Source organism: Streptomyces pilosus (assembly GCF_014649835.1).
In the GTDB taxonomy this organism is placed as follows: Bacteria; Actinomycetota; Actinomycetes; order Streptomycetales; family Streptomycetaceae; genus Streptomyces; species Streptomyces pilosus.
In genome coordinates, this window is sequence record NZ_BMTU01000001.1 from 1 (window position 1) to 113,191 (window position 113,191).

At 72.9% G+C, this 113,191-nt stretch carries 108 protein-coding genes, 1 pseudogene and 1 riboswitch; of the genes and pseudogenes, 55 read left to right on the plus strand and 54 right to left on the minus strand.

The features are described 5' to 3' along the window. Nucleotides 1-404: 404 nt before the first annotated feature. Complete coding sequence (locus tag IE118_RS00005; protein ID WP_189555090.1) at nt 405-1,046, minus strand: DNA-3-methyladenine glycosylase; 642 nt, start codon at nt 1,044-1,046, stop codon at nt 405-407. 159 nt (nt 1,047-1,205) lie between these two features. Between IE118_RS00005 and IE118_RS00010 the strand changes: the two genes are divergently transcribed. The 3 genes from IE118_RS00010 (at nt 1,206) to IE118_RS00020 (ending at nt 3,285) form a co-directional block, all read left to right on the plus strand. Beyond that, nucleotides 1,206-1,988, plus strand: coding sequence for a sporulation protein (locus IE118_RS00010; RefSeq protein ID WP_189555091.1), 783 nt, complete (start codon nt 1,206-1,208; stop codon nt 1,986-1,988). Nucleotides 1,989-2,029: 41 nt separating this feature from the next. After that, entirely contained in the window at nt 2,030-2,569 is a 540-nt protein-coding gene (locus tag IE118_RS00015) for a YbhB/YbcL family Raf kinase inhibitor-like protein (protein ID WP_189555092.1), read from the plus strand. A gap of 209 nt (nt 2,570-2,778) precedes the next feature. Continuing rightward, complete coding sequence (locus IE118_RS00020; protein ID WP_189555093.1) at nt 2,779-3,285, plus strand: HNH endonuclease; 507 nt, start codon at nt 2,779-2,781, stop codon at nt 3,283-3,285. Between the two features lie 91 nt (nt 3,286-3,376). Here the strand turns inward: IE118_RS00020 and IE118_RS00025 are convergent, their stop codons facing one another. The 3 genes from IE118_RS00025 to IE118_RS00035 all read right to left on the minus strand — a co-directional run bounded on the left by IE118_RS00025 (nt 3,377) and on the right by IE118_RS00035 (nt 5,793). Next, a complete protein-coding gene (locus tag IE118_RS00025) occupies nt 3,377-4,321 on the minus strand; it encodes an SPFH domain-containing protein (protein WP_189555094.1) in 945 nt (314 codons plus the stop codon). Between the two features lie 146 nt (nt 4,322-4,467). Then, nucleotides 4,468-4,899, minus strand: a complete 432-nt coding sequence (locus tag IE118_RS00030; protein ID WP_189555095.1) for an NfeD family protein — start codon at nt 4,897-4,899, stop codon at nt 4,468-4,470. Nucleotides 4,900-4,995: 96 nt separating this feature from the next. After that, nucleotides 4,996-5,793, minus strand: a complete 798-nt coding sequence (locus IE118_RS00035; protein ID WP_189555096.1) for an ABC transporter ATP-binding protein — start codon at nt 5,791-5,793, stop codon at nt 4,996-4,998. 163 nt (nt 5,794-5,956) lie between these two features. On the opposite strand from IE118_RS00035, the gene IE118_RS00040 reads away from it, so the two are divergent. Further along, a complete protein-coding gene (locus IE118_RS00040) occupies nt 5,957-6,748 on the plus strand; it encodes an Rv1486c family protein (protein ID WP_189555097.1) in 792 nt (263 codons plus the stop codon). 232 nt (nt 6,749-6,980) lie between these two features. On the opposite strand, the gene IE118_RS00045 is transcribed toward IE118_RS00040, so the two are convergent. The 3 genes from IE118_RS00045 to IE118_RS00055 all read right to left on the minus strand — a co-directional run bounded on the left by IE118_RS00045 (nt 6,981) and on the right by IE118_RS00055 (nt 9,164). Beyond that, a complete protein-coding gene (locus IE118_RS00045) occupies nt 6,981-7,226 on the minus strand; it encodes a chaplin (RefSeq protein ID WP_189555098.1) in 246 nt (81 codons plus the stop codon). A 158-nt stretch (nt 7,227-7,384) separates the two neighbouring features. Further along, nucleotides 7,385-8,026: a response regulator gene (locus tag IE118_RS00050; protein ID WP_189555099.1), complete on the minus strand. Its 642-nt coding sequence runs from the start codon at nt 8,024-8,026 to the stop codon at nt 7,385-7,387. Next, entirely contained in the window at nt 8,019-9,164 is a 1,146-nt protein-coding gene (locus IE118_RS00055) for a GAF domain-containing sensor histidine kinase (protein ID WP_189555100.1), read from the minus strand. Before IE118_RS00055 ends, IE118_RS00050 begins: the two co-directional genes overlap by 8 nt. Before the next feature lie 249 nt (nt 9,165-9,413). Here IE118_RS00055 and IE118_RS00060 point away from each other — a divergent pair, with 249 nt between their 5' ends. From IE118_RS00060 to IE118_RS00070, 3 genes are all read left to right on the plus strand, one after another. Continuing rightward, nucleotides 9,414-10,112, plus strand: a complete 699-nt coding sequence (locus tag IE118_RS00060) for an SDR family NAD(P)-dependent oxidoreductase (RefSeq protein ID WP_189555101.1) — start codon at nt 9,414-9,416, stop codon at nt 10,110-10,112. After that, a complete protein-coding gene (locus tag IE118_RS00065) occupies nt 10,109-11,158 on the plus strand; it encodes an S-adenosylmethionine:tRNA ribosyltransferase-isomerase (RefSeq protein WP_189555102.1) in 1,050 nt (349 codons plus the stop codon). Before IE118_RS00060 ends, IE118_RS00065 begins: the two co-directional genes overlap by 4 nt. A gap of 342 nt (nt 11,159-11,500) precedes the next feature. After that, nucleotides 11,501-12,256, plus strand: coding sequence for a transglycosylase SLT domain-containing protein (locus IE118_RS00070; protein ID WP_189555103.1), 756 nt, complete (start codon nt 11,501-11,503; stop codon nt 12,254-12,256). 87 nt (nt 12,257-12,343) lie between these two features. Here the strand turns inward: IE118_RS00070 and IE118_RS00075 are convergent, their stop codons facing one another. Continuing rightward, nucleotides 12,344-14,905 carry an ABC transporter ATP-binding protein/permease gene (locus IE118_RS00075; protein WP_189555104.1) on the minus strand — a complete coding sequence of 854 codons (2,562 nt, stop codon included), beginning with the start codon at nt 14,903-14,905 and terminating at the stop codon, nt 12,344-12,346. A 240-nt stretch (nt 14,906-15,145) separates the two neighbouring features. Between IE118_RS00075 and IE118_RS00080 the strand changes: the two genes are divergently transcribed. Together IE118_RS00080 and serB are read left to right on the plus strand one after the other, a co-directional pair. After that, on the plus strand, nt 15,146-16,894 hold the full coding sequence (locus IE118_RS00080; protein ID WP_189555105.1) for a streptophobe family protein: 1,749 nt from the start codon (nt 15,146-15,148) through the stop codon (nt 16,892-16,894). Nucleotides 16,895-16,970: 76 nt separating this feature from the next. Further along, nucleotides 16,971-18,179 carry a phosphoserine phosphatase SerB gene (serB, locus tag IE118_RS00085; protein ID WP_189555106.1) on the plus strand — a complete coding sequence of 403 codons (1,209 nt, stop codon included), beginning with the start codon at nt 16,971-16,973 and terminating at the stop codon, nt 18,177-18,179. A 54-nt stretch (nt 18,180-18,233) separates the two neighbouring features. Here the strand turns inward: serB and IE118_RS00090 are convergent, their stop codons facing one another. The 4 genes from IE118_RS00090 to IE118_RS00100 all read right to left on the minus strand — a co-directional run bounded on the left by IE118_RS00090 (nt 18,234) and on the right by IE118_RS00100 (nt 20,929). After that, nucleotides 18,234-18,752, minus strand: a complete 519-nt coding sequence (locus IE118_RS00090; RefSeq protein WP_189555107.1) for a SixA phosphatase family protein — start codon at nt 18,750-18,752, stop codon at nt 18,234-18,236. A gap of 65 nt (nt 18,753-18,817) precedes the next feature. Further along, nucleotides 18,818-19,024, minus strand: a complete 207-nt coding sequence (locus tag IE118_RS00095) for a DUF1643 domain-containing protein (protein ID WP_189555108.1) — start codon at nt 19,022-19,024, stop codon at nt 18,818-18,820. Between the two features lie 213 nt (nt 19,025-19,237). Next, on the minus strand, nt 19,238-19,354 hold the full coding sequence (locus IE118_RS34400; RefSeq protein WP_267483346.1) for an SGM_5486 family transporter-associated protein: 117 nt from the start codon (nt 19,352-19,354) through the stop codon (nt 19,238-19,240). 243 nt (nt 19,355-19,597) lie between these two features. Then, on the minus strand, nt 19,598-20,929 hold the full coding sequence (locus IE118_RS00100) for a CynX/NimT family MFS transporter (RefSeq protein ID WP_229846625.1): 1,332 nt from the start codon (nt 20,927-20,929) through the stop codon (nt 19,598-19,600). Nucleotides 20,930-21,005: 76 nt separating this feature from the next. Between IE118_RS00100 and IE118_RS00105 the strand changes: the two genes are divergently transcribed. After that, nucleotides 21,006-21,698 carry a FadR/GntR family transcriptional regulator gene (locus IE118_RS00105; protein ID WP_189555110.1) on the plus strand — a complete coding sequence of 231 codons (693 nt, stop codon included), beginning with the start codon at nt 21,006-21,008 and terminating at the stop codon, nt 21,696-21,698. A 93-nt stretch (nt 21,699-21,791) separates the two neighbouring features. On the opposite strand, the gene fabI is transcribed toward IE118_RS00105, so the two are convergent. Continuing rightward, entirely contained in the window at nt 21,792-22,559 is a 768-nt protein-coding gene (gene fabI, locus IE118_RS00110) for an enoyl-ACP reductase FabI (RefSeq protein WP_189555111.1), read from the minus strand. A gap of 6 nt (nt 22,560-22,565) precedes the next feature. Beyond that, nucleotides 22,566-23,285: a 3-oxoacyl-[acyl-carrier-protein] reductase gene (gene fabG / locus IE118_RS00115; RefSeq protein WP_189555112.1), complete on the minus strand. Its 720-nt coding sequence runs from the start codon at nt 23,283-23,285 to the stop codon at nt 22,566-22,568. 371 nt (nt 23,286-23,656) lie between these two features. Between fabG and IE118_RS00120 the strand changes: the two genes are divergently transcribed. From IE118_RS00120 to tyrS, 3 genes are all read left to right on the plus strand, one after another. Then, nucleotides 23,657-25,180, plus strand: a complete 1,524-nt coding sequence (locus IE118_RS00120) for a TldD/PmbA family protein (RefSeq protein WP_189555113.1) — start codon at nt 23,657-23,659, stop codon at nt 25,178-25,180. Continuing rightward, the gene (locus IE118_RS00125; RefSeq protein ID WP_189555114.1) at nt 25,177-26,571 is read left to right on the plus strand and encodes a metallopeptidase TldD-related protein; all 1,395 of its coding nucleotides are present in this window, start codon (nt 25,177-25,179) and stop codon (nt 26,569-26,571) included. The genes IE118_RS00120 and IE118_RS00125 overlap by 4 nt, the downstream gene beginning before the upstream one ends. A 66-nt stretch (nt 26,572-26,637) precedes the next feature. Continuing rightward, the gene (tyrS, locus tag IE118_RS00130) at nt 26,638-27,906 is read left to right on the plus strand and encodes a tyrosine--tRNA ligase (protein WP_189555115.1); all 1,269 of its coding nucleotides are present in this window, start codon (nt 26,638-26,640) and stop codon (nt 27,904-27,906) included. Nucleotides 27,907-27,975: 69 nt separating this feature from the next. On the opposite strand, the gene IE118_RS00135 is transcribed toward tyrS, so the two are convergent. Next, nucleotides 27,976-28,260: a GlsB/YeaQ/YmgE family stress response membrane protein gene (locus IE118_RS00135; protein ID WP_189555116.1), complete on the minus strand. Its 285-nt coding sequence runs from the start codon at nt 28,258-28,260 to the stop codon at nt 27,976-27,978. Nucleotides 28,261-28,507: 247 nt separating this feature from the next. Here IE118_RS00135 and IE118_RS00140 point away from each other — a divergent pair, with 247 nt between their 5' ends. After that, a complete protein-coding gene (locus IE118_RS00140; protein WP_189555117.1) occupies nt 28,508-28,903 on the plus strand; it encodes a DUF3099 domain-containing protein in 396 nt (131 codons plus the stop codon). A 224-nt stretch (nt 28,904-29,127) separates the two neighbouring features. Next, nucleotides 29,128-29,349 (plus strand): hypothetical protein, encoded by a 222-nt coding sequence (locus tag IE118_RS00145; RefSeq protein ID WP_189556032.1) that lies wholly within the window; start codon nt 29,128-29,130, stop codon nt 29,347-29,349. A 20-nt stretch (nt 29,350-29,369) separates the two neighbouring features. Here IE118_RS00145 and moaA read toward each other — a convergent pair whose 3' ends face one another. From moaA to IE118_RS00160, 3 genes are all read right to left on the minus strand, one after another. Further along, nucleotides 29,370-30,359 carry a GTP 3',8-cyclase MoaA gene (moaA, locus tag IE118_RS00150; protein WP_189555118.1) on the minus strand — a complete coding sequence of 330 codons (990 nt, stop codon included), beginning with the start codon at nt 30,357-30,359 and terminating at the stop codon, nt 29,370-29,372. 162 nt (nt 30,360-30,521) lie between these two features. Beyond that, nucleotides 30,522-32,150, minus strand: a complete 1,629-nt coding sequence (locus IE118_RS00155; protein WP_189555119.1) for a monocarboxylic acid transporter — start codon at nt 32,148-32,150, stop codon at nt 30,522-30,524. Continuing rightward, a complete protein-coding gene (locus IE118_RS00160; RefSeq protein ID WP_189555120.1) occupies nt 32,147-32,503 on the minus strand; it encodes a DUF485 domain-containing protein in 357 nt (118 codons plus the stop codon). The genes IE118_RS00155 and IE118_RS00160 overlap by 4 nt, the downstream gene beginning before the upstream one ends. A 265-nt stretch (nt 32,504-32,768) precedes the next feature. Here IE118_RS00160 and IE118_RS00165 point away from each other — a divergent pair, with 265 nt between their 5' ends. The 12 genes from IE118_RS00165 to IE118_RS00220 all read left to right on the plus strand — a co-directional run bounded on the left by IE118_RS00165 (nt 32,769) and on the right by IE118_RS00220 (nt 45,971). After that, on the plus strand, nt 32,769-34,298 hold the full coding sequence (locus tag IE118_RS00165) for a S8 family peptidase (protein ID WP_189555121.1): 1,530 nt from the start codon (nt 32,769-32,771) through the stop codon (nt 34,296-34,298). A gap of 55 nt (nt 34,299-34,353) precedes the next feature. Then, nucleotides 34,354-35,889: a S8 family peptidase gene (locus IE118_RS00170; protein ID WP_189555122.1), complete on the plus strand. Its 1,536-nt coding sequence runs from the start codon at nt 34,354-34,356 to the stop codon at nt 35,887-35,889. Between the two features lie 108 nt (nt 35,890-35,997). After that, entirely contained in the window at nt 35,998-37,377 is a 1,380-nt protein-coding gene (locus tag IE118_RS00175; protein ID WP_189555123.1) for a CoA transferase, read from the plus strand. A 106-nt stretch (nt 37,378-37,483) separates the two neighbouring features. Next, complete coding sequence (locus IE118_RS00180) at nt 37,484-38,482, plus strand: CopD family protein (RefSeq protein ID WP_189555124.1); 999 nt, start codon at nt 37,484-37,486, stop codon at nt 38,480-38,482. A 126-nt stretch (nt 38,483-38,608) separates the two neighbouring features. After that, the gene (locus tag IE118_RS00185; RefSeq protein WP_189555125.1) at nt 38,609-39,595 is read left to right on the plus strand and encodes a DEDDh family exonuclease; all 987 of its coding nucleotides are present in this window, start codon (nt 38,609-38,611) and stop codon (nt 39,593-39,595) included. A gap of 97 nt (nt 39,596-39,692) precedes the next feature. Beyond that, nucleotides 39,693-39,926 carry a metallothionein gene (locus IE118_RS00190; RefSeq protein WP_189555126.1) on the plus strand — a complete coding sequence of 78 codons (234 nt, stop codon included), beginning with the start codon at nt 39,693-39,695 and terminating at the stop codon, nt 39,924-39,926. Nucleotides 39,927-39,977: 51 nt separating this feature from the next. Beyond that, complete coding sequence (locus IE118_RS00195) at nt 39,978-40,769, plus strand: SURF1 family cytochrome oxidase biogenesis protein (protein WP_229846626.1); 792 nt, start codon at nt 39,978-39,980, stop codon at nt 40,767-40,769. Nucleotides 40,770-40,899: 130 nt separating this feature from the next. Then, entirely contained in the window at nt 40,900-42,462 is a 1,563-nt protein-coding gene (locus IE118_RS00200) for a sodium:solute symporter family protein (RefSeq protein WP_189555128.1), read from the plus strand. Further along, nucleotides 42,459-43,058 carry a sigma-70 family RNA polymerase sigma factor gene (locus tag IE118_RS00205; protein ID WP_189555129.1) on the plus strand — a complete coding sequence of 200 codons (600 nt, stop codon included), beginning with the start codon at nt 42,459-42,461 and terminating at the stop codon, nt 43,056-43,058. The genes IE118_RS00200 and IE118_RS00205 overlap by 4 nt, the downstream gene beginning before the upstream one ends. Beyond that, the gene (locus tag IE118_RS00210; protein ID WP_189555130.1) at nt 43,055-43,396 is read left to right on the plus strand and encodes a hypothetical protein; all 342 of its coding nucleotides are present in this window, start codon (nt 43,055-43,057) and stop codon (nt 43,394-43,396) included. The genes IE118_RS00205 and IE118_RS00210 overlap by 4 nt, the downstream gene beginning before the upstream one ends. A gap of 33 nt (nt 43,397-43,429) precedes the next feature. After that, on the plus strand, nt 43,430-45,211 hold the full coding sequence (locus IE118_RS00215; RefSeq protein ID WP_189555131.1) for a glycoside hydrolase family 15 protein: 1,782 nt from the start codon (nt 43,430-43,432) through the stop codon (nt 45,209-45,211). Nucleotides 45,212-45,215: 4 nt separating this feature from the next. After that, nucleotides 45,216-45,971, plus strand: a complete 756-nt coding sequence (locus IE118_RS00220; RefSeq protein ID WP_189555132.1) for an SDR family oxidoreductase — start codon at nt 45,216-45,218, stop codon at nt 45,969-45,971. A gap of 24 nt (nt 45,972-45,995) precedes the next feature. Here IE118_RS00220 and amaP read toward each other — a convergent pair whose 3' ends face one another. From amaP to IE118_RS00245, 5 genes are read right to left on the minus strand one after another with little or no spacing between them, the layout of a single operon-like run. Next, entirely contained in the window at nt 45,996-46,574 is a 579-nt protein-coding gene (amaP, locus tag IE118_RS00225) for an alkaline shock response membrane anchor protein AmaP (RefSeq protein ID WP_189555133.1), read from the minus strand. Nucleotides 46,575-46,576: 2 nt separating this feature from the next. After that, nucleotides 46,577-47,206: a DUF6286 domain-containing protein gene (locus IE118_RS00230; RefSeq protein WP_221345287.1), complete on the minus strand. Its 630-nt coding sequence runs from the start codon at nt 47,204-47,206 to the stop codon at nt 46,577-46,579. Beyond that, a complete protein-coding gene (locus IE118_RS00235) occupies nt 47,203-47,586 on the minus strand; it encodes a hypothetical protein (protein WP_221345286.1) in 384 nt (127 codons plus the stop codon). Before IE118_RS00235 ends, IE118_RS00230 begins: the two co-directional genes overlap by 4 nt. Continuing rightward, complete coding sequence (locus IE118_RS00240) at nt 47,583-47,768, minus strand: hypothetical protein (RefSeq protein WP_189555134.1); 186 nt, start codon at nt 47,766-47,768, stop codon at nt 47,583-47,585. Before IE118_RS00240 ends, IE118_RS00235 begins: the two co-directional genes overlap by 4 nt. A 43-nt stretch (nt 47,769-47,811) precedes the next feature. Then, the gene (locus tag IE118_RS00245) at nt 47,812-48,309 is read right to left on the minus strand and encodes an Asp23/Gls24 family envelope stress response protein (RefSeq protein ID WP_189555135.1); all 498 of its coding nucleotides are present in this window, start codon (nt 48,307-48,309) and stop codon (nt 47,812-47,814) included. Between the two features lie 85 nt (nt 48,310-48,394). Between IE118_RS00245 and IE118_RS00250 the strand changes: the two genes are divergently transcribed. Next, a complete protein-coding gene (locus tag IE118_RS00250; protein WP_229846627.1) occupies nt 48,395-49,123 on the plus strand; it encodes a nucleopolyhedrovirus P10 family protein in 729 nt (242 codons plus the stop codon). A gap of 64 nt (nt 49,124-49,187) precedes the next feature. Here the strand turns inward: IE118_RS00250 and IE118_RS00255 are convergent, their stop codons facing one another. The 3 genes from IE118_RS00255 to IE118_RS00265 all read right to left on the minus strand — a co-directional run bounded on the left by IE118_RS00255 (nt 49,188) and on the right by IE118_RS00265 (nt 52,280). Beyond that, nucleotides 49,188-49,991: an enoyl-CoA hydratase/isomerase family protein gene (locus IE118_RS00255; RefSeq protein ID WP_189555137.1), complete on the minus strand. Its 804-nt coding sequence runs from the start codon at nt 49,989-49,991 to the stop codon at nt 49,188-49,190. 105 nt (nt 49,992-50,096) lie between these two features. Further along, the gene (locus IE118_RS00260) at nt 50,097-50,318 is read right to left on the minus strand and encodes a helix-turn-helix domain-containing protein (RefSeq protein ID WP_029385158.1); all 222 of its coding nucleotides are present in this window, start codon (nt 50,316-50,318) and stop codon (nt 50,097-50,099) included. A gap of 363 nt (nt 50,319-50,681) precedes the next feature. Beyond that, on the minus strand, nt 50,682-52,280 hold the full coding sequence (locus tag IE118_RS00265; RefSeq protein ID WP_189555138.1) for an ABC-F family ATP-binding cassette domain-containing protein: 1,599 nt from the start codon (nt 52,278-52,280) through the stop codon (nt 50,682-50,684). 213 nt (nt 52,281-52,493) lie between these two features. Between IE118_RS00265 and IE118_RS00270 the strand changes: the two genes are divergently transcribed. Further along, nucleotides 52,494-52,907, plus strand: coding sequence for a VOC family protein (locus IE118_RS00270; RefSeq protein ID WP_189555139.1), 414 nt, complete (start codon nt 52,494-52,496; stop codon nt 52,905-52,907). An 87-nt stretch (nt 52,908-52,994) separates the two neighbouring features. On the opposite strand, the gene IE118_RS00275 is transcribed toward IE118_RS00270, so the two are convergent. The 3 genes from IE118_RS00275 to IE118_RS00285 form a co-directional block, all read right to left on the minus strand. Continuing rightward, nucleotides 52,995-54,404 carry a hypothetical protein gene (locus IE118_RS00275; protein ID WP_189555140.1) on the minus strand — a complete coding sequence of 470 codons (1,410 nt, stop codon included), beginning with the start codon at nt 54,402-54,404 and terminating at the stop codon, nt 52,995-52,997. 147 nt (nt 54,405-54,551) lie between these two features. Next, on the minus strand, nt 54,552-55,679 hold the full coding sequence (locus IE118_RS00280) for an alpha/beta hydrolase (protein WP_189555141.1): 1,128 nt from the start codon (nt 55,677-55,679) through the stop codon (nt 54,552-54,554). Between the two features lie 89 nt (nt 55,680-55,768). Then, on the minus strand, nt 55,769-56,482 hold the full coding sequence (locus IE118_RS00285) for a class II aldolase/adducin family protein (RefSeq protein WP_189555142.1): 714 nt from the start codon (nt 56,480-56,482) through the stop codon (nt 55,769-55,771). 154 nt (nt 56,483-56,636) lie between these two features. On the opposite strand from IE118_RS00285, the gene IE118_RS00290 reads away from it, so the two are divergent. The 9 genes from IE118_RS00290 (at nt 56,637) to cobI (ending at nt 69,445) form a co-directional block, all read left to right on the plus strand. Further along, a complete protein-coding gene (locus tag IE118_RS00290; protein ID WP_189555143.1) occupies nt 56,637-57,881 on the plus strand; it encodes an inorganic phosphate transporter in 1,245 nt (414 codons plus the stop codon). A gap of 31 nt (nt 57,882-57,912) precedes the next feature. Next, a complete protein-coding gene (locus IE118_RS00295) occupies nt 57,913-58,134 on the plus strand; it encodes a hypothetical protein (protein WP_189555144.1) in 222 nt (73 codons plus the stop codon). A gap of 172 nt (nt 58,135-58,306) precedes the next feature. Beyond that, nucleotides 58,307-58,448, plus strand: a riboswitch (cobalamin riboswitch). Between the two features lie 119 nt (nt 58,449-58,567). After that, entirely contained in the window at nt 58,568-59,509 is a 942-nt protein-coding gene (locus IE118_RS00300; protein ID WP_189555145.1) for a cobalamin biosynthesis protein, read from the plus strand. Then, nucleotides 59,506-61,017 carry a cobyric acid synthase gene (locus tag IE118_RS00305; protein WP_189555146.1) on the plus strand — a complete coding sequence of 504 codons (1,512 nt, stop codon included), beginning with the start codon at nt 59,506-59,508 and terminating at the stop codon, nt 61,015-61,017. The genes IE118_RS00300 and IE118_RS00305 overlap by 4 nt, the downstream gene beginning before the upstream one ends. Then, complete coding sequence (gene cobN / locus IE118_RS00310; protein ID WP_189555147.1) at nt 61,014-64,667, plus strand: cobaltochelatase subunit CobN; 3,654 nt, start codon at nt 61,014-61,016, stop codon at nt 64,665-64,667. The genes IE118_RS00305 and cobN overlap by 4 nt, the downstream gene beginning before the upstream one ends. Next, a complete protein-coding gene (locus tag IE118_RS00315) occupies nt 64,664-66,688 on the plus strand; it encodes a putative cobaltochelatase (protein WP_189555148.1) in 2,025 nt (674 codons plus the stop codon). Before cobN ends, IE118_RS00315 begins: the two co-directional genes overlap by 4 nt. Beyond that, nucleotides 66,688-67,287 carry a cob(I)yrinic acid a,c-diamide adenosyltransferase gene (gene cobO, locus IE118_RS00320; protein ID WP_189555149.1) on the plus strand — a complete coding sequence of 200 codons (600 nt, stop codon included), beginning with the start codon at nt 66,688-66,690 and terminating at the stop codon, nt 67,285-67,287. Before IE118_RS00315 ends, cobO begins: the two co-directional genes overlap by 1 nt. Beyond that, nucleotides 67,281-68,717: a cobyrinic acid a,c-diamide synthase CobB gene (locus IE118_RS00325; RefSeq protein WP_189555150.1), complete on the plus strand. Its 1,437-nt coding sequence runs from the start codon at nt 67,281-67,283 to the stop codon at nt 68,715-68,717. The genes cobO and IE118_RS00325 overlap by 7 nt, the downstream gene beginning before the upstream one ends. Then, entirely contained in the window at nt 68,714-69,445 is a 732-nt protein-coding gene (cobI, locus tag IE118_RS00330; protein WP_189555151.1) for a precorrin-2 C(20)-methyltransferase, read from the plus strand. The genes IE118_RS00325 and cobI overlap by 4 nt, the downstream gene beginning before the upstream one ends. Before the next feature lie 26 nt (nt 69,446-69,471). Here the strand turns inward: cobI and IE118_RS00335 are convergent, their stop codons facing one another. Then, nucleotides 69,472-70,200, minus strand: a complete 729-nt coding sequence (locus IE118_RS00335) for a ZIP family metal transporter (RefSeq protein ID WP_189555152.1) — start codon at nt 70,198-70,200, stop codon at nt 69,472-69,474. A gap of 100 nt (nt 70,201-70,300) precedes the next feature. On the opposite strand from IE118_RS00335, the gene cobM reads away from it, so the two are divergent. The 4 genes from cobM to cobC all read left to right on the plus strand — a co-directional run bounded on the left by cobM (nt 70,301) and on the right by cobC (nt 74,923). Next, the gene (gene cobM, locus IE118_RS00340; RefSeq protein ID WP_189555153.1) at nt 70,301-71,131 is read left to right on the plus strand and encodes a precorrin-4 C(11)-methyltransferase; all 831 of its coding nucleotides are present in this window, start codon (nt 70,301-70,303) and stop codon (nt 71,129-71,131) included. A 76-nt stretch (nt 71,132-71,207) separates the two neighbouring features. After that, complete coding sequence (cobJ, locus tag IE118_RS00345) at nt 71,208-72,890, plus strand: precorrin-3B C(17)-methyltransferase (protein ID WP_189555154.1); 1,683 nt, start codon at nt 71,208-71,210, stop codon at nt 72,888-72,890. Nucleotides 72,891-72,948: 58 nt separating this feature from the next. Beyond that, entirely contained in the window at nt 72,949-73,866 is a 918-nt protein-coding gene (locus IE118_RS00350) for a sirohydrochlorin chelatase (RefSeq protein ID WP_189555155.1), read from the plus strand. Further along, complete coding sequence (cobC, locus tag IE118_RS00355) at nt 73,856-74,923, plus strand: Rv2231c family histidinol phosphate aminotransferase CobC (protein WP_189555156.1); 1,068 nt, start codon at nt 73,856-73,858, stop codon at nt 74,921-74,923. Before IE118_RS00350 ends, cobC begins: the two co-directional genes overlap by 11 nt. A 76-nt stretch (nt 74,924-74,999) precedes the next feature. On the opposite strand, the gene IE118_RS00360 is transcribed toward cobC, so the two are convergent. From IE118_RS00360 to IE118_RS00380, 5 genes are all read right to left on the minus strand, one after another. Then, nucleotides 75,000-75,914, minus strand: a complete 915-nt coding sequence (locus IE118_RS00360; protein ID WP_189555157.1) for an SCO1860 family LAETG-anchored protein — start codon at nt 75,912-75,914, stop codon at nt 75,000-75,002. Nucleotides 75,915-76,090: 176 nt separating this feature from the next. After that, entirely contained in the window at nt 76,091-77,182 is a 1,092-nt protein-coding gene (locus tag IE118_RS00365) for an amidohydrolase family protein (protein WP_189555158.1), read from the minus strand. Between the two features lie 21 nt (nt 77,183-77,203). Further along, nucleotides 77,204-78,001, minus strand: a complete 798-nt coding sequence (locus tag IE118_RS00370; protein ID WP_189555159.1) for an amino acid ABC transporter ATP-binding protein — start codon at nt 77,999-78,001, stop codon at nt 77,204-77,206. Beyond that, nucleotides 77,998-78,834, minus strand: a complete 837-nt coding sequence (locus tag IE118_RS00375) for an amino acid ABC transporter permease (RefSeq protein ID WP_189555160.1) — start codon at nt 78,832-78,834, stop codon at nt 77,998-78,000. The genes IE118_RS00370 and IE118_RS00375 overlap by 4 nt, the downstream gene beginning before the upstream one ends. Nucleotides 78,835-78,838: 4 nt before the next feature. Then, entirely contained in the window at nt 78,839-79,690 is an 852-nt protein-coding gene (locus IE118_RS00380) for an ABC transporter substrate-binding protein (protein WP_189555161.1), read from the minus strand. A 187-nt stretch (nt 79,691-79,877) separates the two neighbouring features. Here IE118_RS00380 and IE118_RS00385 point away from each other — a divergent pair, with 187 nt between their 5' ends. From IE118_RS00385 to thpD, 5 genes are all read left to right on the plus strand, one after another. Next, nucleotides 79,878-80,978, plus strand: coding sequence for a pyridoxal-phosphate-dependent aminotransferase family protein (locus IE118_RS00385; protein ID WP_189555162.1), 1,101 nt, complete (start codon nt 79,878-79,880; stop codon nt 80,976-80,978). Nucleotides 80,979-81,374: 396 nt separating this feature from the next. Continuing rightward, the gene (gene ectA / locus IE118_RS00390; RefSeq protein WP_189555163.1) at nt 81,375-81,881 is read left to right on the plus strand and encodes a diaminobutyrate acetyltransferase; all 507 of its coding nucleotides are present in this window, start codon (nt 81,375-81,377) and stop codon (nt 81,879-81,881) included. 74 nt (nt 81,882-81,955) lie between these two features. Then, nucleotides 81,956-83,227: a diaminobutyrate--2-oxoglutarate transaminase gene (ectB, locus tag IE118_RS00395; RefSeq protein WP_189555164.1), complete on the plus strand. Its 1,272-nt coding sequence runs from the start codon at nt 81,956-81,958 to the stop codon at nt 83,225-83,227. Nucleotides 83,228-83,262: 35 nt separating this feature from the next. Then, the gene (locus IE118_RS00400) at nt 83,263-83,661 is read left to right on the plus strand and encodes an ectoine synthase (RefSeq protein ID WP_149551080.1); all 399 of its coding nucleotides are present in this window, start codon (nt 83,263-83,265) and stop codon (nt 83,659-83,661) included. Between the two features lie 6 nt (nt 83,662-83,667). Further along, nucleotides 83,668-84,567 (plus strand): ectoine hydroxylase, encoded by a 900-nt coding sequence (gene thpD / locus IE118_RS00405; protein ID WP_189555165.1) that lies wholly within the window; start codon nt 83,668-83,670, stop codon nt 84,565-84,567. 342 nt (nt 84,568-84,909) lie between these two features. On the opposite strand, the gene IE118_RS00410 is transcribed toward thpD, so the two are convergent. The 4 genes from IE118_RS00410 to IE118_RS00425 form a co-directional block, all read right to left on the minus strand. Continuing rightward, nucleotides 84,910-85,962 carry an aminotransferase class V-fold PLP-dependent enzyme gene (locus IE118_RS00410; protein WP_189555166.1) on the minus strand — a complete coding sequence of 351 codons (1,053 nt, stop codon included), beginning with the start codon at nt 85,960-85,962 and terminating at the stop codon, nt 84,910-84,912. Between the two features lie 69 nt (nt 85,963-86,031). Continuing rightward, a complete protein-coding gene (locus IE118_RS00415; RefSeq protein ID WP_189555167.1) occupies nt 86,032-86,775 on the minus strand; it encodes a DsbA family oxidoreductase in 744 nt (247 codons plus the stop codon). 98 nt (nt 86,776-86,873) lie between these two features. Further along, nucleotides 86,874-87,482: a DUF1349 domain-containing protein gene (locus IE118_RS00420; RefSeq protein WP_189555168.1), complete on the minus strand. Its 609-nt coding sequence runs from the start codon at nt 87,480-87,482 to the stop codon at nt 86,874-86,876. Nucleotides 87,483-87,537: 55 nt separating this feature from the next. Further along, nucleotides 87,538-88,134, minus strand: coding sequence for an LURP-one-related family protein (locus IE118_RS00425; RefSeq protein ID WP_373303144.1), 597 nt, complete (start codon nt 88,132-88,134; stop codon nt 87,538-87,540). Between the two features lie 245 nt (nt 88,135-88,379). Here IE118_RS00425 and IE118_RS00430 point away from each other — a divergent pair, with 245 nt between their 5' ends. Together IE118_RS00430 and IE118_RS00435 are read left to right on the plus strand one after the other, a co-directional pair. After that, complete coding sequence (locus tag IE118_RS00430) at nt 88,380-90,104, plus strand: sensor histidine kinase (RefSeq protein WP_189555169.1); 1,725 nt, start codon at nt 88,380-88,382, stop codon at nt 90,102-90,104. Nucleotides 90,105-90,203: 99 nt separating this feature from the next. Continuing rightward, on the plus strand, nt 90,204-90,866 hold the full coding sequence (locus tag IE118_RS00435; protein WP_189555170.1) for a response regulator transcription factor: 663 nt from the start codon (nt 90,204-90,206) through the stop codon (nt 90,864-90,866). Nucleotides 90,867-90,872: 6 nt separating this feature from the next. Here the strand turns inward: IE118_RS00435 and IE118_RS00440 are convergent, their stop codons facing one another. After that, nucleotides 90,873-92,402: an aldehyde dehydrogenase (NADP(+)) gene (locus IE118_RS00440; RefSeq protein WP_189555171.1), complete on the minus strand. Its 1,530-nt coding sequence runs from the start codon at nt 92,400-92,402 to the stop codon at nt 90,873-90,875. A 141-nt stretch (nt 92,403-92,543) separates the two neighbouring features. Between IE118_RS00440 and IE118_RS00445 the strand changes: the two genes are divergently transcribed. The 3 genes from IE118_RS00445 to IE118_RS00455 all read left to right on the plus strand — a co-directional run bounded on the left by IE118_RS00445 (nt 92,544) and on the right by IE118_RS00455 (nt 95,414). Next, nucleotides 92,544-93,317: an IclR family transcriptional regulator gene (locus tag IE118_RS00445; RefSeq protein ID WP_189555172.1), complete on the plus strand. Its 774-nt coding sequence runs from the start codon at nt 92,544-92,546 to the stop codon at nt 93,315-93,317. 3 nt (nt 93,318-93,320) lie between these two features. Continuing rightward, on the plus strand, nt 93,321-93,794 hold the full coding sequence (locus tag IE118_RS00450; RefSeq protein WP_189555173.1) for a GNAT family N-acetyltransferase: 474 nt from the start codon (nt 93,321-93,323) through the stop codon (nt 93,792-93,794). 162 nt (nt 93,795-93,956) lie between these two features. After that, nucleotides 93,957-95,414 (plus strand): peptidoglycan D,D-transpeptidase FtsI family protein, encoded by a 1,458-nt coding sequence (locus IE118_RS00455; RefSeq protein WP_189555174.1) that lies wholly within the window; start codon nt 93,957-93,959, stop codon nt 95,412-95,414. 79 nt (nt 95,415-95,493) lie between these two features. On the opposite strand, the pseudogene IE118_RS00460 reads toward IE118_RS00455, so the two are convergent. Next, nucleotides 95,494-95,646 (minus strand): annotated as a pseudogene (locus tag IE118_RS00460) (NCS2 family permease); the annotation flags it as partial. 114 nt (nt 95,647-95,760) lie between these two features. Between IE118_RS00460 and IE118_RS00465 the strand changes: the two are divergent. The 3 genes from IE118_RS00465 (at nt 95,761) to IE118_RS00475 (ending at nt 98,109) form a co-directional block, all read left to right on the plus strand. After that, nucleotides 95,761-96,336 carry a SigE family RNA polymerase sigma factor gene (locus tag IE118_RS00465; protein ID WP_189555175.1) on the plus strand — a complete coding sequence of 192 codons (576 nt, stop codon included), beginning with the start codon at nt 95,761-95,763 and terminating at the stop codon, nt 96,334-96,336. Beyond that, complete coding sequence (locus tag IE118_RS00470) at nt 96,336-97,187, plus strand: hypothetical protein (protein WP_189556035.1); 852 nt, start codon at nt 96,336-96,338, stop codon at nt 97,185-97,187. Before IE118_RS00465 ends, IE118_RS00470 begins: the two co-directional genes overlap by 1 nt. Nucleotides 97,188-97,272: 85 nt before the next feature. Beyond that, nucleotides 97,273-98,109, plus strand: coding sequence for a pectate lyase (locus IE118_RS00475; RefSeq protein ID WP_189555176.1), 837 nt, complete (start codon nt 97,273-97,275; stop codon nt 98,107-98,109). A gap of 162 nt (nt 98,110-98,271) precedes the next feature. Here IE118_RS00475 and IE118_RS00480 read toward each other — a convergent pair whose 3' ends face one another. The 13 genes from IE118_RS00480 to IE118_RS00540 all read right to left on the minus strand — a co-directional run bounded on the left by IE118_RS00480 (nt 98,272) and on the right by IE118_RS00540 (nt 112,971). Continuing rightward, on the minus strand, nt 98,272-99,336 hold the full coding sequence (locus tag IE118_RS00480; RefSeq protein WP_189555177.1) for a dienelactone hydrolase family protein: 1,065 nt from the start codon (nt 99,334-99,336) through the stop codon (nt 98,272-98,274). Beyond that, entirely contained in the window at nt 99,333-100,445 is a 1,113-nt protein-coding gene (locus IE118_RS00485) for a pectinesterase family protein (protein WP_189555178.1), read from the minus strand. Before IE118_RS00485 ends, IE118_RS00480 begins: the two co-directional genes overlap by 4 nt. Nucleotides 100,446-100,522: 77 nt before the next feature. Beyond that, nucleotides 100,523-101,857 (minus strand): pectate lyase family protein, encoded by a 1,335-nt coding sequence (locus tag IE118_RS00490; protein WP_189555179.1) that lies wholly within the window; start codon nt 101,855-101,857, stop codon nt 100,523-100,525. 33 nt (nt 101,858-101,890) lie between these two features. Further along, nucleotides 101,891-102,688, minus strand: a complete 798-nt coding sequence (locus IE118_RS00495) for a rhamnogalacturonan acetylesterase (protein WP_189555180.1) — start codon at nt 102,686-102,688, stop codon at nt 101,891-101,893. Between the two features lie 127 nt (nt 102,689-102,815). Continuing rightward, complete coding sequence (locus IE118_RS00500; protein WP_189555181.1) at nt 102,816-104,177, minus strand: ABC transporter substrate-binding protein; 1,362 nt, start codon at nt 104,175-104,177, stop codon at nt 102,816-102,818. Beyond that, entirely contained in the window at nt 104,174-105,715 is a 1,542-nt protein-coding gene (locus IE118_RS00505; RefSeq protein WP_189555182.1) for a glycoside hydrolase family 43 protein, read from the minus strand. Before IE118_RS00505 ends, IE118_RS00500 begins: the two co-directional genes overlap by 4 nt. Further along, complete coding sequence (locus IE118_RS00510; protein WP_189555183.1) at nt 105,712-106,554, minus strand: DUF6807 domain-containing protein; 843 nt, start codon at nt 106,552-106,554, stop codon at nt 105,712-105,714. Before IE118_RS00510 ends, IE118_RS00505 begins: the two co-directional genes overlap by 4 nt. After that, nucleotides 106,551-107,738: a Gfo/Idh/MocA family protein gene (locus IE118_RS00515; RefSeq protein WP_189555184.1), complete on the minus strand. Its 1,188-nt coding sequence runs from the start codon at nt 107,736-107,738 to the stop codon at nt 106,551-106,553. The genes IE118_RS00510 and IE118_RS00515 overlap by 4 nt, the downstream gene beginning before the upstream one ends. Next, nucleotides 107,735-108,634 carry a carbohydrate ABC transporter permease gene (locus tag IE118_RS00520; protein ID WP_189555185.1) on the minus strand — a complete coding sequence of 300 codons (900 nt, stop codon included), beginning with the start codon at nt 108,632-108,634 and terminating at the stop codon, nt 107,735-107,737. Before IE118_RS00520 ends, IE118_RS00515 begins: the two co-directional genes overlap by 4 nt. Next, nucleotides 108,631-109,563: a carbohydrate ABC transporter permease gene (locus IE118_RS00525; RefSeq protein WP_189555186.1), complete on the minus strand. Its 933-nt coding sequence runs from the start codon at nt 109,561-109,563 to the stop codon at nt 108,631-108,633. Before IE118_RS00525 ends, IE118_RS00520 begins: the two co-directional genes overlap by 4 nt. A 104-nt stretch (nt 109,564-109,667) precedes the next feature. Then, complete coding sequence (gene araD / locus IE118_RS00530; RefSeq protein WP_189555187.1) at nt 109,668-111,398, minus strand: L-arabinonate dehydratase; 1,731 nt, start codon at nt 111,396-111,398, stop codon at nt 109,668-109,670. Further along, nucleotides 111,386-112,294 carry a dihydrodipicolinate synthase family protein gene (locus IE118_RS00535; protein WP_189555188.1) on the minus strand — a complete coding sequence of 303 codons (909 nt, stop codon included), beginning with the start codon at nt 112,292-112,294 and terminating at the stop codon, nt 111,386-111,388. The genes araD and IE118_RS00535 overlap by 13 nt, the downstream gene beginning before the upstream one ends. Beyond that, nucleotides 112,291-112,971 (minus strand): GntR family transcriptional regulator, encoded by a 681-nt coding sequence (locus IE118_RS00540; RefSeq protein ID WP_189555189.1) that lies wholly within the window; start codon nt 112,969-112,971, stop codon nt 112,291-112,293. Before IE118_RS00540 ends, IE118_RS00535 begins: the two co-directional genes overlap by 4 nt. Nucleotides 112,972-113,191 lie beyond the last annotated feature (220 nt).

The following is a 113,191-nucleotide window of genomic DNA, read 5'->3' on the forward strand; positions in this document are numbered from 1 at the left end:
CTCGGGCTTTCCTCCGGGCGCTTCCCTTCGGTCTTGCGTTTCCGACTCTATCAGATCTTTCTGATCCGATTTCCTCGGTGCTTTCCAGGTTTTCGCTCTCGCGTTTCCCTTTCCGGCGGTTCCGACTCTATCAGATCCTTTCGGGCCCGATTCCCAGTCGGTGGGTTTTGCCGTCGGGCCTGCGGCTTTCGCCTGTCGGCCTTTCGACATTCACTACGTTAACCGATTCCTCCGCCCGATTCATAATCGGGCTCCGCGGTGAGCGAATTCAGACATGCGGACATGACGAATTCGACCCCGCCGAGGGGTGATCGTAGGTAGTGGGTTGGCCGCTTCCGGCTGCAGGCGAACGCCGTACCCGGGTCAAGCGGCTCGGGCCACATTACGCATCTTCCACGGACGAGTCAACTTCGCCGGCGCCGCGGCACATGGGCCCGGTACGGGCTCACGGTCGGGTCGCTGTCGACCCAGTACCGCCACGGGTGCACGGCACCCTCCCCGGAGACCCCGGTGCGCGGGCCGTTGCGCACCTGGTCGGAGGAGGTGGGGGTACCGGTGAGGATACGGAGCGGGGTGTCGCCGGTGGCGCAGGCGTCCGTGCCGTTGAGGGCGCGGTCGACACCGAGGGCCGTGGCGAGCCGGGCGGGGCCTTTGGCCAGTTCCTTGTCGTTGCGGGCCGAGAGGCGACGGGTGCGGGCCAGCTCGGCGCCCTCCACGATCTCCCCGGCCCGCAGGAGCACCGCGCTCGCTCTGCCCTCGGGGCCACAGACCAGGTTCATGCAGAACCACATGCCGTAGGTGAAGTAGACGTACACGTGGCCGGGCGCACCGAACATCACTTCGTTGCGGGCCGTGCGTCCGCGGTAGGCGTGGGAACCGGGGTCGTTCTGTCCGTCATAGGCCTCCACCTCGGTGAGGCGGAGGGCGATCGGACCGTCCGGGGTGCTGCGGACCAGGATCCGGCCGAGGAGGTCGGGGGCGACCTCGAGGACGGGGCGGTCGAAGAAGTTCCTGTGCAGGGGCGTACGGTCGGGGGTCGCGATCATGCCGTCCGAGGGTACTGGAGACGGCAGCTGCCGCAGGGTGTTCTCCGGGCGCCGCTCTTGCCAGGGTGAGGACCGACGGAACCGGCCACGGCCGGATCGCGTTGTTAGGGATCAGCGGTCCTTGCACACAAGCGATGGCAGGACGACAGAGGGAGAGACATGGCGTTCAAGAAGCTGCTGGCGAGTCTGGGAGCCGGCGGGGCCTCGGTCGAGACGGTGCTGCACGAGGTCAACGTCGTCCCGGGCGGGGTCGTCCAGGGTGAGGTGCGGATCCAGGGCGGATCCGTGAACCAGCAGATCGAGGGGCTTTCGGTCGGACTGCAGGCCAAGGTCGAGGTGGAGAGCGGCGACCAGGAGTACAAGCAGGACATCGAGTTCACGAAGTCGCAGCTGGGCGGGGCTTTCGAGCTCCAGGCGGGCGCGGTGCACGCGGTGCAGTTCGGCCTGGAGATCCCGTGGGAGACGCCGATCACGATGATCGACGGCCAGCCGCTGCGCGGAATGAACATCGGGGTGACCACGGAGCTGGCGATCGCGCGGGCCGTGGACTCCGGTGACCTCGACCCGGTCAACGTGCACCCGCTGCCGGCCCAGAAGGCGATCCTGGACGCGTTCATCCAGCTGGGCTTCCGCTTCAAGAGCGCGGACATGGAGCGCGGCCACATCCGCGGCACCCGGCAGAAGCTGCCGTTCTACCAGGAGATCGAGTTCTTCCCGCCCCAGCAGTACCGGGGCCTGCACCAGGTAGAGCTGAGCTTCGTGGCCGACGAGCAGGCCATGGACGTCGTCCTGGAGATGGACAAGAAGCCGGGTCTGTTCAGCGAGGGCAGTGACACCTTCCGCTCCTTCAAGGTCGGGCTGAACGACTACCAGGGCACCGACTGGGCGGCATACCTCAACCAGTGGCTGTCGGAGGTCGGCAGCAGGCGCAACTGGTTCTAGGCTCGGTTCCGACCGAACGCACAAGATCAGGAGGTACCGAGGTGACCGAGCTCAAGCGGCGGCCGCTCCCCCACGACTTCCATCCGCCGGTGCCGTCGTTCACGGTGACCAGTGACGACGTGACGGAAGGCGCGGCGCTCAAGGACGCTCAGGTCCACGCGGCCGGCAACACCTCACCGCACCTGCGCTGGGAGGGCTTCCCTCCGGAGGCCCGGAGCTTCGCCGTGACCTGCTTCGACCCGGACGCCCCGACGGGCAGCGGGTTCTGGCACTGGGTGGTGTTCGACATCCCGGCCTCGGTGACCGCATTGCCGGCGGGTGCGGGCAGTGGTTCGTTCGAAGGGCTGCCGGAGGGCGCCGTGCAGGTGCGCAACGACTACGGCAGCAAGGAGTTCGGTGGTGCCGCGCCGCCGCCCGGGGACGGGCCGCACCGGTACGTGTTCACGGTGTACGCCGTGGACCAGGAGAAGCTGGGGCCGGACTCGGACGCCTCTCCGGCCGCCGTGGGTTTTAACCTGCGGTTCCACACCCTCGCGCGCGCCCATCTGATCGGTGAGTACGAGGTGCCCGCGGAGTCCTGACCCTTCCGCGCCGCTCCGGGCGTTCATGGAACGTTTGCCCGCCCCTGGTCTTGGAATTGATCAGGGGCGGGCATTTTTGTCGGTGGGAGTCGCGGGGGGTCGCCTCCCGCGGGAGCAGCGGATATTGCGTTGTCCATCCCGGCGTGCCCGGCCAGAGTTGATCCCAGCCCGCCGAGGGGTGGGCCGGTGCACACGGGAGGTGGGCTGGTATGCGGGACACGCTGGTGCTGAACGCGAGCTTCGAGCCGTTGTCGACGGTGACGTTGAACCGAGCCGTCGTTCTGGTGCTTCAGGACAAGGCCGTCGTCGAGCAGGCCCACCCCGAACTGCGCATGCGGGGAGCCGCGGTCAACATACCGGCGCCCCGGGTGATCCGGCTCTGCCAGTACGTGAGGGTGCCGTTCCGAAGACAAGCGCCGTGGTCGCGGCGGGGTGTGTTGGTACGGGACCGGCACCGGTGCGCGTACTGCGGCAGGCGGGCGACGACCGTGGACCACGTGGTGCCGAGGTCGCGCGGTGGGCAGGACACGTGGCTGAACACGGTGGCGTCGTGTGCGGAGGACAATCACCGGAAGGCGAACCGGACGCCCGAGCAGGCCGGTATGCCGTTGCTGCGGGAGCCGTTCGAGCCGACACCGGCCGATGCGATGCTGCTGGCGCTGGGCGCCGAGGAGTTCGAGGCGCTGCCGGAGTGGCTGGCGCTGGACGCGGCGTGAACGGTATCGCCGTAGGGGCGTGGGTCGCGCTGCCCGGCCGCGGGTGTGTCGTGGCTTGTCGTGCGGCTCCCCGCGCCCCTGAGGCGTCTCCCTAGTCGATGGAGGGCTTCTCGCGGCGTTCCTGGGCGGGGACGTTGGGGGTGGGGGCGCTGTTGCCGCCCATGCCGCCGAAGTTGCCCATCGCGCCGGAGAGGCCCTTGAGGGCGTCGCCGATCTCGCTGGGGACGATCCAGAGCTTGTTGGCGTCGCCCTCGGCGATCTTCGGGAGCATCTGGAGGTACTGGTAGGAGAGCAGCTTCTGGTCCGGGTCGCCGGCGTGGATGGCCTCGAAGACCGTACGGACGGCCTGGGCCTCGCCCTCGGCGCGGAGGGCGGCTGCCTTGGCCTCGCCCTCGGCGCGCAAAATCTGGGACTGCTTCTCGCCCTCGGCGCGCAGGATCTCTGACTGGCGGACACCCTCGGCCTGGAGGATGGCGGCGCGCTTGTCACGGTCGGCGCGCATCTGCTTCTCCATCGAGTCCTGGATGGAGGTGGGCGGCTCGATGGCCTTGAGCTCGACGCGGTTGACGCGGATGCCCCACTTGCCGGTGGCCTCGTCGAGGACGCCGCGCAGGGCCGCGTTGATCTCCTCGCGGGAGGTGAGGGTCCGCTCCAGGTCCATGCCGCCGATGATGTTGCGCAGCGTGGTGACGGTGAGCTGCTCGATGGCCTGGATGTAGCTGGCGACCTCGTAGGTGGCGGCCCGGGCGTCGGTCACCTGGTAGTAGATGACGGTGTCGATGTTGACGACCAGGTTGTCCTGCGTGATGACCGGCTGCGGCGGGAACGGCACGACCTGTTCGCGCAGGTCGATGCGGTTGCGGATGGTGTCGATGAACGGGACGACGATGTTCAGGCCCGCGTTGAGTGTCCGCGTGTAGCGGCCGAAGCGCTCGACGATGGCGGCGCTGGCCTGTGGGATGACTTGGATCGTCTTGATCAGGGCGATGAAGACCAACACCACCAGGATGATCAGGACGATGATGATCGGTTCCATCGTCGGTTCCCCGAACCCTTCTTGACCTCGGCGCCTAGGGCAGCTGTTGTGCCTAAAAGATCTCGCTGTCGAAGATCTTGCTGGTCGAGTCTGTCAGACCATCGGTGCAACTGGGGGATTGTTCGCCGCAGTTGTGTCGCGAGGGGTCACATGACGATCGCCGTGGCTCCCTCGATGTCGACGACGTCCACTTCCTGGCCCGCGTCGTAGGCGCGGCCGGCGTCGAGGGCGCGTGCCGACCAGACCTCGCCGGCGAGCTTGATCCGGCCGCCGGATCCGTCGACGCGTTCCAGTACGACGGCCTGTTTCCCCTTCAGGGCGTCCACGCCCGTCAGGTGTTCGGGCCGTTGGGTGCGGTGTCTCCTGGCGACGGGGCGTACGACGGCGATGAGCGCCGTCGAGACGACGGCGAAGACCACGACCTGGGCGACGGCGCCCCCGCCGAGGACGCCGGAGACCAGTGCCGCGGTGACGGCGCCCACCGCGAGCATGCCGAGTTCGGGCATCGCGGTGATCACGAGTCCGATGCCGAGCGCCGTCGCGCCGATCAGCCACCACAGCCATGCGTCGATGTCCACCCGGCCATGGTAGGACCGGGCACCCGGTCGCCGACAGGGCGCCGATCAGTTTCAACGGGCCGTGCGGTCGCGGGTCTTGTGGTCCGGGTGCGCGGTTCAGGCCATCGGGAGGCCCTGGGCGGTCCAGCGGTCGCCGACCTGTTCGACGACGAGCGGGAGGCCGAAGCAGAGGGAGAGGTTGCGGGAGGTGAGTTCGAGCTCCAGCGGGCCGGCGGCGAGGACCTTGCCCTGACGGATCATCAGGACGTGGGTGAAGCCGGGGGCGATCTCCTCCACGTGGTGCGTGACCATGATCATGGAGGGGGCGATCGGGTCGCGGGCGAGCCGGCCGAGGCGGCGTACGAGGTCCTCGCGGCCACCGAGGTCGAGGCCGGCGGCGGGCTCGTCGAGGAGAAGCAGCTCCGGGTCGGTCATCAGGGCGCGCGCGATGAGGGTGCGCTTGCGCTCGCCTTCGGAGAGGGTGCCGAACTTGCGGTCCAGGTAGTCGGACATGCCGAGGCGGTCGAGGAAGGCGCGGGCGCGCTGCTCGTCGATGTCCTCGTACTCCTCCTGCCAGCCGGCGGTCATGCCGTAGGCGGCGGTGAGCACGGTCTGCAGGACGGTCTGCTTCTTGGGGAGCTTGTCGGCCATGGCGATGCCGGCCATGCCGATGCGGGGGCGCAGTTCGAAGACGTCGGTGCCGGGCCTGCCGAGGGTCTCGCCGAGGATGGTGGCGGTGCCCGTGCTGGGGTAGAGGTAGCTGGAGGCGAGGTTGAGGAGGGTGGTCTTGCCGGCGCCGTTGGGGCCGAGGATGACCCAGCGCTCGCCCTCCTTGACCGACCAGGAGACCTGGTCCACCAGAGCCCGGTCCTCACGGACCACGGATACGTCCTGAAGCTCCAGAACATCGCTCATGAGCGCGTTGTCTCCCCTTGCAGTGTGGCCGGTCTCGGCTGTCGCGTACGCCTGGTGGGTCGGTCCGCCGCACCCGTGGGCGCAGCCCATCATGAAATCTACGCCACCGGCCGACCCGGACATTCCTCCGGTCCGGCTCTTGGGCTCTGTCTAGGGTGTACGCATGCTTTCCGAACCACGCTCTGGACGTCTGGCCGCCTGGGGAAACGCCCTGCTTGCCGGACTTGTCTCGCCGGACGACGCCGTACTCGCGGTGGTCGGGGAGGACGCGGTGCACCGGGTGGTGGGGTTGCCGGGCGAGGCCGCGCCGGTGGGGCTCACGCTGGCACTGGGGCGGCTGCGGGCGCTCGGGGTGCAGGGGCTGCGGGTGGCTCTGCCGGTGCCGGGGCATCCGCTGGGGCTGAGCGGGCCGGCGGAGTTCAACGCGCGTGCGCTGGAGGCGGAGGAGGCGGTGGTCTGCGTCGGGGCAGCGCTGGGGCTGGTGCCGGAGGTGCACGAGGCCGGGCCCTCGGGTGACGTGCGGGTGGAGGTGGTCTGGCACTGTCTGCCGGTGCGGGAGGCGCCGCCCGCGGACGTGCCGTCGCTCGGGGAGGCGGAGCGGGAGCTGGCGGAGGCGTTGCGGGAGGCGACGGAGGCGCTGACGCGGCTGGACGTGGCCGGGTCGGGGCCGGTGGCGGAGGCGGCGGTCGACGCGTACCGGGCGCGGGCGATGGCCTCGCGGGGGCGGGACGTGCTGGCGCCGGGGTATCCGCCGCGGGCGGTGCGGGTGCTGGAGCTGGCGGAGCGGGTGGGGGCGCTGGTGTCGCTGGCGGGGGGCAGTGGGCACGGGGGTGCGGTGAGTGCGTCGGAGATGGCGGGGCGGGCCGGGGCGTTGCGGCCGGTGGAGCGGACGGCTCGGCGGGCGCGGGTCGCGGCGTACAACTCCGTTGTGGAGGAGCGGGGGCGGGGGGTGTAGGAGCAGGGGGTGTACGAGCGGGGGCGTACGAGCGCGGGACCGGCGTGTGGCTGCGGCGTGGGTGCGGGCCGGGGGGCGTTGCGCAGCCCGGCGCGGGCGGGGTGCCGTCGCGCCCACCCTCCCCCATCGCCCCAGCGGCACGACTGCCCGCGGAGAGCGGGGAGGGGCGGGTGGGCATGGGGCAGCCCCGGCGCCTCTGTGGGGCGGGGGCCGGGGCCGGGGGTGGGTGGCGTCAGTGGTTGACGGCGGTGTTGCCGAAGGCCGGGTTCAGGAGGCCGATGACGTTGACGCTGTTGCCGGAGACGTTGACCGGGACGTCGACCGGGACCTGGATGACGTTGCCGGAGACGACGCCCGGGGAGCCCACGGCGCTGCCGTCGGCGTGGCTGCCGTCGGTGGCAGAGGCCATTCCCGTGCCGGCGGCGAGCAGGCCACCGGCCACCATCGTCACGGCCGCTGCCTTCTTCAGGTTCTTCACTTTCCGAGCCCTCCTAGCGATGGCCGCGGCAGGCGCCGCGGCGTGCACTGGACAACGGCCGGCGCCGCCCCCGGATACGGCCGTCCGGGGGACATTCCCACTACGGTATGAATCTCGGACCGGAGGGGAACCTTCCGTCGGTCCGGAGACGTCCGGGGTCAGCCGCTGAGGCCGTGGCGGACGGCCCACAGGGCGGCCTGGGTGCGGTCCGCCAGGTCGAGCTTCATCAGGATGTTCGACACATGGGTCTTCACGGTCTTCTCCGAGAGGACCAGGGCGCGGGCGATCTCCCGGTTGGCGCGCCCGTCCGCTATGAGACCGAGCACCTCCCGCTCCCGCTCCGTGAGGGAACCCGCGCGTCCCGGGCCCGAGCCGGTCTCCTCCTGGGACAGCAGCGCGCCGGCCACCTCCGCCTGGAGCAGGACGTGCCCGGCGTGCACCGAGCGGATGGCGCCGGCGAGCGCGTCGGGGTCGACGTCCTTGTACACGTAACCGGCGGCGCCCGCGCGCAGGGCGGGGACCACGGTGCGCTGCTCGGTGAAGCTGGTGACGATCAGCACGCGCGCCGGATGCCCGAGTTCGCGGAGCCTGCGCAGGGCGTCCACGCCGTCCATGCCCGGCATCTTGACGTCCATGAGGATGACGTCGGGCCCCAGCTCCCCCGCGAGGGCGACCCCCTCCGCGCCATCTGCGGCCTCACCGACGACCTCGATGTCGTCCTGCACCTCCAGGAACGTGCGCAGGCCCCGGCGCACCACCTGGTGATCGTCGACCAGCAGCACCTTGATTGCGTCAGCCACCGGGGACCTCCATCTCGATCGTGGTGCCCTTGCCGGGCGCCGATTCCACGGTCAGCCGGCCGCCGACCCCGCTCGCCCGGTCGCGCATGGAGACCAGGCCCAGGTGGCGGCCCGCACGGCGCACGACCCGCGTCTCGAAACCGCGGCCGTCGTCGCTGACCCGCAGGACCGCCCCGCCGCCCCTGCGTTCCAGGACGACGTCGACGTGCTCGCCGCCGGAGTGCCGCAGAGCGTTGTGCAGTGCCTCCTGGGCGACGCGCAGCACCGCCTCCTCCTGGGCCGCGGGCAGGGCGCGCACCCCGTGGCCGGTGAAGGTGACGCGCGCGCTGTGGGCGCGGTCGAGGACCTGGACCTGGGTGCGGAGCGTGGCGACCAGGCCGTCCTCGTCGAGGGCGGCGGGGCGCAGTTCGACGACCGCCGCGCGCAGTTCCTCGGCGGCCTCGGCGGCGAGGCCGGCCACCTGCTGGAGTTCGCCCTTGGCGCGCGAGGGGTCGCGGTCGACGAGGCGGGCGGCGGCCTGGGCGGTGAGCCGCAGGGAGAAGAGCTTCTGGCTGACGGCGTCGTGGAGCTCGTGGGCGAGCCGGGAGCGTTCCTCGGCGATGGTCAGCTCGCGGCTGCGTTCGTAGAGCCGGGCGTTGGTGAGGGCGATCGCCGCGTGCTGGGCGAGGATGCCGAGCAGTTCCTCGTCGTCCTCGGTGAAGCCGCAGGTGCCGTCGGGCTTGGGGCAGTTCTTGTTGGCGAGGAACAGGGCGCCGATGACCTCGTCGCCGTCGCGGATGGGCAGGCCCAGGAAGTCGACGAGGTCGGGGTGGGCGCTGGGCCAGCCTCCGAAGCGGGGGTCGCGGCGCACGTCGGCGAGGCGCTGCGGGGTCGCCTCGTCGATCATCGCGGCGAGGATGCCGTGCTGGCGCGGGAGGGGGCCGATGGCCTTCCACTGTTCGTCGCCGACGCCGTCGACCACGAACTGGGCGAAGCCGCCGTGGTCGTCGGGCACGCCGAGGGCGGCGTACTGGGCGTCGAGGAGTTCGCGGGCCGAGGCGACGATCGTCTTGAGGACGTCGCGCACCTCGAGGTGCCTGCTCATGGCCAGCAACGCGGCGCTCACCGCGGCGAGGCCGGACCGGGGGCCGTGGCTCATGTTCCTCACCGTACCGGTGGGTGGTGACGGCGCGGATCGGACGGGCGGCGGCCGGTCGGCGGGGCGATGGTCCTAGGTCCGCGGCCCCGGCCGGACGGCCGGTGGCGTAGGGCCGCGGGCCCGGGGACGGCGGCGTAGGGCGAACGGACCCGCGTTCCTGCGTCCCGGGGCCGAGGCGACGGCGGCCGGCCGGTCCCTACGTTGAGGGCACGCCGATCGGGCGTTGCCGACGACGAGGGGACGGTTGCCATGCCGGTTGCGATCATCACGGGCGCTTCGAAGGGACTCGGGGCGGCGCTCGCGCGGGCGCTGGCGGAGCGCGGCTGGGATCTGGTGCTGGACGCGCGGGGGCCGGTGCCGCTGGCGGAGACGGCGGGGCTGGTGTCGGCGCACGGCACGCGGGTGACCGCGCTGCCGGGGGACGTCACGGACGCGGGGCACCGTGCGGAGCTGGTGGCGGCCGCGTGGCGGCTGGGCGGGGTGGACCTGCTGGTGCACAACGCCAGCGCCCTGGGCGCCGAGCCGCTGGTGCCACTGGAGGAACTGCCGCTGGAGGGGTTGCGGCGGGCGCTGGAGGTGAACCTGGTGGCGGCGCTGGGGCTGGTGCAGGAGGCCCTGCCGCTGCTGCGGGCGGCGCCCGCGGGCGCGGTGCTCGTGGTGAGCTCGGACGCCGCCGCCGAGGCGTATCCGGCCTGGGGCGGGTACGGGGCGTCCAAGGCGGCCCTGGACCAGCTGGCGGCGGTGCTGGCGGTGGAGGAGCCGGGGCTGCGAGTGTGGGCGGTCGATCCCGGTGACATGGCGACGGAGCTGTACGCGGCGGCCGTGCCGGACGACGACGCGCCGCGGCCCGAGCCGGCCGGCGTGGTGCCCGCCTTCCTGCGGCTGCTGGACGAGCGGCCGGCCAGCGGTCGCTACGGCGCCCCGGCACTGCTGGAGGAGCGGCGGTGACGGTGGTCGTGGAGGTGCCGGAGGAGCTGTCGGCGCGGGTGCCGGTGGAGCAGCGGGGGCCGGGGCTGGACCGGGACTCGGTGCGGCTGCTGGTGTCGCGGGGGACGCGGGTGTCGCACCACGCCTTCGTGGCGCTGCCGCGGCTGCTGCGGGCCGGTGACCTGCTGGTGGTGAACACCTCGCCGACGCTGGCGGCGGCCGTCGACGGGCGGCTCGGGCACGCGGACGTGGTGGTGCACTTCTCCACCCGGGGTGACGACGGCCGCTGGGCGGTGGAGCTGCGGGAGCCCGACGGGCACGGCACCACGCGTGCGCGCGTGCCCGCGGGCGCGCCCGCGGGTAGTGAGGTACGGCTGGCCGGGGGTGCGCGGCTGGTGCTGGAGGAGCCGCTGAGCGCGCGGGGTGAGCGGCTGCGGTGGGCGCGGGTGTCGCGGGACGTGCTCGGGGTGCTGCGGGAGCGCGGGCGGGCGATCCGGTACGCGTACACGGAGCGGGACCAGCCGCTGTCGGCGTACCAGACGGTGTTCGCGCTGCCGTCCGCCGACGGGGCGGGGAGTGCGGAGATGCCGAGCGCGGGACGTCCGTTCACCGCGCGGCTGGTGGCGGAGCTGGTGAGCCGGGGGGTGCAGTTCGCGCCGGTGACGCTGCACACGGGGGTGGCGTCGGCGGAGGCGCACGAGCCGCCGTACCCGGAACGGTACGTGGTCCCCGGGGCGTCGGCGCGGCTGATCGGCGCGGTGCGGGCGGGGGGCGGCCGGGTGATCGGGGTGGGGACCACGGCCGTGCGGGCGGTGGAGTCGGCGGCCGGGGCGGACGGGGTGGTGCGCGCCCGCGCGGGGTGGACCGATCTGGTGGTGACCCCGGAGCGGGGGGTGCGGGTGGTGGACGGGCTGCTGACCGGGCTGCACGAACCGGCCGCCTCGCACCTGCTGATGCTGGAGGCGGTCGCCGGGCGGGAGGCGGTGGACCGGGGGTACGGGGAGGCGCTGCGCGGGCGCTACCTGTGGCACGAGTTCGGGGATGTGCACCTGGTCCTGCCGCGGTGACCGGGGCCACCTCACACAGCGCATTGCTCCAGCAACTCAGGGTGAGAGAAGGGGGCAGCGGATGTGAGGCCGGGCATAGGGCGCACATCACGTACGAACCGGCATAGGAGAGACATACATTCCACCTGAGCGGGGCGTACTGCCCCCTCTGCCCCGTTTCGCCCCTCCCTGATCCACTACCCGGCTTCGTACGTCACACCTTTGCCCGGCGATTTTGCGGCCGCTAAGAATGGCTGCGTCGCTCAGCGCCGCGGGTTCCGATCCGCGGCGTTCGTGCCGGAAGCACCATGTCCCCACCGGACGTTGAGCGACCTCCGCGCTATTCGAAGAGGTCCGTCCCGCATGTCGAAGAACATCCTCACCCGTGGTCATAGTCGTGCGCTGACCCGTCACCACAAGCTGGCCGTCGCGGGCGTCGCCGCCCTCGGTGCCGCCGCCATCGGGTTCTCGGCCGTTCCGAGCAACGCGTCCACGACCACCTCGAGCGAGGCCGCCTCCGCCCCCGCGGCGAAGGTCTCGTACAGCACGGAGCCGATCCAGGACGTCAGGGCCGACGTCACCGACCGGCTCGCCTCCTCCAGCCTCAAGGTCGAGCAGATCGCGGCGAAGAAGGAGGCCGCCGCCGAGGCCGCCGCACGGAAGGCCGAGGCCGCCGCGCAGAAGAAGGCCGCCGCCGCTGCCGCGAAGGCCGAGGCCGAGCGGGCCCGTCAGGCCAAGGAGGCCGCCTCCCGCTCCGCGGAGCGCGCCCAGGTCTGGAAGTCGGCTCCCCAGACCTACAGCAACACCCTGGACGGCTGGATCCGCGAATCCCTGTCCATCATGAAGAAGCACGGCATCCCCGGCTCCTACGAGGGCATCCACCGCAACATCATGCGGGAGTCCTCCGGCAACCCCAAGGCGATCAACCTCTGGGACATCAACGCCCAGAACGGCATCCCCTCCAAGGGCCTGCTGCAGGTGATCCCGCCGACGTTCGAGGCCTACCACGTCCCGGGGACCTCGAAGAACATCTACGACCCGGTCGCCAACATCACCGCCGCCTGCAACTACGCGGCCGACAAGTACGGCACCATGGACAACGTCGACAGCGCGTACTGAGGTCGGCGCGGACCTCTACGCGAACACGGACGCCGAAGGGCGGCACCCTCCTGACGGGGTGCCGCCCTTCGGGGCCGTACGGAGCGGTTACTTGCGCATGACCTCGGGCTCGTGGCGGCGCAGGAAGCGGGCCACGAAGAAGCCGCAGATCACGCCGAGGACGATCAGCGCGCCCATGTCCATCGCCCAGGCGCCGGCCGTGTGCTCCCACAGCGGGTCGGTGTCGCCGGCCGTCTCCGGCGGGCTGATCTTGTTGAAGTCCAGCGTGGCACCCGCGGCGGCGACCGCCCAGCGCGACGGCATCAGGAACGAGAACTGGTTGACGCCGATCGAGCCGTGCAGGGCGAACAGGCAGCCGGTGAAGACGACCTGGATGATCGCGAACATCACCAGCAGCGGCATGGTCTTCTCGGCGGTCTTCACCAGCGAGGAGATGATCAGGCCGAACATCATCGAGGTGAAGCCGAGCGCCATGATCGGCACGGAGAGCTCCAGCAGCGTGAAACCGCCGAAGACCAGGCCCTCCTCCGGGATCTCCCGGCTGGAGAAGCCGATCACACCGACGAGCAGGCCCTGCAGCACGGTGATCATGCCGAGCACGAACACCTTCGACATCAGGTACGCCGAGCGGGACAGGCCGGTGGCGCGCTCCCGCTCGTAGATGACCCGTTCCTTGATCAGTTCACGCACGGAGTTCGCGGCGCCCGCGAAACAGGCGCCCACCGCGAGTATCAGCAGGACCGTGGTCGCCGTGCCGTTCGGGATGATCCGGCCGCTCTGCGGGTTCGGCGGGTTGGGCAGCAGGCCCTTGTCCGCGTCGATGAGCAGGCTGACCGCGCCAAGGACGGCCGGGAGGATCACCATCAGGGCCAGGAAGCCCTTGTCGGAGACGATCACCGAGACGTAGCGGCGCACCAGGGTGACGAACTGCGACATCCAGCCCTGCGGCTTGGGCGGCTTCATCGCCTGCATCGCCGGGACCTGTACGGACTGCGGCGCCACCGCGTCGATGTCCGCCGCGTACATCTGGTAGTGCTGCGAGCCCTTCCAGCGGCCCGCCCAGTCGTAGTCGCGGTAGTTCTCGAAGGCGGAGAAGACGTCGGCCCAGGTGTCGTAGCCGAAGAAGTTCAGCGCCTCCTCGGGCGGGCCGAAGTAGGCGACGGAACCGCCCGGCGCCATCACCAGCAGCTTGTCGCAGATCGCCAGCTCGGCCACCGAGTGGGTCACGACCAGGACGGTGCGGCCGTCGTCGGCGAGGCCCCGCAGCAGCTGCATGACGTCGCGGTCCATGCCCGGGTCGAGACCGGAGGTCGGCTCGTCCAGGAAGATCAGCGACGGCTTGGTGAGCAGCTCCAGCGCCACGGAGACGCGCTTGCGCTGGCCGCCGGACAGGGAGGTGACCTTCTTGTCCTTGTGGATGTCCAGCTTGAGCTCGCGCAGCACCTCGTCGATGCGGGCGTCGCGCTCGGCGGCCGTGGTGTCGGCGGGGAAGCGGAGCTTGGCCGCGTACTTCAGGGCCTTCTTGACGGTCAGCTCCTTGTGCAGGATGTCGTCCTGCGGGACCAGACCGATGCGCTGGCGCAGCTCGGCGAACTGCTTGTAGAGGTTGCGGTTGTCGTAGAGGACTTCGCCGCGGTCGGCGGGCCGGTAGCCGGTCAGCGCCTTGAGCAGGGTGGACTTGCCGGAGCCGGACGGGCCGATGACCGCGATCAGCGACTTCTCCGGCACCCCGAAGGAGACGTCCTTGAGGATCTGCTTGCCGCCGTCGACCGTGACCGTCAGGTGGCGGGCGGAGAAGGACACCTCACCGGTGTCGACGAACTCCTCGAGCCGGTCGCCGACGATGCGGAACGTCGAGTGACCGACGCCCACGATGTCGGCGGGGCCGAGCAGCTGCGAGCCGCCCTTGGCGATCGGCAGACCGTTGACGTAGGTGCCGTTGTGCGAGCCGAGGTCGCGGATCTCCATGCGGCCGTCGGGCGTCGAGTGGAACTCGGCGTGGTTGCGGGAGACCTGGAGGTCGGAGACGACCAGGTCGTTCTCCAGCGCACGGCCGATGCGCATCACGCGCCCGAGGGAGAACTGGTGGAACGTGGTGGGGCTGCGGTCGCCGTAGACCGGCGGCGCCCCCGCGCCACCACCGGGGCCCTGCTGCTGCGGGATGTGCGGCGCGGCCTGCTGCGGTGCCGCCTGCTGCTGCGGCTGCTGCCAGCCGGACGGCTGGGCCGGCGGCTGCTGCTGGTGCGGGGCCTGCTGCTGGTGCGGGGTCTGCTGCTGCGGCGTCTGCTGGGCCCAGCCGGCGTTCGCGCCCTGGGCGGCGAACGGCTGCTGCGGCTCGGCCTGCGGCGCGGCGGACCCGGCGCCGGTGAGGGTCACGCGCGGCCCGTCGGTCGCGTTGCCCAGGTTCAGCACCGTGTCGGAGCCGAACTCCAGGTGGTGGATCCGCTGTCCCTGCACGAACGTGCCGTTGGTGCTGCCGTGGTCCTCGATGACCCAACTGCGCCCGTTGAAGCTGATCGTGGCGTGACGCCAGGAGACCCTGGCGTCGTCGAGCACGACGTCCCCCTGCGGATCACGTCCGAGGGTGTAGGCCCTGGACGGATCGAGCGTCCAGGTCCGTCCGTTTGATTCCAGTACGAGTTCCGGCACTCCATGCCCCACTGAGTTGTCCCCCGATTTTCCCCCATCGCAGGGAGTCTAGGGATGTCGAACATCGGGGGGAACTATTTCAGGCTCGTCCCGGTGACCGAAAGCCGGGCTTGTCACGAGCGCGCACCAACGCATCCACGGGCTTGCGCCGACGGGGTTGAAATCGGCCCGGAAAGTGGTAAACCACGCGAGGGGGACATGCGCGGCGCATGCGCCGCGCCGCGGATCGGGGGGTCTGCCATGAGTGCTGCCACGGGCGTCGGCGCCGCGGGCCCGAATCCGCGTGTGCCGTGGGTCGACGTGCTGGTGTCCGCGGTCGCCGCGGTGAGCTGGGCGTTGATCGGGATGGCGGGGGCGGCGGCGCTCGGGCTGCGTCTGCTGGACGCCGACGCGGCCGGTTCGCTGGGGCCGATGACCGCGGCCGTGGTGGCGCTGGGGGCGGGAGGTGCGGTCACGCCCTCCGGTGACGTGTCCGCCTACGGGCTGTCGGGCGCGCAAGCCGGCACGGCCGTCGACTTCACGCCACTGGGCGTGAGCCTCGTGGGGGCGCTGCTGCTGTCGTTCTTCTTCCTGCGCTCCCTGCGGGCGGCGGGAGTTGTCGTCTCCCCCGCCGAACTCCTCGCCCGCGCCGGTGCGGTGGTGACGCTGTTCGTGGCGATGACGGGCGGTCTGGTCTGGGCCGGTCACGGCGTCGTCACCCTCGACGGGGGCTCGCTGGGGCTGGACGACCTGCCGGGCATGGGCGGGGGCGAGGTTGAGATCCCGGGGCTGGGGGACGTCGGGGGGCTGCTGCCGGACCGGGCCGGTGATCTCGTCGACGCCTCCGCGGCGGTCGGGTTCACCGTCGACACGGTGCCGACGCTGCTGGGTGGTCTGGGCTGGTCGGCCGGGGTACTGCTGGTGGCGCTGCTGGCCTCCCGCCGTACGCCGCTGCCGCGCGGCTGGGACGCCGTGCACCGGGTGGCGCGGCCGGCGGTGTCCGCCGTCGTCACGGTGCTGCTGGTGGCGGTGGCGGCGGGGTTCGCCGCGGCGGGGTACGCGGCGATCGGTGACGGCCATCCGCGGCGGATCGCGGGCGCGGCGTTGCTGGCGGCGCCGAACGGGGTGTGGCTCGGGATACCGATCGGTCTGTTCGTGCCGTGGGACGGCCGGGCGAGCGGTCCCCTCCTCGGGGTCCTGCCCCATCCCGTGGACGACCTGCTGCGGGCGGGCCCGGACCGGCCCGTCACGCTGGGGCGGCTGGCCGAGCTCGACGGGCGGGTGTGGCTGCTCGGGGTGGCCGCCGCGCTGATGATGCTGCTGGCCGGGGTGCTGACGGCGGTGCGGACGCCGGTGGCGGCGGAGCCGGTGGGGGCGGCGGGTTTCGCGGGGCGGTGCGCGCTGCGTCTGGGGGTCACCACGGCGGTGACGCTGCCGCTGCTGGCCCTGCTCACGAGGGTGTCCGCGGACGCCTCCCTGTCCGTGCTGGGCTTCGACGTCGTCGACGCGGGCATCGAGCTGCGCGGGCGGCTCGGCACGGCCCTGCTGCTGGGGGCGGTGTGGGGCGCGGGCGCGGGGGCGGTGGGTGCGCTGCTGGCCCGGGCGAGCGGGGCGGCGGGGGCGCGGGCGAGCGGGGCGACGGCGACGGCACGGGGTGACGCGGGGGTGGACAGGGATGCCGGGGGGCGGGGAGCGGCGGGGCGGGCGGGGCCGTACGCGCCGGGGGTTCCGTTCCGGCCGCCGGACCCGGGAACCAATCCGTACCTGCGGGTGCCGCCCGGGGCGCTGCGGCCACCGGTGCGGCCGCCTGCTGGTGGCGGTGACGTCGATGTCTCGGGTGCGCCCACCGTGATCCGAGCCGTCGGGCCCGTCGGACGGGAGTCGCGGCGAGGCCGTCGGGGTGCGGGAGACGGAAGTGGCGGGGAGCGGACGCCGCTGTGGCCGGACGGGGTGCCGCCGCCACCGCCACCGCCCCCACCCGCGCCGCGTGATCCGGACGGCGGGCGGTGAGCCGAGCCGCGGGCCTGTCCGGGTGGCGGACCTCGGAGGCGGGGGGCGCTGGGTGCCGGATACGGTGGGAGGCACCATGAGCGCATCGCAGACCTCTGACGTCCCCACCCTCCTGGTCAAGATCTTCGGCAAGGACAGGCCGGGCATCACAGCCGGCCTCTTCGACACTCTCGCCGCCTACTCGGTCGACGTGGTCGACATCGAGCAGGTCGTCACCCGTGGCCGCATCGTGCTCTGCGCCCTCGTGAGCGCGCCGCCCGAAGGCCTGGAAGGCGATCTGCGGGCCACCGTCCACAGCTGGGCGGAGTCGATGAAGATGCAGGCGGAGATCATCTCCGGCAGGGGTGACAACCGTCCGCGCGGGCTCGGCCGGTCCCTGGTCACGGTGCTGGGCCACCCCCTCACCTCGGAGGCGACGGCGGCGATCACCGCACGGATCACGAAGGCCGGCGGCAACATCGACCGCATCTTCCGGCTGGCCAAGTACCCGGTCACGGCGGTGGAGTTCGCGGTGTCCGGCGTGGAGACGGAGCCCCTGCGCACCGCGCTGGTGACCGACGCCGCCCGGCTCGGCGTCGACGTCGCGGTGGTCGGGGCGGGACTGTACCGGCGGGCGCAGCGCCTCGTCGTCATGGACGTGGACTCCACGCTGATCCAGGACGAGGTGATCGAGCTCTTCGCCGCGCACGCCGGCTGCGAGGACGAGGTCGCCGAGGTGACGGCGGCCGCGATGCGCGGGGAACTGGACTTCGAGCAGTCACTGCACGCGCGCGTGGCGCTGCTGGAGGGGCTGGACGCCTCCGTGGTGGACAAGGTGCGCAGCGAGGTGCGGCTGACGCCGGGCGCCCGCACCCTGATCCGTACGCTGAAGCGTCTGGGCTATCAAGTGGGCGTGGTGTCCGGCGGGTTCACGCAGGTCACCGATGATCTGCAGGAGCGGCTGGGGCTGGACTTCGCCCAGGCCAACACGCTGGAGATCGTCGACGGGAAGCTGACCGGCCGGGTGACCGGTGAGATCGTGGACCGGGCGGGCAAGGCGCGGCTGCTGCGCCGCTTCGCCGCGGAGGCGGGGGTGCCGCTGTCGCAGACGGTGGCGATCGGTGACGGGGCGAACGACCTGGACATGCTGAACGCGGCGGGGCTCGGTGTCGCCTTCAACGCCAAGCCGGTGGTGCGCGAGGCGGCGCACACGGCGGTGAACGTGCCCTTCCTGGACACGGTGCTCTATCTGCTGGGCGTCACGCGGGAAGAGGTCGAGGCCGCGGACACGCTCGAGCTGGACTGAGGTGCGGGGCAGGGGCCCGGCACCGGCGGACGCCGGGCCCTGTCGTGCCGGGTGTCACTCGGTCGGCGCCCAGTAGTCGGCCAGGGTGCCGACGCCCGGTTCGAGGGACTTCCAGGAGCCCGTGAAGGACACGACGGCGAAGGCGGCGGCAGGGTAGCCGAGGCGGCTCATCCGCGCGCGGGTGTCTCCCTCGGACTCGCCCGCCAGGATGTCGGCGAGTCCCTGGATGCCCGGGTTATGGCCGATCAGGAGGACGTTCTGCGCGTCGTCGGGCGTCTCGTTGAGCAGGGCGATCAGCTCGCCGGGCGAGGCCTCGTAGATCCGCTCCTCGTAGACGGTTTTCGGCCGCTGCGGGAACTCGTGGACCGCGAGTTTCCAGGTTTCGCGGGTGCGGACCGAGGTCGAGCACAGGGCCAGGTCGAAGGCGATGCCGGTGTCGGCCAGCTTGCGTCCGGCGACTGCCGCATCCGTGCGGCCCCGCTCGGCGAGGGGGCGCTCGTGGTCGGACACCGGGGGCCAGTCGGCTTTCGCATGCCGGAAAAGGACAATCCTGCGGGGTTCTGCGACGCTCATGTAGCCCAGCTTCGCACGAAACAGGCCACGGGGCGCAGGGAGTTGACCGGCGCCTTCGGAGGTGTTCAGCGGGCTATGAGCTGCTGCGCCCGCTCGACGAGGCGGGCGATCGTGGGGTCACCGGCGGCCGCGTGGGCATCGGAGGGGTTGAGGATCAGCGTCAGCAGTGCCACGAAGGCGAGGGCGGGGAGGGCCAGGGCCCACCAGGGCAGCCGGATGTCGGCGCCGCCCCGGGGGGCCGGGTGGGGCCGGGTGTGCGTGTGCGCCGACATGGGGGCCTCCGCTCCTCGGGTGTCCGTGGCCCGCCGTCGCGGCCACATCTCGAAGGTACGGATCGTGCGCGCCTCAACCCATCCGGTGATCCACCCACTTGACCCTGAGCCTGACCCCCTAGGGGATGGGGGTGCCAGCACCACCATGGCCGTCGCCGGCGCCCTCGGGCGGGGCGCAGGGGGCACACGGGATGCCGGGGGTGCGGGCGGCCGTCACGGCGCGAGGATGGTCGCGATCACGCCGATGACGATGAAGATGGCGAAGAACGTGGCGAAGACGAGCAGCAGCTTGCGCTGGCCGTTCTGGGGATTCGGGTCGAGGACTGGCATGTGGGTCAGTCTCGCACCTCGGCCGCCCGGGATCTGCTTCGGGGGGCGTGGCGGATTCCGTGCGGCGGTGTGGCCGGGACGGGTGGTGTGGGTCGGCGGGGGCCGGGGCTGAGGCCGGGCCGGCGGTGGTGCTCTCTTTTCTCCCCCGCCGGCCCTTCCCGTCCCGTCCCTGGGGGCGCGGCCGGGCCTCGCCGCCGCCCCCAGACCCCCCTTGCGCAGTTCCCCGCGCCCCTGGGGGGTGGGTCACGCGGGTGTTGCCTCGTCCTCCACGGTGCGGTTGCGGCCGGCCAGGACGCCGACGACCGTCTGCGGGATCATCAGGCCGGCCATCAGGGCGAGCGGCAGCCCCCAGCCTCCGCTGTGCTGGTAGAGCACGCCCACCAGGAGCGGGCCGGGGATGGAGATCAGATAGCCGGTGCTCTGCGCGAACGCGGACAGCTGGGCCACTCCCCCGCTGGTCCTGGCCCGCATGCCGACCATGGTGAGCGCCAGCGGAAAGGCGCAGTTGGCGATGCCCAGCAGCACGGCCCAGACCCAGGCGCCGGCGGCCGGGGCGAAGTACAGGCCCGCGTACCCGGCGAGGCCGCTCGCCCCGAGCACGAGCACGATCGGCCCCTGGTGGGGGAGCCGGGCGGCCAGACGCGGTATGACGAAGGCCAGCGGCACGCCCATGACCATGGTGACCGCGAGGAGCAGGCCCGCCGTTCCCGCGGGGACACCCGCGTCCCGGTAGATCTGCGCCATCCAGCCCATCGTGATGTAGGCGGCGGTCGCCTGGAGGCCGAAGAAGACCGCCAGCGCCCACGCGGTACGGCTGCGGGTGATGCGCAGGGCGGGCGCCTCGGCGGGGGCCCGCCGCTCGCGCGAAGGCCCCTCCCCGTCCCGTGCCGGTGCGTGCCCGGCCGGCGCCGTGCCCCGTTCCCGGGCGAAGGCGAGCCAAGGCAGCACGGCGGCGACCGCCAGACCCGCCCACACGGCGAGGCCGGACCGCCAGTTCCCGCCCAGGGCGTCGGTCACCGGCACGGTCACCGCCGCCGCCGTGGCGGTCCCCAGGGCCAGGGCCATGGAGTACAGGCCGGTCATGGACCCGACCCGGTCGGGGAACCAGCGCTTGACGATGACCGGCATCAGGACGTTGCTGACGGCGATGCCCATCAGCGCGAGGGCGGTGGTGGCCAGGAAGGCCGCCGTGCCGCCCACGTACGGACGGATCAGCAGGCCGGTGCCGATGGCGGCCATGCCCGCGCAGACCACCGCTCCGGCGCCGAAGCGGCGGGCCAGGCGGGGCGCGGTGACGCCGAAGACGGCGAAGCAGAGCGGGGGCACGGAGGTGAGCAGTCCGGCCACGGTGCCGCTCATGCCGAGGCCCTCGCGGACCTCCTCCAGCAGCGCGCCGAGGCTGGTGATGGCGGGGCGCAGGTTGACCGCGGCCAGCACGATGCCGGCGACGAGCAGCCGCGTCCGCCAGACGTGTCCCGTTGCGCCCTCAGAGGGCCTGCGGGCTGCGGACGCGCCCGGCGTACGTGCGGTCGTGGACGTGAGTGTCCCGGTTTCCTCGCGAGCCATGAAGCCCATCATAGAATCATGGGATGATTGGTTGTCCATGGTGGAAAGGGCGCCGTACGGCGCCCCGGGCGTGCGAAGGTGTGTCATGCCTTTGAGTCATCCGCGCCGTTCGGCGCTGTCCGAGCAGGTCATCGCCGCGCTGCGGGCGCAGATCACCTCGGGCGAGTGGCCGGTCGGCACCCGCATCCCCACCGAGCCGGAGCTGGTCGAGCAGCTGGGGGTGGCCCGCAACACCGTCCGCGAGGCCGTCCGCGCGCTCGCGCACAACGGGCTGCTGGACATCCGCCAGGGTTCGGGCACGTACGTGGTGGCCACGAGCGAGCTGGCCGGCGTGATGCACCGCCGTTTCGCCGACGCCGACCCCCGGCACATCGGCGAACTGCGTTCCACCCTGGAGTCCTCCGCCGCGCGGCTGGCCGCCGAACGGCGCACCGAGAAGGACCTCCGGCAGATCGACACCCTGCTGCTGCGCCGGGAGGAGGCCTGGGAGTCGGGGGACGCGGAGGCGTTCGTGGCGGCGGACGCCACCTTCCACCTGGCGGTCGTGGCCGCCTCGCACAACGACGTGATGACCGCCCTGTACGCGGATCTGAGCGAGGTGCTGCGGGACTGGCTGCGCGGCGACATGGGCGGGGACATGTCCCCCGGGGCGCACATGGACCACGGGCGGCTGGTGGAGGCGATCCGCGCGGGTGACGCGGCGACGGCGGCCGCGGAGGCCGCCGCCTACCCGTTCGTGTGCCGTCCGGGGCGGATCGCTCCGCCCGCCGGGGACTGACCGCCCGACTGCCCGCCCTCCCGGGGCGGCTGCGCGCCCATGCCGAAGGGCCCGCGCCCCTGAGGGGACGCGGGCCCTGGTGCGGCGTGCGGGTCAGGCGCCGATGGCGTGCAGACCGCCGTCCACGTGGACGATCTCGCCGGTGGTCTTCGGGAACCAGTCGCTCAGCAGGGCGACGACACCGCGGCCGGCCGGCTCCGGGTCCTTCAGGTCCCACTCCAGCGGCGCACGGGTGTCCCACACGGAGGCCAGCTCGCTGAAGCCCGGGATGGACTTGGCGGCCATGGAGCCCAGCGGGCCCGCGGAGATCAGGTTGCAGCGGACGTTCTGCTTGCCCAGGTCGCGCGCCATGTAGCGGCTGGTGGCCTCCAGGGCGGCCTTGGCCGGGCCCATCCAGTCGTACTGCGGCCAGGCGAACTGCGCGTCGAAGGTGAGACCCACGACCGAGCCGCCGTTCTGCATGAGCGGCAGGCAGGCCATGGTCAGCGACTTCAGGGAGAAGGCCGAGACGTGCATGGCCGTGGCGACCGACTCGAACGGCGTGTTGAGGAAGTTGCCGCCGAGTGCGTCCTGCGGCGCGAAGCCGATGGAGTGGACGACGCCGTCCAGTCCGCCGAGCTCCTCACCGACCACGTCGGCCAGCCGTCCCAGGTGCTCCTCGTTGGTGACGTCGAGCTCGATCACCCTGGCCGGCTTCGGCAGCTTCTTGGCGATGCGCTCGGTCAGGGTGGGCCGCGGGAACGCGGTCAGGATGACCTCGGCGCCCTGCTCCTGGGCCAGCTTGGCGGTGTGGAAGGCGATCGACGCCTCCGTCAGCACACCGGTGATCAGGACGCGCTTGCCCTCGAGAATTCCGCTCATGGTGTTTCAGTGACCCATTCCCAGTCCGCCGTCAACGGGAATGACGGCTCCAGTGATGTACGAGGCGTCGTCCGAGGCGAGGAACCGCACCGCCGCGGCGATCTCCTCGGGCTGCGCGTACCGGGCGAGCGGCACCTGCGCCAGGATCTTCGTCTGCTGCTCCTCGGAGAGCTCCCGGGTCATGTCGGTGTCGACGAATCCGGGGGCGACGACGTTGAAGGTGATGTTCCGCGAACCCAGCTCACGGGCGAGGGAACGGGCGAAGCCGACCAGGCCCGCCTTGGAGGCGGCGTAGTTCGCCTGCCCCGCGGAGCCGAGCAGTCCGACCACGGAGGAGATCAGCACGACGCGGCCCTTCTTGGCGCGCAGCATGCCGCGGTTGGCCCGCTTGACGACCCGGAAGGTGCCGGTGAGGTTGGTCTCGACGACCGAGGTGAAGTCCTCCTCGGACATCCGCATCAGCAGCTGGTCCTTGGTGATGCCGGCGTTGGCGACCAGGACCTCGACGGGGCCGTGGGCCTCCTCGATCTCCTTGTAGGCCTGCTCCACCTGCTCGGTGTCGGTGATGTCGCACTTGACGGCCAGACAACCGAGGTCCGTCAGGGCGGCCGGCGGCTCGCCCGAGCGGTACGTGATGGCGACCTTGTCGCCGGCGTCGGCGAACGCGCGGGCGATGGCGAGGCCGATGCCCCGGTTGCCTCCGGTGACGAGAACCGAGCGGCTCAACGGATCACCCTTTCGATAGCGGTTCCATACCCGCCCCCACGCCCGGACGACGGGCGGCGATGACGGGCGGCCTACCCGAAAACCTATCGGTCCCGGTCCGCCCCGGGACATCGGGGCACCGACAGTGGCCGACGGACGGCTCTGTCGGATCCCTACAGAAACCACCGGGCTGCCGAAGGAAACATGTGGTCCGGCACCGGCCGACGCGACATGATGCGCAGCGACCGTCTCGCGGAGCCGGAAACCCCGGTCCGGATGCCGGAGGCCCGGGCGGAAGGCCGGAGCGCAGGGCCGGACGCGGAGGACCGGAAACCGACGGGGCGGTACACCGAACACGACGGAACACCGAAAGCCGACAGGAAGAGACGTAGGTGCCTCATAGCATTGACGAAGCCTTCACCGCCCTGCCGTTGCGCCCCCTCGCCGACGCCGCGCTGGCCCGCGCGCGGGCGCTGGGGGCGGAGCACGCGGACTTCCGCCTGGAGCGGGTGCGCAGCGCCTCCTGGCGGCTGAGGGACGCCAAGCCCGCCGGGTCGTCCGACACCACCGACCTCGGGTACGCGGTGCGCGTGGTGCACGGCGGGACGTGGGGGTTCGCGTCCGGGGTGGACCTGACCCTGGACGCCGCCGCGAAGGTCGCCTCGCAGGCCGTGGCGATGGCGAAACTGTCCGCTCAGGTGATCCGGGCGGCCGGGTCGGACGAGAGGGTGCAGCTGGCCGACGAGCCGGTGCACTCCGAGAAGACGTGGGTGTCCTCGTACGAGATCGACCCGTTCACGGTGCCCGACGCGGAGAAGTCCGGGCTGCTGGCCGAGTGGAGCGGGCGGCTGCTGGCGGCGAGCGGGGTGGACCACGTCGACGCCTCGCTGCTGACCGTGCACGAGAACAAGTTCTACGCGGACACCGCCGGGACCGTGACGACGCAGCAGCGGGTGCGGCTGCACCCGGTCCTCACGGCCGTGTCCGTCGACGACTCCAGCGGCGAGTTCGACTCCATGCGCACCATCGCGCCGCCCGCCGGCCGCGGCTGGGAGTACCTGACGGGCACCGGCTGGGACTGGGACGACGAGCTGGCGCGGATCCCGGAACTGCTCGCCGAGAAGATGCGGGCGCCGAGCGTCGAGGCGGGGCTGTACGACCTGGTGGTGGACCCCTCCAACCTGTGGCTGACGATCCACGAGTCCATCGGCCACGCCACCGAGCTGGACCGCGCGCTCGGCTACGAGGCGGCCTACGCGGGCACCTCGTTCGCCACCTTCGACCAGCTGGGCCGGCTGAGGTACGGCTCCGAGCTGATGAACGTCACCGGTGACCGCACCGCCGAGCACGGGCTGGCGACCGTCGGCTACGACGACGAGGGGGTCGAGGCGCAGTCCTGGGACCTGGTGAAGGACGGCACGCTGGTCGGCTACCAGCTGGACCGGCGGATCGCGAGGCTGACCGGCTTCGAGCGGTCCAACGGGTGCGCGTTCGCCGACTCGCCCGGCCATGTGCCGGTGCAGCGCATGGCCAACGTGTCGCTGCGGCCGGATCCCGCGGGGATGTCGACGGAGGACCTGATCGGGGGCGTCGACCGGGGCATCTACGTGGTCGGTGACCGGTCGTGGTCGATCGACATGCAGCGGTACAACTTCCAGTTCACCGGGCAGCGCTTCTACCGGATCGAGAACGGGCGGCTGGCGGGACAGCTGCGGGACGTCGCCTACCAGGCCACGACGACGGACTTCTGGGGCTCCATGGCCGCGGTCGGCGGCCCGCAGACGTACGTCCTGGGCGGTGCCTTCAACTGCGGCAAGGCCCAGCCGGGGCAGGTCGCGGCGGTGTCGCACGGCTGCCCGTCCGCCCTGTTCAAGGGAGTCAACATTCTGAACACGACGCAGGAGGCCGGACGATGAGCGCGCGAACCAACAAGCCGCACGAGATCGTCGAACGCGCGCTCGAACTGTCCCGGGCCGACGGCTGTGTCGTGATCGCCGACGAGGAGTCGACCGCCAATCTGCGCTGGGCGGGCAACGCGCTCACCACGAACGGTGTGACGCGCGGGCGCACCCTCACCGTGATCGCCGCGGTCGACGGCGCGCAGGGCACGGCCTCCGGGGTGGTGTCCCGGTCGGCGGTCACCGTCGACGAGCTGGAGCCCCTGGTGCGGGCCGCCGAGGCCGCCGCGCGGGGCGCCGGTCCGGCCGAGGACGCGCAGCCGCTGGTCACGGGAGTGGCCCCCTCCCCCGACTTCACCGACGCGCCCGCGGAGACCTCTTCCGCCGTGTTCGCCGACTTCGCCCCGGCGCTGGGCGAGGCGTTCGCCCGTGCGCGGGCCGGCGGCCGGGAGCTGTACGGCTTCGCCAACCACGAGCTGGTCTCCAGTTACGTGGGCACCTCGGCCGGGCTGCGGCTGCGGCACGACCAGCCCAACGGCACGCTGGAGGTGAACGCCAAGTCGCCGGACCGTACGCGGTCGGCGTGGGCGGGGCGTTCCACGCGGGACTTCAAGGACGTCGACCCGACGGCGCTCGACGCCGAGCTCGCGGTGCGGCTGGGCTGGGCCGAGCGGCGGCTGGAACTGCCCGCGGGCCGGTACGAGACGCTGCTGCCGCCGTCCGCGGTGGCCGACCTGCTGATCTACCAGCTGTGGTCGGCCTCGGGGCGGGACGCGGCCGAGGGGCGCACGGTGTTCTCCAAGCCGGGCGGCGGCACCCGGGTCGGTGAGCGGCTGACCGAGCTGCCGCTGACCCTGCGCAGCGACCCGAACGAGCCCGGTCTCGAGTCGGCGCCGTTCGTGATCGCGCACTCCTCGGGCGGCGACCAGTCGGTGTTCGACAACGGGCTGCCGCTGGCGCCGACGGAGTGGGTGCGGCAGGGCGAGCTGAACCGGCTGACGACCAGCAGGCACGGCGCGGGTCTCACCGGACTGCCGGCCGCGCCCGCGATCGACAACCTGATCCTGGACGGGGGCGAGGACCGCTCCCTGGAGGAGATGGTCGCGGCCACCGGGCGCGGGCTGCTGCTGACCTGCCTGTGGTACATCCGTGAGGTCGATCCGGCGACGCTGCTGCTCACGGGCCTGACCCGGGACGGGGTGTACCTCGTCGAGAACGGCGAGGTCACCGGCGAGGTCAACAACTTCCGGTTCAACGAGTCGCCGGTGAACCTGCTGGGCCGGGCGGCGGAGGCGGGCCGTACGGAGAAGACGCTGCCCAGGGAGTGGAGCGACTGGTTCACCCGGGCCGCGATGCCGGCGCTGCGCATCCCCGATTTCAATATGAGCTCAGTCAGCCAGGGCGTATAACCTCGTAGGCATTCGCATGCGGCCGTCACCCGACCGGCCGTGGACCACCGAGGAGACACGAGAACCGTGACGGACATCGTCGACGAGCTGAAGTGGCGCGGGCTGTTCGCCCAGTCCACCGACGAGGACGCTTTGCGCAAGGCGCTCGCGGACGGTCCCGTCACGTTCTATTGCGGCTTCGACCCGACCGCTCCGTCGCTGCACGTGGGGCATCTGGTGCAGGTCCTCACGCTGCGCCGGCTGCAGCAGGCCGGTCACCGGCCGCTGGCGCTGGTCGGCGGGGCCACCGGCCAGATCGGTGACCCGCGCCCGACCGCCGAGCGGACGCTGAACCCGCCGGAGACCGTCGCGGGCTGGGTCGAGCGGCTGCGTGGCCAGATCGAGCCCTTCCTGACCTTCGAGGGCGAGAACGCGGCCATGATGGTCAACAACCTCGACTGGACGCAGAACCTCTCCGCGATCGAGTTCCTGCGGGACATCGGCAAGCACTTCCGTGTCAACAAGATGCTGACGAAGGACTCGGTCGCCCGGCGTCTGGAGTCCTCCGAGGGCATCAGCTACACGGAGTTCAGCTACCAGCTGCTGCAGGCGATGGACTTCCTCCAGCTGTACCGGCGCTACGGCTGCACGATGCAGCAGGGCGGCAGCGATCAGTGGGGCAACCTCACGGCGGGCCTGGACCTGCTGCACCGGCTGGAGCCGGACGCCACGGCCCACGCCTACGCCACGCCGCTGATGACGAAGGCGGACGGCACCAAGTTCGGCAAGACCGAGGGCGGCGCCGTCTGGCTCGACCCGGAGATGACGACGCCCTACGCGTTCTACCAGTTCTGGCTGAACGCGGACGACCGGGACATCTCCGGGTACATGCGGATCCTGTCCTTCCGGTCCCGCGAGGAGCTGGAGGAGCTGGAGCGGCAGACCCAGGAGCGTCCGCAGGCGCGGGCCGCGCAGCGCGCGCTGGCGGAGGAGCTGACGACGCTGGTGCACGGCGCCGACCAGACGGCCGCCGTGATCGCCGCGTCGAAGGCCCTGTTCGGTCAGGGCGAGCTGGGTGAGCTGGACGACCGCACGCTGGCGGCGGCGCTCTCCGAGGTGCCGCACGTCGCGGTGGCCGAGCTGTCCGCGGTGGTCGACCTGTTCGCCGAGGTGGGTCTGGTGCCGAGCAAGTCGGCCGCGCGGCGCACGGTGAAGGAGGGCGGTGCCTACGTGAACAACGTCAAGGTGACCGCCGAGGACGCCGTCCCCGCGAAGGAGGACCTGCTGCACGGGCGCTGGCTGGTGCTGCGCCGCGGCAAGAAGAACCTGGCGGCGGTGGAGGTCACGGCCGGCTGAGCCCACGGCTCGCGAGGGCGGCTTCCGGCGGGCGCCGGGGCCGCCCTTCGTCGTCCTCCCGGCGGCGGCTCAGGCCCGCTCGCTGCGCTCCTTGTTGCGCTTCATCGTGGTGTACAGCATGTCCACGAAGAAGACGATCACGATCGCCGCGATCAGCTGGAAGATGTGCCGGCTCCAGTCGATGCCGCTCGTGGCCTCCACGCCGAAGCCCCGCGCCAGGGCGTTGCCCGCGACGGCGCCGACCATGCCGCAGATGGTGGCCAGCCACAGCGGGAGGTGCTGCTTGCCGGGAATCACCGCCTTGGCGATCAGACCGAGCACGAAACCGACGATGATCGCCCACAACCAGCCCATGGATGCCTCCTTGTACGCTCGACGCGAGCATTGCTGACCAGTCTCGGCCGAGAGGCGGTACGCCGCATGTCGGGCGGCGCGTACGCGCTACGGCGCAGGCGGTCCGCCCGGGGCGGGCACCCCGACCCGGGCTCGTGACCGGGGCGGGGGCGGCGTAACGTGGACCTGTCCGGGCCTTGCGTTCCCCGACCGGGGCACGGGACGGCCGGGGCGGGGTTGGTCCTCAGCGGGCGGATGGTGGAATGTGATGCGGAAGCGGCATGGCGGCGGCGTCGAGGTGTTCCGGATCACCGGCGCGCGGACGGGCCTGCAGGAGGATGTACGCGCCCGCCAGCGCCGGTACGTGATCTCGATGGGCGTCCGCACGATCTCGGTCATCCTCGCGGCGACGCTGTGGAACGTGGAGCGGCATGTCGCGATCGTGGCGCTGGTGCTCGGGGCGGTCCTGCCGTACGTGGCGGTGGTGATCGCCAACGCGGGACGCGAGAACGCGCCGTCGCTGCCGTCGACCTTCGTGACGACGCCGATGAAGCCGATGATCGCGCCGCCGCGGACGGACGACGGCGCGGCGGAACCCGATGCGGAGGACGTGGCGCCGGGAGCGGGGCCGGGCGCACGAACGGAGCGGCCCGAGCGGTCGTGAAGATCGGGGCGTGACGGGTGAGGGCGCCGAGCGGAAGACACTTCCACGCCAAGCTCAAGAAAACCTCAGATCAATCATGTGCTTCCGGTGCCGGGGGCGGGGTGACCCGTGACATACTTCGTACGCGCTCCGCATCCCCCGTCGGAGCGACGGACCGACGCCGGGCAGCTCCCCCCGTGGCTGCTCGGCGTCGCCTTTTCCCTCCGGGTTAGGCTCGCCGTGTGATGGTCCCTGATCCCGAGACGCCGATCTGTTCCGCCAAGGCCTGCCGCGCGGCTGCCGTGTGGGTGCTCGCCTGGAACAACCCCAAGGTGCACACGCCCGAGCGGCGCAAGACCTGGCTCGCCTGTGAGGACCACCGGGAGCACCTGTCAGAGTTCCTCGGCGTCCGGGGGTTCCTCAAGGACGTCGTCCGCTTCGAGGAGTGGGAGGCGCGGGGGGCCTGAGGCAGACCCCCGGCGGGCGGTCAGCCCCCGATCGCGGACATCGGGCGGTCCGGCTGGACGAAGGACGGGTCGTCCAGACCCGCACCGGCCTTCTTGCCCCACATGGCGCGTTTCCAGATGCGGGCGATCTCCTCGTCACCGGCGCCGGAGCGCAGCGCGGCCCGCAGGTCGGTCTCCTCGGTCGCGAACAGGCAGGTGCGGACCTGGCCGTCGGCGGTGAGGCGGGTGCGGTCACAGGCGGCGCAGAAGGGCCGGGTGACGGAGGCGATGACCCCGACGCGGTGCGGGCCGCCGTCGACCAGCCAGCGCTCGGCCGGTGCGGAGCCGCGCGCCTCCTCGCCCTCCGGGGTCAGATCGAAGCGGGTGCGCAGCGAGGTGAGGATGTCCCCCGCGGTGATCATGCCGTCGCGCTTCCAGCCGTGCTGGGCGTCCAGGGGCATCTGCTCGATGAAGCGCAGCTCGTAGTCGTGTTCCACGGCCCAGGCGAGGAGGTCGGGGGCCTCGTCGTCGTTGAGCCCCGGCATCAGGACGGAGTTGACCTTCACGGGGGTCAGGCCGGCCTCGTGGGCCGCGTGCAGGCCGTCGAGGACGTCCTTGTGGCGGTCGCGGCGGGTGAGGGTCCTGAAGACGTCGGGCCGGAGGGTGTCGAGCGAGACGTTGACCCGGTCCAGGCCCGCCGTCTTCAGGGCGGTCGCGGTGCGCCGCAGGCCGATGCCGTTGGTGGTGAGGGACATCTGCGGGCGGGGCTCCAGGGCGGCGACGCGCTCGACGATGCCGACGAGTCCGGGCCGCAGCAGGGGCTCGCCGCCGGTGAAGCGGACCTCCTCGATACCGAGGGCGGTCACGGCGACGTCGATCAGACGGACGATCTCGTCGTCGGTCAGCAGGTCGGGCTTGGCCAGCCACTGCAGGCCCTCCTCGGGCATGCAGTAGGTGCAACGCAGGTTGCACCGGTCGGTCAGCGAGACCCTCAGGTCGGTGGCCACCCGGCCGTAGGTGTCGATGAGCACGTTGGGCCCCCTCCCTCGACGCGTATCACTCCTGTCCCGATACCTGCGAGCCTACGTGACACCACCGACAACCCACAGCGACCCGGGGGGCACGGGAAGCGCGGCGGCCGCGTCGCAGGCTCCTGGAAACGCCTGTGACGCGGCCGCCGCGCGAGGGGTGGATCAGTGGGCGCCGGTGCCGGTGAGGGACCGGACCTCCAGCTCCGCGTACTTCTTGGCGTCCGGCTCCTCCTTGGACAGGACCGTGCCGAGCCAGCCCATCAGGAAGCCGAACGGGATGGAGATGATGCCCGGGTTCTTCAGCGGGAACCAGGCGAAGTCGACGTCGGGGAACATCGCCTTGGGGTCGCCGGAGACCACGGGCGAGAACAGCACCAGGCCGACGGCGACGATGAGGCCGCCGTAGATCGACCACAGGGCGCCCTGGGTGGTGAACCGCTTCCAGAACAGGCTGTAGAGGATGGTCGGCAGGTTGGCGGACGCGGCGACCGCGAAGGCCAGGGCGACCAGGCCGGCCACGTTCAGGTCGCGGGCGAGGGCGCCGAGCGCGATGGAGACGATGCCGATCAGGACGGTCGCCCAGCGGGCCGCCCGCATCTCCTCCTTCTCGGTGGCCTGCCCCTTGCGGATGACGTTGGCGTAGATGTCGTGCGCGAAGGAAGACGACGAGGCGAGGGTGAGTCCGGCGACCACCGCGAGGATCGTCGCGAAGGCGACCGCGGAGATGGTGGCGAGCAGGATCGCGCCCCAGGCCGAGTCGACGCCGCCCAGGTGCAGGGCGAGCAGCGGCGCGGCGGTGTTGCCGGACGGGTTGGACGCGATGATCTCGTCCTGGGAGATCAGTGCGGCCGCGCCGAAGCCGAGGGCGATGGTCATCAGGTAGAAGCCGCCGATGATGCCGATGGCCCAGTTCACGGACTTACGGGCGGCCTTGGCGTTGGGCACCGTGTAGAAGCGGATCAGGATGTGCGGCAGGCCGGCGGTGCCGAGCACCAGGGCGATGCCGAGGGAGATGAAGTCCAGCTTGGTGGTGCCGTCGGCGCCGTACTGGAGTCCGGGCTCGAGGAAGGCGTCGCCCTTACCGCTGTTCTCGGCGGCGCTGCCCAGCAGGTCGGAGATGTTGAAGTTGAACTTCAGCAGCACCAGGAAGGTGATGAGGATCGTGCCGCCGATGAGCAGCACGGCCTTGATCATCTGCACCCAGGTGGTGCCCTTCATGCCGCCGATGGAGACGTACACGATCATCAGGATGCCGACGAGGGCGACGATGAGGACCTTGCCGGCGTCGGAGGTGATGCCGAGCAGCAGCGAGACGAGGACGCCCGCGCCGGCCATCTGGGCCAGCAGGTAGAAGATCGACACGACGATGGTGGAGGTGCCGGCGGCGGTGCGCACCGGGCGCTGGCGCATGCGGTAGGCGAGGACGTCGCCCATCGTGTAGCGGCCGGAGTTGCGCAGCGGTTCGGCGACCAGGAGGAGCGCGACCAGCCAGGCGACCAGGAAGCCGATGGAGTACAGGAAGCCGTCGTAGCCGAAGAGGGCGATCGCGCCCGCGATGCCGAGGAAGGACGCGGCCGACATGTAGTCGCCGGAGACGGCGAGGCCGTTCTGGAAGGCGCTGAACTGGCGTCCGCCCGCGTAGAAGTCGGCGGCGTCCTTGGTCTGCCGGCCCGCCCAGACGGTGATGCCGAGGGTCGCCACGACGAACAGCGCGAACAGGGTGATGATCAGCGCGCGGTGTTCGCTCGCCTCGTTCGCGGCGAGGGTGACATGGGTGATCGCGGGGCTCATGCGCCGCCCTCCATACGGGTCTTGATGGCCTCGGCCTTCGGGTCGAGCTTGGCCGCGGCGTGCCGGGAGTACCACCAGGCGATGAGGAAGGTGGTGACGAACTGCAGTACGCCGAAGACGAAGGCGACGTTGATGTTGCCGAACAGCTTGCTGCCCATGAAGCCGCCCGCGTAGTTGGAGAGCAGCACGTAGAGCAGGTACCAGACGATGAAGGCGATGGTCAGCGGGAAGGCGAAGGAGCGGTAGGAGCGGCGCAGTTCACCGAACTCAGCGCTCTCCTGCACCTCGGTGAACTCCTCGGGGCTGGGGAGTTTGTGTTGTTCTGTCGAGGGGGGCGGTGCTTCGGCGGCCACGGAGTCTCCTCGCGGTGCGGTTGTTCGGGCGGGGACGGAAGCCGAGTGTCCTCGCGCTTCCTGCCCAAGGGCACGGCGCCACGCGAGGGCCGGTTCAACTGTCGGCACTTCTTTTCCGGGGCTGTTTTGCGAAGCCGTTTCCCGCAAATGATTGCTGGCCAGCGAGCGCGCGGGATAACTTCACCCTGCACCACCCCGTCATGTACCTGCCCGAGCACCACCCGTGTCTCGGGCCGGTTTCGTTTCCGGATGTTGTGGAGATCCCATGGCTCATCTGCGTTCCAGACGCCGGCTCGCCCTCGCCGTGCCCGTCGTGCTGTCGCTGACCGCCTCGCTCGGCTTCCTGCCGGCGGCGGCCTCGGCGGCCCCGCAGGCGGTGTCGGCCGAGCAGGCGACGGACGCGCCCGCCCTGGCGTACGTCGTCAACACCAAGGCGGACCGCCACACGATCGCCTCGGTGAAGCGGGCGATCGCCGCGGCCGACGGGACCGTCGTGGTCACGTACGAGAAGATCGGTGTGATCGTCGTGCACTCGGCGAACCCGGACTTCGGCAAGGAGATCCGCAAGGCGCGCGGCGTGCAGTCGGCCGGTGCGACCCGTACCGCGCCGCTGGCCCCCGCCGGGACGACGGACGTCGGCGCCGCCGACTACGTGAGCGCCGCCGAGGCCGCGCGGACGACCGCCGCCTCCGCCGAGGTCCCCGGCAGCGAGCCGCTCGAGGCCGACCAGTGGGACCTGCGGGCGATCGGCGCCGACAAGGCCGCGAAGATCAACCCGGGCAGCGGCAAGGTGACCGTCGCCGTGATCGACACCGGCGTCGACGACACCCACCCGGACCTGGCGCCGAACTTCTCCGCCGCCCAGTCGGCCAACTGCGTGGGCGGCAAGGCGGACACCAGCGAGGGCGCCTGGCGGCCGTACACGGCCGACGACTACCACGGCACCCACGTGGCCGGTGAGATCGCCGCGGCCCGCAACGGCATCGGCGTCGCCGGTGTCGCGCCCGGCGTGAAGGTGGCCGGCATCAAGGTCAGCGACCCGGACAACGGCCTGTTCTACCCGGAGAACGTCGTCTGCGCGTTCGTGTTCGCCGCCGACCACGGTGTGGAGATCACGAACAACAGCTACTACGTGGACCCGTGGCTGTACAACTGCATGGACGACCCGGACCAGCGGGCGATCGTCGACGCGGTGAACCGGGCCCAGCTGTACGCGCAGAAGAAGGGCACCCTGCACCTGGCCTCGGCCGGCAACTCCAACCACGACCTGGCCGCGGACGCCATCGACGACGCGTCCAGCCCGAACGACACCACGCCGGTCGAGCGCACCATCGACCCGAGCGAGTGCTACGACCTGCCGACGCAGCTGCCGGGCGTGGTCACGGTCAGCGCGACGGGCGTGCAGAACCTCAAGTCGTACTACTCCACGTACGGGCACCGTGTCGTGGACGTCGCCGCGCCGGGCGGCGACCGCCGTTACCAGCTGCCGGACACGCCGTCGAAGGACGGCCGCATCCTGTCCACCATGCCCAACGGGCAGTACGCCTTCCTCCAGGGCACGTCGATGGCCTCGCCGCACGCGGCCGGTGTCGCCGCGCTGCTGAAGTCCAAGCACCCGTGGGCCTCCCCGGCCGCGCTGCAGGCGCTGCTGAAGGCCCAGGCGAACAACCCGGGTTGCCCGGAGTCGTACGACCAGGACGGTGACGGAACGCAGGACGCGACATGCGAGGGCGGAAACCGGGTCAACGGTTTCTACGGCTTCGGCATCGTCGACGCGCTGCGCGCCGTCAAGTGAGCCCGCGCTCCCGCGCGTCCCGTCCGCCCGCACCAGTGAACGAAGTGGAGACTTCATGACAGCGTCCCACCCGCGCCACCGCCGCGCGCTCGTCGTCCCGGCCGGAATGGCCATGGCGACGGCGCTCGCGATCCTGCCCGGCACGGCGGCCACCGCCGCGCCGGCACAGGACCGGCCGGCCGCGGCCGCCGCCGACGAGGCGGCCTCGCTCAGCTACGTGGTCAACATCCGGGGCGGACACGGCGCGCCGGCGCACGTGAAGAAGGCGATCGCCGAGGCCGGCGGCACGATCGTGGCGTCGTACGACCGGATCGGCGTCATCGTCGTCCACTCCTCGAACGCCGACTTCGCCCGGACGATCCGGTCGGTGCGCGGCGTGGAGTCGGCCGGTGCCACCCGCAACGCGCCGCTGCCGTCGGCGGCCACCCACGACACGGTCACCCCGAAGGTGCTCAGCGCCTCCGAGGTGGCCGAGGCGCAGGCGGAGGCCGCGGCCGGCCAGGACCCGCTCCAGGGGCTCCAGTGGGACCTGCCCGCCATCAAGGCGGACCGGGCGCACGAGAAGTCGCTGGGCAGCCCGAAGGTCACGGTCGCGGTCATCGACACCGGTGTGGACGACACCCACCCGGACATCGCGCCGAACTTCGACCGGGCCGCGTCGGTCAACTGCGTGACGGGCAAGCCGGACACGACCGAGGGGGCCTGGCGGCCGGGCGCGCAGGAGAGCCCGCACGGCACGCATGTCGCCGGTGAGATCGCCGCCGCCAAGAACGGCGTCGGCATGACCGGTGTGGCGCCCGGTGTGAAGGTCTCCGGCATCAAGGTGTCCAACCCGGACGGCTACTTCTACACCGAGGCCGTGGTGTGCGGCTTCATGTGGGCGGCCGAGCACGGGGTCGAGGTCACCAACAACAGCTATTACACCGACCCCTGGTACTTCAACTGCAAGAACGACCCGGACCAGAAGGCGCTCCTCGAGGCCGTCACCCGGGCCACGCGGTACGCGGAGCGCAAGGGCGCGGTCAACGTGGCGGCGGCCGGCAACGAGAACTACGACCTCGCGGCCGACGAGATCACCGACCCCGTCTCGCCGAACGACGGCACCCCCTCGGAGCGGGTCATCGACCCCTCCGAGTGCCTCGACATCCCGACGCAGCTGCCGGGTGTCGTGACGGTGGCGTCGACCGGCGCCAAGGGCCTGAAGTCGTCGTTCTCCAACTACGGCCGGGGGGTCGTCGACATCGCCGCGCCCGGCGGCGACTCGACGGCCTATCAGACGCCGGCCCCGCCCGCCACCAGCGGCCTCATCCTGGGGACGCTGCCCGGCGGCAAGTGGGGTTACATGGCGGGTACGTCGATGGCGTCCCCGCACGTCGCGGGCGTCGCCGCGCTGATCAAGTCGACGCACCCCTACGCCCCGCCGGCGATGGTGAAGGCCCTGCTGTACGCGCAGGCCGACGCCACGGCGTGCACGGACCCGTACGACATCAACGGCGACGGCAAGGTCGACGCGGTGTGCGAGGGCCCGAAGAACCGCAACGGCTTCTACGGCTGGGGCATGACCGACGCGCTGGACGCGGTGACGCGGTAGTCCCGCGGGAGGTGTGAGAGCGGGGGGCCGGGCGGACACGCCCGGCCCCTCCGCCGTCCGCCGGTCCTCCCCCTCGTCGCGCCGCGGCCGGTGCTGCACACTGCCTCCATGATCGACACCGCGTACGTCTGGTCCGCCCTGGGCGGCGATCCCGCCCTCCTCTCCCGCGTCACGGCCGTCGAACGCCCCGGGGTGCTGCGCGCGCGTCTGCCGGTACGGGAGGCGGCGGGGGCCTGTGTGGGCGCGTGCGCGCTGGCCGCCGCCGAGCTCGGGGCGCGGCGCGCGGGCGGTGGCGGCGTGCCGGAGGTCCGGGTGGACGACGGGGCGGTGGCGACGGCGTTCGTCAGCGAGCGGCACCTGCTGGTCGGCGGGCGCGCCGCGGAGAGCTTCGCTCCGCTGTCGCGGTTCTGGCGTACGGCCGACGGGTGGGTGCGCACGCACGCCAACTATCCCCACCACCGGGACCGGCTGCTCGCCGCGCTCGGCCTGCCCCGGGACCCGGAGCCGGGCCCCGGGGAGCCGGCGGCGGTGCTCGCCGAGCGCTCCGCGCGTGAGGTCGAGGAGACGGTGTACGCGGCGGGAGGTCTGGCCGTGGCACTGCGCACGCCCGGGGAGTGGGCGGCGCACGAGCAGGCCGCTGCGCTGCGCTCCCGTCCCCTGGTGGAGCGGGAGCGGCTGGACGCGTCCCCCGCACGGGTGCTGACGCGGGTGGGGCGGGACCCGCTGCTGCCCGCCGCCGGGCTGCGGGTGCTGGACCTCACCCGGGTCGTCGCGGGTCCGGTCGCCACCCGCACGCTCGCGCTGCTCGGCGCGGACGTGCTGCGCGTGGACGCTCCCTGGCTGCCCGAGCTGCCCGACCAGCACGCCGACACCGGCTTCGGCAAACGGTCGGCGCGGCTGGACCTGGAGGCGGACCGGGACACGTTCGAGGAGCTGCTCGCGACGGCGGACGTGGTGGTCACCGGGTACCGTCCGGGCGCCCTGGACCGCTTCGGCCTGACCCCGCGGGCGCTGGCCCGGCGGCGGCCGGGGGTGGTGGTGGCGCAGCTGTCGGCGTGGGGCGCGTACGGGCCCTGGGCCGGCCGGCGCGGTTTCGACAGCCTGGTGCAGGTGGCCACGGGGATCGCGGCGGTGGAGGGGACGGAGGGGCGGCCGGGGGCGCTGCCGGCGCAGGCGCTCGACCACGGCTCGGGGTACCTGCTGGCGGCCGGGGTGCTGCGGGCGCTCACCGACCAGGCGGACGAGGGCGGGAGCAGGCTCGTGCGGGTGGCGCTGGCGCGGACGGCGGCGTGGCTGCTGGAGGGGGGAACGGAACGGGCGGACGCGCCGGAGGCCGGCGAGGTGCCGCCCGGCCCGTGGCTGGCCGGGACGGACAGTCCGCTGGGCGGACTGCGTTACGTCCTGCCACCGGTGACGTTCGCCGGCGGGCCGCGCGACTGGGCCCGCCCGCCGGGCCGTTGGGGCGCGGACCCGGCGCGCTGGGTCTGACCCGACCGCCCGGGGCCCGGGGCCGGGGAGCGGCAGGACAATAGGCGCATATCGCCCGCCACTTGCCCTGTTCTTGTGATCTTGTGAAGATCCTGGGGTGACTTTGATGAAACCCAGGCCCGGGACGACCGGTGCACACCGGGGCGCGCGGCGTCCCGGTGCCGGGCCGGCCGCCGCCGTCATCGTGCTGGTGACGCTGGGTGCGCTGATACCGCTCCTCGGCCCGGCCCCGGCGCTGCACGGCACCGGCGAGGACGAGGCTCCCGGCACCGGCGGCATCGCGCTGCTGCGCACGGTGCTGTTCGCCGCGCTGGCGGTCCCGGTGGGCGAGCTGTTCATCGCGGGGCTGGCGCGTTCCCTGCCCGGCGCTCCGTCCGCGCTGCCCCGCGGCTGGTCCGCCGCCGCGAACTGGGTGGGCCTCGCGGCCGCCCTCGGTCTCGCCTCCGTCGTGGCCACCGGCAACCTGGTCCCCGCCGGCCCGGCGGACATCGACGTCGGCGGGCTGTACGACACCCGGGACGGAAAGCTCGCCCTGCTGGAGGTCAACGGCTTCCTCGCGGCGGCCCTGTGCGCCGCCTCCGCCCGGCCCGGCACACAGGTGTGGCCCCTGGCCGCGGTCATCGTCGCCGAGGCGCTGCGGGCGCATCCGACGACCGAGTACAGCCCGCTGCTCGGCTCCGGGCTGACGCTGGTGCACCTGACCTGCGCGTCGCTCTGGGTGGGCGGCCTGGTGTACGCGCTGCGCACCGTGAAGCTGTGGAAGCGGGACGCGGCGGGCGCCGCACTGCTGGGGCGCTACGCCCGGTGGGCGGCCCTGCTGCTCGCGGCCCTCACCGCGACCGGGGTGGGCAGTTCGCTGCGCCGGATGCCGCCGGAGACCGTCCTCGAGCAGCTCACGGACACCGCGTACGGGCGGGTGCTGCTCGCCAAGGTGATCCTGATGACCGGTGTCGCCGCCCTGGCGCTGTGGGCGCGGATCCGGCTGGCCCGCGCGGCCGACCCGCTCAGCGCGAGTTCCCCCGCGCGGGCGGAGGTGTACGCGCTCGCCCTGGTGGTCGCGGTGTCGGGACTGCTGACGGCGCTTCCGGTACCGATCCGCTGGTGACCGGGGCTCCGACGGCCCATCCGGTTTCCCGGGGACCGTCCGGACATGTCCGGTATCCGAACGGGCGGGCCGCACAGGGCACCTGACGGACCGCAGTGTCGGCGGAGGCCCGTATCCTCGTGAACCATGCTCGAAGACCTCACCGCCGCAGCCCCCTCCCCCACCGTGTGGCCGGCCTCGTACCCCCGGGGATACGCGGTCGTCGACGTGGAGACCACGGGGCTGGCCCGGGACGACCGCATCATCTCCGCGGCCGTCTACCGGCTGGACGCGCGCGGTGAGGTCGAGGACCACTGGTACACGGTGGTCGACCCGGAGCGGGACCCCGGCCCGGTGTGGATCCACGGTCTGACGAGCGAGGCACTGGCGGGGGCGCCGCTCTTCCGGGACATCGCGGCGGAGTTCGCGTCCCGGCTGGAGGGCCGGGTGCTGGTCGCGCACAACGCCGTCTTCGACTGGCAGATGATCGCCCGGGAGTACGCCCGCGCCCGCGTCGAGGCACCCGTGAAGCAGCGGTTGTGCACCATCGCGCTCTCCAAGGAGCTGCGACTGCCGCTGCCCAACCACAAACTCGAGTCGCTCGCCGCGCACTTCGGTGTCGTCCAGCGGCGGGCGCACCACGCGCTGGACGACGCGCGGGTGCTCGCGGAGGCGTTCCGGCCCAGCCTGCGCGCCGCGGCGGCGGGCGGCGTACGGCTGCCGCTGCACGAGTGCCTGCCGCTGACCGAGTGGACCGACCGGCCCCGCATCGGACAGCAGGCGGGCCCCGGCGGGTACCGGCAGCCGGCCCACTGGCGCCCGTCCCGCAAGCGGCCCGCGTGCCCCCACCCCAACCCGGGCCGGTACGAACCGGGCAAGCGGCTCAAGCAGGGCATGCGGGTGGCGTTCTCCGGGGACACCTCCACCGAGCGGGATCTGCTGGAGGACCGCGCGACCGAGGCCGGACTTCACGTCGCGACCAGCCTGTCCCGGCTGACCAGCCTCCTGGTCACCAACGACCCGGACTCGGGCACGTCCAAGGTGGTCAAGGCCCGGCAGTACGGCACGCCGGTGGTCGACGAGGCGGCCTTCGGGCAGCTGCTCGGGGACGTCGAACCCGCCGCGGAGGGCTGAGCGGCGTACGCGGACGGCCCTGCGGACGGGTGATTGGCGGACGACTCGCCCGCGACCGGCTCGCCCCGCGCCGGGCCGACGGCTCACCCTGAGCCCCATGGCGACATGCGAAGTCTGCGGCAACAGCTACGGAATGACCTTCGAGGTGCACGCGCAGGGCGCGGTGCACGTCTTCGACTGCTTCTCCTGTGCGATCCACCGCATGGCCCCGATCTGCGAGCACTGCCGGGTGCAGATCATCGGCCAGGGCGTGGAGGCCGAAGGTCACTGGTACTGCGGCGCCCACTGCGCCCGCGCGGAGGGGAAGGCGGGGATCGTCGACCGGGTGTGAAAGGACGTACCCCCCTGAATGCACCCCACGACCGAGTTGTACGGTCGTGGGGTGCACCGCTTTCTGTTGTCCCGCCAATGGGTGATCATCACCCTGGTCGGCCTGCTCCTCATCCCCACGATGATCTGGCTGGGCACCTGGCAGATGGACCGCCACGACGAGCGCGCCGCCCGCAACCAGCTGGTCGCCGACGCGCTGGCGGCCGACCCGGTCCCCGTGGAGCGGCTGGCGTCCCCCGGGCACGCCGTGACGCGCGCCGAGCGGTACCGCACCGTGACCGCCGAGGGGCGCTTCGACACGGACGACGAGGTCGTCGTCCGCCGCCGCACCAACGCCGACGACGAGGTCGGCTTCCACGTCCTCACCCCCTTCGTCCTGGACAGCGGCGGGGTGCTGCTGGTCAACCGGGGCTGGATCCCCGCGGACGGCCCGAGCCAGACCGCGTTCCCCGAGGTCCCCGCGCCGCCGCGCGGCGAGATCACCATCAGGGGCCGGCTGATGCCCGACGAGACGACCGAGGCCAGCGGCATCAAGGACCTCGAGGGCCTCCCCGACCGGCAGATCATGCTGATCAACAGTGAGCAGGAGGCCGAGCGGCTCGGCGCCCGGGTGCTCGGCGGCTACGTGGCGCTGACCGCGCCCGAGCCGAAGGACGGCACCCCACAGGCGCTCGGCAACCCCGGGAACGAGAACGCGGCGCTGAACTACGCGTACGCCATCCAGTGGTGGCTGTTCGCGGCGGCCGTGCCGGTCGGCTGGGTGGTGCTGGTCCGCCGCGAGGTCCGGGAGCGGACGGCGGCGCGGAAGCCGGAGGCCGAGGAGGCCGAACCGGCCGCGGTCTGAGGCACCACGCGCCGTGGCCGCACCTCACCTTTGCGTGCTGTGACCTGCGCTCCCCTCCCGGTTCCGGGCGCTTCTGTGCGAGAGTGACGCGGCGTAGCGGACGGAAGCTCTGGGACGGGGACGGTGACGCATGGCCGACGGCCCCATGACCGCGGCGTTCCTCGCCGTGATCGGCGGGGCGTCGCTGCTCGCCGCCACCGCGCGGCGGCTGCGGCCCGGCGACCGGCTGCCCTCGCTGGAGGGCTGGGCGCTGGCCGACCGCAGCCTCGGTGCCGGCTGGACCTGGCTGCTGCTCGGCGGGACGGTCTACACCGCGTACACCTTCACCGCCGTACCGGGCCTGGCGTACGGCAACGGCGCGCCCGCCTTCTTCGCGGTGCCGTACACGGTCATCGTGTGCCCGCTCGCGTTCGTCCTGCTCAGCCGGTTGTGGAGCGTGGCCCGGAGGCACGGCTACATCACCGCCGCCGACTTCGTGCGCGGTCGCTACGGCTCGCCCCCGCTGGCCCTGGCCGTGGCGCTGACCGGCATCCTGGCGACGATGCCGTACCTGGCGCTGCAACTGCTCGGCATCCGCGCGGTGCTCACGGCGGGCGGACTGTACCCGCGCGGAGCCACCGGCGACCTGGTGATGGTGGCGGTGTTCGCGGGGCTCGCCCTGGCCACCTACCGGCACGGGCTGCGCGCGCCCACGGTGATCTCCGCCCTGAAGGCGGTGGCGGTGTTCGCGTCCCTGGCGGCGGTCTGCTGGCTGGTCCTCGAACGGTTCGGCGGGCCCGGCCCGGTGTTCGACGGGGCGGCGCGCGCCCTCGGCGGCACGGACGCCGCCCACTCCCCGCTGCTGCTCACGCCCGAACAGCAGCCCGCCTACGCCACGCTGGCGCTCGGCTCCGCGCTGGCGCTGCTGATGTACCCGCACGTGCTCACCGCGGGCTTCGCCGCCGACGGGACGCGCACCCTGCGCAAGGTGTCGGCGGGGCTGCCCGCCTGGACCGCGCTGCTGGCACTGTTCGGGTTCCTCGGGATCGCGGCCCTGGCGGCCGGGGTGCGGGCGCCCGAGGGCGGCGCCGAGGCGGCGGTGCCGATGCTCGTCGAGCGGCTGATGCCGGAACCGCTGGCCGGGCTGGTGTTCGGCGCGATCGTCGTGGGGGCGCTGGTGCCGGCGGCGGTGATGTCGATCGCCGCGGCGACCTCCTTCGTGCGGAACGTGTACGTCGAGTACGTCCATCCGACGGCCACGCCGAAACGGCAGGTGCGCGTCGCCCGGGCGGTGTCGCTGACCGCCAAGGCCGGCGCCGTCGCGTTCGTGTTCGGGCTGCGCGACCAGGACGCCATCAACCTCCAGCTGCTCGGCGGGGTGTGGATCCTGCAGATCTTCCCGGCGGTGGCGGTCGGTCTGTACACGCGGTGGCTGCATCCGCGGGCGCTGCTGGCCGGCTGGGCGGTGGGCATGGCCGCCGGGACGTACCTGGTGGTGCGCGAGGGGTTCTCCTCGATCGTGCCGCTCGGCGCCGGCACCGGACCGCTGGAGATCTACGCGGGCGTCGCGGCGCTGCTGCTCAACCTGACCGTCGCGGTCACCGGCACCCCCGTGCTCGACCGGCTCGGCGTCCCGCGCGGCGCCGACACCACCGACCTGCCGTCCCGCCTGCCGGCCGGGCGGCGCCCGCGGACGGGAGCACACGGCACGTGAGACGCGGACAGCCTCCCCGTACCCGGGCGCCCCTGCCCCCGGCCCCCGCCGCGCCCCCGGCCGTGCCGCTTGGGGGCGCCGCCCCGGACGCGGGCGATCCGGAGCGCGAGGCCGGAGTCGCCCGCCTCTTCGAGCTGCACTACTCCTCGATGCTGCGGCTCGCCGTGCTGCTCGGCGCGGACGACCCGGAGAACGTGGTGGCCGAGGCCTACTACCGGATCTACCGCAAGTGGCGGCGGCTGAAGGACGTGGCGGCGGCGGAGGCACGGCTGCGCGCCACGGTCTGCCACCTGACCCGGGCGCGGCTCCGCCACCTTCAGGACGCCCGCCGCCACGAGGAGCGTCCGCCGGCCCCGGCCGACGAGACCGTGGCCTCCGCGGAGAACACCGCACTGCTCCAGGACGACCAGCGGGTGCTCATCGACGCCCTCCAGCGCCTCCCGGCCCGGCAGCGCGAGGCGCTGGTGCTGCGGCACTGGCTGGGGCTGAAGGAGAGCGAGATCGCCGCCGCGATGGGCATCTCCCGCGGTTCCGTCAAGACGCACACCTGGCGCGGCATCGCCGCGCTGACCCAGGCGATGGAGGCCCGGCGATGAACGACACCGGCCCGGACCGCACGGACCACCGCCGGGGCGAACCGCCCCCGCCGCCCGGGGCGGAGCGCACCGAGCGGGAACTGCGCGACGCCCTGCGGGCCCTGGCGGGCGGGGTGTTGCCCGACCCCGACGCCTACCGCACGGCACGCGGCGAGTGGCTGCGCCGGGAACGCCGCCGGCGGCTCGTGCTCACCGTGCTCGTCGCCGTGGTCTTCACGCTCGCCACACTGATCGGCCTGTGGGTGCTCAACCAGGCCCCGTCGAACCCCGGGGTGATCTTCTCCGGCACCGGCGCGGGGACGGCCGACGACCCGTCACTCCCGCGGCAACGACGCTGATTGCGGCGCCCCGAGGCCGGGAACCCGCACCTCGTGCAACGTATCGAGGACTACGCGCTCATCGGCGACGAACAGACCGCTGCCCTGGTGGGCGCGGACGGCTCGGTCGACTGGCTCTGCCTGCCCCGCTTCGACTCGGCGGCCTGCTTCGCCCGGCTGCTCGGGGACGAGGACAACGGACACTGGAGGATCGCGCCGGCCGGCGCCGGCCGGTGCACCCGCCGCTCCTACCGCAAGGACACCCTCGTGCTGGACACCGAGTGGGAGACGGACGAGGGGACGGTGCTGGTCACCGACCTGATGCCGCAGCGCCACCGCGCCCCCGACCTGGTGCGCATCGTGCAGGGCGTACGGGGTGAGGTGACCGTGCGCAGCACGCTCCGGCTGCGCTTCGACTACGGCTCGGTCGTGCCGTGGGTGCGCAAGGAGGACGGCCACCGGGTGGCGGTGGCGGGACCCGACTCGGCGTGGCTGCGCAGCGTGCCGGAGGTGCCCACCTGGGGCGAGGACCAGGGCACCCACTCGGAGTTCACGGTGAAGGAGGGCGAGCGGGTCGCGTTCGTACTGACCTGGCACCCCTCCCACGAGCCGCGCCCCCCGCTGGTCGACCCGTACTCCTCGCTGCGGCACAGCGTGCACGACTGGCAGTCCTGGGCGGCCCACTGCCGGTACGACGGCCCGCACCGGGACGCGGTGGTCCGGTCGCTGATCACGCTCAAGGCACTCACCTACCGGCCCACCGGCGGTGTCGTCGCCGCGCCCACCACCTCGCTGCCGGAGGAACCGGGCGGGGTGCGCAACTGGGACTACCGCTTCTGCTGGCTGCGCGACTCCACCCTGACGCTGAACGCGCTGCTGGCCGCCGGCTACCAGGAGGAGGCGGAGGCCTGGCGCAACTGGCTGCTCCGCGCGGTCGCCGGTGACCCGGCGGACCTGCAGATCATGTACGGGCTGGCGGGCGAGCGGCGGCTGCCGGAGTTCGAGCTGCCGTGGCTGCCCGGGTTCGGCGGCGCCACTCCGGTGCGCATCGGGAACGACGCCGTGAACCAGCTCCAGCTGGACGTGTACGGGGAGGTCGTCGACTCCCTGGAGCTGGCCCGGCGTTCGGGCCTGTCGGCGCAGCCGGACGTGTGGGCGCTGCAGTCGGTGCTGCTGACGTTCCTGCGCACGGCCTGGCGGCAGCCGGACGAGGGCCTGTGGGAGGTGCGCGGCGGCCGCCGCCACTTCGTCCACTCCAAGGTGATGGTGTGGGTGGCCGCCGACCGCACGGTGCGCGCCATGGAGGAGGACCCGGACCTCGAAGGGGACCTGGAGGGCTGGCGGGAGCTGCGCGACGAGGTGCACCGGGAGGTGTGCGAGAAGGGGTACGACCCGGAGCGGAACACGTTCACGCAGTCCTACGGCTCGCGCGAGCTCGACGCGGCGCTGCTGCTGATCCCCCGGGTGGGTTTCCTGCCGCCCGACGACCCGCGGGTGCTCGGCACCATCGAGGCGGTCCGGGCGGAGCTGGGACAGGACGGGTTCGTACGCCGCTACACCCCGGACGCCGCGCCCGTCGACGGACTGCCCGGTGAGGAGGGCACGTTCCTGGTGTGCTCGTTCTGGCTGGCGGACGCCCTGCACATGACCGGCCGGACGAAGGAGGCCCGCGAGCTGTTCGAACGGCTGCTGGGGCTGGCCAACGACGTGGGGCTGCTGGCGGAGGAGTACGACCCGGTGGGCGGGCGGCAGCTGGGGAACTTCCCGCAGGCGTTCAGCCACATCGGGCTGGTGAACACCGCTCTCGCCCTGTTCGGCGACGAAGAGGCAGGATAGGGCCATGGATCTTGGACTGAAGGACCGGGTGTACGTCGTCACCGGGGCGACCCGGGGACTGGGCAACGCCTCCGCGCGGGAGCTCGTCGCCGACGGTGCGAGGGTGGTCGTCACCGGCCGGGAGGAGCAGTCGGCCGCGGAGGCGGCGGCGGCGCTGGGGCCGAACGCGGTCGGCGTAGCCGTCGACAACGCCGACCCGGCGGCGCCGGAGCGGCTGATCGCCACCGCGCGGGAGCGGTTCGGGCGCTTCGACGGCATCCTCGTCAGCGTGGGCGGACCGCCCCCGGGGTTCGTCGCCGACACCACCGACGAGCAGTGGCAGTCGGCGTTCGAGTCGGTGTTCCTGGGTGCGGTGCGGATGGCCCGGGCGGCGGCGGCGGAGCTGGGCGAGGGAGGGGTCATCGGGTTCGTGCTGTCGGGGTCGGTGCACGAGCCGATCCCCGGACTGACGATCTCGAACGGCCTGCGGCCGGGGCTGGCCGGGTTCGCCAAGTCGCTGGCGGACGAGCTGGGGCCGCGGGGGATCCGGGTGGTGGGGGTGCTGCCGGGGCGCATCGACACCGACCGGGTGCGGGAGCTGGACGCGCTGTCCGCGGATCCGGAGGCCACGCGCCAGGCGGCGGAGTCGCGGATCCCGATGCGGCGGTACGGGACGCCGCAGGAGTTCGGACGGGCGGCGGCGTTCCTGCTGTCGCCGGCGGCGTCCTACGTGTCCGGGGTGATGCTGCCGGTGGACGGGGGCTTCCGGCACGGGTTCTGACCCGCCGGCGCGGGGCCGGGGGCGTCAGGTGACGCGTTCCGGGCGGTGTTTCCGTGCGTGCAGCCGGGCCTCCGTCGGGAGCGCGGCGAGGCCCGTCGAGTCGCGGGCGTGGGCGACGGCGCCCGTGGTGAGGCCGTGCAGGGCCGCCCCCGGCTCGACGTGGGGTTCCAGGGTGAGGAGCGCCCGGGCCCGCGGCTCCGTGGCCCGGCCGGTGAGCCGGACGTGCGCGCGGGCCACTCCGTCCAGGCGGTTCGCCTCCTCCTCCAGGGCGTGTTCCAGGGCCCGGCCGCGCAGCGAAGCGCCCTCGCCGTCGCCGGTGTCGACCAGCACCTCGGCCGGCCGCCGCCGGCGCAGCACCGCGAGCAGCCACCACAGGCAGAGCAGGACCAGGACGGCGAGCGCGGCGATGACGACCGGCCACCACCAGCCCTCGTCCCGCCACCGGGTCCGCTCGGCCTCGTCCAGGAGCACGTCGTGCCGGCCGTCGTGCAGCCACCAGGACGGCGCGGGCGCGCCCAGTCCGATCGCCAGCACGGAACCGCCGAGCGCGATCAGCACCAGGCCGGCGATCGCGAGGAGCACGCGGTTGACACCCTTGAGCACGGTTACCGTCCCTTCCGTCCGGGCCGCCGCACGCGCAGCGACAGCGCGGGGGGCCGGGCCAGGCCGAGACCCTCGGCCGTGGCGTCGAGCACCGCGGTCAGGTCGGCGCGTACGTCGTCCAGTTCACGGAAGTGCGACACCGCGCGGACGTCGGTGCGGCGTCGCTTCACCCTGACCCGCACCGACTGCACACCCGCCACCTCCATGGCCCGGTCGCGCAGCACCATCGCGGCGGCGTCACGGTGCAGCGCCGCGCGCACGTCGGGGTGGGTGCGGCGCATCGGGAGCAGCGAGCGCAGGCCGGGCGTCACGGCGAGCACGAGCAGCCACAGCCCGAGCGCGGCGGCGACGCCCGCGCCGGTCAGCACCCAGACGTCGTCCAGGGGGCGCTCGGCCAGCTGCCGAGCCAGGTCCCGGCGCCAGCTCATCCCGTCCCGGCCGGCGCGCACGGCGACGACGTCGTACAGGAACGCGCCGGTGACCACCAGGAGCAGCAGCGCGAGCACGCCGGCGGGAACCCGGCGGGCCGACCAGAAGCGCTTGTGCCCGTCGTCGGCCCGCCGCGTCCCGTGCGCCCGTCCGGGTGACGGTGGCGGGTCCTGCTCCACGACCGCGCCGTGCGGTTCGCTCATCGCGTCCTCCCGTGCTCGGGGGCGAACGCGGTGGCCGGATGCAGCCTCTCCACCTGGACGACGACCTCGGGGACCGCCATGCCCGCGCACTCGCGGACCCGGTCGACCACGCTGCGCCGCACCTGCCGGCAGCGGCCGCCGATGTCGCCGGGGTAGTCGAGTTCGACGTGCACGCGGACCCGGGCGGCGTCGTGACGCACGACCACGCTCGCGTGCGGTGGCGAGGCGCCCGGCGGCAGGGTGCCGATCGCCTCACGGGCCGCCTGCGAGGCGATCTTCGCGACCACCCGGTCGGCGATCCTGGTCGCCCCGCGCTCGCCCGCCACGACGGCTGCCGGTCCTCCGCCGGCTGCGACGGCCCCCGTGCTCACCGTCGTCACCGCCGCCGTTCGTCACGAGGGCGGAAGAAGTCGCCGAACTCCAGGTCCCCCTCGAGGAACCGCCCGACGACGAAGCCGACGGCGCCGAGGGCCGCCACCAGCAGGAAGGCTCCGAAACCACCGAAGTATCCGGCGAAGCCCAGTGCCATCCCGGCGATCATGCCGACCACGGCCATGTTCATGGTGCGCTCCTCCGCTCACCCGGTCTCGTCCGCTCACGGGGTTTCATTGGAGGCGGGTCTCCTGTTCCTCCTCTTCCTCCTCCTCGGGCAGTTTCACGTCGCTCACCGCGATGTTCACCTCGACCACCTCGAGGCCGGTCATCCGCTCGACCGCCGCGACGACGTTCTCCCGCACGGCCCGGGCGACGTCGGAGATGGACACGCCGTAGTCGACGACGATCTCCAGGTCGAGCGCGGTCTGCACCTCGCCGACCTCGGCCTTCACCCCGCGCGTCACCGCTTTGGAGCCGCCGGGCACCCGGTCGCGCATGGCGCCGAAGGTCCGCGACAGTCCGCTGCCCATGGCGTGGACGCCGAGCACGTCCCGGGCGGCGAGCCCGGCGATCTTCTCGACCACGCCGTCGGAGATGGTGGTACGGCCGCGGGTGGCGGGGTCACCGCCGCCGCGACGGGTCCCGGGACCTTTGCGGGAGGAGGTCTCCATCGGGTTCTTCTCGGGATCGGAGGCCCGTACCGAGCCTCCGTCGGTCATGTCGGTCATGTCCGTACGTCCCTTCGATCGTCCTCTTCGACCACCGTAAGCACGGTTGCCCGGTCTCGCGCCAGGAATGCGGCAGGCTGGAGGAGTGACGGTGGACGGATGGACGCACGCGGTGCGGCGACAGGTGGCGCTGGGCAGGATCGTGGCCCTGGGCGGAGCGCGTGACGGCGCGTGGATCACGGAGCGGGCGGCGGCGGTGCCGCTGCGGCGTGCGGTGGCACGGGGTGCGCCCGGTGTGCGCCTGGACGGCCTGCGGCTCGGGCCGGCCCGGCCGGAGGAGACGGAGGAGCCGGTCGTGCCGGCCCCGCCGAGCGCGCTGCCGCCGGGCCCGTTGCGGCTGGCGGCGGAGTTCGCGGCGACGGCGGCGCAGCCGCTGCCGGTGACGGCGTCCCTGCTGCGGGCGGTGCTGGCCGAGGCCGCGGCGGAACGGATCGGGCTGGCGGTGACGGAGGTGGACCTGCGGGTGACGGAGCTGCTGGACGCGCACGCGCCGGTGGCGTCCGGTGGCGCTCCGCCGGGCGACGAGCCCGGGCCGGCCGCGCCGCCCGAGGCCGGCGACCCGGAGCGGGGACGGATCGCGGCGGCCGCGCTCGCCGTGCCGGGGGTGGCCCGGCTGACGGGCACGCCGGGCGGCGCGGTGCACCTGTCCGAGCATCCGGGGGGCGCCGCCCTGCCGCGCCGCCACGCGCGCGTGGAGCTCGCGGTCCGGGCGGAGCACCACCCCCTGGAGGTGGCCCGGGCGGTCCGCGTGGCCGCGGCGGCGGCGCTGCCGGATCACCCGACGGTGGCGGTCCTGGTGACCGACCTGGACTGACCGGCTGCCGGGTCGGACGGCCCCGGCACGGCCGGCCCCGGCCGCCCGTGCCGGGGCCGCCTCGTCACTCGCCGATGCCGGCGAGGTCGCGCAGGCGGCGGGCCTGGGCGGCCCGTTCGGCGGCGCGCTGCTCGTCGTAGGTGCGGTCCCGGGCGCCGCTCAGCAGGGCCTTCGTCTCGATGACGGCGTCCCGGGGGGCGGCCAGCAGTGCCGCGGCGAGGTCCTGGACGGTGGCGTCCAGGTCGGCCGCGGGCACGGCGAGGTTGGCCAGGCCGGTGTTCACGGACTCCTCGGCGGTCACGAAGCGGCCGGTCGCGCAGATCTCCAGCGCGCGGGCGTACCCGACGAGGCCGACCAGCGGGTGCGTGCCGGTGAGGTCCGGGACGAGTCCGAGGCTGGTCTCGCGCATGGCGAACTGCACGTCGTCCGCGACGACACGCAGGTCACAGGCGAGGGCGAGCTGGAAACCGGCTCCGATGGCGTGTCCCTGCACGGCGGCGATGGACACGATGTCGCTGCGCCGCCACCAGGTGAACGCCTCCTGGTACCCGGCGATGGCCGTGTCGAGCGCGGCGTCGTCGCTGCGCGCGAGGTCGAGGAACGACGGCTCGCCCGCGATCCCCTCGGGGCTGAGCATCTGCCGGTCGAGTCCGGCGGAGAAGGACTTGCCCTCACCGCGCAGCACCACGACCCGCACGGAGCCGGGCAGCAGCCGGCCCGCCTCGGCGAGCGCCCGCCACAGAGCGGGGCTCTGGGCGTTGCGCTTGGCCGGGTTGGTCAGCGTCACCGTGGCGATCGCGTCGTCGACGGTGAGCCGTACGCCGTCCTTGTCGAGTACCGGACCGAGGTCCTGGGCGGACGAAGCCATGGGGCGCCTCCGATGGGTGCGGTCGTCTAAGTGACTGCACAGTAACCACCCGGCCGGTCGGACGGCCGGCCGGGTGGCCACCATCGGGTTCTCGTGGCGCCGGGATCAGGCCGACGGGGCCTTCTTGCCCCGTGTCGCCCCGCCACGCCCTCGCAGCGTGACGCCCGACTCGCTGAGCATGCGGTGCACGAAGCCATACGAGCGGCCGGTCTCCTCGGCCAGCGCCCGGATGCTCGCACCGGCGTCGTACTTCTTCTTCAGGTCTGCCGCGAGCTTGTCGCGCGCGGCGCCGGTCACCCGGCTGCCCTTCTTCAGAGTCTCGGCCACCCGTGCCTCCTCATGGGAAGTGCGCTCTGGTCTCCTCATGATCACCCCTCCCGGCCTCCATGGCCACCCATTCGGCAAGGTCGATGGGACAAGGTTGTGACGACGGGAGCGCGTCCCCACGAACGGAATCGACTGTTCCGTCCGGGTGCCGCCGGTACCTCCAATCGGGTTCTTCCGAGAAGCACCAGGTCAGAAGCGCGCGACGGCCGAGCTCCGGTTCACCGGGAGCTCGGCCGCGACATCGGTGTAGGACACACCTCGGGATGAGGAGATCTCACACGAATGATGGATCACCGGTGGGCCGAATGATCCATACGCCGTGGATCACACCTTCGATCAACCCCGGCTGACGGGCGGGCCGCCTCAGGCGAGGGCGACCAGGTCCGCGTAGTCGGAGCCCCACAGGTCCTCGACGCCGTCCGGCAGCAGGATGATCCGCTCCGGCTGGAGCGCCTCGACGGCGCCCTCGTCGTGGGTGACGAGGACGACCGCGCCCTTGTAGGTGCGCAGGGCACCGAGGATCTCCTCGCGGCTGGCCGGGTCCAGGTTGTTGGTCGGCTCGTCGAGCAGCAGCACGTTCGCCGACGACACGACGAGGGTGGCGAGGGCGAGACGGGTCTTCTCGCCGCCGGAGAGGACACCGGCCGGCTTGTCCACGTCCTCGCCGGAGAACAGGAACGAGCCGAGCACCTTGCGGACCTCGACCAGGTCCAGGTCGGGCGCCGCGGAGCGCATGTTCTCCAGGACCGTGCGGTCGGGGTCGAGGGTCTCGTGCTCCTGGGCGTAGTAGCCGAGCTTGAGGCCGTGGCCGGGGACGACGGCGCCGGTGTCCGGCTGCTCGACGCCGCCCAGCAGCCGCAGCAGGGTGGTCTTGCCCGCGCCGTTGAGACCGAGGATGACGACCCGGGAGCCCTTGTCGATGGCCAGGCTGACGTCGGTGAAGATCTCCAGGGAGCCGTACGACTTCGACAGTCCCTCGGCCATCAGCGGGGTCTTGCCGCAGGGCGAGGGCTCGGGGAAGCGCAGCTTGGCGACCTTGTCGGACTGGCGGACGTCCTCCAGGCCGGACAGCAGGCGCTCGGCGCGGCGGGCCATGTTCTGCGCGGCGACCGTCTTGGTGGCCTTGGCGCGCATCTTGTCGGCCTGCGCGTTGAGCGCGGCGGCCTTCTTCTCGGCGTTCTGCCGCTCGCGCCGGCGGCGCTTCTCGTCGGCCTCGCGCTGCTGCTGGTAGAGCTTCCAGCCCATGTTGTAGACGTCGATGGTGGCGCGGTTGGCGTCCAGGTAGAACACCTTGTTGACGACCGTCTCGACCAGGTCCACGTCGTGGGAGATGACGATGAAGCCGCCGCGGTAGGTCTTGAGGTAGTCGCGCAGCCAGACGATCGAGTCGGCGTCGAGGTGGTTGGTCGGCTCGTCGAGCAGCAGGGTGTCCGCGTCGGAGAACAGGATCCTGGCGAGCTCGACGCGGCGGCGCTGACCGCCGGAGAGGGTGTGCAGGGGCTGGCCCAGCACGCGGTCGGGCAGGTTCAGCGCGGCGGCGATGGTGGCGGCCTCGGCCTCGGCGGCGTATCCGCCCTTGGTGAGGAACTCCGTCTCCTGGCGCTCGTACTGGCGGAGCGCCTTCTCACGGGTGGCGCCCTGGCCGTTCGCGATGCGCTGCTCGTTGTCGCGCATCTTGCGGATCAGCACGTCGAGGCCGCGGGCGGAGAGGATGCGGTCGCGGGCGAGGACGTCGAGGTCGCCGGTGCGGGGGTCCTGGGGCAGGTAGCCGACCTCGCCGGAGCGGGTGACGGTGCCGCCGGCGGGGATGCCCTGGCCGGCGAGGACCTTGGTGAGGGTGGTCTTGCCTGCGCCGTTGCGGCCGACCAGGCCGATGCGGTCGCCCTTGGCGACGCGGAAGGTGGCGCTTTCGATGAGCACGCGGGCACCGGCGCGCAGCTCGATGCCGGAGGCGGAGATCACGGACAGACTCCAGGGCGGGTGTGGGGTGGCGGTGGGCGGCTGAGGACGTTCCCGCCGTCTAATGCGCGAGGAGAATGGCCATGGGAGCCATTCTAACGGGGCCGTGCAAGCGCTTTTCCGGGTGCGTGCGTCCGGGCCGTCGTCGGTGGCCGGTGCCACACTGGGCGGCGGATGGACATTCCGGTGTACGCGAGACACAGGGAAGTGATCGCCATGGCAGGGACGGGCGGTGGGCGTCCGAGCATCGTGCCGACGTTGCTGTACGGGGACGCGAAGGCGGCGATCCGTCAGCTCACGGAGGCGTTCGGGTTCCGGGAGCTGTCGGTGTACGAGGGCGAGGACGGCACGGTGATGCACGCCGAGCTGGTGCAGGGCAACGGGGTGGTGATGCTGGGGTCCAGGGGCCGCGGCGGGGCGTTCGACACGGCGATGAAGGGCGCGGGCCCGTCGGCGGCGTACGTGGTGGTGGACGACGTCGACGCCCACCACCGGCGCGCGGTGGAGCAGGGCGCGGAGATCCTCATGCCGCCGACGGACCAGGACTACGGCTCGCGGGACTACATGGCCCGCGACATCGAGGGCAACGTCTGGAGCTTCGGCACGTACGCGCCGGAGACCGGGGGCTGAGGGCGCGTTCCGGCGGGGCCGGAGCGCGGGGGCGGGACCCTGGCCGGAGCCGCGACCAGGGTCCTCACGCCCGGAGGGCGGAGCGGGTCAGCCGCCGGTGTGGACCTGGAAGGCGGCCCTGCGGACCGCCTTGGCCAGGGCCGGGTCGGGGTGGGCGGCGGCGAGGGCGACCAGGACCTGCACGGTGCGCGGGTGGCCGACCGCGCGGACCTCGTTGAGCAGCGCCGGGACGGTGGGCTGCACCGCCGACTCCAGGTGGCGCACCAGCAGCGGGGCCTCACCGTGGTCGGCGACGGCGGCGGCGGTGTCCACCCAGAGCCAGGTGGCCTCCTCGCGGGTGAGCACCTCGTGGGCGTCCTCCGGGTCGGCGCCGTCGTGTTCGGCGAGCCACAGCAGGGCGTACGGCCGCAGCGTCGGCTCGCCGAGGACGGTGCGGACCGCGGGCTCGGCGGGGGCACCCACCACGCGCAGCGCCTCGAAGGCGAGGCCGCGCAGCAGGGCGTCCTCGCCGCGCGCGGCGCGGATGAGCTCGGTGACGGCGCTGCCGACCGGCCGGGCGGCGAGCCAGGCCCGGTACTCGGCGCGGGCGGCGTTGGGGCGCAGCTGGGCGCAGCCGCGCAGCATGTCCTCGGCGCCCTGCTCGATGTTGCCCGCGGGGCTCTGCGCGGCGACGCAGATCTGCTCCAGCTTGACCCACACCGCCCAGCTGCCCAGCGGGGTGAGGGTGGCCTGTCCGTCGCCGTAGGTGAGGGCGCCGACGGAGGCGAGGGCGCGCAGCGCCCAGTCGAGCAGCGGTGCGAGCGGGGCGTCGGCGGCGGCCGGATCGGCGAGCGCGGGGCGGGGCGCGTCGGCCTGCGGCGCGTAGTCGACCTCGCAGCGTTCCGTGCGCAGCTCGGTGACGCGCTGCTCGAGGAGGTCGAGGAGCTGCGGCACGGGGACGGGACCGGCGGACAGCTGGAGGAAGGAGAGCACCTGCGGCATGGCCGTGACGACCTCGGCGACGGCGGCGGGCTCGTACTCCTCGGGCTCGGGGTAGGCGAGCGACCAGGCGTCGCACAGGGCGACCCAGCCGCGCAGCACCGCGCTGTCGTCGCGGTTCCAGGCGCGCAGCCGCCAGCCGGGGCGGGCGGTGCCGCCGTGCACCTCGACGAGACCGGCCAGGCGGGCGGTGTCCCAGTCGGCGCGCACCTGAGCGGGGGTCAGGCCGAGGGCCCGCGCCGCCCGTTCCGCGGTCGCGTCGGAGAGGGTGGCCTTGCCGTCGGCGGTGGCCCCGTCCCCGCCGGGGCCGAGGGCGGCGTCGGCCCAGCGGGCGACGCGGGCCGCGGCGGCCAGGCCGGAGCGCGCCATTCTGGCCAGCTCCGCGGGTGCGGGGGTGCCCTCCGGGGGGCGGGGCGCGGGGCGGCGCGCGCGCCGCTGGTTGATCGCTGTGGGGGCGGCGGCCAGGGGTCGCGGGCGGACGAGTCGAAGCCTGGAGTCGCGCGGGATACGGGACGTCACGGATGCAGTCTCGCGGGTGACGGTCCGAAATCCCAAACGGAATGACGGCGGGGGCGCGGGGACGCCCCGCGCCCCGGGCCGGGAAGGGGCCGGAGGGGCCGGATCAGGCCAATGTCACCGGGCCAAACGGAATCCGCGGCACCGGCTTCACATCAGGGGGGTGAGGAAACGCCGCAGGGCCTCTTCGTAGGCGTCCGGGCCGGCGTTCCACATCGCGCCGTGCGCCGCGCCCCTGACGGTGTGCAGGGTGACGGTGTTCGGGTGGGCGGCGGCGAGGCGGCGGGAGAACCGCCAGGGGGCCACCCGGTCGTCGGGGCCGTGGAAGATGTGGGTGGGGACCTCGATCCGGTCCAGGTGGACGGCGCCGGGGCTGCGCTCGCCGTAGAGACCGGTGCGTCCCTGCGCGGCGCGTACGGCGAGCGGGAGCAGCGGGCCCGGGGTGCGGTGGGCCGCGGCGAGGGCGCGCAGGGTCGCCTCCCAGCTGAGCACGGGCGAGTCGAGGACGAGGCCGGCCACACGGGCGCGCTGTTCCGAGCGGGCGGCGGTGCGCAGGGCCATGGTGGCGCCGATGGACCAGCCGAGCAGGACGACCTGCCGGGCGCCGGAGCGCACCGCGTGGTGCAGGACGGCGTCGAGATCGCGCCACTCGGTCTCGCCGAGGTGGTTGAGGCCGTCCGGGGAGCGCGGGGCGCCGGGGTCGCCCCGGTAGGCGGGGGCGAGCACCGGGAAGCGGTGGCGGTGCAGGAACTCCATGAGGTTCATGGCGTGTTCCCGGGTGGTGCCGAGCCCGTGGACGGCGATCACCCAGGTGTCCCGGACGCCCGGCAGGAACCACATCGGCACGGGCCCGAGTTCGCCGAGGACCTCCAGGGCGGTGTGGTCCAGGCCGAGGGCGGTGCCGGGGTCGCCGGCGTGGAGGTTCGGGGTGAGCCAGGCGCGGTCGCCGGGTTGCGGGGTGCCGTACGTGACGCGTTCCAGCCGGCGCACGACGGTGTCGGCGGATTTCGACGTGCCGGACAGCACGGGCCCGACGACCGCGTGGAACCCGTCCCCGGTGAGGCCGTGACGGCCCGGGCGCAGCGCGGCGAGGTCACGGGTGAGGGCGACCTGGCCGGCGGCTGTGGCGTGGACGGTGAGGCGGGGTTCGGTCGGCAGGGGGCCTTCCGCGGGGATCCTGAGGGCGGAGTCGCTGGCGAAGCGGCCGGCGGCCACCGCGGCGGCGCCGGCGCCTATCACGGCGGTGACGGCAGCGGCCGTCGCTCTGACAGTGCGCACGCCTTCCAGTGTCGGGGCGGGGGGCCTGTCCGGCCAGTGGGCGGGGTGGCCGGCGGCCCGCCGGGTGAGCGGCGGAAGCCCCGTGCCACTCAGTTCGGCTGGCCGTAGTGCCTCAGGTGCTGTTCGGCCTCCGCGAGCTGGTCGCGGGTGAGGAGGGCGGGCGTCAGGCCGGGGACGGAGGAGGCGGTCAGCCAGAGGCGGCACATCCACTCCAGCTGGGCCGTGCGGTCGTAGGCCTGGAGGAGGCTCGTGCCGTGGGTGACGGTGCCGTGGTTGCGCAGCAGGCAGCCGCTGCGGCCGTCGAGGGCGCGGAGCATGTTATCGGCCAGTTCGGCGGTGCCGTAGGTGGCGTAGCCGGCGACCCGGACGGGGCCGCCGAGCGCGGCGGCCATGTAGTGGATCAGTGGCAGCTCGTCCACGAGCGTGGAGACGGCCGTGGCGTGCACGGCGTGCGTGTGCACGACGGCCCGCGCGGCGGTGGTGCGGTACACGGCGAGATGCAGGGGCAGCTCGCTGGTCGGGACCAGGGTGCCGAGCACCTGCCGGCCGGTGAGGTCGACGCCCGTGACGTCGTCCGCCGTGAGCCGGTCGTAGGGCACTCCCGACGGAGTGACCAGCACCGTCTCGCCGATCCGCACCGACACGTTGCCGGAGGTGCCGACGACGAGCCCGTCGGCGACGGTGCGGCGCGCGGTGCCGACGAGTTCCCGCCAGGCGTCCGCCTCCCGCGCGCTCGCCCGCCGGCCCTCCCCCGGACCACCGGTGTCCTCCGCTTCCCGCCCGTCCCGTCTCCGCCGCGTCATGCGGCGATCCTGCCAGGCCGCCTGCCCACTGCGCCGTCCGGCGGAGCCCCGACCCCCTCTTACGGTCACCACGATGCCCATTCCAGTTCATCTTCCGTTCACCCTGGTTACCTACGTTCGACCAGCCAATGACTTCGAACGATTGCCTGGGTAAATGGAAAGCTTCTCGCTGATCCTCGCGATTGTGGTGGTAACCGCACTCGCGTTCGATTTCACGAACGGTTTCCACGACACCGCGAACGCGATGGCAACGACCATTTCGACCGGTGCGCTGAGGCCCAAGGTCGCGGTGGCCATGTCCGCCGTGCTGAACCTTGTGGGTGCATTCCTCTCGGTGGAGGTCGCCAACACGATCTCCAAGGGCCTCGTCGACGAGGCGGGCATCCGTCCCGAGGTCATCTTCGCCGCCCTGGTCGGCGCGATCCTCTGGAACCTGCTGACCTGGCTGGTCGGACTGCCGTCCAGCTCCTCGCACGCCCTCATGGGCGGTCTGATCGGCGCCACCGTCGCCTCCGCCGGTTTCGGCGCGGTGCACGGCGACGTCCTCGTCACCAAGGTGCTGATCCCCGCCATCGCCGCCCCGCTGGTGGCCGGCCTCGCCGCGATGTTCGCGACCCGGCTGACCTACCGGCTGGGCAAGAAGGCCGACGGCAAGGCCTCCGAGAAGGGCTACCGCGCGGGCCAGATCGCCTCCGCCGGCCTGGTCTCGCTGGCCCACGGCACCAACGACGCGCAGAAGACGATGGGCATCATCACGCTCGCCCTGGTCGCCGGCGGCGTCCTCGCCCCCGACTCGGACCCGCCCCTGTGGGTCATCGTCTCCGCGGGTGTCGCCATCGCGCTCGGCACCTACCTCGGCGGCTGGCGCATCATCCGCACCATGGGCAAGGGCCTGACCGACCTCCAGCCGCAGCAGGGCTTCGCCGCCCAGACCAGCGCCGCGACGGTCATCCTGGCCTCCTCGCACCTCGGTTTCTCCCTCTCCACCACGCACTCCGTCTCCGGGGCCGTGATGGGCGCGGGCCTGGGCCGCAAGGGCGGTGTCGTCCGCTGGTCGACCGCCACGCGCATGTTCGTCGCCTGGGGCCTGACGCTGCCCGCGGCGGCCTTCGTCGCGGCCGTCGCCGAGTGGATCTGCGGCTTCGGCAGCTGGGGCACCGCGGTCGTGGCCGTGTTCCTGGTCGCCTCCAGCTTCGCCATCTGGAAGATCTCCCGGCGCGAGATCGTCGACCACACCAACGTCAACGACCACGAGGTGCCGGGCGAGGAACCGGCCGGCGTGGTGACGCAGGCGATGGCCGCCGTGACCCCGCCCCCGGCGGGCACCGTGCACGAGGAGCTCGCGGCCACCATCCCGGCCCCCAACGACCCGGCGACGCCGGCCAAGACCACCGTCTGACCGCGCACCGGTACGAAGGAAGAGAAGCACCATGCAGATCGACTGGGCAGCCCTCGGCTCCGTCTTCGGCGTCAGCCTCGTGGTCACCGTGGCCCTGGTGGCCCTGTTCACCCTCGGCATCACCGGCCTGTCCCGCCGCGAGCGGGCCGCCGCGCAGGGCGAGTCGGCGGTCCTGGCCGTCACCGGCGCCTACGCCTGCTTCGCGGCGTGCGCGGCGGCGGTGGGCTACGGGATCTACCTGATCATGGCCTGACCCCGGCCCGGGTCACAGCCTGATCCACGAGCGTCACCGTCCGGCGGGCGGTGCGGGAGCGACCCCTCCCGCACCGCCCGCCGGCCTGTGCGCACCCCGCCCGCGGTTCACCCGCCGAAACCCCTCTGTGGGTCTCAGCACACTTCAGCCTCGCAGGTCAACGGCAAGTTGACGGCCCTTCGGGGGCCGTGGTGGACTGCCTCAGCCAATACGGCGGCAGGAGAGGAAGCCGGTGCGATTCCGGCGCGGTCCCGCCACTGTCACCGGGTGTACACCCGGGAGCCAGGAACTCTCGCCGCCGGTCTCGTCGAACCAGGGCGCGGACACCCTGAGTGAGGACATATCGCCATGCGCGGCAGCCTGCCGAGGTCGACCAGCGACACACCACCCCGCCACGGGGCCGTTCCCGCCGGATCCGTCACCGGCTGACGCCATGGGTGCCGATCGCGTGTTCGCGTACGGCGCCGCCGCCGGCCTCCTCGGCGACCTGCTGCTCGGCGATCCCCGCCGCGGGCACCCGGTCGCCGCTTTCGGGCGGGCCGCGGCCGCCGTGGAACGAGTCCTGTGGCGGGACGACCGGGCCCGGGGCGCCGTGCACACCGCCGTCTGCGTCGGTGGCGCCGTGGCCCTGGGCGGCCTGGCCGCCCGCTGCGTACGCTCCTCCCCCGCCGCCTCCGTCGCCCTGACCGGCGTCGCCACCTGGGCGGTCGTCGGCGGCACCTCGCTGGCCCGGGAGGCCCGGGCCATCGGCCGGGCCCTGGAGGCGGGGGACGTCGAGGCGGCCCGGGCACGGCTGCCGCACCTGTGCGGCCGGGACCCGCAGGCGCTGGACGCCGACGGGATCGCCCGCGCGGTGGTCGAGTCCGTCGCCGAGAACACCTCCGACGCCGTGGTGGGCGCGCTCGTGTGGGGCGCCGCCGCCGGGGTGCCGGGACTGCTCGGCTTCCGGGCCGTCAACACCCTGGACGCGATGGTCGGCCACAAGTCCCCCCGTCACCGGCGCTACGGCTGGGCCTCCGCCCGCCTCGACGACGTCGCCGGCTGGCCGGGCGCGCGGCTGACCGCCGTGCTCGCGGCCGCCGCGGGACCGGACCCGCGCGGCGCGGTGCGGGCGTGGCGGGCCGACGCGCACCGGCACCCGAGCCCCAACGCCGGCCCCGTCGAGGCGTCCTTCGCCGGCGCGCTCGGGGTGCGGCTCGGCGGGACCCTCTCCTACGGCGGCCGGGTCGAGCACCGGCCGGTGCTCAACGGCGGCGGACGGGCCGTCGCCGTTCCCGACATCGACCGGGCGGTACGGCTGTCCCGGCGCGTGGGCTGGCTGGCGCTCGGCGCCGGGGCGCTCGCCCGGAACGTGTGGAAGGGACGCAGGTCATGAGCGGTGGAGGGCTGCTGGTCGCCGGGACCACCTCGGACGCCGGCAAGAGCGTGGTGACCGCCGGGATCTGCCGGTGGCTGGTGCGACGCGGCGTGAAGGTCGCGCCGTTCAAGGCACAGAACATGTCGCTGAACTCGTTCGTGACCCGGGAGGGCGCCGAGATCGGGCGGGCGCAGGCCATGCAGGCGCAGGCCTGCCGGGTCGAGCCGACGGCGCTGATGAACCCGGTGCTGCTCAAGCCGGGCGGCGAGCGGTCCAGCCAGGTCGTCCTGATGGGCAGGCCGGTCGGCGAGATGAGCGCGCGCGGCTACCACGGCGGGCGGCAGCAGCGGCTGCTCGGCACGGTGCTGGACTGTCTGGAGCAGCTGCGGGACACCTACGACGCGGTGATCTGCGAGGGGGCCGGCAGCCCGGCCGAGATCAACCTGCGGCGCACCGACATCGTGAACATGGGGATCGCCCGGAACGCCGGGCTGCCGGTCCTCGTGGTCGGCGACATCGACCGGGGCGGCGTCTTCGCGTCCTTCTTCGGCACGGTCGCCCTGCTGTCCCCGGAGGACCAGGCCCTGGTCGCCGGGTTCCTGGTGAACAAGTTCCGCGGCGACGTGTCGCTGCTGGAACCGGGGCTCGACATGCTGCACGGCCTGACCGGACGGCGGACGTACGGGGTGCTGCCCTTCCGGCACGGGCTCGGCATCGACGAGGAGGACGGCCTGCGCGTCTCCCTGCGGGGAGCCGTGCGGGAGTCGGTGGTGGCCGCGCCGGTCGGCGAGGACGTGCTGCGGGTCGCGGTGTGCGCGGTGCCGCTGATGTCGAACTTCACGGACGTGGACGCGCTGGCCGCCGAGCCGGGCGTCGTGGTGCGGTTCGTGGACCGGCCGGAGGAACTGGCCGACGCCGACCTCGTGGTCGTCCCGGGGACACGCGGCACCGTACGGGCGCTGCGCTGGCTGCGCGAGCGCGGGCTGGCGGAGGCGCTGGTGCGCAGGGCGGCCGAGGGTCGGCCCGTGCTCGGTGTCTGCGGCGGCTTCCAGCTCCTCGGCGAGCACATCGAGGACGAGGTCGAGAGCCGGGCCGGGCACGTCGACGGGCTCGGCGTGCTGCCCGTGCGGGTGCGGTTCGCCCGCGAGAAGACACTCACCCGGCCCGCCGGCCGGGCCCTCGGGGAGCCCGTCGAGGGCTACGAGATCCACCACGGGGTCGCCGACGTGCTGGGCGGTGAACCCTTCCTGGACGGCTGCCGGGTCGGACAGACCTGGGGGACGCACTGGCACGGCTCGCTGGAGTCGGACGGATTCCGGCGCGCCTTCCTGCGCGAGGTGGCCGCCGCCGCGGGGCGCCGCTTCGTCCCGGCCCCCGACACCTCGTTCGCCGCGCTGCGCGAGGAGCAGCTCGACCGGCTCGGCGACCTGATCGAACAGCACGCGGACACGGACGCGCTGTGGCGGCTCATCGAGTCCGGCGCGCCGCAAGGACTGCCCTTCATCCCACCGGGAGCGCCCGCATGAGCACTGTGTTGTTGTTGTCGACCGCCGACACGGACCTGCTGGCGGCCCGTGCCTCCGGCGCCCGCTACCGGATCGGCAACCCGACCCGCGTGGACGTGGCGGCGGAGCTGCCCGCGCTGCTGGACGGGGCGGACCTCGCCGTCGTCCGGCTGCTGGGCGGCAAGCGGGCCTGGGAGGACGGGCTCGCGGCGCTGAAGGCGTCCGGGGTCCCGGCGGTGCTGCTCGGCGGGGAGAGCGTGCCGGACGCGGAGCTCATGGCCGAGTCGACGGTGCCGGCCGGTGTGGTCGCGGAGGCGCTGCGCTACCTCGTCGAGGGCGGCCCGGAGAACCTGACCGAGCTGGCCCGGTTCCTGTCGGACACCGTGCTGCTGACCGGCGAGGGCTTCGAGGAGCCGCGGAAGATGCCGGAGTACGGCGTCCACGGCGAGCGCGCCCTGGAAGCGGGCCGCCCGACGGTCGGCGTGCTCTTCTACCGCGCCCACGAACTGAGCGGCAACACCGCCTTCGTGGACACGCTGTGCGACGCGATCGAGGCGCGGGGCGCCAACGCCCTGCCCGTGTACTGCGGTTCGCTGCGCGGCGCGGAGGCGGGTCTGTACGAACTGCTGGGGCGGGCCGACGCGCTGGTCGCCACGGTGCTCGCGGCCGGCGGCACGCACGCCTCGCAGGCGTCGGCCGGCGGCGACGAGGAGGCCTGGGACATCGGGGCGCTCGCCGACCTGGACGTGCCGGTGCTGCAGGGGCTCTGCCTCACCACCTCGCGCGCCGCGTGGGAGGAGTCCGACGCCGCCCTGTCCCCCATGGACGCGGCGATGCAGGTCGCCATCCCCGAGTTCGACGGCCGGCTGATCACCGTCCCGTTCTCCTTCAAGGAGCAGGGCCCGGACGACGTCCCGGTGTACGCCGCCGACCCGGAGCGGGCCGCGCGGGTGGCCGGGATCGCCGTGCGGCACGCCCGGCTGGGCCACAAGCCGAACGCGGAGAAGAAGCTCGCGCTGGTCTTCACCGCCTACCCGACGAAGCACTCGCGCGTCGGCAACGCGGTCGGACTGGACACGCCCGCCTCGGCGGTCCGGGTGCTGGACGCGCTGCGGGAGGCGGGCTACGCCCTGACCGAATACCCCGACAACGGCGACGAGTTGATCCACCGGCTGATCGAGGCCGGCGGGCACGACGTCGAGTGGCTGACCGAGGATCAGCTGGCCGCCGCGCCCGCGCGGGTACCGCTGGCGGACTACCGGGCGTGGTTCGAGGCGCTGGACCCCGGGCTGCGGGACGGGATGCGCCAGGCGTGGGGCGAGCCCCCGGGCTCGCTGTACGTCGACGGGGACGACATCGTGCTGGCGTCGCTGCGGTTCGGGAACGTCGTGGTGATGATCCAGCCGCCGCGCGGCTTCGGGGAGAACCCGATCGCGATCTACCACGACCCCGACATGCCGCCCTCGCACCACTACATGGCCGCCTACCGCTGGCTGGAGAACAGTTTCGGGGCCGACGCGATCGTGCACATGGGCAAGCACGGCACGATGGAGTGGCTGCCGGGCAAGGGCCTCGGGCTGGGCGCCGGGTGCGCGCCGGACGCGGTGCTCGGCGACCTGCCGCTGATCTACCCCTTCATCGTCAACGACCCCGGCGAGGGCACCCAGGCCAAGCGGCGGGGGCACGCGACGGTGGTCGACCACCTGGTGCCGCCGATGGCGCGGGCCGACACGTACGGCGACCTGGCCAAGCTGGAGCAGCTGCTCGACGAGTACGCGCTGGTCTCCGACCTGGACCCGGCGAAGGCTCCGGCGGTGCGCGCGCAGATCTGGACGCTGGTGAAGGCCGCCGAGCTCCACCACGACCTGCACGTGGACGACCAGCCGGACGACGACGACTTCGACGAGTTCGTCATGCACATCGACGGCTATCTGTGCGAGATCAAGGACGTGCAGATCAGGGACGGTCTGCACATCCTCGGCGGCGGCCCGGTGGGCGAGCCGCGGGTGAACCTGGTGCTGGCGGTCCTGCGTGCCTCGCAGGTGTGGGGCGGCCGGGCGAACGCGCTGCCGGGTCTGCGGGCCGCGCTGGCGGCGCACTTCGGGCTGGTGGAGAAGAAGCTGCTGGCCGAGCCGGGCGCGCCGGTGAAGGCGCCGGTGGAGCTGACGGACCGGGTGGACGGACCGGCGCGGACCGGCGCCGACGTGATCGACCTGCTGGAGCAGCTGTGCCGGCGGTTCGCGGAGGGGATGGAGGAGCGCGGCTGGGCGGCCGGCTCGGTTCCCCCGCTGGTGCGTGAGGTGCTGGGCACGGAACTCCCCGACGCGGTGGCCGTGCTGCGGTTCGCCTGCGAGGAGGTCGTGCCCCGGCTGGCCCGGACGACGGACGAGATCGGGAACGTCCTGCGGGCACTGGACGGCGGTTACGTCCCGGCGGGGCCGTCGGGCTCCCCGACGCGGGGGCTGGTCAACGTGCTGCCGACCGGGCGGAACTTCTACTCCGTCGACCCCAAGGCCATCCCCTCCCGGCTGAGCTGGGAGGTCGGGCAGTCCCTCGCGGACTCGCTGGTGCAGCGGTACCTGCAGGACACGGGCGAGTATCCGAAGTCCGTCGGCCTGACCGTGTGGGGCACCTCCGCGATGCGCACCCAGGGCGACGACATCGCCGAGATCCTGGCGCTCCTCGGGTGCCGTCCGGTGTGGGACGACGCCTCACGCCGGGTGACCGGGTTCGAGGTGGTCGGCCTGGAGGAGCTGGGCCGGCCGCGCATCGACGTGACGGTCCGCATCTCCGGGTTCTTCCGGGACGCGTTCCCGCACGTGGTGGGGCTGATCGACGACGCGGTGCGGGCGGTGGCGGAGCTGGACGAGCCCGCCGGGTCCAACTACGTACGGGCGCACGCCGACGAGGACACCGCCGCGCACGGCGACCGGCGGCGGGCCACGGCGCGCGTCTTCGGCTCCAAGCCGGGGGCATACGGGGCCGGTCTGCTGCCGCTGATCGACGCGCGGAACTGGCGGTCCGACGCGGACCTCGCCGAGGTCTACGCGGTCTGGGGCGGTTACGCCTACGGGCGCGGGCTCGACGGGCGGGCGGCGCGCGGGGACATGGAGACGGCGTTCCGGCGGATCGCGGTGGCGGCGAAGAACGTCGACACGCGGGAGCACGACCTCGTCGACGCCGACGACTACTTCCAGTACCACGGCGGCATGGTCGCCATGGTGCGGCACCTGACGGGGGCGAGCCCGGAGGCGTACGTCGGCGACTCGGCGACACCGGACCAGGTGAGAACGCGGACCCTGGGCGAGGAGACCCACCGGGTCTTCCGCGCCCGGGTGGTCAACCCGCGCTGGATGGCGGCGATGCGGCGGCACGGCTACAAGGGCGCCTTCGAGATGGCGGCCACCGTGGACTACCTCTTCGGGTACGACGCCACGGCCGGGGTCGTGGACGACTGGATGTACGAGAAGCTCAGCGCCGAGTACGTCTTCGACCCGGAGAACCGGGACTTCATGAAGAAGTCCAACCCGTGGGCGCTGCGCGGCATCACCGAGCGGCTGCTGGAGGCCGCCGAGCGCGGGCTGTGGGCCGAACCGGACGCGGACACGCTGGAGCGGCTGCGCGCCACCTACCTGGAACTCGAAGGCGACCTGGAGGGCGACGACCAGTGACCACCCCCTTTCCGTTCACGGCCGTCGTCGGCCAGGACGACCTGCGGCTCGCGCTGCTGCTGAACGCCGTCTCCCCGGCGGTCGGCGGTGTGCTGGTGCGCGGCGAGAAGGGCACGGCCAAGTCGACGGCGGTGCGTGCGCTCTCGGCGCTGCTGCCGGAGGTCGCGGTGGTGCCCGGCTGCCGCTTCTCCTGCGACCCGGCGGCCGTGGACCCCGGCTGCCCGGACGGTCCGCACGAGGGCGGCGGGCGTGCCGCGCGGCCCGCCCGCATGGTCGAACTGCCCGTGGGCGCCTCCGAGGACCGGCTGGTCGGCGCGCTCGACATCGAGCGGGCGCTGGCGGAGGGCGTGAAGGCCTTCGAGCCGGGCCTGCTGGCCGACGCGCACCGGGGCATCCTCTACGTCGACGAGGTCAACCTCCTCCACGACCACCTGGTCGACCTGCTGCTGGACGCCGCCGCGATGGGCGCCTCGTACGTCGAGCGCGAGGGCGTCTCCGTACGGCACGCGGCGCGGTTCCTGCTGGTCGGGACCATGAACCCGGAAGAGGGCGAGCTGCGTCCGCAGCTCCTCGACCGGTTCGGGCTGACCGTCGAGGTGGCCGCCTCCCGCGAACCCGGCCAGCGGGTGGAGGTGGTCCGGCGCCGGCTGGCCTACGACGACGACCCGGCCGGCTTCGCCGTCCGCTGGGCGGGTGAGGAGGCCGCCGTACGGGCGCGGATCGTGGCGGCGCGGGAGCTGCTGCCGTCGGTGCGGCTCGGGGACGGGGCGCTGCGGCAGATCGCGGCGACCTGCGCGGCGTTCGAGGTGGACGGCATGCGGGCCGACATCGTGATGGCGCGTACGGCGACCGCGCTGGCGGCCTGGGCGGGGCGGACGGACGTGCTCGCCGAGGACGTGCGGCAGGCCGCCCTGCTGGCCCTCCCCCACCGGCGGCGGCGGAACCCGTTCGACGCGCCGGGCCTCGACGAGGACAGGCTCGACGAGACGCTGGAGGAGTTCGGGGGCGACGACGATCCCGACACCGATCCGGACGGGCCGGACGGGGGCGGCGGGCAGCCGCCCCCGGAGGGTTCCGGGGGCCCGGAGGGGCCGCGGGACGACGGTGACGCGGAGGCGCCGGCCGGGGCCGGGGAGGACGCCGGCGAGGCGGGACGGCCCGCGGGCGCCGGGTCCGGTGAGCGGTCCCCGGTGGGCGCCGGCGAGCCCTTCCGCACGAAGGTGCTGAGCGTGCCCGGGATCGGCGAGGGCGCCGCCGGGCGGCGGTCGCGGGCACGGACCGAGCACGGGCGGACGACGGGCGCCCGGCGGCCGAACGGGGCGCTGACGAAGGTGCACCTGGGGGCGACCGTGCGGGCGGCGGCTCCGCACCAGCGGGCGCGGGGACGCAGCGGGCCGGGGCTGGTGGTGCGGCGGGACGATCTGCGGCAGGCCACGCGGGAGGGGCGCGAGGGCAACCTCGTGCTGTTCGTCGTCGACGCCTCCGGGTCCATGGCCGCGCGGCAGCGGATGAGCGCCGTGAAGGGCGCCGTGGTGTCGCTGCTGCTCGACGCCTACCAGCGGCGGGACAAGGTGGGTCTGGTGACCTTCCGGGGGTCGGCGGCCGAGGTGGCCCTGCCGCCCACGTCGTCGGTGGACGCGGCGGCGGCCCGGCTGGAGTCGCTGCCGACCGGCGGGCGGACCCCGCTGGCGGCGGGCCTGCTCAAGGCGCACGACGTGCTGCGGGTGGAGCGGCTGCGGGACCCGGCGCGGCGTCCGCTGCTCGTGGTGGTGACGGACGGGCGGGCCACCGGTGGAACCGAGCCGGTCGCGCTGGCCTCGCGCGCGGCGCGGCTGTTCGCGGCCGAGGGGGTGGCCTCGGTGGTCGTGGACTGCGAGTCGGGGCCGGTGCGGCTGGGGCTCGCCGGGCGGCTGGCCGGTGAGCTGGGGGGCAGCGCGGTGACGCTGGACGAGCTGCGGGCCGACTCGATCGCCGGGCTGGTCAGGGATGTGCAGGGGACTTCTTCGAGGAGGGCCGCGTAATGCCGAAGGGGCAGCCGAGTGTGGTGCCGGAGGACGGCCTGACGACCCGTCAGCGGCGCAATCGTCCGCTGGTCGTCGTGCACACGGGCGTGGGGAAGGGCAAGTCCACCGCCGCCTTCGGGCTGGCGCTGCGGGCCTGGAACCAGGGGTGGCCGATCGGGGTGTTCCAGTTCGTCAAGTCGGCGAAGTGGAAGGTCGGCGAGGAGAACGCGCTGCGGGTGCTGGGTGCCTCGGGTGAGGGCGGGACCGTCGACTGGCACAAGATGGGCGAGGGCTGGTCCTGGGTCCAGCGCGACGCGCAGCTGGACAACGAGGAGCAGGCCCGGGAGGGCTGGGAGCAGGTCAAGCGGGATCTCGCCGCCGAGACGTACAAGCTGTACGTGCTCGACGAGTTCGCCTACCCGATGCACTGGGGGTGGGTCGACACCGACGAGGTGGTGTCCGTGCTGCGGGAGCGGCCGGGGACGCAGCACGTGGTGATCACGGGACGCAACGCGCCGGAGAAGCTGGTCGGGGCCGCCGACCTGGTGACCGACATGTCCAAGGTCAAGCACCCGATGGACGCCGGTCAGAAGGGGCAGAGGGGCATCGAGTGGTGAGCTCCGTACCCCGGCTGGTGGTGGCCGCGCCCTCTTCGGGCAGCGGCAAGACCACCGTCGCCACGGGGCTGATGGCCGCGCTCACCGCGCGGGGGCTCGCGGTGTCCCCGCACAAGGTCGGGCCCGACTACATCGACCCCGGGTACCACGCGCTCGCCACCGGGCGCGTGGGGCGCAACCTCGACGCGTACCTGTGCGGCCCGGACCTGATCGCTCCGCTGTTCGCGCACGGTGCGGACGGGTGCGACATCGCCGTCGTCGAGGGTGTGATGGGGCTGTACGACGGGGCGGCCGGCGAGGGCGAGCTGGCGTCCACCGCGCAGGTGGCGAAGCTGCTGCGGGCGCCGGTCGTGCTCGTCGTCGACGCGTCGTCGCAGTCGCGGTCGGTGGCGGCGCTGGTGCACGGGTTCGTGAGCTGGGATCCGGAGGTGCGGGTCGGGGGCGTGATCCTGAACAAGGTCGCCTCGGACCGGCACGAGGGGTTGCTGCGGGAGGCGCTGGAGTCGGTCGGGGTGCCGGTGCTCGGTGTCCTGCGGCGGGCCGCTCGGGTGGAGACGCCGTCTCGGCATCTGGGGCTGGTGCCGGTTGCCGAGCGGGGCGCTCTGGCCGTCGAGGCTGTTTCCGCGATGGCCGCGCAGGTGGCCGCCGGGTGTGATCTGTCGGCGCTGGTCGCGCTGGCGCGGAGTGCGGGGGCGTTGGCGGGTGCGGCTTGGGACGCGGGTGAGGTTCTGGTCTCCTCGCCCCCGCCGCCCCTTCCCGTCCCGTCCCCGGGGGCTGCGCCCCCAGACCCCCATCGGCCCTTCGGGCCTCGTCCTCGAACGCCGGACGGGCTGGTTGTGGCTGTTGCCGGTGGGGCCGCGTTCACGTTCTCGTACGCCGAGCATGCCGAGTTGCTGGCCGCGGCGGGGGCCGAGGTCGTCGTCTTCGATCCGTTGCGGGACGAGGAGCTGCCCGAGGGGACCGCCGGGCTGGTCGTCGGCGGGGGGTTCCCCGAGGTGTACGCCTCCGAGCTGTCCGCCAACGAGGCGCTGCGCGAGGCCGTCGGCGGCCTCGCCCGAGGCGGGGCTCCCGTGGCGGCCGAGTGCGCCGGGCTGCTGTACCTGTGCCGGGAGCTGGACGGACTGCCGATGTGCGGGGTGCTGGACGCCTCCGCGTCGATGTCGGAGCGGCTGACCCTGGGCTACCGGGACGCCGTCGCCGTGACCGACAGCGTGCTGGCGGCCGCCGGTACCCGGATGCGGGGGCACGAGTTCCACCGGACCGTCGTCGAGCCGGGGGCCGGGGAGGAGCCCGCCTGGGGCGTGCGGGCGCCCGGGCGGCGCGTCGAGGGGTTCGTACAGCGTGGTGTGCACGCGAGTTATCTGCACACGCACTGGGCGTCCGAGCCCGGTGTCGCCCGTCGGTTCGTGGAGAGGTGCCGTACGTCATGAGCAGCAGGCTGATCGGGGTCGGGGTCGGGCCGGGGGATCCGGAGCTGGTGACCGTCAAGGGCGTCAACGCGCTGCGGGCCGCCGATGTCGTCGTGGTGCCGGTCCTCGACTCCGGTGAGCGCGGGCGGGCCGAGGCGACCGTGCTGCACCACGTCCCCGCCGGGAAGGTCGTCCGGGTGGTGTTCGCGTTGAACGAGCGGACCGACCGGGCGCGGCGCGAGGCGGCCTGGGACGCCGCCGGTGAGCGGGTCGCCGGGCTGCTGCGGGAGCACGCGGCCGTCGCCTTCGCGACGATCGGGGACCCCAACGTCTACTCGACGTTCACCTATCTGGCGCAGACCGTCGGCGCGCTGGTGCCGGGGACCGTCGTGGAGACCGTGCCGGGGATCACCGCCATGCAGGACCTGGCGGCGCGCTCGGGCGCGGTGCTGACCGAGGGCACCGAGCCGCTCACGCTGGTCCCGGTGACCGCGGGGGCGGCCGTGCTCAGGGAGGCCCTGGCCGGGCCCGGGACCGTCGTCGCCTACAAGTTCGGGCGGCAGGCCGCCGAGGTGGCCGAGGCGCTGCGGGAGACCGGACGGATCGGTGACGCGGTGTGGGGGTCGGCGCTCGGGCTGCCGGAGGAGTCGGTGCGGCCGGCCGCCGAACTGGACGGGGTGCCGCTGCCGTACCTGTCCACGCTGATCGCGCCGCCGCGGCGGGACGGCGGGCGGGGCGGGAAACTGTGATCCGCCCGGGCCGCCGCGGGGCGCCTTCAGTGCGCGGCGCCCACCACGAGCCAGATGAACAGCACGCCCGTGACCGTGCACAGCAGGGTGGAGCGGGCCGGGTGCTGGTGGTGGGCCTCGGGCAGGATCTCGGCCGCCGCCAGGTAGAGCAGCGCACCGCCGAACAGGCCCAGATAGCCGCCGAGCAGGGGCTCCGGGATGGTGAAGAAGAGCGTGGAGGCGGCGCCGGCGACCGGTGCGGCCGCGTCCGCGCACAGCATCGCCAGCGCGCGGCGGCGGGCGTTCCCGTACACCCGCGTGAGGGTGTACGTGTTGAAGCCGTCCGCGAAGTCGTGGGCGATGACGGCGACGGCGACGGCGGCGCCCATGCCGCCGCCGACCTGGAAGGCCGCTCCGATCGCCACGCCGTCCATGGCGCTGTGGCCGACCATCGCCGCGGCGGCCGTCAGGCCCACCTCGGGGGTGCGGCCGTCGCTCTCCTCTGCGCCGTGGGCGGCCTGCCGGTGGGCGAGCAGGCGTTCCACCAGGTGGGCGAGGAGGAAGCCCGCGACGAAGTGGAGCAGGGCCGCCGGCACGCCGTGGATCTCGGTGCCGGCCGCTTCCAGGGACTCCGGCAGGAGCTCCAGGCCGACGACGCCCAGCATCAGCCCGCCGGCCAGGCCCAGCACCAGGTGGCGCCGGTCGGTCACGCGGTGTGCCGTCCAGCCGCCGGCCAGCGTCATCAGGAACGCGCCGAGCGCGACGAGAACCGCCATGTGCCCTTCGTATCGGATCGGCGGCCCGTCGCGCACGCGTGACAGCCCGCCCACCGCCCACCGACTTCGATCATTCATCCGCAGGAGAGGACCGCTTCCCATGACCGCTGCCCCCACCGGTGCCCCCACCGGCAAGGTGACCTTCGTCGGGGCCGGTCCCGGCGCCGCCGATCTGCTGACGTTCCGCGCCGCGCGGGCCATCGCCGAGGCCGACGTGGTCATCTGGGCCGCCAGCCTGGTGCAGGAGGAGGTGCTGCGGCACGCGCGGGCGGACGCGGAGATCCTCGACTCGGCGGCCATGTCCCTGGAGGACGTCGTGGCCGTCTACGAGCGGGCCCGCGCGGACGGGCTGAAGGTCGCGCGGATCCACTCGGGTGACCCGGCGCTGTGGGGCGGCACGCAGGAACAGGTCGACCGGTGCGCGGAGCTCGGCATCGCCACCGAGATCGTGCCCGGCGTGTCGTCCTTCTCCGCGGTCGCGGCCCTCGCGGGACGCGAGCTGACCATTCCCGAGGTGGCGCAGTCGGTCGTGCTGACCCGGCTCGGCGGCGGCAAGACGCCGATGCCGCCCGGCGAGGAGGTCCGCGAGTTCGCGCGGCACGGCACCACCATGGCGATCTTCCTGTCGGCCGCCCGCAGCGGGCAGCTGGTGCGGGAGCTGCTGGAGGGCGGCTACCCGACGTCGACGCCGGTCGTCGTGGCGTACCAGGCGACCTGGCCGGAGGAGCTGGTCGTGAGGTGCACGGTCGGCACGCTGGAGGAGACCGTGAAGGAGCACAAGCTGTGGAAGCACACGCTGTTCCTGGTCGGTCCGGCGCTCGACGCGCACGGCACGCGTTCCCACCTGTACCACCCGGGTCACTTCCACGGCTTCCGCAAGGCCGATCCGGAGGCGCGCCGGGCGTTGCGTTCCCAGGGCGCGAGCACGTGATCACCGTCGTCCTCCCCCGTCCCGTTTCCCCGCTGTGGGGCGTCCGGTCCCACAGCCGTACCGAAGGAGTCGACACGTGATCGGCCTCATCTCCGCCACGGCGGCCGGATCGGCGGCCCGGGACCGGCTCGCCGCCGCGTGGCCGGACCGTACGCGCGTGTACGAGGGTCCGGTGGCCGACGCCGTGCGGGCCGCGTTCGCCGAGTGCGGGCAGCTCGTGTGCTTCCTCGCCACCGGGGCCGTGGTGCGTCTGGTGGCGCCGCTGCTGGACGGCAAGACGTCCGACCCGGGCGTGGTCTGTGTCGACGAGGCGGGGCGTTTCGCGGTCTCGCTGGTCGGCGGGCACGGCGGCGGGGCGAACGAGCTGGCCCGCGCGGTCGGCGAGGTGCTGGGCGCGGAGCCGGTGGTGACGACGGCGACCGACGCCGTCCGCCTGCCGGGTCTGGACACCCTCGGACTGCCGGTGGAGGGGAACGTCGCCGCCGTGTCGCGCGCCCTGCTGGACGGTGAGGCGGTGGCGTTGCGCGCCGAGGTGGCCTGGCCGCTGCCGCCGCTGCCGGTCGCCGGGGAGGGGGCGTACACGATCCGTGTCACGGACCGGCTGGTCGAGCCGGACGAGCGGGAGGTCGTGCTGCGGCCGCCGACCCTCGTCGTCGGCGTGGGCGCCTCGAGGAACGCCCCCGCCGAGGAGGTACTGGGCCTGATCGGGGGTGCGTTGCGCGACGCGGGACTGTCGGGCGCGTCGCTCGCCGCCCTCGCCACCGTGGACGCCAAGGCGGAGGAGCCCGGCATCGTCGCGGCCGCCCGGCGGCTCGGGGTGCCCCTGATGACGTACCCGGCCGAGGAGTTGGCGCGGGTCGAGGTGCCCAACCCCTCCGACGCGCCCCTGAGCGCGGTCGGCACCCCGTCGGTCGCGGAGGCGGCCGCGCTGGCCGGTGGGGGTGAACTGCTGGTGCCCAAGCGGAAGTCGGCGGCGCGTCCCGCGATGGCGACCTGTGCCGTCGTACGGCGTCCGGGGCGCGGGAGGCTCGCGGTGGTCGGCCTCGGGCCGGGCGCCCGGGACCTGCTCACCCCGCGGGCCAGGGACGAACTCGGGCGCGCCTCCGTGCTGGTGGGCCTCGACCAGTACGTCGACCAGATCCGCGATCTGCTGCGGCCCGGCACGCGGGTGCTGGAGTCCGGGCTCGGCGCCGAGGAGGAGCGGGCCCGCACCGCCGTCGCGGAGGCCCGGCGCGGGCAGGCGGTCGCCCTGATCGGCAGCGGCGACGCGGGGGTGTACGCCATGGCCTCCCCCGCTCTGGCCGAGGCGTCGGACGACATCGACGTGGTCGGCGTGCCGGGGGTGACGGCGGCGCTGGCCGCCGGGGCGATCCTGGGGGCGCCGCTGGGGCACGACCACGTGTCGATCAGCCTGTCGGACCTGCACACCCCGTGGGAGGTCATCGAGCGGCGGGTGCGCGCGGCGGCCGAGGCGGACATCGTGGTGACGTTCTACAACCCGCGCAGCCGGGGCCGTGACTGGCAGCTGCCGAAGGCGCTGTCGATCCTCGCCGAGCACCGGGAGCCGGCCACACCGGTCGGAGTCGTGCGCAACGCCTCCCGCGCGGACGAGTCGAGCCGGCTGACCACGCTGGCCGCGCTGGACCCGGCGACGGTCGACATGATGACGGTGGTGACCGTCGGCAACACGGCGACCCGTGAGATCGCGGGGCGCATGGTCACCCCGCGCGGTTACCGGTGGCAGGAGGAGCCGCGGTGAGCCGCGTCCCTCCGCACACACCCATCCCCACCCCCGAGTTCGAGTCCGAGGAGAACCTGTGACCACCCCGCCCGCCCTGCTCATCGCCGGACACGGCACCCGGGACGACGCCGGAGCGGACGCGTTCCGCGACTTCGTGCGGGAGCTGGGCCGCCGTCACCCCGAACTGCCCGTCGCGGGCGGCTTCATCGAGCTGTCCCCGCCGCCGCTGGGCGAGGCCGTCGCCGAGCTGGTGGAGCGGGGGGTGCGACGGTTCGCGGCCGTCCCGCTGATGCTGGTGTCCGCCGGGCACGCCAAGGGGGACATCCCGGCGGCGCTGACCCGCGAGAAGGAGCGCCACCCGGGCATCTCGTACACCTACGGCCGTCCGCTGGGCCCGCACCCCGCACTGCTGAAGGTGCTGGAGCGGCGGCTGGCGGAGGCCATGGACCCCTCCTGGGACCCGTCCGAGGTGACGGTGCTGCTCGTGGGGCGCGGCTCGACGGACCCGGACGCCAACGCCGAGGTGTTCAAGGCGGCCCGGCTGTTGTGGGAGGGGCGCGGCTACGCGGGCGTGGAGACGGCGTTCGTGTCGCTGGCGGCACCGGACGTGCCGGGCGGGCTGGACCGGTGCGCGCGCCTGGGCGCCCGCCGGGTCGTGGTCCTGCCGTACTTCCTGTTCACCGGGATCCTGCCGGACCGGGTGCGGCGGCAGACGGCCGAGTGGGCCGCGGCCCGTCCGGGGAGCGGGGTCGAGGTACGGTCGGCGGACGTGATCGGGCCGGAGCCGGAGCTGCTGGACCTGGTGATGGAGCGGTACCAGGAGGCCGTGCAGGGTGATCTCAGGATGAACTGCGACTCGTGCGTGTACCGGATCGCGCTGCCCGGTTTCGAGGACAAGGTGGGTCAGCCGCAGCAGCCGCACTTCCACCCGGACGACGACGGTCACCACCACCACGGGCACGGACACGGGCACAGCCACTCGCATGCGCACTGATCCGGTGGCCGGCGGGCACGACCTCGGCCACCACGGGGACGCCGAGGTCCGCGACGCCGGGTCCGCGCTGGTCGACCTCGCGGTGAACGTCCGTACGGACACGCCTCCGGCGTGGCTGCGGGAGCACATCGCCGCGTCGCTGTCCGGGCTCGCCGCCTACCCGGACGGCCGGGCCGCGCGGGCCGCGGTGGCGGCGCGGCACGGGCTGCCGGTGGAGCGGGTCCTGCTGACGGCCGGAGCGGCGGAGGCGTTCGTGCTGCTGGCGCGGGCCCTGAAGGTGAGCCGGCCGGTGGTGGTGCATCCGCAGTTCACGGAGCCGGAGGCGGCGCTGCGCAACGCCGGGCACACGGTGGACCGGGTGCTGCTGCGGGAGGAGGACGGCTTCCGGCTGGACCCGGCGGCGGTGCCCGAGGAGGCCGACCTGGTCGTGATCGGCAATCCGACCAACCCGACGTCGGTGCTCCATCCGGCCGCCGTCGTGGCCGGGCTCGCCCGTCCCGGGCGGACCCTGGTGGTGGACGAGGCGTTCATGGACGCGGTGCCGGGCGAGCGGGAGGCGCTGGCCGGGCGGACGGACGTGCCGGGACTGGTGGTGCTGCGCAGCCTCACCAAGACGTGGGGGCTGGCGGGGCTGCGGATCGGCTACGTCCTGGCGGGCGAGGACACCGTCGCGGAACTGCAGCGGGCCCAGCCGCTGTGGCCGGTGTCCGCACCGGCGCTGGCGGCGGCGGAGGCGTGCGTGGGTGCGGCGGCCCTCGCCGAGGCGGCGGAGGCGGCGGAGCGTGTCGCGGCGGACCGGGCGCATCTGGTCACGGGACTGCGTGGCCTCGCCGGCCGCGGGGTGCGGGTCGTGGAGCCGCCGGAGGGGCCCTTCGTGCTGGTGCGGCTGCCGGACGCGGGGGTGGTACGGGAGCGGCTGCGCGCCGCGGGGTACGCGGTGCGGCGGGGGGACACCTTCCCGGGGCTGGGCGCGGAGTGGCTGCGGGTCGCCGTCCGCGACCGGGGGACGACGGACGGCTTGCTGGACGCCCTGGGCCAGGCGCTGCGCACCGTCTGACGTCGCCCGCGCCGCCCCGCCCCGGATGTGGGGCTCCGCCCCGGACCCCGGTCCCCGGACGCCGGAGGGGCCGAAGTCAGCCCCTCCGGCCCCGGCGGGACACCGCCACCGCCGTGGCGCCCGCGGCGAGCAGGGCCGCCGCGCCGACCGCGACGTACGGGGTGACCGCGTCGCCTCCCGTCTCGGCGAGGCCGGCCTCCGCGGAGGGAGCGGCCCGCTCCGCGCGCGCCCCCTGCGGCCGGACGCCGTCGGCCGCGGGAGCGGCGGGAGCCTCCGGCGTCTCGCACGCGGCCTCGGCCAGGGTGAGCGTGCCCTCGACCTCGGCCACGTTCAGCTTCAGCGGGTCGACGGACACCGCGAGCCGCAGGGCGGTGGCGGCGGCCGTCGTCGACGTGGTCTCGGTCTTCGACAGGTCCAGCCGGACCTCGCCGACGCCGGGTACCGCGACCCGGGTGGGGCCGCCCGCGGTCAGCGCCACACGCTTGCCGAGGACCGTCACCGCGGCGGGCAGGGTCACCGAGGCGTGCGGGCTGCGCCCGGCCTCGCAGACCGCCCTGGAGCTCACCGCCTCGAGTTCGACGACCGACAGCAGCGGCAGACCCGGGACGTGCAGCCGGGCCTCGGCGAGGGTGCTGGAGGCCTCGGCCCGCCCCCCGTCCACCGTCGCCTTCGCGTCGGCCGCCTCCGCCCGCAGCACGCTGAAGGGCTTGCCGCCGTCGACGCCGTCGAGGCGTGCGGTGAGGGCCGCCCTCCGCGCGCTCCCCGGCGCCCGGACCTCGTTGAGGGAGACGGCGAGCGGGGCGTGCACGGTCTTGTTCAGCAGGGCCACGTCGAGCCCGGTGCGCAGCACGGCGGCGCTCGCACTCCCGCTCCCCCCGGTGGCGTGCGCGGGGCCCGCGCCGGTCAGCGCGGCGGGCCCGGCGGCGAGGGCGGTGGCCGCGGCGACGGCCGCCCAACGGCGTGCGTGTGTACGGACGTTGATGGAGTACAAGGTGGTGGGACCCCCATGGGACACGACTGGGACCCGGAAAGGATGTCCGCGCGAACAGCCGACCGTCAGCGATCCGCCGGCTCTTCACTCCTTCGGGGAGACCCGGTGGTTCCGTTCGAATCCCGGGGCACGGCTGTTCCCCGCCGTCACCCTCCTGCGCACCACGGGGCGCGCCCCTAGGCGACCACGCGCCCGTTGAGCACCACCCGGCGCGGATCGGTCAGCGCGGTCACGTCCGCGCGCGGGTCGGCGCCGTAGACCACGAGGTCGGCCGGGGCACCCTCGTCCAGGCCGGGGCGGCCGAGCCACTTCCTGGCCGCCCAGGTGCCGGCGGCCAGCGCTGCGAGGGGCGGGATGCCGGCCCTGGTGAGCTCCGCGACCTCCTCGGCGGCCAGACCGTGCGGGAGCGACCCGCCGGCGTCCGTGCCGACGAAGACGGGGACGCCGGCGTCGTAGGCGGAGCGGACCGTGTCGTAGCGCCGTGCGTGGAGCCGGCGCATGTGGGCGGACCAGCGGGGGAACTTGGACTCGCCGCCGTCGGCGAGCGCGGGGAAGGTGGCGATGTTGACGAGGGTGGGGACGATCGCCACGCCCCGCTCGGCGAACAGCGGGATGGTCTCGTCGGTGAGGCCGGTGGCGTGCTCGACGCAGTCGATGCCGGCCTCGACCAGGTCCCGCAGGGAGTCCTCGGCGAAGCAGTGCGCGGTGACCCGGGCGCCCAGCCGGTGCGCCTCGGCGATGGCCGCCTCGACGGCGCCGCGCGGCCAGCAGGCCGACAGGTCGCCGAGGTCGCGGTCGATCCAGTCGCCGACCAGTTTCACCCAGCCGTCGCCCCGCCGGGCCTCCCGGGCGACGTACGCGGTGAGGTCCTCGGGCTCGACCTCCCAGGCGTAGTTCCGGATGTAGCGGCGGGTGCGGGCGATGTGCCGGCCGGCCCGGACGATCTTCGGGAGGTCGTCGCGGTCGTCGGTCCAGCGGGTGTCGGAGGGCGAGCCGGCGTCGCGCAGCAGCAGGGCGCCGGCGTCGCGGTCGGTGAGCGCCTGCTTCTCGGCGACCTCCGCGGGCACCGCGCCGTGCCGGTCCAGGCCCACGTGGCAGTGGGCGTCGACCAGCCCGGGCAGCACCCAGCCGTCGACGGTACGGACGTCGCGGGCGCCGGCGGGGCGGTCGTAGGAGATCCGCCCGCCGACGACCCACAGCTCGTCGCGGACCTCGTCCGGGCCGACGAGGATCCGCCCCTTCACGTGCAGCACCGCGCGCTCAGTCATACCCGGCACCCTAGCCAGGCCCTAGGACGACCCGCCCACCTGGTCCGAGGTCTCCTCCTCGACGTCCGCCATGGCGGGGTCGAGGAGGCGGGAGAGGAAGTGGCGGGTGCGTTCGTGGCGGGGGCTGCCGATGACCTGTCCGGGCGTGCCGTCCTCGACGATCACGCCGCCGTCCATGAAGACCACCCGGTCGGCGACCTCGCGGGCGAAGGTCATCTCGTGGGTGACGACCATCATCGTCATGCCCTCGTCCGCCAGCATCCGCATCACGGCGAGCACGTCGCCGACCAGCTCCGGGTCGAGGGCCGAGGTCGGCTCGTCGAACAGCATCACCTCGGGTCCCATCGCCAGGGCCCGGGCGATGGCGACCCGCTGCTGCTGGCCGCCGGAGAGGGAGGACGGGTAGGCGTCCGCCTTCTCCGCGAGGCCCACCCGCCGCAGGTTCTCCGCGGCGGTCCTCGCGGCCTCGGCCTTGCCCCGCCGCAGCACCCGGCGCTGCGGCAGCGTCAGGTTCTCGGTCACGGTGAGGTGCGGGAACAGGTTGAACTGCTGGAAGACCATGCCGATGCGGCGGCGTACGGCGTCGATGTCGACGTCGGGGTCGGTGAGTTCCGTGCCGCCGACGAAGACCTGACCGCCGGTGGGCTCCTCCAGCAGGTTGACGCACCGCAGCAGGGTGGACTTGCCGGACCCGGACGGGCCGATGACGCAGACCACCTCGCCCTGGCCGACCTCCAGGTCGATGCCGCGCAGCACCTGGTTGTCGCCGAAGGACTTGTGCAGGCCGCTGACGCGGATCTCGGGCGTGCTCGCGGTCATTTCACGGCCTCCTGGGCCTTGGCCTCCATACGGCGCACGACGAAGCCGAGCGGGATCGTGATCAGCAGGTAGCACAGGCCGGCCACCAGGATGGGGGTGGAGTTGGCCGTCTGGCTGGCCAGGTCGCGGCCGTACTTGGACAGCTCGCGCTCCTCCAGGGTCACGCCGAGGAACAGCACCAGCGAGGAGTCCTTGAAGAGCAGGACGAGTTCGTTGGTGAGCGGCGGGAGGATGATCCGGAACGCCTGCGGGATGATGATGGAGATCATGGCCCGGGCGGGCGAGAAGCCCAGCGAGCGGGCCGCCTCCATCTGTCCCTTGGGCACGGCCTGGATGCCGGCCCGGATCGTCTCCGCCATGTACGCGGCAGCCACCAGGCCGAGCGCGAGGGCGACCTTGCCGTAGGTGCCGCCGATGATCTCCGTGCCGGGGAAGGCGAGCGGTACGGCGACACCGATGAAGATGAAGATCAGCAGGGCGGGCAGGCCGCGGAAGATCTCGATGTAGATGCCGGCCAGCCAGCGGTAGGGCCCGACGGACGACAGCCGCATCAGGGCGATCACCATGCCGAGCGCGAGCCCGACGGCGAAGCCGGTCACCGTGAACAGCACGGTGTTCTTCAGCGCCAGCGTGATGACGTCCGGGAACATCCGCTCGGCGATGTCGACCTGCGCGAACTGGTTCTGCAGCCTCCCCCAGTCGGCCGAGACCGCGAAGGCGATCACGGCCGCGACGAAGACGGCGTACTGGATGCCGCGTGACAGGGTGCGCTTCTGCCGCCGGGTCAGGCCCTTCTTCTTCGGCTGGAGCGGCACCTTCTCCGTGTCGGTCACGGGATCAGGAGGCGGCCGGCGAGGCGGCGGACTCGTCGTAGGGGCCGATCCACTGCTCGTACAGCTTCTTGTACGTGCCGTCGGCCCTGGCGTCGGCGAACGCCTTGTTGATCGCCTCGCGCAGCGCGGTGTTGCCCTTCTTCACCGTGACGCCGTACTCCTCGCCGGTGTCGATCTGCTCGGCGACCTCGAAGGCGTCGGCGTTGGCCTTGTCCTTCAGCCAGCCCTGGACGACGGGGTAGTCGATGACGACGGCCTTGACCTGGCCGGTGCGCAGGCCGTTGAGGACGGCGTCGGAGGACTCGAAGGAGACCGGGTCGAGGCCCTCCTTCTTGACGTGGTCCTCGCCCGTGGTCTGCGCCTGGGCGCCGAGCGCGACCTTCCGGGACTCGACGTCCGCCAGGGAGGTGACACCGCTGCCCTTGGTGACGAGGACGGCCTGGGTGGCGTTGAAGTACGGGTCGGAGAAGTCGACGTTCTTCTTCCGCTCCTCGGTGATGGTCATGCCGGCCGCGGCCAGGTCGCACTCGCCGGAGTTGAGGAAGGCGCCGGTCTTGAAGTTCTCGAAGGGCGTGTCGACGATCTCCTGCCGCACGCCGAGGTCCTCGGCGACCAGGTCGATGAGCGCGACGTCGAAGCCCTGCACCTTGCCGTCGATCTCCGACTGGAAGGGCGGGTAGGGAAGGTGGGTGCAGGTGGTGAGCTGACCCGCCTTGACGAGTTCGACGCCGCCGGCGGCGGTCTTGGAGCCGCTTCCTCCGTCGTCGCTGGAGGTGCAGGCGGTCAGCAGCACCAGCCCGGCCGTCGCGGTGGTGGCGGCCAGCATGCGGGTCCGGCGGCCGGGGAGCGTCTTCACGGGGAGCCTCCTGTCAGGGAACTGAACGTTCCGATTATAAGGATGTATTTGAGGTCCTCAAACCAAACCGATGGCTGGAGGGCCCGCCTGCCTGGGAACCCTGCGGTCGGGCTCCCCCACGGGCGAAGGTTTACCCTCGACCTCGTCGTACGTACCCGCGCAGCCGCGAAGCAAAGAGAGCCCCGACGTGACCCACCTCCTCCTCGACCTGCCCCCGATGAGCGCCGCGCACTTCGCCTCGATCGAGGACCGGGTGGCGCGGCTGCTGAGCACGACGCAGGACGTCGTCCTCATGCAGGGTGAGGCGCTGCTGCCGCTGGAGGGCGCGATCCGCGCGACCGCCGGCCCCGGCACCACCGCGCTGAACGTCGTCACCGGCCCCTACGGGCAGACCTTCGGCGACTGGCTGCGGGACTGCGGCGCCACGGTGATCGACCTGACGGTGCCGTTCCACACGGCGGTGACGGCCGAGCAGGTCCGGAGCGCCTTCGCGGAGCACCCGGAGATCGACTTCGTCTCCCTGGTGCACGCGGAGGCGGCCACCGGGAACACCAACCCGGTCGCGGAGGTCGGCGAGGTGGTGCGGGCGCACGGGGCGCTGTTCTACCTGGACGCGGTGGCGTCCGTCGGGGCGGAGCCGGTGCTGCCGGACGCGTGGGGTGTGGACCTGTGCGTGATCGGGGCGCAGAAGGCGATGGGCGGCCCGGCCGGGGTGTCGGCGGTGTCGGTGAGCGAGCGGGCGTGGGCGCGGATGGCGGCGAACCCGCGGGCGCCGCGCCGCTCGTACCTGTCGCTGCTGGACTGGAAGGAACGCTGGATCGACGGCGGCCGCAAGGCCCTGCTGCACGCGCCGGCGCAGTTGGAGATGCTGGCGCTGGAGGCGTGCGTGGAGCGCATCGATGCGGCCGGCCTCGACGCGGTGATGGGCCGGCACGCGTCGGCCGCGGCGGCGACGCGGGCGGGCGCGGTGGCACTGGGCGGCGGTCTGGAGCCGTACGTGCGCGACGCGGCGGAGGCCGCCCCGGTCGCCACGACACTGCGGGCGCCGTCCGGCACGGTGGCGTCCGACCTCGTGGCCCGCGCCCTGTCCGCCGACCCGGACCTCCCGCTGGCCGCCGGCGGCGGGGCACTGGCGGGCGAGATGATCCGGGTCAACCACTACGGGCCGCAGGCGCGGCCGGGCGCCGTGCGGGCGAGCCTCGCCGCGCTGGGGGCTGCCCTCGGTGAGACGGGCCTGGACGTGGACACGGACGGTGCCCTGCGGGCCGCAGACGCCGCCTGGCGCTGATCGGGCGCGGGGCCCGGTGGCCTCGCCCGGAAACAACGGGCGGGTCACCGGGGGATGAATTCCAGGTATTCCCGAAATCATTCGCGCGCCTTCCCCCGACGCATTCCATCGCTTATTTTTCTGTTATCCGGCGAGCGGCTTCCCGTCTTCTTCTGCCCCGATCCTCCGGACCTAAACACCACGATTCCGCGAGCATTCCGGGGCCCCTCACGGGAGTTACGCACTTGTGACCGGTTCCACAAGCGATCCCTTTTGTCGCGTATGCACCGGGACAAAGTGGGTATTTCGCCGTAGTTTCGCGCGGCCCCGCCCGTACGCGCGATAACACAGATCGAGCCGCCACGTAACCCCGGCAGACGATGCAATTTTGAATTTACCTGGGTAAGTTCAATTCGCATGACTGCCGCACAAGCAGACCTGCAAATCGACCGCCCCACCGTGGCGGACGGAGCCGAGCTGTGGCGGATAGCCAGGGACTCGAAGGTCCTCGACCTGAACTCGTCGTACAGCTATCTGCTGTGGTGCCGTGACTTCGCCGCCACGTCGGCCGTCGCTCGTGACGAGCGCGGCGAGCCGATCGGCTTCGTCAGCGGATACCTGCGTCCGGAGAGCCCGCGCACCCTGCTCGTCTGGCAGGTCGCGGTCGACGCCTCGCACCGCGGCCGCGGCCTGGCCGCCGCCCTGCTGGACGGCCTGGCCGCCCGGACCGCGGCCGAGCACGGGGTGGACACCGTGGAGACCACCATCACGCCGGGCAACACCGCGTCCGAGCGCCTGTTCACCGCGTTCGCGGAGCGTCACGGCGCCCTGCTGGAGCGCGAGGTGCTGTTCGACGCCGGCCAGTTCCCCGACGGACCGCACGACCCCGAGGTCCTGTACCGCATCGGGCCGTTCGCCCTCTGACCGGCCCGCCCGCCCGACCCCCCCCGATCTTCCGACTCCCTCTGACTTCCCACGCCACCGAGGAGCGATTCGTCGTGACCATCACCCAGCCCGACCTCAGCGTCTTCGAGACCCTCGAGTCCGAGGTACGAAGCTACTGCCGCGGCTGGCCCACCGTCTTCGACCGTGCGCACGGCAGCCGCATGTACGACGAGGACGGCCACGAGTACCTCGACTTCTTCGCCGGAGCCGGCTCACTCAACTACGGGCACAACAACCCCGTCCTGAAACGGGCGCTGATCCACTACCTGGAGCGGGACGGCGTCACGCACGGCCTCGACATGTCGACCACCGCCAAGCGGGCCTTCCTGGAGTCCTTCCAGAACTACATCCTCCGCCCGCGTGACCTGCCGTACAAGGTCATGTTCCCGGGCCCGACGGGCACCAACGCCGTGGAGTCCGCGCTGAAGCTGGCGCGGAAGGTGAAGGGGCGCGAGGCGATCGTGTCCTTCACCAACGCCTTCCACGGCATGTCGCTGGGCTCGCTCGCCGTGACCGGCAACGCCTTCAAGCGGGCCGGCGCCGGCATCCCGCTGGTGCACGGCACGCCGATGCCGTTCGACAACTACTTCGACGGCAAGGTCGAGGACTTCCTGTGGTTCGAGCGGCTCCTGGAGGACCAGGGCTCCGGACTCAACAAGCCCGCCGCCGTGATCGTCGAGACGGTGCAGGGCGAGGGCGGCATCAACGTCGCCCGGCCCGAGTGGCTGCGCGCCCTGGCCGAGCTGTGCGAACGCCAGGACATGCTGCTCATCGTCGACGACATCCAGATGGGCTGCGGCCGTACCGGTGCCTTCTTCTCCTTCGAGGAGGCCGGCATCACGCCCGACATCGTCACCGTGTCCAAGTCGATCAGCGGCTACGGGCTCCCGATGGCGCTCACCCTGTTCAAGCCCGAGCTGGACGTCTGGGAGCCGGGCGAGCACAACGGCACCTTCCGCGGCAACAACCCCGCCTTCGTCACGGCGACCGCGGCCCTGGAGGCGTACTGGGCCGACGGCTCCGCGATGGAGAAGCAGACCCGTTCGCGCGGCGAGCAGGTCGAGCGGGCGCTGATCGCCATCACCGAGGAGAACCTCGCCGACGTCAAGGAGTACCGCGGCCGCGGCCTGGTGTGGGGCCTGGAGTTCCACGACAAGGAGCGCGCCTCCCGGATCGCCGCGCGCGCCTTCGAGCTCGGGCTGCTGATCGAGACGTCCGGCCCGGAGAGCGAGGTCGTCAAGCTGCTCCCGTCCCTGACCATCACCGCGGACGAGCTGGACGAGGGCCTCACCGTCCTCGCCCGCGCCGTCCGCGAAACCGCCTGAAAGACACATCCGAGCCGAGGAGGCATCGCAACACCGTGATCGTCCGTTCGTTCAAGGACCTCGAAGGCACCGACCGGCACGTGAAGTCGGCGTCCGGCACGTGGGAGAGCAAGCGCATCGTCCTCGCCAAGGAGAAGGTCGGCTTCTCCCTGCACGAGACGATCCTGTACGCGGGCACGGAGACGTCGATGTGGTACGCGAACCACATCGAGGCGGTCGTCTGCACCAAGGGCGACGCCGAGCTGACCGACCGCGAGACCGGGGAGACGTACCGCATCACCCCCGGCACCATGTACCTCCTCAACGGCCACGAGCGCCACACGCTCAAGGTCAAGGAGGACTTCCACTGCATCTGTGTCTTCAACCCGCCCGTCACGGGACGGGAGGACCACGACGAGAACGGCGTGTACCCGCTGCTCACCGAGGAGGTGTGAGTCACCGTGACCACGACGACCACGAACGTCACCGATCTCTACCCCACCCGCGGCGCCACCGAGGTGGCCACGCCCCGGCAGGACCCGGTCGTCTGGGGCTCCCCGGACACCCCCGGGCCCGTGTCGGCCGCTGACCTCCAGGCGCTGGACCGCGACGGCTTCCTCGCCGTCGACCAGCTCATCGGCCCCGACGAGGTCACCGTCTACCAGCGGGAACTGGAGCGGCTCATCACCGACCCGGCCATCCGCGAGGACGAGCGCTCGATCGTGGAGCCGCAGTCCAAGGAGATCCGGTCCGTCTTCGAGGTGCACAGGATCAGCGAGGTGTTCGCGAACCTGGTGCGCGACGAGCGGGTCGTCGGCCGGGCCCGGCAGATCCTCGGCTCGGACGTCTACGTCCACCAGTCGCGGATCAACGTCAAGCCGGGCTTCGGGGCGAGCGGCTTCTACTGGCACTCGGACTTCGAGACCTGGCACGCCGAGGACGGCCTGCCGAACATGCGCACCATCTCGGTCTCGATCGCGCTCACCGAGAACTACGACACCAACGGCGGTCTCATGATCATGCCGGGGTCGCACAAGACGTTCCTCGGGTGCGCGGGGGCGACGCCGAAGGACAACTACAAGAAGTCGCTGCAGATGCAGGACGCCGGGACACCGTCCGACGAGGCGCTGACCCGGATGGCGTCGGAGTACGGCATCAAGCTGTTCACCGGCAGGGCCGGCTCGGCGACCTGGTTCGACTGCAACGCCATGCACGGCTCCGGCGACAACATCACGCCGTTCCCGCGCAGCAACGTGTTCATCGTGTTCAACAGCGTCGAGAACACGGCGGTCGAGCCCTTCGCGGCCCCGATCCGCCGCCCCGAGTTCATCGGGGCGCGGGACTTCACGCCGGTCCGGTGACACATCCCCGGCCGGGGGCCCGGGGGTTGACCCCCGGATCTCGCAGCATCGGGGCGCGGGACTTCACGCCGGTCCGGTGACACATCCCCGGCCGGGGGCCCGGGGGTTGACCCCCGGATCTCGCAGCATCGGGGCGCGGGACTTCACGCCCGTCCGGTGACACATCCCCGGCCGGGGGCCCGGGGGTTGACCCCCGGATGTCGCAGCGTCGGGGCGCGGGACTTCACGCCGGTGAAGCAGGCGCTGCGACGGCGCGACGGACCGCGCCACGAAGACCGCGGGCCGGTGCCTCCTCGTGTGGGACAAGGAGGCACCGGCCCGCTGCCGTGTGTCCGGGGAGCGTCAGCCGGACAGGGCGTCGAGCAGCCGGTCCACGTCGTCGGCCGTGTTGTACAGGTGGAAGGACGCCCGCAGGTTGCCCGCGCGGTCGGACACCTGGATGCCGGCGGCCGCCAGCTCCGGCTGGAGGTGGCCGAGTCCGGGCACGGACACGATCGGGGAACCGGGCGCGGGCAGGGGCGTGCGACCCAGGTCCGCGAGTCCGGCGCGGAAGCGCTCGGCGAGGTTCAGGTCGTGGGCGCGGACGGCGTCCGTGCCGATCTCCTCGACGAGTTCGAGGGAGGCCCGCAGGCCCGCGTAGCTGAACAGGGCCGGGCTGGAGTCGAACCGCCGGGCCGAGTGGGCGAGTTCGGCGACGGGACCGTAGCAGCTGGCCCAGGGGTGCTCCGCCGCGACCCAGCTCGCCTGGACCGGCGGAAGGTCGCCGAGGTCCTCGGGCACGACGAGGAAGGCCGCCCCGTGCGGTCCGAGCAGCCACTTGTAGGTGATGGCGACGGAGTAGTCGAAGGCGCCGGCCTCCATGGGCAGCCAGCCGGCCGCCTGGGAGAAGTCGACGTAGGTGCGCGCCCCGTGCGCCCGGGCCGCCTCGGCCAGTGCCGTCAGGCCGGCGATCCGGCCGTCGGCGGACTGGACGGCGCTGACCGCGACCAGCGCCGTGTCCGGCCGCACCGAGTCGGCGAGCCGCTCCAGCGGCACGGCCCTCACCTTGAGGTCGCCCCGGGTATGGAACGGGTTGAGCACGGAGGTGAAGTCGTCCTCGGCGGTGAGGACTTCGGCGCCCGGCGGCAGCGAGGCCGCCACCAGCGAGGTGTGCAGGGCGGCGGTGGCCCCGGCCGCGACCCGCTCGACGGGGACGCCCGCCAGCCGGGCGTAGGCGGCGCGGGCGGCCTCGACGTCGGTGTACAGGGGGTCCAGCGAGCGGCCCTCCACGCGGAGTCGCACGGCGTCCTGGAGCGCGGCAGCCGCGCGGGCCGGCAGCAGGGCGCTGGCCGCGGTGTTCAGGTGGGTCGTCTCCGGGGCGAACTCGGCACGGACGAGGTTCTCGAAGGTCTCCATGGGTCCACTGTGCGGCCCCGCGATCTCCCCGTCCATTGCCGGATTCTGCACGTTGTCGCCAAGGAACGCTTATGCGTCCGTTCCGACCTGCGTGTTTCCCTGCTGCGGCACCGCGCATCCGTCCGGGCCGCAGGCCCCGGCCCCGGTGTCGCCGTCGACCGGCCGCAGCGCCGGCCGGTCGCCCCAGGCCCGCGTGAGGGCCTGGGTGAAGACCTCGGCGGGCTGGGCGCCGGAGACGCCGTAGGTGCGGTCGAGGACGAAGAACGGCACACCGTTCGCGCCGAGCTCCGCCGCCTCGCGCTCGTCGGCGCGGACCGCGTCGGCGTAGGCCTCGGGGTCGGCGAGGACCTCGCGGACGGCGTCGGTGTCGAGTCCGGCCGCGCCGGCGAGTTCGACGAGCCGTTCGTCGTCGCCGAAGACGGACCGCTCCTCGGCGAAGTTCGCCGTGTAGAACCGGTCGAGCAGTTCCTCCTGGCGTCCCCGCTCGCGGGCGAAGTGCAGCAGGCGGTGCAGGTCGAAGGTGTTGCCGTGGTCCCGGCCCCGGGTGCGGTAGGGCAGTCCCTCGGCGGCGGCCTGGGCGCCCAGGTTGTCCTCGCCGGCCTGGGCCTGCGCCTCGCTCATGCCGTACTTCCCGGTCAGCATGGTGATCACCGGCTGGATGTCGCCCTTGGCCCGGCCCGGGTCGAGCTCGAAGGAGCGGTGCACCACCTCGACCTGCTCGCGGTGCGGGAAGGAGGCCAGCGCCTTCTCGAAACGGGCCTTTCCGACATAGCACCAGGGGCAGGCGATGTCGCTCCAGATCTCGACGCGCATGAGTCGGCTCTCTCCGGGGTCGTACGGGTACGGGTCGTGCGGGCGCGAAGGCTCCCCGCATAACCGGATGAACCTTCAAGCAGCCGGTTCCATTCCCGTCAGCTGCCGTCCCGCAGATCACGCGGCCAGTGCGGCCGGTACTCCAGGTGGTCGTAGGTCACCACACAGCCCTCCCCCATCGGCGACTGCGTCATGAAGCCGACCAGGGCGGCGCCGGTCTCCTTCTCCCCGCCAAGGGTGAAGAGCCGGACGAAGGTCCACAGCTTGCCGTCGCGCGACGCGTGGAAGGCGAAGGCGCGGCCGGTGCGGCTCACCCGGAGCCAGACGGAACTGCCGTCGACGGTGAAGGAGTTGGCGTCGTCCGAGTGGCCCCGGGTGACCACGGTGCAGACGGTGGGCACGTCCGGGGAGTACTCCAGGCAGAGCTTGGCCCAGGCCCGCTCGCCGACGTGGACGTACAGCACTCCGGCGTCGAAGGAGCCGGCGAAGCCGACCGTGACCCGCGCGATCAGCTGGAAGTCGCCCTCGGGCGCGCCCAGCAGGCGCGGCGCGTCGGCGGCGGGGTCCAGGGCCTCTCCGGTGGGCGGGACGAAGCGGTCCTGCCGGGGTCCGGCCCATCCGGTGAGGACGCCGTCCTCGTAGGACCAGGAGCCGTCGGGGCCGTAGGAGCGCAGGGGGAAGGGGAGTTCGGCGAGTTTCAGGTCCATGGCGGAAGTGTCCCAGGCACGGCCCGCGGCCCGGACCGGGGGGTGATGTGCGGGGTCAGCGGGACTGGAGGGCGTCCAGGGCCACGGCCTGGGCGATGGCGAGGCGCAGGTCGAGGGCGGGCGAGGACACCTCGACGGCGTAGCGGTCGCGCAGTCCGAACTTCTTGTCCACCTTCATCACCGGCCCGCCGTCCGAGACGAAGTCGAAGTGGTAGGGCCATGGGAACGGCACGAAGTCGAACGGCAGCAGGTCCCACAGCCGGCGGACCACGGCCACGAACCGGTTGCGTTCGCGCCCGACGGCGGCGACCGCGCCCGGCTGGTCGAGTTCCCACGTCGAGCGCAGCAGGGAGGCGGCGAACCTCTTGCGGAAGGCGCCGACGGCCCGGCCGTCCGCGTCGTGCACGTCGTAGACCGCGCCGAGGTCGACGACCTGGCGCGCGGTGGCGGTGAACAGCACCTGACGCCCGGACTCGTCGGTGTGGAAGGTCATCTGTTCCTTCAGCGTCATCCGCTTCTGCTCGGCGAAGGCGAGGACCCTGCCGTCGGAACCGTCGGGCAGCGTTTCCGTGACGACGTACCGGTTGACCATGAGGGTGGTCTTCTGCCGCACGGTGAAACGGTCGTCCGCCCGTGCCGGTGTGCTGTTCACTGCCGTGCTCCCTCGACTCGTCGGACCGGTTCCCTCCGGCCCGTGCCTGCCGGCGCCTCCCGCTCGCGTCCGGCCCGGCCATCGTCGTCCGGCACCCCGGGCCGACGGGAGTCCCCATAAGTCGTCGTCCCCGACGACCAAAGAGGACAAGGGCGGTGGCGGTGGCCGGATGTCCACTTTCGTCGTGCGGGAGCGCGCCGAAGGGGGGATGCGGGTGCCCGGGAGGGCCCCTCTATGGTCTGCGCGTGGACGTAGCCGAAACACCCCGCACCGGCCTGCCGCTCCGTTCCCGGCTCGCCGCCGCCTCCCCCTGGCCGCGCAGGCGGGTCGTCGGGGAGGTCGCCCTGACCCTGGTGCTCTCCGGGATCGCGGGACTCCTCCAGTGGACGGAGTCCGGCTCCCCGGTCCGGGCCGCGGGCCTCGCCCTGGCCGTCGCCGTCCTGTCGGCGGCCCGCCGGGCGCTGCCCGCGACGGTGCTGATGATCTCGTCCGCCCTGGCGGGGGCGGTCGTCGGCACGGTGCCCCTGCTGGTCTGCGCGAGCTGGTCGGCGGGCAGCCGCATCAAGCACCCGGGGCGCGCGTCGGCCGCGTACGCCGCCGGGCTGGTGTTCTTCTTCGCCACCGGATTCGGCAGCACGGCCGACGAGGAACTCGGCCTCTCCCTGCTGATGACGGCCGTGCTGGGCGGCAGCCCGTTCCTGATCCTCGCGGTCGTGCCGGGGCTCGCCTCCCGGTACCGTGCCCAGCGCCGCGATCTGCTGGACGCGCTGCAGCGGCACAACGCCCAACTGGTGCGCGAGCAGACGATGGTGGCCCACCAGGCCCGGCTGCTGGAGCGGCAGCGCATCGCCCAGGACATGCACGACAGCCTCGGTCACCAGCTCGCCCTGATCGCCGTGCACACCGGCGCGCTGGAGGTGGATCCGCAGCTCAACGACCGGCAGCGGGAAGGGGTGGGCATCCTGCGGGAGGCCTCCAGGGCGGCGATGCGGGAGCTGCGGGAGGCGGTGGGCATCCTGCGGGACGGCGTGGCGGCGCCCGCACCCGCCCCCGAGGACGGCGAGCGGCCCTCGGCGGCCCGGGTGGCGGCCTCCGTCGACCGGCTGGTCGAGTCGTCACGGGCCGCGGGCACCACGGTGGAACTGCGCCGCTCCGGCACTGAACGGCCCCTCGCGCCGGCGGCCGACCACGCGGTGTACCGCATCGCCCAGGAGGGCCTGACCAACGCGCACAAGCATGCCCCGGGCGCCCCGATCACCGTGTCGCTGCGCTACGAACCGGACAGCCTGGTCGTCGAGGTGGCCAACGGGCCGGTCCCCGCCGGGGCTCCGGCGGGGCCGCCCGCGATCAGCGGTGGCCAGGGGCTGGCGGGCCTCGAGGAACGGGCCCGGCTGGTCGGCGGCATGGTGCACACCGGGAGGACTCCCGACGGGGGGTTCCGGCTCGCCGGTGTGCTGCCCTACGGCGACGGCGGCGCGCCGCCCCGTCCGCGGGGTGCGACCTCCGTCGTCGCGGACGACGACTTCCGGGGGCAGACCGGTGGAGCCGGGGCGGGCGAGGGTGGAGCCGGCACCGACCGCCGCTTGGATCCGCAGAAGGAGTTCGCCGCCCTCATGAACAGCAAGAAGAACGTCACCCTGGGGTGTTCCCTCGTCGCCGTCGTCATCGTCACCGGCATCGTCGGCCTGCTGGTGTGGGGGGTGTCGAAACTGATGGACGAGGTGCAGGCCGGCGTCATCCCGGCAGGCGTCTACGAGTCGGCCCGGGTCGGTGACGCGGAGGCGGAGCTCCGCGAGAAGTTCCCCACGGGTGACTCGCTGCTCACCGAGGGCGTGGAGAAGGACGGCCCGCCGCTGCCGCAGGGCGCGACCTGCGAGCACTTCGTGGACGACGAGGACGACATCGTCTACCGCTTCTGCTTCACCGACGGGAAGCTGTCCTCCAAGGAGTCCTACCCGCACGAGATATGAGCCGGCGGTGTCCGGCCGCACGCGGCCGCGCGGGGCCGGGATCGGGCATGATGGGCGGGCTCCGTCATCTTGTCCTACCGACCCCGCGCAGGAGGCCGTGTGATCCGGGTTCTCGTCGCCGACGACGAGCCGCTCATCAGGGCCGGCATCAGGATGATCCTGACCTCCGCCGAGGACATCGATGTCGTCGCCGAGGCCCGCGACGGCCGGGAGGCGGTGGAGACCGCGCGCGGCACCGCGGTCGACGTGGCCCTGCTGGACATCCAGATGCCCGGGATGGACGGCCTGACCGCGCTGGCCGAGATCGCCCGCGCCGCGCCGGCGGTACGGGTGCTGATCCTGACCACGTTCGGGGAGCGGGAGAACGTCCTGCGGGCGCTCGGCCACGGCAGCGCGGGTTTCCTGCTGAAGGACTCCGCGCCGCAGGAACTGATCCACGCGGTCCGCGCGGCGGCGGCCGGCAACGCCTATCTGTCGCCGGCCGCCACCCGGCACGTGGTCGACACCCTCGCCTCCCCCGCCGCGACCGTGCGCGGCGAGGAGGCGCGCCGGCGCCTGGCCGGCCTGACCGGGCGCGAACGCGAGGTGCTGGCCCTGCTCGGCGAGGGCCTGTCCAACGCGGACGCCGGCGCCCGGCTGCACATGAGCGAGGCCACGGTGAAGACGTACGTCAGCCGCATCCTGACCAAGCTCGACTGCGACAACAGGGTGCAGGCGGCGCTCCTGGCCCGGGACGCGGGCCTGGAGCCGACCGCGGGATGAGCGTGCTCAGTGCTCCAGGCTGCCGTTGAACCTCCGCGGCAGACCGAGGGGGTTGTCGTCCCTGAGCTCGGCGGGCAGCAGCGCCTCGGGGGTGCCCTGGTAGACGACCGGCCGCAGCCAGCGTTCGATGGCCGTGCCGCCCACCGACGTGGACGTGGAGGTGGTCGCCGGGTACGGGCCGCCGTGGTGCTGGGCCGGGGCGACCGCGACGCCCGTCGGCCAGCCGTTCACCAGGACGCGTCCCGCGAGGGGCGTGAGGTCCCGCACCAGTTCGGCCCCGCGGCCCTCGCCCGCCGTCTCCGCGGCGGACAGCTGGACCGTCGCCGTGAGGTTGCCCGGCAGCCGGGACAGCACACCGCGCACCTCGCTGTCGTCCGCGTAGCGGGCCACCACGGTGACCGGTCCGAAGCACTCCTCCAGGAGCAGGTCGTGCGCGCCCTCCTCGGCCAGCCGGCTCGCGGGGACGGTGAGGAAGCCCGCGCTGACGGTGTGCTCGCCGCCCGCGCCCGGGGTCACCGGGGACTCCACGTCGGGCAGCCCGGTGCGCTCGGCGACGCCGGCGACGAAGTTGTCGCGCATGCGGTGGTCGAGCAGGACGCCCGCCTCGGTGTCGCTGACCGCCTCCGTCAGGGATTTGAGCAGCGCGTCGCCGGACGGGCCGGCGGGCGCGAGGACCAGGCCCGGCTTGACGCAGAACTGGCCGACGCCGAGCGTCATCGAGCCGGCGAGCCCGGCGCCGATGGCCTCGCCGCGCTCGGCGGCGGCGGCCTCGGTGACGACGACCGGGTTCAGGGAGCCCAGTTCGCCGTGGAAGGGGATCGGGACGGGCCGGGCGGCCGCCGCGTCGAAGAGGGCGCGGCCGCCGCGGACGGAGCCGGTGAACCCGGCGGCCGCGACCAGCGGGTGTTCGATCAGCCCGATGCCGGCCTCGAAGCCGTGCACCAGGCCGAGTACGCCGCCGGGGATGTCGTGCCGGGCGGCGGCCCGGCGCAGCACCGCGGCGACCAGCTCGGACAGGGCGGGGTGGTCGGGGTGGGCCTTGACGACGACCGGGCAGCCGGCCGCGAGCGCGCTCGCGGTGTCGCCGCCGGCCACGGAGAAGGCGAAGGGGAAGTTGGAGGCCGAGTAGACGGCGACGACACCCAGCGGGATCTTGTAGCGGCGCAGGTCCGGCACGGGCGGGGTGGCGGTGTCGTCGGGGTGGTCGATGACGACGTCGAGGAAGGCGCCCTCGTCGACGATGCCGGCGAAGGCACGCAACTGGTAGCAGGTGCGGGCGAGTTCGCCGGTGAGCCGGGCCGGGCCGAGCGCGGTCTCCGCGTCGGCGGCCTCGACCAGCCGGTCCCGGGCCGCCTCGAGCTCGTCGGCGGCGGTGCGCAGGAAGGCCGCGCGGACGCCGCGGTCCGTCAGCGCGCCGCGCGCGTCGTGCGCGGCACGGACGGCGGCGTCCACCTCCTGGGCTGTGGCCTCCACCGCAACCTGTTCGCGCTGCTTCCCGGTTCGGGGGTCGACACTCCAGACTGGTGCTGCTGCCACCGGGGGTCCCTCCACTTGATCGCCGCCTGGGATGCCGCAGGATGTACGCCATCCATCAGCGGTGTTCGATATACTGAACGCTGTCTCTGTAGATGAATGCGCTTGGAGACTATTTCCCGGCGAACGAAGGGGTCAAGGGCGATGTCGGCTGGCGAGACAGGCGGCGGGGCGCAGGTCAAGTCCGCGGTGCGGACCGTTGAACTGCTCGAATACTTCGCCGGGAGCCCCGGCATGCACTCCCTGGCGGCGGTCCAGGAGGCCGTCGGCTACCCCAAGTCGAGCCTCTACATGCTGTTGCGCACCCTCGTGGAGCTCGGCTGGGTCGAGACGGACGCGACGGGCACGCGGTACGGCATCGGCGTGCGGGCCCTGCTGGTGGGCACGTCGTACATCGACGGCGACGAGGTCGTCGCGGCCGCCCGGCCCACGCTGGACCGGCTCTCGGACGACACCACCGAGACCATCCACCTCGCCCGGCTCGACGGCACCAACGTCGTCTACCTCGCCACCCGGCAGTCGCAGCACTACCTGCGCCCCTTCACCCGGGTCGGCCGCCGGCTGCCCGCGCACTCCACGTCACTGGGCAAGGCGCTGCTGAGCACGTACTCCGACGAGCAGGTGCGCAAGATGCTGCCGGAGACGCTGCCCGCCCTGACCGAGAACACCGTCACCGACCGGGAGAAGCTCATCGAGGAGCTGCACCAGGTGCGGGAGCAGGGCTACGCCGTGGACCGCGAGGAGAACACGCTGGGGCTGCGCTGCTTCGGCGTGGCGATCCCGTACCGCACCCCGGCGCGGGACGCGATCAGCTGCTCGGTGCCGGTGGCCCGGCTCACCCCCGCACACGAACAGATGGTCAGGGACGCCCTGTTCGACGCCCGCGACCGGCTGACCCTGGCCACCCGGAGGCTCTGAACCGTGAATGTCGTCCTGCGGCCGGTGCACGACAGCGATCTGCCGGTCTTCTACCGCCAGTTGAACGACCCGGAGGCGCTGCGCATGGCCGCCTTCACCCCCGAGGACCCGGCGGACCGGGACCGCTTCGACACCCACTGGGCCCGCATCCGCAGTTCGCCGCAGATCGTGGCGCGCACCGTGCTCGCCGACGGCGACGTGGTCGGCAACGCGGCCGTCTACGGGGAGGCGGGCGAGCGCGAGGTGACGTACTGGGTCGATCGCGCCCACTGGGGTAGGGGCGTCGCCACGGCCGCGCTGCGCGCCCTGCTCGCCGAGGTGGACGAGCGTCCGCTGTACGCGCGCGTGGCCGCCGACAACGAGGGGTCGCTGCGGGTACTGCGGCGCTGCGGCTTCCAGGTCTCCGGACGGGCCACGGCGTACGCGCCGGGGCGGGGCGGGGAGACCGAGGAACTGGTGCTCGCGCTGGAGGGCTGACCCGGCCCTCCCCCGCGCGGCGGAGCCGGATCGTCGCCGGGCAGGACGCGCCGTCCCGGATCGTCGTGGTCACCGCCTCCGGGAACGACGCGTATGAACACCCGATGAGAAAACGGCCGGAAGGGAACGATTCCCCCGTTCCCGTTCGTCTGTCCGGACGCGATGAACACGACGATCAGGCGTGTCTCGGTCTGCACGCTGCTCCTGGTGCTCGCCCTGCTGGTCAGGGCGACCTGGGTGCAGTTCTACGAGGGCCGGGCACTGGCGGACGACGACGACAACCGGCGCAACGCGATCGAGACGTACGCGGAGCCACTCGGCGACATCGTGGTGGCCGGTGAGTCCATCACCGGTTCGGCACGGACGGAGGGGGGCGACCTCGCCCACAAGCGCACCTACGACAACGGCCCGCTGTACGCGGCCGTGACGGGCTACGCCTCGCAGGCGTACGCGCCGACCCAGCTGGAGGGCATCTACGCCGACCTGCTCAACGGCACGGACCCCCGGCTGAAGAGCGTGACGGACACCGTGACCGGCCGGCGCGCGGAGCCCGGCACCGTGGTGACGACCATCGACCCGGCGGTGCAGAAGGCGGCGTACGAGGCGCTGGGCGACAAGAAGGGCGCGGCCGTGGCGATCGACCCGCGGACCGGCCGCATCCTCGCGGTGGTGTCGACCCCCTCGTACGACCCGGGGTCGCTGACCGACGCCAACACCGCGGGCGCGGCCTGGGAGAAGCTCACCGCCGACCCGGACAAGCCGCTCACCAACCGGGCGCTGCGGCAACCGCTGCCCCCGGGCTCGACGTTCAAGCTGGTCGTCGCGGCGGCCGCGCTGGAGGAGGGGCTGTACCGGTCGGTGGACGAGAGGACCGACAGCCCCGACCCGTACCCGCTGCCGGGCACGGTCAGGAACCTCACCAACGAGAACCCGGACGCGCCCTGCGAGAACGCCTCGATCCGGGTCGGGCTCCAGTACTCCTGCAACAACGTCTTCGCCAAGATGGCCGTCGACCTCGGCGAGGACACGGTCCGGGAGACGGCGGAGCGGTTCGGCTTCAACGACGCGACGCAGGACGTGCCGGTGCGCGCCCACACCAGCGTCTACCCCTCGGACATGGAGCGCTCGCAGACGGCGCTGACCGGCATCGGCCAGTTCGACGTGACGGCGACACCGCTGCAGATGGCGATGGTGTCGGCCGCGCTGGCCAACGGGGGCGAGCTGGTCGCGCCGCACCTGGTCGGGCAGATCACCGACGGCGGCGGCGACGTGCTGGAGGACCACGACGAAACGGCGGCGACCGAGCGGATCGTGAGTGCCTCGACCGCCGGGCAGCTCCGCTCGGCGATGGAGACGGTCGTCGAGGAGGGCACGGGCTCGAACGCGCGGATCCCCGGCGCCACCGTGGGCGGCAAGACCGGCACCGCGCAGCACGGCGAGAACAACAGCAGCACGCCGTACGCCTGGTTCACCTCGTACGCCGAGTCCGGCTCCTCGGACCGGGCGGTCGCCGTGGCGGTGGTGGTGGAGCAGTCCGACGCGGCCCGCTCGGAGGTCAGCGGGAACGGTCTGGCGGCCCCGGTCGCCAGGGCCACGATGGAAGCGGCCCTGCGGGACTGAACCTTTCCCGGCGCCGGTACGTCTGTACGGACGGGCCGCCCCCATCCCCCCGGGGGCGGCCCGCCACTCGTGCGAGGCGCTACTTCACGCCGAGCAGTTGCTCGATCGGGTCGATGGCGAAGTACACCACGAACAGCGCCGAGGTCCCCCACAGCAGCCAGTGGACCTCCTTCGCCCGGCCCAGCACCGTCTTGATCACCACGTAGGCGACGAACCCGGCGCCGATGCCGTGCTTCGTGTGACGGATTGACATACCGGCTGACCGGACACTGTTCGACCCTCCGCACAGATGGGCGAAGAGCGCTGCTACGCTCCGGTTTTCACGCTGTGCGAGGGGAGGTCGCCCGTGGGCGCCGTCGTCGACGACACCGCCTCGGTGGAGTTCCACGCGTTCTTCGAACGCCACTACGCCGAACTGTCCCGGCTGGCCCATCTGCTGACGGGTGAGGCGGACACCGCCGACGATCTGGCCGCGGACGCGCTGCTGGCGCTGTGGCACCGCTGGGACCGGGTGCGCGCGGCCGACCATCCGGTCGCCTACGCCCGGGGGGTGGTGGCGAACCTGGCCCGCACCCGGATCCGCAGCGCGGTGCGCGAACGGCGGAGGGTCGCGCTGTTCTGGTCGCCGCGCGAGGAGCGCACCGAGAATCCCGACGTGCCCGGGGTGGTGGACGTGCAGGAGGCGCTGCGCCGGCTGCCGTTCCGCAAGCGGGCGTGCGTGGTGCTGCGACACGCCTTCGACCTGTCGGAGAAGGACACCGCGCTGGCTCTGGGCATCTCGGTGGGTACGGTGAAGAGCCAGACCTCGAAGGGGATGACCGAACTGCAGCGGCTGCTGGGCACGCAGGAGGTGCCGCGACGGGTGCAGGCGGCGGTGGCGACGACCGCGCGGGCCGACGAGGCCGCGGGAGGGGACCGATGATGCGGCGGGACGTGCACGAGGAGTTGCGCGCCCGGCTGCGGGAGGCGGCCGGGTCGCACGAGCCGGACCGGGAGCGCATCCTGGCGCGGGTCGAGCGCGGCATGGCCCGCCCGGCCCGTCCGGAGCACCGGGCCAGGCGTCCGCCGCTGTTCGGCTGGGTGCGGGTGGCCGGGGCCACGGCCGCGGTCGCCGGCGTGCTTGCGGTGGGCGGCTACGCCGTGGCGTCGGCGGTGAAGGGCGAGGAGGGCTCCCCGCAGCAGGTGGCCGTCTCGCCGACGCCCACACCGTCCCCCGAGGCGACGAGCAGGCCGCCCGAGCCGCCGGTGAACCCCTCGCCGGACGCTCCGGACGCGCCCCGGGACACGGCCACCGCGACACCGGGGAAGCCGAGTGCGTCCGCCGGGGCGTCCCGGCCGCCCGCCGGGGTCGAGGACGGCCCGCTGTGGTCGGACGGTTCGGTGGACCCGCACAGCAACGAGTTCTGGGCACAGAGCAACGTGACGCTCAAGACGCAGGACCCGCTGACCGCGCTCACGGTGGAGCTGCGGATCGAGCAGACCGGCGGGGTGTCGTCCACGGGCGCCTGGCGTTCGCTGCCCGAGGCCGACTTCGCCCTCGAGGTGGACGAGGGGGACGGCTTCCTCGTCTACAGGTGGACGCTGAAGGAAGGGCGTACGGTCCCGGCGGGCGAATGGGTGTTCGCGGGCCAGTACAACCACGAGCGCGGCGGCCGGGACGCAGCAGGCGACCGGTACACGGCGCACGCCCGTACCGGGTCGGAACAGCACGCCGTGGGCGGCGACTTCGCGGCACGGGACGACAAGGACGAAGCGGACGACGGGAATTCGTAGAAAAGAATTTCGCCGGACGCGGCAACCCTTCCGGCGGTGGTGGCGACCAGGAGACGTACCAACTCCCTTACGCAAGGAATCGGGCATGACTGCACGAGCCGAACAGCGCGCCTCCCACCGCCGCCGCACCACCAAGCGGCGGGCCCTGACAGCCGGGATGTCCGCGCTCGCCATCACGGGCGCGGCGATCGTCACCACGTCGATGCTGTCGACGGCGGGCGCCGCCTCCTCGTCCTGGCCGGCCGACACCGGCAGCAAGCCGGTGTCGAAGACCGTTCCGGTCTCCGGTGTCCACGACGGCGGCATGAAGAAGTACTACGGCACCGGTGCCCTGGGCGGCGACAGCCAGGACGAGGGCCAGGACCCGATCTTCGAGCTGGCCGACGGCGCGACGCTGAAGAACGTCATCATCGGCACGCCGGCCGCCGACGGCGTGCACTGCAAGGGCAGTTGCACCCTGCAGAACGTGTGGTGGCTGGACGTCGGCGAGGACGCGGCCAGCTTCAAGGGCACGTCGTCGTCGGCGCAGTACAAGGTGATCGGCGGCGGGGCGAAGAAGGCCGACGACAAGGTGCTGCAGTTCAACGGCGCCGGCACGCTCACCGTGTCCGGTTTCCGGGTCGAGGACTTCGGCAAGCTGGTGCGCTCCTGCGGCAACTGCAAGAAGCAGTACAAGCGTACGATCGTGCTGAACGACATCGATGTGGTCGCGCCGGGCAAGTCGATCGTCGGCGTCAACGAGAACTACGGCGACACGGCCACCCTGCGCGACGTCCGCATCCACGGCGACAGCAAGAAGAAGATCGAGACCTGCGCCCGCTACACGGGCAACAACAGCGGCAAGGAGCCCAAGAAGCTCAAGCCGGTCGGCCCGTACGGCAAGGCCTGCGACTTCAAGGCTTCGGACGTCACCTACAAGTGATCGGCCGGCCCGGCCCCCCGGGCCGGTTCGCGTCGTCCGAGCCCCCCTCGGACGCGCACCGGAGGCCGTGACCGAGCCCCCACTCGGCCGGCCCGCAGGACGCCCCCGCCGGTGACGACCGGCGGGGGCGTTCCCGCACCCGTGCTCCCGGATCCGGCCTCCTCACAGGACAGAGGCCAGCCAGGCGTACACCTCGTCCTGCATCCCGGCGTCGAAGACGTGGCCGTGCTCCGGCCAGGTCTCCAGCCGCAGCCGTTCCCCGGCGCCGCAGGCGCGCCAGACGGCGCGCAGCCTGTCGTACGCGACCCGTACGCCGTCGGCGGGGAACAGGAGGTCGCGGCCGCCGTGCAGGAACAGCATCGGTTTCGGTGCGGCGATGCCCGCCACGTCGGGGATGTCGAGGTGGCGGGCGAGCCCGGGGTGGAGCATGTGGAACGCCGACTGCCCGCGCAGGGTGTTGTTGCCGGGCACCATCATCTCCTTGAGCCCGGTCATCCAGCACACGCAGGCCGCCGCCGCGACGTGGTCGCTGAGCGCGGCGGCCTGCCAGGCGCGGTAGCCGCCCATGGAGAAGCCGACGGCGGCGATCCGGCGGGCGTCCACCCGGTCGAGCCCCGCGAGGAAGGCCGCGGCCCGCTGGTCCTCCCGGGCGTGGAGTCCGGCGAGGGAGGAGCCGAGGTGGTAGAGGTCGCTCGCCAGCGCCTGCTGCTGCTCGTACGCGAGCGGCCCGCGCTCGCCCCAGCCGAGCCCGTCCGCGCAGAGCACGACGTGGCCGCGCCGGGCGAGTTCGTCGCCGGTGAAGCGTCCGCCGTAGTACCGCCCGGCCCACTCCCCGGCGGAGGCGAGCCGGGCGTCGTCGTACCAGGGGCGGACGCACTTCTCCTTGCCGATGTCGAAACGGGAGCCGTGGTCGTGCAGCAGCAGCACGGCCGGGAAGGGGCCGGTGCCGTGCGGGGTGAGCAGGGCGCCCCGCACCCGGGTGTGGCGGGTCAGCGAGAGCGTCACCAGCTCCCGCCGGTATCCGTCCGCTTCGGGTCCGGGCGTGAACTCGGGCGCGTACGGGACCGCGTCCTGCTCCGGCACGATCAGGTGCCGCTCGACCACGGCCCGGGCCGCCCGGCGCCACTGCCCGACGTCGCGGTGGGGCGAGGTCCCCCAGGCGAGCGGGAACGTCAGGTCGTCCTTGAGCGCACGGTGCAGGCCGGGCGGGCCGGGGACGGCGGTCACCCGCGCGGCCTCCAGTCGCCGAGGTGGGTCTCCCGGGTGCGGGTGGCGGCCTCGGCGCGGGACAGCTGCGGCCGGTTGCCGGGCACGGTGATCACCGCGCCGGGGCCGGTGTTGCGGTACTCGGCGAACCGCTGCTCCTGCCACGGGTGCCCGCCGGACATGTTCGTGTAGGGGGCGACCGCGTCGATGCCGGCGCCCAGCCGGGTCTCCCGGACGGTGAGCATCGGGCGGGCCGTGGGATCCGAGCTGGGCACCCAGGGGCGGGCCAGTTTGTAGTACCCGTCGGGGGCCTCGCTGCTGATCCTGCTCCCGGTCACCAGGTAGCCGTACGGGTTGGCTCCGGCGGTGGAGGGCGCGAAGACGAAGCCGTACGGGGCACCCGTGAGGTCGGGGCGGACCAGGGTGCGGAAGTGGCAGTGCGCGAAGACGGCGGTGGCACGGCCGAAGACGAAGTCGACGTCGCCCTCGACGTAGCAGTGGGCGAAGTACTGGCGGGCGAAGGTGCCCAGCGACATCGAGTCGGCGTACAGGGTGTCCTGGTGGCCGAGGAACCGGCAGTGGGTGAAGGCGCTGCGGTCGCCCTGCACCTTGAGGGCGACCGCCTGGGTGCCGCCGGTGCCGGGGAGGTCGGTGCGCAGCCAGTCGTTGGCGAAGGTGATCCAGCGGGCGGTGAAGCCGTCGGGGCGCAGGGTGGTGGTGGCCGAGCCGGAGGTGCCGAGGGTGCCGGAGCCGTCGGGCCTGGGCGTGCCGGCGGCGTTGTCGTAGACGATGACCACGTCGCGCGGATCCTCCGAGGCGCCGATCCAGGTCATGCCGGTGCGGTCGGCGTCGACGGAGACGGTCTCGCGGTAGACGCCGGGCGCGATGACCAGGGTGCGTCCGGTGCCGGTCGCCGCGGTGACGGCGGCCTGGACGCCGGTGAAGTCGCCGGCGCCGCGCGGGTGGACGTAGAGGGTGCCGGGGGTGAGGCGGGCGGCCGGTGAGCCGTAGCGGCCGAAGGGGCCGCGGGGCCGGTGGCCCGCCCGTGCGGGCGCGGCGGACAGGGCGAGCGCGGTACCGGCCGCGGCGCCGGTGAGCAGCAGGTTCCTGCGGGACAGGGACGGGGGCATGCGGGTGCTCCTTGGGTGGCGGGCCGGTGCGGTCCGCAGTGGGGGCGGACCGCACCGGCCGGCTGAGGGGGGCGGGGTCAGCCGATGCGGCCGGCCCCCGCGCCGTGCTTGACCAGGGCCGGGACCGCCCACGCCGGGTGGACCGCGGTGCGCAGGGTGGGCGTCCAGCCGGCGCCGGACCTCAGGGGTGTGCCGGGGAGTTCCGCGTTGTGCGCGGCGATCAGGTCGGTGGGCCTGCCGTTGACGAGGTTGTGCCGGGCGGTGAGGGGTGCGTCGTTCCACCGCTTGAGGATCTTGGCCGGGCCGATGCCCTTCGCCAGGGTGAAGGCGTTGTGCTCGGCGACGAGCTGGCACTCCTTGCCGATGCCGAAGCTGTAGGAGTAGCCGTCCTCGGCCACGAAGTGGTTGTTGTAGACGTCGACCTGTCCGAAGCGGACGCGCGGCGCGCGCTCGACGAGGCCGGAGAACAGGTTGTGGTGGAAGGTCGCCCTCAGCTTGCCCCGGTCGCCGGCGGCGGTGGACTCGCTGTCGCTGTTGCCGATGAGGATGGTCTTGTCGTGCTCCGTGAAGACGTTCCAGGAGGCGGTGACGAGGTCGGCGCCCCGGACGATGTCCAGTTCCCCGTCGTGCTGCTGGTACAGCATGCCGAAGTGGGTGGGTGCCTCGCTGTCGGGGTGCTCGCCGTCGGTGAACGTGTTGTGGTCCAGCCAGACGTGGGTGGAGCCGTACACGACGGCGGTGTCGTACTCGGAGTTCCAGTTGCCCTTGTCGCCGTCGGTCGGGTCCCACTGCGGGAAGCAGTCGAGGGGGCTCTCCAGGGTGAGGTTGCGGATGATGACGTTGTCCACGCCCTTGATCTGCAGGCTGGCGCCCTTGATGCCGGCGTTCCGGCCGACCCCGATGATCGTGGTGTGGGAGGGGACGTTCGCCTTGATGGCGGTGTCCTGGGCGGCGGCGGATGCCCTGCGCAGCCCTTCCGGGCTGTCGTCCGGCTCGGCGCTCAGGTCCTGTTCCAGGCCCCAGGTCTCCGGTGCGTACGCCTCCAGGTAGGCGTCGAAGTCGTAGCCGGGTGCGGCGAACGCCTCGCAGCCCTCGGCGACCGCGTCGATGGTCCCCTTCACCTTGATGATCTTCGGCGCGTCGCCGCCGTCCGCCAGGGCCTTCTTGAACTCCGCCCAGGTGCGCACGGTGTACACGTGCTCGCGGTCGGCGGCGGCGCCTCCGGTGGTGCCGGTGCCGTGGGAGGCCCAGCCGTCGCCCGCGCCCAGCGTCTGCCGGGCGGGGTCACGGTGGTGGTGCGACGGGGAGTGCGCCTGGGCGCCCGTGCCGGCCAGGGCCAGGACGAGGGCGGTGCAGCCGGCCAGCGAGGCGGCTCTCAACGTGGCATGCCCATGCCATCCAAGTGTGCTCATGGTGCGGCTCTCCTTCTCATGGTCCGGGGGGTGTTACGCGACGGCCCGCGGCCAGGTGATCCACTCCTCGGGGATCTCCGCGTCCAGCCGCCGCACGTCGCGCGGCGCGAGCACCCGGGTGCGCAGCAGTTCCCGGGCGACCAGCCGCGCCACGGCGATCGCGCCCGGCGGGTTGAAGTGCGTGTTGTCCTGCTCGGACGCCGTCCAGTTGAAGTACTTCTTGGTCTCCTCGGCCCCGAGCTCCTGCCACAGCGCCAGTGACAGCGCCTGGACGTCGAGCAGCGCAACCCGCTCCCGGCGCGCCAGCTCCCGCATCGCCGCCGGGTACTCCCCGTGGCTGGGCACGGCCCGTCCGTCCGCGTCGAACCGCCGCCGCTCCACGGCGGTGGCCAGCACGGGCCGGGCACCCCGGGCCCGCGCCCCGTCGACGTACATCCGCAGGTACTCCTGGTACGTCGTCCAGGGCTCGGTGTAGCGGCTGGGGTCGGTGGTCTTCTCGTCGTTGTGCGCGAACTGGACGAGCAGCAGGTCGCCGGGCCGGATCGAGGAGAGGATCGGCTCCAGCCGCCCCTCGTCGACGAAACTCTTCGAACTCCGTCCGTTCACGGCGTGGTTGGCGACATCGAGCCGCCGGTGCAGCAGGAACGGCAGCGCCGTGCCCCACCCGGTCTCGGGTGCGGCGTCGGCGTACTTCTGGGCCGCGGTGGAGTCACCGGCGAGGTGGAGGGTGCGGTGCCGGCGTCCACCGGCGTGGGCGGCGCCGGTCGCGGCGAACGCCAGGGGCAGGGAAGCGACGGCGGCGGAAGCGACCTGTCTGCGGCTGAGCGACATGCCGGTGGCCCTTTCGGCTGGGTGGGGGACGGACCCGCCCGGGCGGCGGGGCGGTACCGCTGCGCGGCCGGCCGGGGGCGGCCCGCGGCCCTGGAACCACGGGCCGTCCCCACGGCGGGGAGGCCGGTCAGCCCATCTGCTCGTCCCACTCGGCCTGCGCCTCGTTCAGCTTCTCCGCCAGCCCGTCCAGGAAGTCCTTCGCGCTCATGTCCCCGAGCAGCACCTTCTGGAAGTTCGGCTCGCTCTCCGCCTTGGACAGCGTGTTCCAGTCCGGCAGGTAGTACGGCAGCTGCACGATGGTCGTCGACCCGTCGGTCAGCGCCTCCGCCGCCAGCTTCGTGGGCTCGGCCTTCGCGATCCAGTCGGACTTCGCCGCGTCCAGGTGCGCCGGCACCTGTCCCGCCGACTCGTTGAACTTCGAGCTGGACTGGGCCGACGTGGCGAACTCGATGAACTTCCAGGCGGCCTCCTTGTTCTTGGAGCTCTTGAACAGGCCGACGCCGTCGACCGGGTTGGAGACCTGGACGCGCTTGCCGTCGGGCCCGACGGGCTGCGGTATGCCCCGGAACTTGTCGGCACCGAGCGCCTTCACGTGGTCCTGGTACGAGCCCAGGTTGTGGTTGAGCATGCCGATCTCGCCGGAGTCCCACTGGGCGACCATCTTGGTGAAGTCGTTGTTGAGGTCGGCGGCGGGGGTGACCTTCTTGAACAGGGCCGCGTACTTCTCCAGCGCCGCGACGTTCTTCGGGTCGTTGACCGTCGTCTTCTTGCCGGTGGAGTCCCAGAACGAGGTGATGCCGGACTGTCCGTACATCGCGTCCAGCGCCTGGGCGATGGAGCCGGCGCCCCCGCGGATGGTGTACCCGAACTTGTTGCCGCCCTTGTCGGTCAGCTTCTCGGCCGCCTCGAAGAACCGGTCCCAGGTGGTCGGCTCCTCCAGGCCCGCCTTCCGGAACAGGTCGGTGCGGTAGTAGAGGACGCCGTTGTTGGCGGAGGTCGGGACGGAGTACAGCTTGTCGTCACCGCCGCCGGCCGCCCGCAGCGACTCGATCATGTCCTTGTTGAGCTTGCCGTTCAGGGGCGACTTCTCCAGCCGGTCGTCCAGCGGGTCGAGCGCGCCCTGCGCGGCGAAGCCCGCGAGCATCGAGGCGCTGATGCCGCCGACGTCCGGCAGGCCGTCGGCCTGGATGGCGGTGTCGACCTTGGACTGGTACTCGGTGGAGGCGATGCCGACGTACTGGACGTCGATGTCCGGGTTGGCCTTCTCGAAGTCGGCGATGATCTGCTTCCAGATGTCGGTGCGGACGCCGCCGTTGTTGTCCCAGAAGACGATCTTGCCCTTGCCGCTGCCCTCGGCGCCGCCGCCGCCCGCGCCGCCGCCGTCGTCACCGCAGGCGGTGGCGGTCAGGGCGAGCGCGGCCCCGAGGGCGACGGCAGCCGACGTGCGGCGGCCTCTGCCGGTGCTGTTTCCGAGAATGCTGATCTTCATTGGTCGGCTCTCTTCTTCTGGATACTGATCCTGAACTGCGTGAACGTGGCGGTGCCGGCGTGTCCCTGGCCGGTGGGCGCCAGGGCGACCAGTCCGAGCAGGGCACCGACCCAGCGCCACGGCGTGGCGGCGAAGACCTGACCGGAGGGGCGCGGACCCTCCCCGGTGTCGTACGAGAAGCGGCAGCGCGCACCGTCGTCGATGTCGATGCGCAGCCGTGCCCGGCCGCTCGGAGCGGGCCGCGGACGGTCGGCGTCCCGTTCCCTCTCGGCCACCGTCTCGGCGAACCGGTGCACCAGGTGCACCGTGCCGTCCGTGTCCCGCTGGAGTCCGATCCAGCGGTAGGCGTCCCCGAGGACCGTGAGCCCCGCGCGGGCGCCGGGTTCCTCGCTGTCGAGCCGTAGTTCCACCTCGACGGTGCACGGGGTGCCGGGCAGCCGCTGGGTGAGGACGTTGGGCAGGGCGCGCAGGTCGTGCGCGTCGGCGGAGCGGACGCAGGTGAGCCGCAGTCCGTCGGCGGAGTGCTGGGTGGCCCAGCCCTCGCCGGGGTTGGCGGTCCACTGCCACTGCCGGCCGTGACGTCCGCCGGGGAAGTCGTCGTCGGTGGCGGGCGCGGCGGGCGGCTGCGGGGGCAGCTCCGGGCGGCGGTGCGCGGCGACGGGGGCGCCGTCGTCGCCGAGCACCGGCCAGCCTGACTCGCCGTCCCAGCGCATCGGCTGGAGGTGCACGACCCGGCCGTACGCGCCCCGCTGCTGGAAGTGCAGGAACCAGTCCTCGCCGGACGGGGTGCGCACCCAGCCGCCCTGGTGGGGGCCGTTGACGTCGGTGTCCTTCTGTTCGAGGACGACCTTCTCCTCGTACGGGCCGAAGAACGCGCGGGAGCGGAAGGCGCCCTGCCAGCCGGTCTCCACTCCCCCGGCGGGGGCGAGGATCCAGAACCAGCCGTCGTGCCGGTAGAGCTTGGGCCCCTCCAGGGTGAACCAGCCGGGGATGCGGTCGCCGTCGACGATCACCCGGCCCTCGTCGAGGAGTCCGGTGCCGTCCGGGTGCATCCGGTGGCCGGTGAGGCGGTTCTTGACGCCGGAGCGGGACTTCGCCCAGGCGTGCACGAGGTAGGCCTCACCCGTCTCGTCGTCCCACAGGGGGCAGGGGTCGATGAGGCCCTTGCCCGCCTTCACCAGCAGCGGTTCGGTCCACGGACCGCGGATCCCGGGGGCGTTGACCTGGAAGATGCCCTGGTCGGGGTCGCCCCAGAAGATCCAGAAGCGGTCGTCGTGGTGGCGCAGGGCGGGCGCCCAGACCCCGCAGTCGTGCCGTGGCCGGGCGAACTCGGCCTCGGGTGCGAGGCGTCGCAGGGCGTGGCCGACGAGGGTCCAGTTGACCAGGTCGCGGGAGTGCAGCAGGGGCAGTCCGGGGACGCGGCCGAAGCTGGAGGCGGTCAGGTAGAAGTCGTCACCGACGCGGATCACGTCGGGGTCGGACCAGTCGGCGTCGAGGACCGGGTTGCGGTAGGTCGTCTCCGTCGGTTCGGCGGTCACGCGGTCACCGCCCTGCGGACCAGGGCCGCGGCCTCGTCCGGGGTGAGCCGGCCGTCGGCGACGACGGTGACGATCCTGCGGACCACGGTCTCACCGGGCGGCAGGGGCAGCCGGGCGTCGTGGGCGAGCGAGGATCCGACACCGGGGTACTCGGCGGTGCGGACGAACCAGGGGTCCTGCCGGGTCGCCTCGGTGACCCCGGCGAAGACCAGGGTCCAGCCGGAGCCGGCGAGGGCGATCCAGTCGGCCGTCCTGCCGTGCACCTCGCTCACGCCCTCGGCCCGGGCGGTGAACACCTCCGGTGCCGTCTCCTCCTTGCGGGCCCGCCAGAAGAAGCCTCCGTAGGCGGCGCCGGGGCGGCCGTTGGTGGCGGGGCTGCCGATGGACAGCGGGTTCGGCGTGGTGTTGGTGAGGGAGAAGGTGAGGTCCAGCGCCCAGGCGGTGTCGGTGAGTGCGGTGGCGGCGACCGTGCGGCGCTCGCGCAGCAGCTCGCCGGGCCCGGCGACCCAGCGCAGTTCCTCCACGAACCCGTCGGGGTCACGGAGCTGGTAGGCGGTGTGCCGCTGGGAGCCGTGGTTGTCCAGCTCGGTGGGCCCCTGGTCGCGGACGTAGGTGCGGCCGCCCCAGAAGTTGAACCCCTCGACGTCGGGAACGGCGACACCGACGCCGAGGTGGTGTGCGTGGTCGGCCGGGCCGAGCTCGGTGACGGCCGTGCCGGCCAGGGTGGTGACGGGGTGCAGGTAGGGCCGCGGGGAGAGCCGGGCGGGCAGTTCGGGCCGGGTGACGTACCGGCCGACGGGCCGGCCCGCGACGCGCAGCACCAGGTCGTCGCCGTTCATCGGGTGCTCACCTCTTTCGGCAGGTGGTGGGCGGGCAGCGCCCAGGGGGCGCCCAGCTCGGAGTAGAGGGACAGGGTGTCGGCGGCCGCCGCGACCAGGCTGTCGATGCCCGGCACGACCCGGCGTTCCTCACCGGGGACGCGGTGCCAGGCGCCGTCGGGCAGCGGGGCCGGGTCGGGGGCCTCGCGGATCGCCTCGACGACCTGCATGAAGGCGCCCGTCCGGTCCGGGGTGACCAGCAGGGGCGTGCCGTCGGTGAGGTGGGCGGCGAGGTTCTCCAGCAGGTCGGTGCGGCCGTACCGGGTCTCCTCGGGGCCGCGGCCGGCGCGCTGGAGCAGCACGCGGTCCTGCTTGTACCAGAAGGTGATCCGGCCGCTGGTGCCGTGCACCATGACGTACGGCTCGTCGGCCCGCTCCGCGCACAGCGTCGCGGCGACGGTGACCGAACCGCCCCGCGCGGTGGTGACGCGTACGCAGGAGGTGTCGTCGGACTCGATGTCGTTGGCCCGCAGCAGCTCGGTCTCGATGCCGGCGACGTCCTCGGCGCGGGTGCTCCCGGCGAGCGCGAGGGCGGTGGCGACGGCGTGGGCGAGGGGGTTGGTGAGGGCCCCGTCGACCACGTCGACGCCGTCCAGCCGGCGCCGGCCCGCCCAGGGGGCCCGGCGGAAGTACGCCTCGGGCCGTACCCAGGCGCCGGCCCCGCCGATGCCCACCACCCGGCCGACGGCGCCCTCGGCGACCAGTTCGCGGATCGCGGGCACGGCGTGCGAACCCAGCGACTGGAAGCCGATCTGGCAGGCGACACCGGCCGCGGCGACCCCGTCGGCCATCCGCCGGAACTCCGCGTACGAGGGGGCAGGCGGCTTCTCCAGCAGGAGGTGCACGCCCCGGGCGGCGGCCGTGAGGGCGAGGTCGGTGTGCGTGGGGATCGGGGTGCAGATCACCGCGGCACGGGCGCCGGTGGAGTCGAGCAGCGCGCCGAAGTCGGCGGACTGCTGCGGCAGTTCCCCGCCGAACTCGTCCTCGGTGAGCGGGGTGAGCTCACAGATGCCGGCGAGCGTGACGACGCCCTTCTCCTGGAGCCGGCGGATGTTCTCGACGTGCCAGCGGCCGTGGCCGCGGGCGCCGGCGAGGACGACGGGGAGGGGCGGGCCGGAGGCCGGCCCCCGGCCGGTCGCGGTCATCCCTTCACCGCCCCCGCGCTGAACCCGGTGATCAGCCACTTCTGGATGAAGGCGAACACGATCACCACGGGGACGGCCGCGATGATGCCGCCCGCGGCGAGTGCGCCGAGGTCGACGCTGTCCGCGCTCATCAGGGTGTTGAGGCCGACCGGGATGGTCTGCTTCTCCTGGTTGTTGAGGAACATCAGGGCGAACAGGAAGTGGTTCCAGGAGTGGACGAAGGCGAAGGAGCCGACGGCGATGAGACCGGGCCGCAGCAGGGGCAGGACGACCACCCGGAAGGCCCTGAAGCGGTTGCAGCCGTCGACCCAGGCGGCCTCCTCCAGGGAGTACGGCACGTTCTTGATGAAGTTGCTGATCAGGATCATCGACAGCGGCAGCTGGAAGACCGTCTCCGCGATGATGACGCTGACCAGGGAATTGATCAGCTGCAGGCCGGCGAAGATCTCGAACAGCGGGACCAGGAGCAGCGCGCCGGGCACGAACTGGGAGCAGAGCAGGGCCAGCATGAACGCCCGCTTGACCTTGAAGTCGAACCGGGCGAGCGCGTAGCCGCCGGCCAGCGCGACCAGGGTCGTCATCAGCAGGGTGACGACGCCGACCAGCACGCTGTTGTAGAAGAAGGTGCCGAAACCGCGGTCGGTCCAGACCTTCTCGAAGTGCACGGTGGTCATCGGCCAGGGCACCAGCGAGGTGGAGCCGGCCGGGCGGAGCGCGAAGAGCAGGATCCAGTAGAAGGGGATGAGGGTGAAGACGAGGTAGATGCCCAGGGGCAGGTAGATCTGCCAGCGGGGTGCCTCGTCCCAGGCCCGGCGCCTCTTCCTCGCCGGACGCGGCGGTTCGGGGGCGGCCGGCAGGGGCGCGGGGGCGGCCACGGTGGCCTCCTTGGTGATCACTTCTCGCCTCCGAACTTGCTCAGCCGCAGGTAGACCATCGAGCAGAAGAGCAGGATCACGAACGCCACCGTCGTCAGGGCCGACGCGTAGCCGAAGTCATGGGCGTCGACGGACGTGTTGGCGATGTAGAGCGGCAGGGTGGTGGTCTCGCCCGCCGGTCCGCCGCCGGTCAGCGTGTAGAGCAGGTCGACGTTGTTGAACTCCCACACCGCGCGCAGCAGCGTGGACAGGATGATGGCGTCCTTCAGGTGGGGCAGGGTGATGTGGATGAACTGCTTGAAGCGGCTGGCCCCGTCGACCTCGGCGGCCTCGTACAGGTCCTTGGAGACGGACTGGAGGTCGGCGAGGATGAGGATCGCGAAGAAGGGGACACCGCGCCACAGGTCGGCGACGACCACCGCGGGGAAGACGGTGGAGGTGTCGGACAGCCAGCTCACGCCGTAGTCGCCGATTCCCATGTCCGCGAGGTAACGGGTGATGCCGGTCTGGGAGTTGTAGAGCAGTACCCAGATCGCGGAGGTCAGCACGCCGGAGACGGCCCACGGTGAGAAGACCAGGGCGCGGCCGAGGGCCCGCCCGGCGAAGGTCTGGTTGACGATCAGGGCGAGGGCGAGGCCGAACAGCAGTTGCAGGCCGACCTCGACGAACACCCACTTGGTGCTGAAGACGAGGGTGTCCCAGAACAGCGGGTCCTCGGTGAAGATGCGGGTGAAGTTCTCGAAGCCCGCGAAGCCGTTCCGCCAGGGCTTGGTGGGGTTGTAGTCCTGCAGGCTGTAGTAGAAGACGCTGAGGACCGGGTAGGCGATGAACCCCAGCATGAGCAGGGCGGCCGGCGCGATCAGCAGGTAGGGGAGCCTGCGGGGCGTGGCGGAGGCACGGCGCCGCCGGGGTGGCGTGGGCGGTTTCGCCACGGCTGCGGCTTGGGCCATGACTGTTCTCCGTTTCTCGGGACGTGCTGTGCGGTGCGTGAGCCGATGAGCTGGGAGGAAGCGCTTTCTTCGTAGGTGTGCGGGGGCCGTGCGGGCGCGGCGGGTCAGCCCGCGTAGGGGTCCTGGACGGTGCCCGGCCGGGCGAGGAACTCGAAGTCGCAGCCGGTGTCGGCCTGGGTGATCTGCTCGTCGTACAGGGCGCCGTAGCCGCGCTCGTGGCGGGCGGGCGGCGGCGTCCACTGCGCCCTGCGGCGCTGGAGCTCGTCGTCGTCGACCTCGAGCCGGAGCACGCGGTTGTCGACGTCGAGGGTGATCGAGTCACCGGTGCGCACCAGGGCCAGCGGCCCGCCGACGTGCGACTCGGGGGCGATGTGCAGCACGCACGCGCCGTAACTCGTCCCGCTCATGCGGGCGTCGGAGATCCGCACCATGTCCCGGACGCCCTGCTTGAGCAGGTGGTCGGGGAGCGGCAGCATCCCGTACTCGGGCATGCCCGGGCCGCCTCTGGGGCCGGAGCCCCGCAGCACCAGCACGCTGTCCGCGGTGATGTCCAGGGAGGGGTCGTTGATGGTCCGCTGCATCTGCCGGTAGTCGTCGAAGACGACGGCCCGGCCGGTGTGCCGGAGCAGGTGCGGTTCGGCGGCGATGTGCTTGATGACGGCGCCGTCCGGGCAGAGGTTGCCGCGCAGGACGGCGACTCCGCCCTCGGGGGCGACCGGGTTGTCGCGGGTGCGGATGACGTCGTCGTCGTGCACCTGCGCGCCGGCGATCTGCTCGCGCAGGGTGTCGTGGCAGACGGTGGGCCGGTCCAGGTGGAGCAGGTCGGGGATGCGGGAGAGGAAGCCGGGCAGGCCGCCCGCGAAGTGGAAGTCCTCCATCAGGTACTTCTCGCCGCCGGGGCGGACGTTGGCGAGGACCGGGACGGTGCGGGCGACGCGGTCGAAGTCGTCCAGGGTGAGCTTCACCCCGGCGCGTCCGGCCATGGCGATCAGATGGATCACGGCGTTGGTGGACCCGCCGAGTCCGAGGACGGTGGTGACCGCGTCCTCGAAGGCGTCGGCGGTGAGGATGTCGCTCAGCTTCCGGTCCTTGTGGACCAGGTCGACCACGGTCATGCCGGCCCTGGCGGCCATCCGGTCGTGTCCGGAGTCGACGGCCGGGATGCTGGAGGCGCCCGGCACGGTGACGCCGAGTGCCTCGGCGGCGGCGGTCAGGGTGGAGGCCGTGCCCATCGTCATGCAGTGGCCGGGCGAGCGGGCCAGGCCGCTCTCCAGTTCCTGCATCTCGCAGTCGCCGATGACACCGGCCCGCTTGTCGTCCCAGTACTTCCACATGTCGGTGCCGGAACCGAGCGTCTCCCCGCGCCAGTGCCCGGGCAGCATGGGTCCGGCCGGCACGAACACGGTGGGCAGGTCGGCGCTGGCGGCGCCCATCAGCAGCGCCGGGGTGGACTTGTCGCAGCCGCCCATCAGCACGGCCCCGTCGACCGGGTAGGACCGCAGCAGTTCCTCGGTCTCCAGGGAGAGGAGGTTGCGGTAGAGCATGGGGGTCGGCTTCTGGAAGGTCTCGCTGAGGGTGGAGACCGGGAATTCGAGAGGGAAGCCGCCGGCCTGCCACACGCCCCGCTTGACGGCCTGCGCCCGGTCGCGCAGGTGGACGTGGCAGGGGTTGATGTCGGACCAGGTGTTGAGGATCGCGATGACGGGCTTGCCCAGGTGCTCCTCGGGCAGGTAGCCGAGCTGACGGGTGCGGGCGCGGTGGCTGAAGGAGCGCAGTCCGTCGGTGCCGTACCACTGGTGGCTGCGGAGCTGTTCGGGGGACTTCATATGGACCATCCGGCGGCGATGGAGGCGACTTCGGCGCGCTCGTTCTCGGGCAGCGGCTTGCTCGGCGGGCGGACCTCCCGGCGGCACAGGCCGAGGGAGGCGAGGGCCTCCTTGACGACGGTGACGTTGTTGGCGGAGCCGTTGGCGGCGCGCAGCTCCTCGAAGCGCCGGATTTGCTCCCACACCTTCATCGCGGTCGGGTAGTCGCCGGAACGCAGCGCCTCGATCATGTTCAGCGAGACGGACGGGGCGACGTTGACCAGGCCGGAGGTGAAGCCGGTGGCGCCGGCCGAGAAGTAGGAGGGGGCGTACGGCTCGGCGAGCCCCGCCACCCACACGAACCGTTCCAGTCCCGCGTCCCGGGCGAACGCGGCGAACCGCGCGGCGTCCGGCACGGCGTACTTCACACCGATGACGTTGGGGCAGGTGTCGGCGAGTTCGGCGAGGCGGGCGCCGGTGAGCTGGGCGTTGCGGATGTAGGGGACGACGCCCAGACCGGGCACCGCCTCGGCGATGGCACGGTGGTAGTCGACCCAGCCGCTCTGGGAGACGTAGGGGTGGACGGGCTGGTGCACCATCACCATCTGCGCGCCGAGGTCCCGCGCGTGCCGCGCGGAGTCGATGGCGGTGGGCACGTCGTGGCCGACTCCCACCAGGACCGCCGAGCGGCCGCCGGCCTCCTCGATGGTCAGCTCGGTGACCAGGCGGCGCTCGTCGGGGGTGAGGGCGTAGAACTCTCCGGTGTTGCCGTTGGGGGTGAGGGTGGTGATGCCACCGTCGAGGAGACGACGCAGCAGGGCCCGGTAGGTGCCTGGGTCGACGGAGCCGTCCTCGGCGAACGGGGTCACCGGGATCGCCACCACGTCGGCCAGGGCCGCCCGCTGGGTCTCGAACGTCGTTGTCATGCCTGACCGTCCTCTTTCTGGGCTTCCGGGGCCGCCTCGAACTCCGCTTCGGGGAAGGCCCGTCGCACGAACGACGCGATGTGCGAGTGCAGGGCGCGTGCCGCGCCGTCCGCGTCCCCGCCGAGCGCGAGACGCAGGATCTCCCGGTGCTCGCTGGCCTCCCGCTCCCAGGAGGGGTCGGCGGCCCAGGCGACGGCGGAGACCAGAGCGGCCTGGTCACGGACCTCGTCGAGCATCCGGCCGAGCAGCGGGTTGCCGCACGGCACGTAGAGGGCGCGGTGGAACTCGCGGTTGGCCAGGGAGCGTTCCGCGGTGTCCGTGGCCTCGTCGGCCCGGGTCAGCGCGGCACGTGCGGCGTCGAGGGAGGCCCCGCGGCGCACCGCGCGCTTCAGCGCCTCGGGTTCGAGGAGCAGTCGCACGTCGTAGACCTCGCGCGCCATGTCCGCGTCGACCATGCGCACCGTGACGCCCTTGTACTGGCTCATCACGACCAGACCCGTGCCGGCCAGGGTCTTGAGCGCCTCGCGCACCGGGGTCTTGGACACCCCGAACTGTGCGGCGAGGTCGGTCTCGACCAGGGCCTGGCCCGGCGTGAACAGGCCGGTGAGGATGCGGCGTTTGATCTCCTCCAGCACGAACTGCGTGCGTGAGGGGATCGGCGTGGGCACAGAGGTCATGCGCGCCTCTCGGATCTCGCGGGATCAGATCTCGCGTATCGCGTCTCATATATGACGTACGAAGTACGACGCGGATGACCGTAGGAGCGGGCCGAGAGTTTCGTCAATGCTTCTGACAAAGGAACTTGTCGTTGCCTCACGCGGTGCCGGCGCGGCCCTCCCGGGCGGGGGACACGGCCCCGCCGGCGGAGTCACGGCCCGGCGGCAGCGGTCCCGGGCG

Bases quoted from the DNA above. Each gene is read 5' to 3' on its own strand.
- cobM (WP_189555153.1), top strand. From the start codon at position 70,301: ATGACCGCTGCCCCCACCGGTGCCCCCACCGGCAAGGTGACCTTCGTC.
- serB (WP_189555106.1), top strand. From the start codon at position 16,971: ATGAGCGCATCGCAGACCTCTGACGTCCCCACCCTCCTGGTCAAGATC.
- IE118_RS00125 (WP_189555114.1), top strand. From the start codon at position 25,177: ATGAGCGCGCGAACCAACAAGCCGCACGAGATCGTCGAACGCGCGCTC.
- IE118_RS00155 (WP_189555119.1), bottom strand. From the start codon at position 32,150: ATGAGCCCCGCGATCACCCATGTCACCCTCGCCGCGAACGAGGCGAGC.
- araD (WP_189555187.1), bottom strand. From the start codon at position 111,398: ATGGTCCATATGAAGTCCCCCGAACAGCTCCGCAGCCACCAGTGGTAC.
- IE118_RS00220 (WP_189555132.1), top strand. From the start codon at position 45,216: ATGGATCTTGGACTGAAGGACCGGGTGTACGTCGTCACCGGGGCGACC.
- IE118_RS00295 (WP_189555144.1), top strand. From the start codon at position 57,913: ATGCAGATCGACTGGGCAGCCCTCGGCTCCGTCTTCGGCGTCAGCCTC.
- IE118_RS00175 (WP_189555123.1), top strand. From the start codon at position 35,998: ATGATCGACACCGCGTACGTCTGGTCCGCCCTGGGCGGCGATCCCGCC.
- IE118_RS00285 (WP_189555142.1), bottom strand. From the start codon at position 56,482: ATGACGCGGCGGAGACGGGACGGGCGGGAAGCGGAGGACACCGGTGGT.
- IE118_RS00415 (WP_189555167.1), bottom strand. From the start codon at position 86,775: ATGCGCGTCGAGATCTGGAGCGACATCGCCTGCCCCTGGTGCTATGTC.
- IE118_RS00025 (WP_189555094.1), bottom strand. From the start codon at position 4,321: ATGGAACCGATCATCATCGTCCTGATCATCCTGGTGGTGTTGGTCTTC.
- IE118_RS00525 (WP_189555186.1), bottom strand. From the start codon at position 109,563: ATGGCCCAAGCCGCAGCCGTGGCGAAACCGCCCACGCCACCCCGGCGG.
- IE118_RS00420 (WP_189555168.1), bottom strand. From the start codon at position 87,482: ATGGACCTGAAACTCGCCGAACTCCCCTTCCCCCTGCGCTCCTACGGC.
- IE118_RS00370 (WP_189555159.1), bottom strand. From the start codon at position 78,001: ATGACCGCGAGCACGCCCGAGATCCGCGTCAGCGGCCTGCACAAGTCC.
- IE118_RS00035 (WP_189555096.1), bottom strand. From the start codon at position 5,793: ATGAGCGATGTTCTGGAGCTTCAGGACGTATCCGTGGTCCGTGAGGAC.
- cobO (WP_189555149.1), top strand. From the start codon at position 66,688: ATGCCGAAGGGGCAGCCGAGTGTGGTGCCGGAGGACGGCCTGACGACC.
- IE118_RS00070 (WP_189555103.1), top strand. From the start codon at position 11,501: ATGTCGAAGAACATCCTCACCCGTGGTCATAGTCGTGCGCTGACCCGT.
- IE118_RS00140 (WP_189555117.1), top strand. From the start codon at position 28,508: ATGCGGAAGCGGCATGGCGGCGGCGTCGAGGTGTTCCGGATCACCGGC.
- IE118_RS00290 (WP_189555143.1), top strand. From the start codon at position 56,637: ATGGAAAGCTTCTCGCTGATCCTCGCGATTGTGGTGGTAACCGCACTC.
- IE118_RS00145 (WP_189556032.1), top strand. From the start codon at position 29,128: ATGGTCCCTGATCCCGAGACGCCGATCTGTTCCGCCAAGGCCTGCCGC.
- IE118_RS00210 (WP_189555130.1), top strand. From the start codon at position 43,055: ATGAACGACACCGGCCCGGACCGCACGGACCACCGCCGGGGCGAACCG.
- cobN (WP_189555147.1), top strand. From the start codon at position 61,014: ATGAGCACTGTGTTGTTGTTGTCGACCGCCGACACGGACCTGCTGGCG.
- IE118_RS00055 (WP_189555100.1), bottom strand. From the start codon at position 9,164: ATGAGCCACGGCCCCCGGTCCGGCCTCGCCGCGGTGAGCGCCGCGTTG.
- IE118_RS00300 (WP_189555145.1), top strand. From the start codon at position 58,568: ATGGGTGCCGATCGCGTGTTCGCGTACGGCGCCGCCGCCGGCCTCCTC.
- IE118_RS00490 (WP_189555179.1), bottom strand. From the start codon at position 101,857: ATGAGCACACTTGGATGGCATGGGCATGCCACGTTGAGAGCCGCCTCG.
- IE118_RS00445 (WP_189555172.1), top strand. From the start codon at position 92,544: ATGTCGGCTGGCGAGACAGGCGGCGGGGCGCAGGTCAAGTCCGCGGTG.
- IE118_RS00495 (WP_189555180.1), bottom strand. From the start codon at position 102,688: ATGTCGCTCAGCCGCAGACAGGTCGCTTCCGCCGCCGTCGCTTCCCTG.
- IE118_RS00090 (WP_189555107.1), bottom strand. From the start codon at position 18,752: ATGAGCGTCGCAGAACCCCGCAGGATTGTCCTTTTCCGGCATGCGAAA.
- IE118_RS00230 (WP_221345287.1), bottom strand. From the start codon at position 47,206: ATGAGCGAACCGCACGGCGCGGTCGTGGAGCAGGACCCGCCACCGTCA.
- IE118_RS00020 (WP_189555093.1), top strand. From the start codon at position 2,779: ATGCGGGACACGCTGGTGCTGAACGCGAGCTTCGAGCCGTTGTCGACG.
- IE118_RS00410 (WP_189555166.1), bottom strand. From the start codon at position 85,962: ATGGAGACCTTCGAGAACCTCGTCCGTGCCGAGTTCGCCCCGGAGACG.
- IE118_RS00010 (WP_189555091.1), top strand. From the start codon at position 1,206: ATGGCGTTCAAGAAGCTGCTGGCGAGTCTGGGAGCCGGCGGGGCCTCG.
- IE118_RS00245 (WP_189555135.1), bottom strand. From the start codon at position 48,309: ATGACCGACATGACCGACGGAGGCTCGGTACGGGCCTCCGATCCCGAG.
- IE118_RS00095 (WP_189555108.1), bottom strand. From the start codon at position 19,024: ATGTCGGCGCACACGCACACCCGGCCCCACCCGGCCCCCCGGGGCGGC.
- IE118_RS00270 (WP_189555139.1), top strand. From the start codon at position 52,494: ATGGCAGGGACGGGCGGTGGGCGTCCGAGCATCGTGCCGACGTTGCTG.
- IE118_RS00200 (WP_189555128.1), top strand. From the start codon at position 40,900: ATGGCCGACGGCCCCATGACCGCGGCGTTCCTCGCCGTGATCGGCGGG.
- IE118_RS00455 (WP_189555174.1), top strand. From the start codon at position 93,957: ATGAACACGACGATCAGGCGTGTCTCGGTCTGCACGCTGCTCCTGGTG.
- IE118_RS00005 (WP_189555090.1), bottom strand. From the start codon at position 1,046: ATGATCGCGACCCCCGACCGTACGCCCCTGCACAGGAACTTCTTCGAC.
- IE118_RS00060 (WP_189555101.1), top strand. From the start codon at position 9,414: ATGCCGGTTGCGATCATCACGGGCGCTTCGAAGGGACTCGGGGCGGCG.
- IE118_RS00255 (WP_189555137.1), bottom strand. From the start codon at position 49,991: ATGGCTTCGTCCGCCCAGGACCTCGGTCCGGTACTCGACAAGGACGGC.
- IE118_RS00515 (WP_189555184.1), bottom strand. From the start codon at position 107,738: ATGACCGCGACCGGCCGGGGGCCGGCCTCCGGCCCGCCCCTCCCCGTC.
- IE118_RS00170 (WP_189555122.1), top strand. From the start codon at position 34,354: ATGACAGCGTCCCACCCGCGCCACCGCCGCGCGCTCGTCGTCCCGGCC.
- IE118_RS00305 (WP_189555146.1), top strand. From the start codon at position 59,506: ATGAGCGGTGGAGGGCTGCTGGTCGCCGGGACCACCTCGGACGCCGGC.
- IE118_RS00135 (WP_189555116.1), bottom strand. From the start codon at position 28,260: ATGGGCTGGTTGTGGGCGATCATCGTCGGTTTCGTGCTCGGTCTGATC.
- IE118_RS00510 (WP_189555183.1), bottom strand. From the start codon at position 106,554: ATGAACGGCGACGACCTGGTGCTGCGCGTCGCGGGCCGGCCCGTCGGC.
- IE118_RS34400 (WP_267483346.1), bottom strand. From the start codon at position 19,354: ATGCCAGTCCTCGACCCGAATCCCCAGAACGGCCAGCGCAAGCTGCTG.
- IE118_RS00485 (WP_189555178.1), bottom strand. From the start codon at position 100,445: ATGCCCCCGTCCCTGTCCCGCAGGAACCTGCTGCTCACCGGCGCCGCG.
- cobC (WP_189555156.1), top strand. From the start codon at position 73,856: ATGCGCACTGATCCGGTGGCCGGCGGGCACGACCTCGGCCACCACGGG.
- fabI (WP_189555111.1), bottom strand. From the start codon at position 22,559: ATGAGCGGAATTCTCGAGGGCAAGCGCGTCCTGATCACCGGTGTGCTG.
- IE118_RS00475 (WP_189555176.1), top strand. From the start codon at position 97,273: ATGACTGCACGAGCCGAACAGCGCGCCTCCCACCGCCGCCGCACCACC.
- IE118_RS00100 (WP_229846625.1), bottom strand. From the start codon at position 20,929: ATGGGCTTCATGGCTCGCGAGGAAACCGGGACACTCACGTCCACGACC.
- IE118_RS00365 (WP_189555158.1), bottom strand. From the start codon at position 77,182: ATGACTGAGCGCGCGGTGCTGCACGTGAAGGGGCGGATCCTCGTCGGC.
- IE118_RS00105 (WP_189555110.1), top strand. From the start codon at position 21,006: ATGCCTTTGAGTCATCCGCGCCGTTCGGCGCTGTCCGAGCAGGTCATC.
- IE118_RS00185 (WP_189555125.1), top strand. From the start codon at position 38,609: ATGCTCGAAGACCTCACCGCCGCAGCCCCCTCCCCCACCGTGTGGCCG.
- IE118_RS00535 (WP_189555188.1), bottom strand. From the start codon at position 112,294: ATGACAACGACGTTCGAGACCCAGCGGGCGGCCCTGGCCGACGTGGTG.
- IE118_RS00500 (WP_189555181.1), bottom strand. From the start codon at position 104,177: ATGAAGATCAGCATTCTCGGAAACAGCACCGGCAGAGGCCGCCGCACG.
- IE118_RS00470 (WP_189556035.1), top strand. From the start codon at position 96,336: ATGCGGCGGGACGTGCACGAGGAGTTGCGCGCCCGGCTGCGGGAGGCG.
- IE118_RS00040 (WP_189555097.1), top strand. From the start codon at position 5,957: ATGCTTTCCGAACCACGCTCTGGACGTCTGGCCGCCTGGGGAAACGCC.
- IE118_RS00190 (WP_189555126.1), top strand. From the start codon at position 39,693: ATGGCGACATGCGAAGTCTGCGGCAACAGCTACGGAATGACCTTCGAG.
- IE118_RS00180 (WP_189555124.1), top strand. From the start codon at position 37,484: ATGAAACCCAGGCCCGGGACGACCGGTGCACACCGGGGCGCGCGGCGT.
- IE118_RS00540 (WP_189555189.1), bottom strand. From the start codon at position 112,971: ATGACCTCTGTGCCCACGCCGATCCCCTCACGCACGCAGTTCGTGCTG.
- IE118_RS00080 (WP_189555105.1), top strand. From the start codon at position 15,146: ATGAGTGCTGCCACGGGCGTCGGCGCCGCGGGCCCGAATCCGCGTGTG.
- IE118_RS00165 (WP_189555121.1), top strand. From the start codon at position 32,769: ATGGCTCATCTGCGTTCCAGACGCCGGCTCGCCCTCGCCGTGCCCGTC.
- cobI (WP_189555151.1), top strand. From the start codon at position 68,714: ATGAGCAGCAGGCTGATCGGGGTCGGGGTCGGGCCGGGGGATCCGGAG.
- IE118_RS00240 (WP_189555134.1), bottom strand. From the start codon at position 47,768: ATGAACATGGCCGTGGTCGGCATGATCGCCGGGATGGCACTGGGCTTC.
- ectA (WP_189555163.1), top strand. From the start codon at position 81,375: ATGACTGCCGCACAAGCAGACCTGCAAATCGACCGCCCCACCGTGGCG.
- IE118_RS00335 (WP_189555152.1), bottom strand. From the start codon at position 70,200: ATGGCGGTTCTCGTCGCGCTCGGCGCGTTCCTGATGACGCTGGCCGGC.